We start from the raw sequence: 115,343 nt of genomic DNA, 5'->3' as shown, positions 1-115,343 counted from the left end.
TTGTTTCAAGTTTAAAGTTTCAATTTGTTGATTTAAACAAAAAAGAAAATTTTAAACTAAAAAAAGACAATATGGATTTAATACTGAAAAATGTAAAGAAAAAAGATTTGCCTCTTCTAAAAGCATTAGCAAAACGTCTTGATTTTGAGATTGAAGTGCAAGAAAAGCCATATAATCCCGAATTTGTGAAAGAGATTTTACAAGGACAAAAAGATATAAAGGAAGGCAGAGGTATAAAAATGAATATTGAAGATATAGACAATTTTTGGAAATAATCATTTTCATTAAAAGGACATTACGAATAAGTATTAATGGAAAATAAAAAAGTCATCATTTTAGGTTCATCTAGAAAAAACGGAAACACAACAAAAATTGTAGACGAAATCTCTAAAGAACACGGAATAGAAGTAATTAATTTAAGTGATTTCAATATTTCTTATTACGATTACGAAAGCAAAAATAGAGAGGATGATTTTTTTCCTTTGATAAAAGGAATTATCGAAAATTACGACACTTTAATCTTTGCAACGCCAGTATATTGGTATAATATGAGCGGAATCATGAAGGTTTTCTTTGATCGTTTTTCTGATTTAATTCGAATTGAAAAAGAAACTGGCAGAAAACTTAGAGGAAAAAAAATCGGTGTGATATCCAATTCCCATGAAAATGAAATTGAAGATAGTTTTTACATTCCATTCAAAAAATCAGCCGATTATTTAGGCATGGAATATTTAGGAAACGCACATTTTAATGCCAATATCCTCAACCAAACAACAAAAATAGAATTGACATTTATATAAAATAAAAAAAAACAATGTTATCAATACAAAACCTTCACGCCTCAATTGGTGATAAAGAAATCCTAAAAGGAATAAATATAGAAGTTAAAGCCGGAGAAGTACACGCTATCATGGGACCAAACGGTTCTGGAAAAAGTACCCTTTCTGCCGTAATTGCCGGAAACGAAAACTACGAAGTTACAGATGGTTCTGTTTTTCTTGACGGAGAAGATCTTGCAGATTTGGCCCCTGAAGAAAGAGCGCACAAAGGTGTTTTTCTATCCTTTCAATATCCTGTAGAAATTCCGGGTGTGAGCGTTACGAACTTTATGAAAACAGCTATCAACGAAACGCGTAAAGCCAACGGTCAAGCCGAAATGCCAGCAAACGAAATGCTGAAAGTTATTCGTGAGAAATCTGAATTATTAGAAATCGATCGTAAATTTTTATCTCGTTCTCTAAACGAAGGTTTTTCTGGTGGTGAGAAAAAAAGAAACGAAATTTTTCAAATGGCAATGTTAGAGCCAAAATTAGCGATCCTTGACGAAACCGATTCTGGTCTTGACATTGATGCACTAAGAATTGTAGCTAACGGAGTTAACAAATTGAAAAGCGAGAAAAATGCTATTATCGTAATCACACATTACCAGCGTTTATTAGATTATATCGTACCCGATTTCGTTCACGTTCTTTACAACGGAAGAATCGTAAAATCTGGCGGAAAAGAACTGGCCTACGAACTGGAAGAAAAAGGATACGACTGGATTAAAGCGGAGAATTAAAATAGTCTGTAAAGTCTAAAGTCGCAAAGTCTAAAGGAACTATGGGTAAATTTAATTCTTTCGAAGAAATTAATTCTTGGCAAAAATCTAGAGTTTTCAACAAAAGAATTTATTTGGCAACTGAGAGTCCTAGTTTCAAAAAAGACTTTGATTTCGTTAGACAAATCAGAAGAGCATCATTATCTATTTCATCAAATATAGCAGAAGGTTTTGAACGAAATACAGACAAAGAATTTATTTACTTTTTGTACGTGGCCAAAGCATCTGCAGGAGAAGTTCGATCTCAATTATATTTAGCCTTTGATTTAGATTATATTTTAAAAGAAGAATTTGAAATACTTTTAGAATCGATAACAGAAATATCGAAGCTATTAAGTGGTTTTATTAAATATTTGAGCCCAAAGCCATAAAGTCCAAAGTCATAAAGTTTTAAACTTTGTACTATAAATTTTATCCTTTTGGCAAAACAGTCGACAATCTTAAGTCTTTTGACTTTTGGCTTTCGACTTTAAGACTAGAAAAGAAAATGGATTTAAAAGAAAAATTAGTATCGTCTTTTATGGCTTTTGAAGAGCGTGTTGATGTACATTCAGATTTGCATGACATACGTACAAATGCCTTAAAAAACTTCGAAAATAAAGGTTTTCCAACCAAAAAAGAGGAAGCTTGGAAATACACATCGCTAAACGCCATCTTAAAAAATGACTTTACGGTTTTTCCAAAGGCAGAAAATGCAATCGAATTTAATCATGTAAAAAAATACTTTTTACACGAAATCGACACTTATAAATTAGTGTTTATTGATGGCGTTTTTAGTTCGCATTTGTCTTCTACCACACACGACGGAATCGATGTTTGTCTGATGTCATCGGCATTGACCAAACCAAAATATAAAATGGTTATTGATACCTACTTCAACCAGATTGCAAGCAAAGACGAAAGTTTGACTTCGTTGAATACTGCCTTTGCTTCTGAAGGAGCTTTCATCAATATTCCGAAAAAGAAAGTAGCTGACAAACCTATTGAAATCATGTATTTCTCAACAGGAAATGAAGCTGCATTAATGGTTCAGCCAAGAAATTTGGTTATTGTGGGTGAAAATTCACATGTTCAAATTATCGAGCGACATCAAAGTTTGAACGAAAATCCGGTTTTGACCAATTCGGTTACGGAGATTTTTGCTCAAAAACGTGCTATCATTGACTATTATAAAATTCAAAACGATAATAGCGAAGCAAATCTAATTGATAATACGTATGTTTCGCAACAGCAAGAAAGTCATGCTTATGTACATACCTTTTCGTTTGGAGGAAATCTGACACGTAACAACTTGAATTTTTATCACTTTGGTGAAAGATTGACAAGTACGCTAAACGGAATCACAATTCTAAGCGACAAACAACACGTTGATCATTATACTTTAGTCAATCACTCAACGCCAAATTGCGAGAGTTTCCAAGACTACAAAGGAATTTTTTCTGATCGCTCAACAGGCGTTTTCAATGGAAAAGTTTTGGTTGAAAAAGACGCTCAAAAAACAAACGCTTTCCAGAAAAGCAACAATATTTTGTTGAGTGATAAAGCCACTATCAACGCAAAACCACAATTAGAAATTTTTGCTGACGACGTAAAATGTTCTCACGGTTGTACTGTTGGACAATTAGACGAAACGGCAATGTTCTACATGCAATCTCGTGGAATCCCTAAAAAAGAAGCCAAAGCTTTATTGATGTACGCATTCTCGAATGCCGTTATCGAAAGCATCAAAATACCGGAATTAAAACAAAGAATTACTAAAATCATCGCTACGAAATTAGGCGTGAATTTAGGATTTGATTTGTAAAAAATTCTATTTACAAAAGTCAAAAACCGATAATTTTTTAAAGTTTATCGGTTTTTTTATGACTTTTTATTTTTTAACTAATAATTAGTTATTCATTTGACCAATATGCAAATGACTGTGGTGGAGTTAAATTATAATCCTCTTTTAAACATTTTGGATTTTCAAATCTTCTTTTATTTTTTATTTCAATGGCAAAGCCATGCTCTCTATTCTCAAAATACTCATAAAAATAATCTTCAGTTATTCCAGAGTATTCTTTTGTCTTATCCCAAAGCTCTTTAAGATCAAGATTAAATATTTTTTCTATTTCAAATTCTCCAATTACTTTTTGAACTGGAGAAGAAGCATAAACCAAAACTGATGTTACATTTTGATTTTTAAAAATAGCTTTTCTAAATTCAAATTTTTTTGTCCCATCAAATATCTTATTTGCAAATTGGGGCTTAATAGATAGTACTACTTTCATATGTTAGTGTTTATATGCAAATTTAATCAAATCATTAAATTGCTCATTTGTTATTTTAATAAATCCTCTAGGCATATTCAATATATCTGGGATAATACCTAATTTATTCAAGTCATCTAAAGTTGGTTTTGGTGTTGGCAAAGAATGAGCATATAAAAAGTTAATAACAAATGGTCTGTTTTTAGGAAATTTATTCCACCATTGTGTTTCCAATTCTTCTTTTGAAATCATTGTCCTTCTATTACAAGCTTCAAAAAAACTCTCAAAAGAATTAAAATTATTTTGGATATTTTCAACAATACAAATTGTGGTAATGGTGCTAGAATATTTTTTTGGAATAGTCTCACCCATTCGATAGATAATTAGTAAATCGCCCGGTTTTAAATACCGATTAAAAGAATGAGAAATATATACTTTACTAATTCTATTTCTATGAGGTTCATTTTCTATATATTTCTTAACGTCTTCTCTAGTATTTATGCTGTCAGGAAAAAGCTCTGTATGATATTGTGGCTCAATCTTAATTATATATTTATCAGTCTTTCTTGATAAAAATGGAAACGTTAATTTTGGATTTTCTAAATTTATTGGTGTTTCTCTATCAAAAGCTCTTACATAAACTTTTTCTTCTCCGTTTTTTGTTGTTTTTAATCCATAATAAACAAAACCCCATTCTTCTAACATATCAATTAATTGCTCTTGCTCAGGTCTTTTATTGAAAAGAGTAACATAAATCTCTTTAACTTTAAACTGAATTGCATTATCAAAAATGGTTTTTAAAAATCTTTCTCCTATTTTATATCCATTCCCTGTGACTTTCAAAGTTCCGATCTTTAATCTTCTTTTTGGCTCAAAAATAGGATTTATGTTAGAATAATTTTCTGTTTCATTTTCAATCTTTACAAAAAGAAAGGCAGTTAAGTGTCCATCACTATAACAAACATAACATGGATCTTCTGATTTACTATTAAACCAAGAATTGAATTCTTCATAATCAAGTCTGAAACTATCAAAAAACTCGTCATTAATATTAACCTCGGCAAAATCAACTTTTTTAACAGCTAAAACTTTGTAATTAACTAGTTCAGGATTTTCAGAGGTTACTTTTTCTAGAAAATTTTCAATTTTATAAACTTTATCCGCTATACCAAGTAAATTCGCTTTAGTGTGTATTTTTTTATCCTCGGAAATTAAAATATCTACTCTACCTTCATAAACTTCATTTAAAATTTGAGTGTCATTTATATCATTATCTTGTTTATCAATATTTTTACTAACTTTAAGAATCTTTTCGCCTAATGGAGCTTGATGCTTAAGTAAATTGTAACTCTCAATTTTAATACTCATTGTATCAAGAGCATTCGGATCCTTATATCTTTGTAATTCTTCAATCGTTAAGGGATGGATGTATTTCGAATATTTGAGATTGTCGATCCATTTGAAAAGTTCTCCAATTTCAGGTTTATAAATTTTATTCGCTTCTCTATGAATAATAATGTTTGTGTCTAATAAAACTTTCATCTGTTTAGAATATCTAAAAACCGTTCATAATTATTATTTATAATTTCAATGTATGGAACACAATACTTTTTTGAAAGATATTTTGCATATTCTATTTCCATTTGTTGTAATTCATTCAAAATACTAATTTTATAAATTTTATCATCTCTCGATTCTAATCTTTTGACAATTATTTTAACATCATCAATTACTATTGCTATTGCTCTTGGATTAATTTGATCAAAAACATCTTCATCAATTCTACATGGAACTGCAGATGAATTTAATAAACAAAAATGACCGTCAAGCAAATATTCTTTATTTTTTTCAATTAAATTTTCTAATCCAACAATTAATCTTTCTTGAGTCGAAGAAAGATCTTTGACTAATTTATTCTCTGAAAAACTGATTTCATTCCATTTCAAAACTTGACTGGCGGTTATATGAATTAATCGCGTTTTAGAAGCTATTTCTTTACAAACAGTTCCTTTTCCAACCCCATGAATTCCACCTACAAAATATATATTTTCAAATAGCTTCATGTATGAATTTTCAACTAAGATATCAAAAAGAATGAAATTTACTATAAATTATTTTTTAACTGATGAAATTATCCCCTTCAAAAACTCATTAAAATCAAATCCCTGATCTTCTTCCTTCAATCCCATTCTCACAATCACCATATCTAAAGACGGAATAATTGCCACCATCTGTCCTTGAAAACCGCTGCAATAAAACATATCTCTAGGTACATCTGGAAATTTACCACCAGCATTTAACCAAAATTGAGCTCCATATTGCCCATTAGAGGTATTGGTTGGGGTTGCTGTATATTTTACCCAGCTTTCATCTAGAATTTGTTCGCCGTTCCAGTTTCCTTTATGCAAGTACAGCAATCCAAATTTTGACCAATCTCTTGGCGTTGCCCATCCGTAAGACGAACCCACAAAAGTTCCCGACATATCTTGCTCCACAATCATTGAGTTCATTCCGATTTTGTCGATTACGGCGCTGTACCAAAAATCAAGGTATTCTTGTTGTGTTTTGAATTGATTTTTTAAAATCCTAGACAACAAATTAGTAGTTCCAGAAGAGTAATTCCAATGAGAGTTTGGTGCAAACTGAGCTGGCTTTTCCATTTGTACTTTCCCCATATCTTCAGCCTCAAAAAGCATTTTTGTAGCATCGCAAATCGTACTGTAATTTTCTTCCCATTCTAAACCAGAATTCATGTGAAGCAAATCGTTTATCGTGATCTTTTTACGCTCATCATTTTTCCATTCTACAATGGGAGCAGGTTTATAAATATCAATTTTTCCTTGTTTGGCAAGTACTCCAAAAGCAGCACTAGTGATACTTTTCGTCATCGACCAACCTAAAATTTTACTGTCTTTACTAAAGTTTTTATCATATTTCTCGGCTATCAATTTATCTTTATACAAAACTACGACCGCACGCGTTCTTTTGGCTTGTTTTCCCGCTTGGTCAAAAGCACTTTCGACTGCTTTCTTCAATTTTGAATAATCTATATTTGAAAAAACAGTGTCTTTTGGATCTATATTCCCGTAAGGGAAAGGTAAATTAGTAACCAACTGAGTTCTTTTTGGCAATAAATAAGGTTTATTGACATCAAAATTGTCATTTATCAACGTTGCTCCTAAACCTTCACGGTAAATTGCCTTTCTTTCTTTCAGACCATAGACATCCGAAGTTGCAAATTTTCCTGCATCATTGATGGCATTAGTCGCTAAATTTAACAACGGAATATCATTATCGGTTTTTTCGATTAATTCCTTCGAACGGTTATCCATGAAATGACCCGAAGCAATACTTTTGGCAGAAAAGCCAGAAATCAAATCAAGTTTTGGATAAGTTGTGAATCCAAAATAAATAAAAACAAGTACTAAAACAATCGCGACTAATTTGAGAATTTTTTTCATAAACGCTAAAGGTATTTTTTTTGCAATATAATTAATTTATGATCAAGATATTAAGATAGAATTTAGATTTTTAACTGATAACATTCAGAAATTGAGTAAAAAGCCATTTTATTATCTTTTTAATTTTTCTATTAATAGCGCTATAAAAGGAAATGATAGAATAGAAGCATAAAACAATTTAGTTTTAGTACTTTTGTACTTAGAATTTTTCTAAATAAATTATGCTAGATATTCAAAAAATAAGAGCTGATTTTCCGATACTTTCACAAAAAGTAAACGGAAAACCTTTGGTATATTTCGACAACGGCGCAACTTCACAAAAACCACAAATTGTAATTGACGCTGACGCCAAATATTACCAAGAAATAAACGCCAATATTCACCGTGGCGTACACACTTTAAGTCAATTAGCGACTGATGCTTACGAGCTTTCTCGTGGCAAAGTGCAGCAACATATCAATGCCAAGTTTGCTCACGAAGTACTTTTTACTTCTGGAACAACCCACGGGATCAATTTGGTGACAAACGGATTTGCTTCGATTTTAAAACCCGGTGATGAAATTTTAGTGTCTGCATTGGAACATCACAGTAATATTGTGCCTTGGCAAATGTTATGCGAAAAAACCGGTGCAACCCTAAAAGTGATTCCGATGAACGAAGAAGGCGAATTGATCATGGAAGCCTATGATGCTTTGTTGTCAGAAAACACAAAAGTAGTCACAGTAAATCATATTTCGAATGCTTTAGGAACTATCAATCCTATAAAATATATGATCGATAAAGCACATGCGGTTGGTGCTGCTGTCCTCATTGATGGTGCACAAGCTGTTCCCCATTTAAAACCGGATGTTCAGGATTTAGATTGTGATTTTTATGCTTTTTCAGGACACAAAATGTGCGGCCCAACTGGAACCGGAATTTTATACGGAAAAGAAGCATGGTTAAACAAATTGCCTCCCTACCAAGGTGGTGGCGAAATGATTAAGGAAGTTACTTTCGAAAAAACAACTTACGCTGATTTGCCTCATAAATTTGAAGCAGGAACTCCTAATATTGCTGGCGGAATTGTTCTTGGAACCGCTATTGATTACATGAATGAAATTGGTTTTGAAGCTATTCATGCGCATGAGGAAGAATTGTTACAATACGCTACGAAGCGTTTATTGGAGATTGAAGGATTGAAAATCTACGGAACAGGAAAAAATAAAGCTTCGGTAATTTCGTTTAATATCGATGGTATTCATCCTTACGACATCGGTTCAATTATTGATAAATTAGGAATTGCGGTTCGAACAGGACATCATTGTGCTCAACCGATTATGAATTTCTTTTGCATTCCTGGAACCATTCGTGCTTCTTTTTCTTTTTACAACACCAAAGAAGAAATTGACTCGATGGTAGAAGCCGTTAAGAAAGCCCAGACAATGTTAAGCTAAAAAATATTTTTATGAGAATAGTATCTTTGTTACTCTTGACCATCGTAATTGGAACTGGATGTTCTAGTCAGAAAAAACCAGACATGGCCACTACCTCTATAGAATACTCGGCCATGTCAAGAGGTTTCTACAAAAAAATCACGGTTCAAAACCAAACTGTTTGGGTAGAAAATGAAAGAGGCAAAGATGCTGTTGAAAGTAAAATGGATTTAGCAAAATGGAACCAAATTGTGGCAGCATTTGAAAAAGTGAATTTAGATACCATTTCAACTCTAAAAGCTCCCACAGAGAAGCGTTTTTACGATGGTGCTGCCATTGGAAATTTAAAAATAATTCAAAATCAAAAAACATACGAAACACAAGGTTTCGACAATGGCTTTCCTCCAAAAGAAATAGAAAAACTTGTAAATTTGTTAGTTGATTTTACTGAAGAATAATGATGACAATAAAAGAAATACAAAACGAAATAATAGACGAATTCTCTATGTTTGATGATTGGATGCAACGTTATGAGTACATCATCGAGTTAGGAAAAAGTCTTCCTTTGATTCAAGAAGAATACAAAACAGACGAGAATTTGATCAAAGGCTGCCAATCGAAAGTTTGGCTGCAAGGCGAGCAAAATGATGATAAAATACTTTTTACTGCCGATAGCGATGCTATTTTAACAAAAGGAATTATTGCCATCTTGATTCGTACTTTCTCCAACCAGAAAGCATCAGATATATTATCTGCAGACACTGATTTTATTGATGCTATTGGCCTTAAAGAACATTTATCGGCGACACGCGCCAACGGATTGGTTTCGATGATAAAAAATATCAAAATGTATGCTTTAGCATTTGATTCAAAAAATAAAAATTAAAAAAATGGAACAAGAAATAGACACGAACCAATTAGGAGAATCGATTGTAAAAGTTTTAAAAAGCATTTACGATCCCGAGATTCCTGTAGATATTTACGAACTAGGATTGATTTATGATGTAATGGTAAATACAGATTACGAAGTAAAAATCTTGATGACGCTGACGTCTCCAAATTGCCCAGTAGCAGAAAGTTTGCCACGAGAAGTTGAAGAAAAAGTAAAAACTATCGAACACATAAAAGAGGTAGATGTAGAAATTACTTTTGACCCACCTTGGAGCAAAGACTTAATGAGCGAAGAAGCAAAACTAGAACTGGGAATGCTTTAAATATTTGTTTCATGTTTAAAGTTTCAGGTTGCTTAACTTGAAACTTTAAACCTAAAACTAAACTTTTTTATGGAAGAAATCATCAATAAAGTTGCCAATAGTGTTTTAGAAGTTTTTGATTTGGAAGATTATTATCCGAAAGGAGCACGTGTACAAATTGACATATCGCAATGGCTTTTAGAAGGTTTATTATTAAAAGAAAAAGACTTTAGAGAACACCTCAAAAATCATAATTGGTCACAATATCAAGATCAATTTGTAGCTATCAACTGCAGCACAGATGCGATTGTTCCGGCTTGGGCATCCATTCTGGTGGCGGTACAACTGGCACCTTTTGCCACAAAAGTCATCAACGGAACTGTAGAAGATTTAGAAGCCAGTTTATATGAGGAAATCTTAAGCAAGGTTGACTATGCTGCGTACAAAAACAAGCCCGTTATCGTAAAAGGCTGCTCAAAAAAACCTGTTCCGATGCGCGCTTACATAATTGCGACCACCAATTTACAACCTTTTGCCAAAAGCATTATGTATGGAGAAGCATGCTCTGCTGTACCTCTTTATAAAGAAAATAAGAAATAATTTACAATTATAATTGACTAATTTTTATCATCTTAATGGTTTTTAGTATCTTTGTTCATACATTTTAAAATAAAAAAACCATGAGAAAGACAGCACTATTACTGTTCATTTTGGCAAATTTCACTTGGGCACACGCTCAAAATACTGAAAAAGAATTAATTCAAAATACTGAAAAAGCTGTACAAAAAATCAACGATACTATTGAAGGTGAAGGCTGGAAAACAAAAGGAATTGTATCGCTCCTACTCAATCAATCCAGTTTCAACAATTGGATTGCGGGAGGAGAAGACAGTTTTTCTGGAACCTTGGGTATCAATTACGATTTTAATTATAAAAAAGACGATCTAACCTGGGACAACAAAATTCTGGCTTCGTACGGTCTTTTACAAACCAAAAATGCAGACTTTGAAAAGAAAACAGATGACCGTTTAGAATTCAATTCTATTCTCGGAAAAAAAGCTTTTGGCCAGTGGTATTACTCGTTTTTCCTGAATTTTAGAACCCAATTTTCTACCGGATATCTTTACGGTCAGGATGCCAATGGAAAGGAAATCAGAACCGAAAATACCAAATTTATGTCACCTGGATACCTTACTACTGGTCCGGGTATTTATTGGACAAAAGATGATAATTTGAAAATAAACTTTGCCCCTTTGACTTCAAAATTTACCTTTGTAGACGGCCTTTATACCTCTGGCATCGACCAAAGAACCGGTTTACCTTATGTTGATGGCGATTATTTTGGGGTAGATGCAAACAAAACGATGCGATACGAGCTAGGTTTCTATGCTTCTCTATACTACAAACTTGCCATAATGACCAACGTAACTGCCGAAAACACCTTGAATTTATATTCTAATTACTTGGAAGATCCACAAAATGTTGACCTTAATTATTCCTTGAATATTATAATGAAAGTAAACAAATTTTTGTCGGCTAATCTATCGTTTCAGGCAATTTATGACGACAATGCTTTTAAAGGATTTCAAACTCGTGAAGTTTTTGGTTTGGGAGTTAACTTTGGATTCTAATCGAAGTATACAAAAAAGAAAAACGGCTTTTGAATATTCTCAAAAGCCGTTTTTTTTATTCCTCTTCTTTTTCAATGGCATCTTTGTAATCCGGATACAAAAATTTATTATACGGAAATCGGGTAATATGAATCTGACGAACAGCCTCATAGACTCTTTCTCTAAATTCTTCAAAATTTTCTTTGTTCACAGCGGATATAAACAATGCATTATTTTCTCCCAAACGATGCATCCAAGTCGTTTTCCACTCCTCAAGTGTGTAATGTCTTGGTGTTTTTTCGGTCATTAAATCATCTTCATCAATTGTCAAATGTTTGTAAGCATCTATTTTATTAAAAACCATGATAACTGGTTTTTCATGCGCTTTAATATCTTGCAACGTCTGATTTACTGATGCAATATGATCTTCAAAATCCGGATGCGAAATATCTACAATATGCAGTAATAAATCGGCTTCGCGAACCTCATCAAGGGTACTTTTGAAAGAATCCACCAATTGAGTAGGCAACTTTCTGATAAATCCAACAGTATCAGAAAGCAAAAATGGTAGGTTTTTAATGACCACTTTGCGCACAGTCGTGTCTAAGGTTGCAAATAATTTATTTTCAACAAAAACATCACTTTTACCAACGGCATTCATCAAAGTCGATTTTCCAACATTGGTATATCCCACCAAAGCAACGCGCACCATTGCACCACGATTACTTCGCTGAACGCCCATTTGTTTATCAATCGTCTTGATTTTTTCTTTCAATAACGAAATTCTGTCACGTACGATACGTCTATCGGTTTCAATCTCTGTTTCACCAGGACCACGCATACCAATACCCCCTTTTTGACGCTCAAGGTGTGTCCATAAACCAGAAAGCCTTGGCAATAAATAGATACATTGTGCCAATTCTACCTGTGTTCTTGCATACGAACTTTCGGCTCTTTGTGCAAAAATATCCAGAATCAAATTGGTTCTATCCAAGATTTTACAATCTATAATTTTAGAGATATTTTTTTGTTGTGATGGCGATAATTCATCATCAAAAATCAAGGTCGAAATAGCATTCTCTTTCACATAAAGATTGATTTCTTCTATTTTTCCCGTACCCATAAAAGTTTTAGGATTCGGTCGTTCCATTTTTTGCCAAAAACGTTTAATCACCTCACCACCTGCGGTAAAGGTCAAAAACTCTAATTCGTCAAGATACTCGTTAAGTTTTTCCTCACTCTGATTTTGAGTGACAATGCCTACAATGGCAGTTCGCTCAAAATTTATAACTTCTTTTTCTAACATAGCTTTGAATAAGTTGCAAATTTAATCATTTGGAAGGTATTAATTCTTATAGAATTCTTTTTTTAAATTACGAATTACTATTAATTTAAAAAAATAAAACCATCCAGAGATTGCTTCCAGATGGTTTTAAACTATATGTTAAAAAAAGTTATTCGTAAATAAACGTTTTTTCTGTTTTAACAATTCCGTTTTCTTCAATCTGGGAGCAAGATATTGGATAGTCTAATTTATTGTATTTGTATTTTCTGGACACCGCAACCAATACCGCAGATGTAGGACTAAAATTTACTTCGTTATTATACGAAATAGCTTCAAAACTAAATTCATCTTCGTGATACGAAATCAAGGGTACAATCAATTTGTAATTTTCTCCAAATAAGTTTTGCACGATCAAAGATTCAACCGATTTTTTATCATCAAAGGTATAGCTTTTAGATATTTTATCTCCCACCAAACCTCTATGTTTTACCACATTATCATTGGTATACACAAATTCTATTTTACCAATAATTTGTTTATTTCTATCGCGAGAAGTACGTCGCACTATGATACCATTTTCTACAATATATTCGATATCATCAACCAAATTCTGATGGTTGGTGCTTTTTTTAGTAATCGCTTTTATTCGTGCTCCTTCATAGGTAAAAGTTACCACTTTGGTAACATAATCATTCCCTTCCTGATATTTTTTAGTAAACTTTACAAGGTTATTATCAGCGTCATACGCATAATTGACAACTTCTTTCCAATCGCTTCCTGTTTTTTCCTTAACAGTCATATCGAGTAATCCTTTTTTGTTGTAAAAAAAGTGCTGAAAAACATCCGAAGTAGTAATAAGATCTATTTTCCCGTCCTTAAATGAAACTGTTTTATTTACAATTTCACCATCTTTAAAATTTTGGTAATTGGTTTTTACAATGTTAATCTGCTTGAGTCTAACAGGAGCATCTTGACTTTGCATTACTGTGCAAGACAAGACCATCATAGCGATGGTAAGTAAGTAGGTCTTCATTTTGTATTTTATTTTTATTTGGGTTGACCAAAATACAAAATTTCATGAATTTTTAACACTTTAAAGCTTAAAAATTACTCTAAAATTAATTTTCTTACATCCAAAATCCTACTTCTCTCCATAAATCTTAATATCATCCAATTGAAAAGCTCCGTCTAAAGCCAAATTTGTTCCTGAGCCCCTGTATCGAAAAGCAATTCTTATCACCCCCACATATTCTGACAAATCTATGGCACCACTACCCACAAACTCATTCCATGCTGTTGACTGATTTGGAAATTTTGCTTTCAGCGAAGTCCATGTTGCAGATGGTATGTTCAATCCATCAAAATCAGATGAGACTAAAACTTCCAACGCGTTTAAGGGTGAGTCTACATCCAGATGATCTTGTGCGCTCCTAAAAGTCAAGACCTCCTTTTTATAATCATCCATATTAATAGGTGGCGTAATCAACCAACCCTCATTTACCGCTACTTTTGTACCCGAAATTGCATATTGTGCATATCCATTCCCTGAAGCCACGACACCTTTCCACAATAATTTTCCTTTTTGAACACTATTGAACCAACCCGCTAAATTCAAATTAGAATTGTTTACCGCTGTTTGAAAATCTTCTGAAAAGATTGGAATTGCTCTGCTTCCCTGTAGTACAACATCGCGCTCAGATCGCACCATCAATTGATAATCTGCACCATATTTGGTTAATATCCCTCTAACTTTTCCGCTGCCTTCTGGAACAAAACTATTGGCAAAACTGGCAAATCTACTGGTTCTAAAAATAATTTGATTCCCGGTTTTATCACGTAAACTCCAATTGGTTGCGCCACCGATATTGTTGGCTTCTTCAAAATAATGACGTCCTACGGCAGCATCTGTAAACTGCACGTCTATTAACTCAATCAGCGTGTTTATTTTACTTTCATCTAGCGCTTCTTCTATGGTCATTTGTTGTACCAATAGCTCTTCATCAACGGTAGTACAGGACGCATTTAGTACATTTTTATAGTCATTTTGCGAAATTCTACCTACTGAAGCAGTTCCAGTGCCGTTTTCGTACAGACTTCCCATTCTTACTCCTCCGTAAAACAAATCTGTAAATTGATTTTTTAATCGAATGTATACTTTGTTCCCTACCCGATAATCGATATAAGTATTGGTGGCATCCACCGAAACACTAAAACCAACTGCTGGACTGGTTGCTGTGGGGAATGTTTGTAAAGAGATCGTTTTAAAAAAATTTCCGCCCTCATCACTAGATATTACATACGCTTCTATAATATCATCATACAAATATTTGGTCGCAGTTGCAGTGGTAGTTTCTCTAACTTTTTCTACCGTTTGGTTTATTGCCAAATTAGCCTGTGTACAGTCTAATTTCGGAAGAGCAACTTCCTCATTACAACCATAAAAAAGGAGTAATAACAAAACAAAAATTGAGTTTAAAAATCGATTTTTCATATTTAAAACTTTTAATAAAATTTATAAATTGATGGCAATGTTAATGAAGTAAGTCCTGCCATATCCGTAAAAATATTTGGGTCCAAATGAAGGGGTGCCACTCGAGAAGTCTTGATTAAGCGCTCTAAAATTAGCGTTTCGAGCCTGCTCAAAACCTCCCGTTTTATACAAAACATTCAAAACATTATTGATACTTACAAAAAGTCCGATTGCTTTGCCGTATACCCTCCAGGATTTTCCTCCAATAATATTGAGCAATGCAATAGGATCAAATTTTTCTTGTTTTAATAATGCAGCAGCTCGAGCTTCTGTAGCTTCTGGAAAAGCAGTACCACTTGCAGGATTTGTATAAAACCGAGACGTTCTCGAGATCGGCGAAACAGCTATATAAGTGTTAGAAATATAATTAACATTCGCTCCGATCCACCAAAATTTTGGATCGCGATATTCTATTCCAATAGAATACGCTTGCTCAGGCACGCCAGGTTGCTTGTAATTTTTGAGATAGGCCTCGCCAAAGTCAAAAGTCGTTACAGTACTACCATCCGCAGCGTTCGCATCATTTGTGACAGATACATTTGGGTTACTATCATAGGTATATTTGCCATAAGCAACCGCCAAAGTGCTTTTGAGTGTCGGTGAAATTTGATATTCAAAACTACATTCGCCACCCCAAGTTTTCTTATTGAGATGTGTTAAAGTCTGACCCACAAAAGCATCAGTATTCGTGTAGCCCGCTCCGTTATCAAAAATTCCTTCAGCATAAAAAAAAGAAGTTTCTGTAGTGTTTTTTATCAATGCATAATAACCTGTAAAACGCATTTTGACTTTTGGCGAACGAAAAACATAATTAATTTCGGCACTACTTATGTTTTCGCTTTCTAAACCCTCAACCACTTTATTATTTAATCGGGCATTTGCAAACGAATTTCTCAGCGAAGGCGCTCTGGTCAAATGCATACCATTACAAAACAACCATTGTTTACCTGAAATTTTGTACATCAATCCTCCTTTAAAACCAAAATTTTCAAAGTGAAGTTTTTTACTTTTTCCAAGAGAATTATTTGAATAAATTCCGTTTTGAAACAGTCCCTCTCGCTGGTATTCTGTAGTCGAAAAAGATTGAGCCACAAAAAAATTAACTTTGTTATATGAGAATTTAAACTGTGTAAAAGCATCAACAGTAGTGGCCAAAAAATGATAGTTATAGCCATAAGCATCACCCACTTTTACTTCACGATTTGGGTTTTGCAGATCCGATTGCGCTTGATTTCCTTTATAAAAAGCATCAATATCCTCAAAATAATTCCCCCCGAGTAAATCTAAAAGATATTGAAAATTATGTGATTTTAGTTTTTTGAAAGTGCCACCGCCATTAAAAGAAATGTTTTCCGTCAGTTGAGAATTTAGAGTACTGTTGAATGCAAAAGTTTTATCATCGGTTCTGTCTTCATACAAAACATAACGACTTTGTGTGGGTTCGTAGCCTGTAATTACTCCATCAGAATTGGTCGTTGCCTTTTGATTTGAACGATACATTTTCTCCCAATTGAGTTGTGAATTTTCTAAAAAAAGCACCTTACTTTTATTAGCATTTTCTTCATCAGGTATAGGATCTCCCGAATATTCTCCCTTATCCGGCGCATACATCGAAGTATAATAACTCGGTAACTTTCGGTAATATGTTGGGTCTGGACTATCCGCCTTTTGATAATCGATATTGCTGTTTCCTACTTTCCCGAACTGATACATCACACCCGAATTGAGGTTTGTCTTTTCGTTTATTTTAAAATAATGATTGAGCATCAACAAAGGTTCTTCGACATTTTTTATCCTCGAATTGCGCTTTTTTCCATTCTGAAAACCCCAGTACGAACTGTATTTTTCAGACGTCAGCCGGGTGACCTCATCGGTATTAGGCGAGTTCTTCCCTCGGGAATTTGGTGTATAAAATCCAGTGAAATTAAAAGCGTGATGGTCATTTAATTTCTTTTCGATACTAACAAAAAAAGAAGTTGCTTTAAAATTGGTACCTTCAAAATAACCTTCGTTTGCCCAACGTTTTCCCGCTGACACCGCAAAAGCCCAACCAGAAGCATTCATCCCCGAGGCATACGTTCCGATGGTTCTCCAATTATAATTTGTAGAACTGCTGGAGAAAGAAATTCTGCTGCCTTTTCTATAAATCGATGCTCTTGTACTGATTTCCTGTGTTCCTAAAACGCCCCCAAAAGTATTATCTGAAGCAGCAGCACCTACAGAGAACTCCTGATTTCTCAGTACATCATTCAGTCCTCCCCAATTGCTCCACTGTGGCCGTCCATCGTAAATTTTGTTCATCGTCATGCCGTTAAGCATCATTGTCGCATTTTCGCTATCCAAACCACGCACTCTAAATCGGGCTTGACCCCAATTGAAAGCCGAAGCCTGCAAAAAAGCATCTTTTGAAGATTGAAGAAGTCCCGAAGTAATAGACGAAGAACTGCTGTCCTCTGATAAGTCAGTTTCCAGTAATGTAATTAAAGTTGCGGAGACATTCTCAGAAAAGTCACTTTCTAACTGTAAAATTCCGAGATTGACTATTTCTCCTGGTTTAGCATTTATTTTTAGAAGCAAATCTTTATAATCCTGACTGCGAATTAGAAGCAATTGAAATCCAGAAACAGCCGAATGCAATTCGAATTTCCCATCCTTTTTGGTAAGTTGTGTGATGGTAGAATTTTGAATGCTAACGACAACATGCTCCAACGGAGTTTGCGTTTTTGCATCCATAACCACTCCATAAAAAACGGTTTCTTGTTGCCCAAAAGCAACTCCGAAAGGAAATAAAATAAGTACGATCCAATATTCTTTTTTCATGAATACAACCAATTTACTTTGAAAAATAATTTGTGAATAGAGCAGTCGATTAGTAAACACTACTATATTCCTTCAAAGGAGAAAAATTGTTTTTTTGGAAAAAGAATAAGACCTTTTATTTTTTCAAATATAATAAAATTTAATAAAAAAATAATTTTTTTCTTGTTAATTAATTTTTAAATATAAAAAACAAGAAGCTTGTGTTTAGGTGTAATATTTATTATACAGTCTTTACTTTGTTGACCATAAAGGCGATAAGAACACCAAAAATACCAATGAAGGCAAATGAAAATTGAAGTCCGAAAGTCTCTGCAATATGACCAATTACTGGAGGTCCCATTAAAAAACCGAGGAAACTTATGCTGGATACAATTGTTAAGGCTTCTCCCGGCGGCACCGTTGGGTTTTTTCCTGCAAGACTATACACCGTAGGAACAATCGTGGCGACACCCAGCCCCACCAACATAAAAGCAAGTGTACAAGGAATAAGGTAAGGTAGTAAAACAGCGGTAAAAAGTCCCACCGAAATCATCACAGCACTGATTTGCATGATGCGCTCACGACCAAATTTATTGATAAACCTATCGCCTACAAAGCGCCCGCTGGCCATCATAATCATAAAAGAAGTGTACCCTAAAATCACCAAAGGACCTGGTGCTTTTACGATGTCTTTAAAATAAACACCACTCCAGTCAAACATCACGCCTTCACTGGCCATACTACAAAAACCGATTACACCGAGCCAGATTAGTGTACTGTCGGGTTTGGCAAATAATTTCTTTCCTTGTGGTTTGGCTTTGATTTTTTCTTTGGCTTTAACCAAAAAATTAAAATTAAAAACCACCATCAACACTACTATTCCTGCAACAATTAAGAAATGATTGTAAGGAGACAAATGCAAAGCGAGCATTCCTAAACCTACCAAAGCTCCTGTAAATCCTGCAAAACTCCACATGCCATGAAAAGACGACATAATGTTTTTTCTAAAAAGAACTTCGGTATAAACGCCTTGTGTATTGACCGCAATATTGGATAAATTTCCAAATACTCCAAAAATAAAAAGTGTTGTCGAAAGCTGCAAAACCGTTGTGGCCAAACCAATACTCACAAGGCTTAACACATACATGATCAAAGAAACAATCAGCACGCGATGGCTCCCAAATTTAGTGACCATTTTTCCTGAAAAAGGCATAATGATCAGTTGTCCTACCGGCAGAGCAAAAAGTATAGAGCCCAGATCGCCTTCGGTTAAGTGTAAAGCCGTTTTGATATCTGGAATTCTGCTTGCCCAAGTCGCAAAACTTAATCCCATACCAAAATAAAACATTCCTACGGCAATACGAATTCGCTTTAAATACGATGCCTTAGCTTCTCTATAAACTTTTTTAATTTTTCCTTTGGTCTGGAATAATGATAATGGATTGAAGTCGATCACAGGAATAAATTTTAGGTTTGACACATCAAAAATACTAAAAAGCATTATGTGACACGATCAAACCCTGTATTTTGCAGTAATATATAACGTTATTGTTTATAAATTGATGACTTTCTGCTGTGCATGGCTTGCAATGGCGGCCTCAATAATCTGCATTACTTTTACACCGTCTTGTGCCGTGACTGGCTCAACTGTATTATTTATTATCGCATGATACACCCCATCAAAAAAGTCATAATAATTACCCTGAAGTGTTGGTGTTTTTTCTTTGACTATTTTTCCGTCAATTTCGGTATGCAAGAATCCCTGCAAACTTTCTGATTCTGTTCCCCAAGTATCCAAATTTGGAATTTTACTCAATTTCAAATCGTCTTCCTGCACATCGCCACGAGGCTTTAAAAACGAACCTTTTTTACCGTGAATGGTATAGGCAGGATGGGCTTCGCGAACAAAAAAACCAGCTTTCAATCGCACTCTAAAATCGTCGTAAATTAAAGAAAGATCGATCCAGTCGTCTACCAAAGAATGCTCTCTCGTAATACGAATGTCGGCAAAAATAGCTTTTGGAGAACCAAAAAGACAAAGGGCTTGATCGATCAAATGCGGACCTAAATCTTTTAAGATTCCAGCACCATCATTTACGGTTTCTTTGTGCACTTTCGGACTTAATAATGGGTTGTATCTGTCGAAATGAAACTCAGCTTCGACTAAATCTCCTAAAACACCGTCTTTTACAATTTTTTGAATAGTTTTGAAATCACTATCCCATCGTCTGTTCTGAAAAACAACCAGTTTCAATCCTTTTTCTTTGGCAATCGAATCCAATTCTTCTGCCTGGGCTACAGTTGTAGTAAAGGCTTTCTCTACAACAGCATGTTTTCCGGCCAGAAGCACTTTTTTAGCATACTCAAAATGGGTATCAACAGGCGTGTTTACAATGACTAAATCGACATCATCGGCCAATAAATCTTCTATGGAAGGATAACTTTTTACATTTGGATAATCGGCCTGAATGAGTTTTTTACTTCTTTCCCAAGAACCTAAAAGATCAAAACCCGGGTGAATTGCCAAAAAAGGAGCATGAAAAACCTTGCCCGACATTCCGTAAGATAACAGTGCTGTTTTTATTTTTTGCATTTTTTGTTTTAGTTTTTTGCTACAGATTATTTTGATTAAAAAAGATTTTTTTGCCACGAATTTCACTAATTTACACAAATCAGTACGTTTAAAAACTTTTTAATTCGTGGTAAACAAAAAATCATTTTAATCTGTGCAATCTGTGGCTATTTAATTCTTAGCTCGTTCATATTGTTTTGGCCACTGAATATCATCGTTTAATTCTTTGGCAAAATCCAAAGGCAAATTCGGATTTCTTAACGACTCTCTGGCAAACAAAACCAGATCGGCCTGACCATTTTCTAAAATAGCTTCGGCTTGTTTTGCTTCTGTAATTAAACCAACTGCGCCCGTTAAAATATTAGCTTCTTTTTTTACTTTCTCAGCAAACGGAACCTGATAGTTGGGACCTAAATCAATTTGCTGATGCGAAACCAATCCTCCTGATGAAACATCTATTAAATCAACACCTTTTTCTTTTAAAATCTTCGAAAGTTGTACTGATTCTTCCGGATTCCAGCCTCCTTCTGCCCAATCGGTAGCAGAAATGCGAACCATTAAAGGCAAATCTGAAGGCCATTCGGTTTGCACAGCTGCTAGAATTTCTAAAGTAAAACGAATTCGGTTTTCGAAACTTCCTCCATATTCATCAGTTCTTTTATTCGTAAAAGGAGATAAAAATTGGTGCAACAAATAACCGTGTGCGCCATGAATTTCCATGACCTGATAACCCGCTAAAACAGCTCTTTTTGTAGCTGCTTTAAAATCGGCAATCACTTTTTGGATTCCGCTTTTATCCAATGCCTCAGGAAGAAAAGGTTCGTCATCATGATACGGAATTGCACTTGGAGCAACGGTTTGCCATCCGCCTTGAGCGAAATCTAACTTTTTATTGCCTTCCCAAGGAACCGAAACACTTGCTTTTCGGCCAGCATGTGCCAACTGAATTCCGGGAATAGCATTTTGAGAAACAATAAACTCGTTGATGGTTCTTAGTTTCTCAATGTGTCCATCTTTCCAGATTCCAAGATCGGCAGGAGAAATTCTAGCTTCGGGAGAAACGGCCGTAGCTTCCTGAATAATTAAACCAGCGCCTCCGCTGGCACGACTTCCTAAATGAACTAAGTGCCAATTGTTGGCAAATCCGTCAAGGGCAGAATATTGACACATGGGCGAAATAGCGATTCTGTTTTTTAAAGTAATTTTTTTTATCGAAAGTGGAGAAAATAATAATGAAGCCATATTATGTAACTTTTAATGGTTTTACGCTACCAACTGAAAGGGATTGCGTTTGAGAAAAGTAAAGTTACAGCTTCTTCGTAAAAGTAGAAATCTAAATGTTTATTAATTAACAAACATTTAAAACCTTATGTATTATCTTGCACTATCAAATTAAAATAGAAACGTTACTTTTGTGCGTTAAATTACGAATTAAAAATACAAAATGGATATAGTTATCAAACTTGCTCAATTTTTATTGAGTTTATCATTACTTATTATTCTGCATGAATTAGGACATTTTATTCCTGCTAAATTATTTAAAACTAGAGTCGAAAAATTTTATTTATTTTTTGATGTGAAATATTCGCTGCTAAAAAAGAAAATCGGCGAAACAGAATACGGAATCGGATGGCTGCCTTTGGGTGGTTATGTAAAGATTTCGGGCATGATTGACGAAAGCATGGACAAAGAACAGATGGCTTTGCCTCCACAACCATGGGAATTTCGCTCGAAACCAGCTTGGCAACGTTTGATTATTATGTTGGGGGGTGTTACGGTAAACTTTATCCTAGCTTTTATTATTTATATTGGAATGGCATTTGTTTATGGTGATACGTATGTGGCCAATGCAGACATGAAGGATGGTGTTTGGATTGAAAATCCTGTGATGTTGAAAACTGGTTTTAAAACCGGAGACAAATTAATCTCGATTGACGGACAAAAAGTTGAAAATTTTGACAATGATTTGAACATGAAAATCATTATGTCTAAAGAAGTTTTGGTGGAAAGAAACGGTCAACAACAGGCCATTAAAATTCCGAATGATTTTGTTGACCAATTATCAAAACACGAGAAAGGGCTTCTTGTCAATATTCGTGTTCCCTTTGCAATTGGAAAAGTTACAGAAGAATCTGCTAATCAAAATTTAAAACCTAAAGATCTAATTCTTTCTCTTAATGGCGAAAAAGTTACTTATTTTGATCAGGCAAAAGCAATTTTAAATTCTAATAAAGGAAAAACGATTCCTGCTGTTGTATTGCGTGATTTAAAAGAAACGCCATTGACGGTTAAAGTTTCTAATAAAGGAACCTTAGATGTTGTTGCTGGTGGTTTAGGTTTGGAGTCTTTAGAGAAATTAGGATACTATAAAATAAGTACAAAAGAATATAGTTTTGCGGAGTCTATTCCGGTTGGACTTACAAAAGGGAAAGATCAATTAATAGGTTACGGAAAACAGTTGAAAATGATTTTTAATCCAGAAACAAAAGCGTACAAACAAGTAGGTGGTTTTGCTGCTATTTTTAACATTTTCCCGAATACGTGGAGCTGGGAAACTTTCTGGAATATCACTGCTTTATTGTCAATTATGTTGGGTGTAATGAATTTATTGCCAATTCCTGCCCTTGATGGAGGTCATGTGATGTTTTTATTATACGAAATAATTAGTGGCAGAAAACCAAGCGATAAGTTCTTAGAAAACGCTCAAATGGTTGGTTTCGTATTACTTATATCGTTGCTTTTATTTGCTAACGGAAACGATATCTACAAGGCAATTGTAGGTAAGTAAAAATAATTTAGAAAAAGAGTCAAAATATTTTTGGGAAATTAAAAAATCAACTATATTTGCACTCGCTAAAAAGAGCAACAACTTCCTCCTTAGCTCAGTTGGTTAGAGCATCTGACTGTTAATCAGAGGGTCCTTGGTTCGAGCCCAAGAGGGGGAGCAACTTTTTTTAGCAAACATATTTACCTTTAAGGTGATTCCTTCTTAGCTCAGTTGGTTAGAGCATCTGACTGTTAATCAGAGGGTCCTTGGTTCGAGCCCAAGAGAGGGAGCTTTACAAAAAGACTTTACAGCAATGTAAGGTCTTTTCTCTTTTAAAGACTACAATGAAATCAGTACTTCAAGATAATTATTAAGAAATGCAAATTTTGTCATTTGATAACTTTTCAAGTTATTTTTATAAAAAAAGTAACAATCTAAATTATGGATTAAGACGAAAACGGATCAACACATATTGTTCTGAGGAAATATTAAAAACTAACTCTTAAAAAAAAGCGCTCACAATTACTTGCAGTGCTTTTCTATAATCTAAAAAAAAACAAACCTCTTAAACCCCTAACTTCTTAGCAATATCAGTAGGGATTCCGCCCTTGTTTACCATTAAAGCAGTAGTTTTATACTTTACGAAATTTTTGGTCACAAACAAGAAGCCTTTGTAGTCGTTTGTTTCTCCCCAGGAATTTTTTACAATGTAATATTCTCTTCCGGTTTGGTCTTTAGCCAAGCCAATAATATGCATTCCGTGATCGTCTGTGGTGGTATAGTTATCAAACGCGGCCTGACGCATTTCCGGCGTGATTTCAGGTTCTGGTTTTGGCCCGTTAAACATGTCTGCTTTTTCTTCAGCCGTCATGTCGTCGAATTTTTTTGTTGGAACATAAGCCACACCATTTTTCCAGCTAAAGCTTTTTTCACTCACATCTGTCGCCCACGCTACAGTATACCCTTTTTTCAAAGCATTGTCGATAACATCTGTCATGTCATTTACTTTTACATTGTACACCTGATCAAACGACCAATTGTCGGGCACCATCATGGTTGTTTTTTGGTAATAAGGTGCCGTTGTAAACGAAGATATTTCGATATACTCGTCAGGATTAATTCCGACTACTTCTTTAGCAAAAGATTGTGGTGTGTAATTTTTTCCTTTAAAAGTAAAATTTTCCGGCACTTTTCCTAAATAAGAATCGATAACAGCAGCATACGCTTTTTGCCAGTTTGGCGTCAATTCGCCATTTGGATTTTTTACAACAGCGGTCAAAACACCTTCGATAAGCGCTGCCATTTCGCCAAATTTATTTTTGTCTGTTCCGTAGTTCAAGCCGGTGTAGACTTCTCTCGGAACAGTTCCGTATTTTTTGTACATATTAATTACGTCATGCAACGCTCCTCCGTCACCCAAAGTAACTGCGCCATGCATACGAACGTAATTGATACCTTTTTCAACATACACGTTTCTGGCAGAGTAAATCTGAGACAACTCGACAGGTTGTTTTCCTAAACGAATCATTTCTGACTCTAAAAATGAATTGGAAGCATAACTCCAGCACGTTCCAGAAGAACCCTGTACCTTTACCGAAGTGGTTCCTAAGTTGATTTGTTCTGTAAACTTGAAGCTTTCTTTACTCTTATCACTCGCATTTAGCTTTAGCGAATTGACTAAAATGTCTTGCGCAAAACAGCCGCTTACACCTACCAAAAAAGCAGATGCAACGAAAACTGATTTTATCGTAATTTTATACATAATAAAATGATTTAAATAGTTAGTTAATTAGTAGCTTTTGAACAATTTTTGTTACAAATCAATTAAATAACATACTATCTCTTAGTTATTTAATCGTTAAAATTTTTGTTGCGATATTTTATACTGTTGAAAAACAAATGTTTGTGGCTTTACAATGCTTTTCAAACAAAACTATTTTATAAAGAAAAACCATCAAAAATAAATTTGATGGTTTTGAGTTGCCTTCTTATTTAAAGAAAACTATTCTATTTCAGATACTCTCATGGTGTTTACCATTCCTTTGTCTTTGATTGGCATTGCTGCAAGGTTGATCAGGTAATCTCCTTTTTCAACAAATCCTTTTTGTTTAGCGATTTCATTTACATCGGTAACCGTATCATCTGTACTTTCGTCTTTATCGTAGAAATATGATTTTACTCCCCACAATAAATTCAATTGTGTTAAGATTCTTTTGTTTGAAGTAAACACTAAAATATGTGCAGAGGGTCTCCAAGCCGAAATTTGAAAAGCAGTATAACCACTATTGGTCAAGGTACAAATTGCTTTTGCTTTTATTTCATTTGCCAATAAAGCCGCCTGATGACAAACTGTTTTAGTAATAAAACGTTTTGTTTTAATCTGTGGCGTATTTTGCGGCACCTGGATAAGCGGAGAATCTTCTACCGCCTCACAAATTTGAGTCATTTTTTGAATAACCTGTACGGGATAATTTCCTGTAGCCGTTTCCCCAGACAACATCACTGCATCTGCTCCGTCCATTACCGAGTTGGCAACGTCATTTACTTCTGCACGCGTTGGTGTTAAACTTGTGATCATCGTTTCCATCATTTGTGTTGCCACAATTACCGGAATTCTAGCTGTTTTAGCTCTACGAATCAAGTCTTTTTGTACCAATGGCACTTCGTGAGCAGGAAGTTCTACTCCTAAATCACCACGTGCTACCATCAATCCATCGCAATAAGCGATAATTTTATCAATATTTTCAAGCGCTTCCGGCATTTCAATTTTAGCTACAATCGGAATTTTATATTCAGAATGTTTGTCGATCAATTCCTGTAAATCTTGCAAATCTCGCGGTGTTTTTACAAACGAAAGTGCAATCCAGTCTACTTTTTGTTCGATAGCAAAAATGGCATCAGCAATATCTTTTTCTGTCAAAGCCGGCAAAGAAATCTTAGTATTCGGAAGGTTAACTCCTTTTTTAGATTTTAATTCTCCACCCTGAATCACTTTGGCAACTACTTCTGTTTTTTTGTCTGTAGAAATAATTTCGAAAATCAGTTTTCCGTCATCAAGCAAAATACGCTCTCCCGGATTTACATCATTTGGAAAATTTTGGTATTTCATGAACACTTTCTGAGCCGTTCCTAAAATATCTTCGGCTGTTGTAAAAGTGATCAAATCGCCATCATTCACCACAGTTCCTTCTTCCATTACTCCAACTCTAAGTTTTGGCCCCTGCAAATCTCCTAAGATTGCTGTGGTATATCCAAACTCTTCATTTAAACCTCTGATGATCTCGATTTTTTCTTTTACTCCTTCGTAATCTGCATGCGAAAAATTGATCCTAAACACATTAACCCCCGCCTCGATCATATCTTTGATAATCTCTCTCGTACTACATGCGGGCCCAAGTGTAGCTACAATTTTAGTCTTTTTGTTTGTTAGCATTTTTTTTAAAAAATTAAATTGTTTTTTGATTTTATTTTGTTTGTATCCACAGCATAAATAGCCGCAATACTCTCAATTGTATTTAGCTTTTGCTGGATTTCTGAAAAATCAATAGCCTCATCGCTATTTTCAATTTTCAAGAAAAAATCTACTTTTTTGAATTCAGGAAGTAAATGAATTGTTGTTGAAACCTCACTTGTTTCATTTGAAAACAAATTCTGGAAATCATTTATACTCACGGAAATGATTTCATTTTTATTCTGAATTAAATTCCATGAAATAGCTTTCTCGGAATCATAGTAATAAAATCTAGAAAAATTTGCTTCGCCTTCCTTCGTTTGAGCATGAATCTCGTTTTTGCTCTTACTTAAGTTTATCGGAAGTTTTTGATTGATAAAATAAGCCAATCGATAATCTTCTAATGAAGTATGAATTGCCATTAAATAGTAATCAATTTCGTCAAATTCGTCTAAATCCAATCTATGAATAGCCATGTCATGAAAAATCAAGTTGTAAATATACTATTTCTATCGAATCATCAATAGTGAAGCATTGCTTGTTTTTGTTAATTTATAAACGAAAACGTTATAGCATTAAGAAACTTACCGTATTTTTGTAGTTATTTCTTATCTATTTTTTCCTGAAATGCAAAATAAGCTCTTTGAGATGCTTTTTCTTCTGCTTTCTTTTTTGAAGTTGCTCTTGCTCTTGCAATTACTTTGTCGTCTATACTTAATTTAACACCAAACAAACGTTGCCCGTCGATGCCATTGTCTTCAAAAATATCGTAATGAAATATTCTCTTTTCTTTCTGACACCATTCGATAACCAAACTTTTATAGCTGATCACCTTTCCTTCTAATCTGGCAATATCTACATAAGGAGTAATGACTCTTTTTTGAATAAATTTTTCGCAAAAAGTATAACCACGATCCAGATAAATTGCACCAATAAGCGACTCGAAGATATTACCATGAATGTTTTCTCCGAAATGTTGCAGAGGCACTTTACTTTCTACAAATCGAACTAAATTTAAATCTTTACCCAACTCATTTAAATGCTCACGACTCACAATTTTTGAACGCATTTTTGTCAAGTAACCTTCGTCTCCGTTGGGTGCTTTGTTGAATAAATGCGCCGCAATTACAGCACTCAGCATAGCATCTCCTAAAAACTCTAAACGCTCATAGTTAATTGGATGACCCGATTCGTCTAATTTATTTGAAGACCTGTGTGTAAATGCTTTCTTGTAAAAATGGATAGAAATTGGCTCAAAACCAAGTATTTTCTGAATAGTATCAAAAAAAATCCCGTCTTCTAGAGAACGGGATTTTGTAAATATTTTTTTGAAAATACTCATACGCATCATTAATCAGCCAATTTTTTAAACAATACACATGCATTGTGTCCACCAAAACCAAAGGTGTTACTCATAGCAACATTTACTTCTCTTTTTTGTGGTTTGTTTAAGGTAAGATTCAATAATGGATCAATATTTTCATCTACAACTGTATGATTTATCGTTGGAGGAATTATACCATGTTGCATCGCCAAAATTGAAGCAATTGCTTCAATAGCTCCGGCAGCACCAAGTAAATGTCCTGTCATGGATTTTGTAGAATTGATATTGATATTTTTTGCATGATCTCCAAAAACAGCACTAATTGCTTTTAGTTCGGCAACATCTCCCAATGGCGTAGAAGTACCGTGTGTGTTAATGTGATCAATATCTTCCGGATTCATTCCGGCGTCTCTTAAAGTATTTTTCATTACAGCAATCACACCAATACCTTCGGGGTGCGGCGCTGTTAAATGGTACGCATCAGATGACATTCCGCCTCCGCCAACTTCGCAATAAATTTTTGCTCCTCTGGCTTTTGCGTGTTCGTAATCTTCAAGAACTAAAGCTCCTGCTCCTTCGCCTAAAACAAAACCATCACGGGTTGCATCAAAAGGTCTTGAAGCCGTTTCTGGACTTTCGTTTCTTGTAGACAAGGCATGCATAGAGTTAAAACCTCCCATACCAGCAATAGTAATAGCAGCCTCTGAACCTCCAGAAATAATAACATCGCACATGCCTAAGCGAATATAATTAAAGGCATCAATTAAAGCATTTGCCGAAGAAGCACACGCAGAAACTGTAGTATAATTTGGTCCCATATAACCATTACGCATCGAAATATGTGCTGGCGCAATATCGGCAATCATTTTAGGAATAAAGAAAGGGTTGAATTTTGGAGTTCCGTCACCTTTGGCATAGTACATAACTTCTTCCTGAAAGGTTTCCAGTCCGCCAATTCCTGCACCCCAAATAACACCTACTCTTTGTTTATCAACATTGTCGTTTGTAAGTCCTGCATCTTTTATAGCCTCGTCACTTGCAGCCACAGCATATTGAGCAAATTTGTCTAATCTTCTGGATTCTTTACGATCCATGTAATCTTCAATATTGAAGTTTTTTACTTCGCAGGCAAACTTTGTCTTATGTTTTTCTGTATCATAATACGTGATAGGAGCGGCTCCGCTAACGCCATTCACGAGTGCATTCCAATACTCTTGGATATTATTCCCGATAGGAGTAAGAGCACCTAATCCTGTTACAACAACTCGCCTTAATGCCATAATATATGTTTTCTATCTTTAAACAAATAAAACCCACGCTTTCTTAACTGTTCTGTTACTTAAGAGCCATGGGCATTACAATATAAATATATCTTTTTGATTGTAAACCAATCGAAATTTAAATTTTAAAAAAATAATAACACCCGAATTTTAAAAAACTACAAATTTCAAAAAACAAATTCCAAAATTGGAGTTCGGAATTTCAAAAATTATCTTTTTTTAAATTTCGGGTGCAGTATTATTATTTTTTAGCTTCCTCGATATAAGAAATAGCTTGACCAACAGTAGCAATGTTTTCTGCTTGATCGTCCGGAATTTGAATATCAAATTCTTTTTCGAATTCCATAATAAGCTCAACAGTGTCTAATGAGTCAGCTCCTAAATCATTAGTGAAGCTTGCTTCTGTTACAACTTCGTTTTCGTCAACACCTAATTTGTCTACGATAATCGCTTTTACTCTTGATGCAATGTCTGACATAATCTTTAATTTTAGAATTTAATTTGTTGGCAAAAATAAAAAACTTTATTTTAAAACAACTATTTAGTTAATAAATGTGATACTAATTTATAAAATTAATTTCAAGAAAGCCGTTTTAATACTATTTATTTTCGATTATTATTCCGTTTTTTGCATTATAAAATTATATTCGATTATGAAAAAAATTGTTGTTTTTGCCTCAGGTTCAGGTACTAATGCAGAAAATATCATCCAATACTTTAAAAAAAATAAAATTGCAAAAGTGGTTTCGGTGTTTACCAATAATGCTGCTGCAAAAGTCATAGAAAGAGCAAAAAATCATCAAGTTCCAACAGAAATCTTCTCAAAAAACGAACTTTTAGACCGAAACGTATTACAAAAAATACAAAAAATCGCCCCGGATTTGATTGTCTTAGCTGGCTTTTTGTTGAAGTTTCCTGACAACATTATCGAAAAATATCCCAACAAAATCATTAATATTCATCCTGCCCTTTTACCCAATTATGGCGGCAAAGGAATGTATGGCATGCACATACACAAGGCAGTAGTAGACAACAAAGAGAAAGAAACCGGAATTTCTATTCATTTTGTAAACGAACATTATGACGAAGGCGCTATTATTTTTCAGAAAAGTGTCGCTTTAGAAAGTACGGATACTGCAGAAACAGTAGCCGAAAAGATTCACGAACTGGAACAAAAATATTTTCCAGAAATTATTTCAAGACTTTTAGAAGAATAAGACGCAAAAAATTAAATCATATAAGAATAATATTTTCGTTGTAATAATTCAAAGGACTTACATCACTTATATGTGAAAAAAAATTAAAATGAATCACGAAATACATATATATACGGATGGTGCCGCAAAAGGAAACCCCGGAAACGGCGGTTATGGGGTCGTGATCGAATTGGTAGGAACGCCTCACAAAAAAGAATTCTATGAAGGTTTTCGCCTGACGACTAATAATAGAATGGAATTATTAGCGGTAATTGTGGGTTTAGAAAAGCTAAAAAACCCAAATATGAAAGTTTTAGTTATCTCTGATTCTAAATATGTTGTCGATTCTGTACTGAAAAAATGGGTCTTTGGTTGGGAAAAAAAAGGTTATACAGGCAAAAAAAATCCCGATTTATGGAAACGTTTTTTGATTGTTTATCGCAAACATCAGGTTGATTTTAAATGGATTAAAGGACACAATAATCACCCTCAAAACGAGCGTTGCGACGAATTGGCTGTGATGGCATCTTTGCAACCAAAGCTTTCTGTTGATGTTTATTACGAAACTATTGGCTCTAAATCATAAAATACAACAATCAATGCCGGTTTCCTAAATTTTTAAGGATTGCATTTTCCGAAAACTATTTAAACACATTTTTGGCTATTTCTACCTGATTTTAATTTGAAAATATGTTAGAGAAAAATTAATAGGATAAAGAACTATCCGATGTAAAGTAAATGGAAGTTTTTTATAGTTATTCTTAGAAAGAAAAGTTTCTTGATTAAAGAAAAAAAGCCTAACAAATCATTCATTTTCAATCATTTTGAGACCAAAAGCGATATTGTTTTTTTATGAAAATTTTGAGACCCCAAACCGTTGCAATATTGTAACTTATGAAGTATCTTTGCACCCTAATTCGAAATTCATAAAATGAATAAATTATTGATTGTTGGAACGGTTGCTTTCGACGCAATTGAAACTCCTTTCGGAAAAACAGATAAAATTTTAGGTGGTGCTGCAACGTACATTGGTTTATCAGCCTCTTTTTTTAACCTACAATCGGCCATTGTTTCTGTAGTTGGTGACGATTTTCCTCAAGAACATTTAGACTTATTAACTTCAAAAAATATTGATATTTCGGGTATCGAAATTGTAAAAGGCGGCAAAACCTTTTTTTGGAGCGGTTTGTATCACAACGATTTAAATTCCAGAGACACTTTAGTAACCGAACTGAATGTCTTGGCTGATTTTCAACCAAAAGTTCCTCAGAACTTCAAGGATGCTGATGTGGTAATGTTAGGAAACTTGCATCCGTTGGTACAAAGCAGTGTTTTGGATCAAATGGAGAAAAAACCAAAATTGGTAGTTCTGGACACGATGAATTTCTGGATGGATTGTGCTTTACCGGAATTACTTGAGGTTATTAAACGTGTTGATGTTATTACGATCAATGACGAGGAAGCAAGACAACTTTCAGGAGAATATTCATTAGTAAAAGCGGCAGCTAAAATTCAGGACTTGGGACCAAAATATGTAGTGATTAAAAAAGGAGAGCATGGAGCACTTTTATTTCACAACAGAGAAGTATTTTTTGCACCAGCCTTACCACTAGAAGAAGTCTTTGATCCAACAGGAGCTGGAGATACTTTTGCAGGTGGTTTTTCAGGATTTATTACGCAAAGCGAAAATATCTCTTTCAGCAACATGAAAAATGCAATTATTTACGGTTCGAATTTAGCTTCCTTTTGTGTAGAGAAATTTGGAACCGAAAGGATGGAAACATTAAGCAAAGCTGAAGTAGCAATTCGATTACAACAATTTAAGTCGCTAACTCAGTTTGACATAGAAATATAATGCCTTAAAGCCTCGTAACACGGGGCTTTTTTATTACGTTAAAACGCACAACTTACAACAACACAAATACAAAATACAATGAGCGACGCTTTAAAACACGAATGTGGTATAGCTTTAGTTAGACTTCTTAAACCGCTTGAATATTACAAAGAAAAATACGGAACTGCTTTTTATGGGATACAAAAAATGTATCTTATGATGGAGAAGCAACACAACCGTGGCCAAGATGGCGCTGGTTTTGCCAGTATCAAATTAGATGTGGAACCAGGCGAACGCTACATTAGCAGAGTGCGTTCTAATCACGCGCAACCCATACAGGATGTTTTCAAACAAATCAACGAGCGCATCAATGAAGAAATGACTTCTCATCCTGAATATGCCAATGATGTAGCAAAACAAAAAGCCAATATTCCTTATATAGGAGAATTATTTTTAGGACACGTTCGTTACGGAACTTTCGGAAAAAACAGCATCGAAAGTGTACATCCTTTTTTACGTCAGAGCAACTGGATGCATCGTAATTTGATTTTGGCCGGTAACTTCAACATGACCAATGTTAAAGAGCTTTTCGAAAATTTAGTTGAACTGGGACAGCATCCAAAAGAAATGGCCGATACTGTTACGGTTATGGAAAAAATAGGTCACTTTTTAGACAAAGAAGTGATGCAACTTTACCAGGACTGCAAAGCTGAAGGTTATTCTAAAAGAGAAGCTTCTCCAGTAATTGCAGAACGTTTGGATCTTGCCAAAATACTGACACGCTCGGCTAAAAATTTAGACGGAGGTTATGCAATGGCCGGATTATTAGGTCATGGCGATGCATTTGTATTTAGAGACCCAGCTGGGATTCGTCCTGCTTATTTCTACCAAGATGATGAAGTTGTGGTGGTAGCTTCTGAAAGACCTGTTATACAAACTGTTTTTAATGTTCCTTTTGAAAAAGTTCAGGAAATCGAACCAGGAAATGCTTTAATCATTAAGAAAAACGGAAAAGTTTCGATGAATCAGATTTTGGAACCAACCGTTAAAAAAGCCTGTTCTTTTGAGCGAATTTATTTCTCAAGAGGAAGCGATGCAGAAATTTATCAGGAACGTAAAAATTTAGGCAAATTAATTCTTCCGGCCGTTCTTAAATCAATTGATAACGATACAGACAATACTGTTTTTTCATATATCCCAAACACCGCCGAAACTTCATTTTATGGTTTGATAGAAGCGGCTCAGGATTTTTTAAATCAAAGAAAAAACAATTATATTTTAGACAACAGAAGTACGCTTACTGCCGAAACACTACAGGAATTATTGGCCGTAAAAATCCGTACGGAGAAAGTCGCTATTAAAGACGCCAAATTAAGAACGTTTATTACAGAAGATAGCAGTAGAGACGACTTGGTGGCTCACGTTTATGACGTTACATACGGAGTGATCAAACCAACCGATAACCTGGTTATTATTGATGATAGTATTGTAAGAGGAACTACTTTAAAGATGAGTATCATCAAAATGATGGATCGTTTGAAACCCAAACGTATCGTCATTGTTTCATCGGCACCACAAATACGCTATCCAGATTGTTACGGAATTGATATGGCAAAACTAGAAGGTTTAGTCGCTTTTAGAGCTGCATTGGCTTTATTAAAGGAGCGAAACTTATACCACATAGTGGATGAGGTCTATGCAAAATGTAAAGCGCAAGAAAACTATAATGACAAAGATGTTGTAAATTATGTAACTGCCATTTATGACCAGTTTACACCTGAAGAGGTTTCGGATAAAATAGCGGAAATGTTAAGTTCGCCGGAAATTAATGCAGAAGTTAAAATTATTTTCCAAAAAGTAGAAGATTTACATATTGCTTGCCCTAAAAACCTAGGTGACTGGTATTTTACAGGAGATTATCCAACACCAGGTGGAAACAGAGTTGTAAACCGAGCTTTTATGAATTTCTATGAAGGAAAAGATGCTAGAGCGTATTAAAGAAATGCTAACAAAAGGTTAAATCGTGCACTTAATCGGTTTTTTGTGTAGTTTGTCTTATATGTTTGGGAAAATCTCTCGTCTATAATACTTTTGAAAAACCATAACATTAGTAGGTTAAGTTTATGGTAGATTTGGGGCAAAAAGGGTGGAAGCAATTCCACCTTTTTTATTGGAATAAAGTCAAAAAAACCTTAAAAATAAGAAATTACGCATTTTATCGATTTTATGGGTTATTCAACAGAAATATTTGAAACAAAGAAATAACTACTATACTTTTACTAAACCATAACATTAGTAGGTTAAGTATATGGTAGATTTGGGGCAAAAAAGGCGAAAGAAATTTCGCCTTTTTTATTGGAATAAAGTCATGTAAATACTTTTCAAAGTAAGAAATTACGTGTTTTGTCGATTTTATTGGTAGTTAATCTAATATATTTGGAATAAAAAACACACTAGTATACATTTACCAAACCATAACATTAGTAGGTTAAGTTTATGGTAGATTTGGGGCAAAAAAGGCGAAGAAATTCGCCTTTTTTATTGGAATAAAGTCAGCTAATTTTTCCAGAGCCTTCCTGTAGTATTAATAAAACTTCTTTTTTTAATACATCAAAAATTCAGACAACTTTTTATTTTTTTACAATCTGGTAAACGAATACGGAAAAGTAATGGCTTTTTTAAATCTTTTCTTTCTGTCGACATAATTAGCTCAATTATAGTCAACCTTTTTCAGGGCGAGACAATCAAATAAAAAACCCGATTAATTCTTTTCGAATCAATCGGGTTTTTATGTATTTTAAAGAAGATTATTTTTCTAAAGCAAATCTTCTCGCTACTTCTGTCCAGTTGATTACATTGAAGAAAGCTTCGATATAATCAGGTCTTCTGTTTTGGTAATTTAAATAATAAGCGTGCTCCCAAACATCCATTCCTAAAATTGGAGTTCCGCCACATCCTACTTCCGGCATCAATGGATTGTCTTGATTTGGAGTTCCGCAAACGTCTAATTTTCCACCTTTGTGCACACATAACCAAGCCCATCCTGAACCAAATTGTGTAGCACCTGCTTTAGCAAATTTCGCTTTAAACTCTTCAAAAGTTCCAAAAGAAGACTCGATTGCAGTCAATAAATCACCTGTTGGCAACCCACCTCCATCTGGAGCCATTACTGTCCAGAACAAATTGTGATTGTAAAAACCTCCACCATTGTTACGAACGGCAGCATTAGCTTTATCCAAATTAATTAAAATATTCTCGATTGTTTTTCCTTCTAAATCTGTTCCTGCAATGGCAGCATTTAAATTTGTTGTGTATGCATTATGATGTTTTGAATGGTGAATTTCCATTGTACGAGCATCAATATGTGGTTCTAATGCATCATATGCATAAGGTAATTGTGGTAATTCAAAAGCCATGATATTTGTGATTTTATGATTTATAATAATTTATCCCAAATTTAATCATTTAACTTTGGAATAAGAAATAGTATTTTGTTATAATTGAATTAAATTCTTTGATAATTTGCTTTTTTATCAGTTAAATAGCTGTAAATCGCTATTTTCCGTTAAAAGTAGTCATGGTGTTTTCTAGTCCAGCCGTGCCAAAAGATTTGATAATTTCTGATGCGACTTCCAGGCGTTCCGGTAATTTAGCTTTTTCTTCCTCATCCCAATCGCCCAAAACATAATCGACTTGCTGACCTTTTTTGAACTGATCGCTGATGCCAAACCTAAAACGAGTATATTGTTGCGTATTTAAAACTAAATTGATGTTTTTAAGTCCGTTATGGCCTCCGTCGCTGCCTTTTGGTTTGATTCGGATGGTTCCGAAAGAAAGATTTAGATCGTCTGTAATGACCAAAATATTCTCTAACGGAATGTTTTCTTTGTCCATCCAGTATTTTACCGCTTTACCACTGAGGTTCATGTAGGTATTGGGCTTTAGCAGGAAAAAAGTTCTGCCTTTGAATTTATATTCGGCCATCGCTCCTAATTTTGCAGTTTCGAAAGAAAGGCTTTCTTTTTTGGCTAAAAAATCGAGGACTTTAAATCCGATGTTGTGTCTTGTATTAACGTATTCGGCTCCTATATTGCCTAAACCTACGATTAAATATTTTTTCATATTGTCTGTGTTCCCTTCTTTTGGTGTTGATGAAAACAGTTTTTCGATCCATTTTATCATGTGTGCAAAAGTAAGATTAATTAGAGAATGTGGCAATTGGTTGGTTTATTTTTTACCCTTCAATTTTGCCAGACTAAGCGAATTTAAAGTTCTGAAAGAATTTTTATTTAGATTGTCGAGCAACTTGCGGAGATCCTTGTTCCTCTGGATGACAGAGATTGCGCAAAGTCTTTTTCTTTAGAATCTTAGCTTCTTATCGGCTTAGAGTCTTATAAAAAACTAAACTTCTGGCTAGCCCTGATAGAAGGGAAAATCCTTTTTTATTGTTTTTTCAATAAAAAAGATTGGAATGATAGCAGGAACTTTAGGTCTTGAAAAACCTTCAAGTTTCTGCTCCTGAAAAATTAGAAAATCTGATCTTAACCGCAAAGCGCGCATTTTACGCAAAGTTCGCTTAAAACCTTAGCATCTTAGCAACTCAGAACCGTTAAAACAAAAAAGCACCAATCTTTCGATTGATGCTTTGGTATTGAAATTTGAAAAAAATTATTTTTTCTTTCCTTTTGCAGGAGCTTTTGCAGCTTTTGCAGCTTCTTGAGCAGCTTTCATAGCAGCACGAGAGATTCTTACCTGAGCAACAACTGTGTTCTCTGGGTGCATTACTTTGTAATCTGGAGTACCCACTTTAGTAACGTATAATTTGTTACCCATTTCTAGTGGAGTAATGTCAGCCTCAACAAAATCAGGAAGATTTTTAGGTAACGCTTTTACTTTAAGTTTACGAGTGTTAAGACGTAAAACACCACCTGCAAGAACACCTTTTGATGTACCAACAACTTTTACAGGAACTTCCATAGTGATTTCTTTGTCATCAAATAATTGAAAGAAGTCAATGTGTAAAATTCTGTCAGATACTGGGTGTACTTGAATGTCTTGCAAAATTGCATTGAATGATTTTCCTTTTCCAAGCTCAATCACAACTGTGTGTGCGTTTGGAGTATAAACCAAGTTTTTGAACGCTGCAGCGTCTGCTGAGAAGTGTACTGCTTGATTTCCTCCGTATAATACGCAAGGAACCTGTCCAGCATTACGTAAGGCTTTAGTTGACACTTTGCCCACGCTTTCTCTTTCTGATCCTTTAATTGTAATCGATTTCATTGTAAAAAAATATAGTTATTAATAAATATTCTAATTCTTATTGTAGTGAGATTGCTTCGTTCCTCGCAATGACTACATTATAAATTTTCCACTGATGGAATTGTTGTGGTGCACCATGTGCATAACTTCGGCAAAAAGTGGTGCACAACTCACAACTTTTATCTTATTTGATTCTTTCTTCAACGGAATAGAATCGGTTACGATTAACTCACTTAATTTTGAGTTTTCTATTTTTTCGTAAGCATCACCAGATAAAATGGCGTGTGTACAAATTGCTCTTACGCTCAATGCTCCTTTTTCGATCATTAAATCGGCCGCTTTTGCTAATGTTCCGCCGGTATCGATCATATCATCTACCAATATTACGTTACGACCTTTTACTTCACCTATCAATTCCATGGTGTCGATAACGTTGGCTGCTTTTCTTTGTTTGTAACAGATTACTACATCTGATTCTAAAAACTTAGAGTACGCATAAGCTCTTTTTGAACCTCCCATATCTGGAGAGGCAATGGTCAAATTGTCTAATTTTAAACTTTCTACGTAAGGCAAAAAGATGGTAGATGCAAATAAATGATCTACTGGTTTCTCGAAAAACCCCTGAATTTGATCTGCGTGCAAATCCATTGTCATCACTCTTGTTGCTCCGGCAGCATCTAATAAATTAGCTACTAATTTTGCTCCAATCGGAACTCTTGGTTTGTCTTTTCTGTCCTGTCTTGCCCAACCAAAATAAGGCATAACAGCCGTAATATGTCTTGCTGATGCACGTTTTGCAGCATCAATCATGAGCAACAATTCCATCAAATTATCTGCAGTTGGAAAAGTAGAACACACGATAAAAACGCGTAATCCTCTTATTGATTCTTCGTACGATGGCTGAAACTCTCCATCACTGTACGTTGACATCGTTACTTTTCCTAACGGAATTCCGTATTGCTCTGCAATTTTTTCTGCTAGATAAACACTTTTTGAACAAGCAAAAATTTTAGCTTCTGGTTCTAGGTGCGACATTATAGTTTGTTGTTTTTATTCCGATGCGCTCCATACAATTCGGCTTTATTTTTTTTATTAGCCAAATTTGCTGTATTCGCCTCGGGTGTAGTTAGTTGTGTGTGCTTCGTTTTAACGAGGTGCAAATTTAGAAAATTTATTGGACACTGAAAGGAAAATTTTAAGTATTTTTAGTAGCACATTTAATTTTATTTTTTACATTTGCACCGTGTTAAAGGAATAAGCACAGTTATGACATCATAATTACTTATTCTATTGCGTTAAAATAATTGAATTTTTGATTATTTTTTCGTCTGCTAAGCCCGGATGGCGGAATTGGTAGACGCGCTGGTCTCAAACACCTGTGGGAAACCGTGCCGGTTCGACTCCGGCTCCGGGTACTTAAAACCTCTTCAGAAATGAAGAGGTTTTTTTGGTTTTTAGAGTTTTAATTTTTTAGGATTTTGATACGTATTCCAAAATCTCAAAAGTTCAATTTTATGGTTTTTGCTAACTTTATAATATAATGTTATCTGTTTTGTTATTGGAACATAATAGACTTCTTTATATTTTGTAGGTTTAAATATCAGATTTTGCTTTGTTAAGAGATCAATTAAATCATCTGTTTTGTCCATAAAATTATAAACGTCTTGCAATGTCCACTCCCTTTCTAAATATTCAATATTTATCCAATAATCAATCTTAGCGATCTCTGTCCAGATTATTTCTACCACAAATCACCTATTGAATAAATTAGGAAAACGCTGTTTTGTTTCTTCGGTAACGTCTTTATGAGATTGTACTCTTCCATTTGCAACATCTTCTAATGCTTCATCAATAGCCGCTTTTTGAGCATTATTTAATAATGTATCATCGTCCTCTTCATTTAATGGAATGACCACAAAAGATTTTCCCTTGCTTCTATGTATTACTAATTTTTCAGATTCAGCAATGTCAAGATATTTTTTAATATTTCCTCTAAACTCCGTTACACTTACTGTTTTCATAATTACTGTTTTTACAAATGTACGCTTTTCTGTACGTTATAATATTTTAAAGGTGTTAAATCAATTCACAACTCGCCTCATGCAAAACAGGGAAATTGCAAGAATTAGCAATAAAACACAATTGGTTTGCTTTTTTATGCAGTTCGTTTGCTAACTCGATCTGATCGGCAGAGGCAATAGTGACTTTCGGATTTAATTTTACCTCAACAAAACGACCGCTTCCATCTTCCAAAACTTCAAGCATTGCTTCTGCGTGGTCTGAATATTCGAGAACTTCTATAGCGTTTTGAGAACAGACGTATAAATACGACATCATGTGGCAGGAAACCAAACTGCTCAACAGCAAATCTTCGGGATTATACAATTCTGGATCGCCCTTGAAAGCTTTCGCTGCAGAAACATCTAAAACTCGTTTGCCTTCGATCTTAATTTGATGACTTTTATTATAAAATCTTTTTGTGGAATCTGCTGAATTTTGATTCGAAGTCCAATTTGCTTCTGCTTTAAATAGATGCTTCATTTTTATATTTTGTTTTGCTTTCGCTAATTTAAGACTTTTATAAAGCTGTAAAATAAATTCATCTTGCAAAGTCGCGAAGTCGCAAAGTTTAGGCACAATAGTGTCATTTCGACGAAGGAGAAATCTTCACTAGAAATTCTACACAGAAAGTGTCAATCTTTGTCGAGTTACTTGCGGAGATTTCTCCTTCGTCGAAATGACAAAAATGAGCAAAATTACCTCTTTTCCCAGGTAATTTTATCCAATAAAAAAACCTCGAAAGCAAATGAATTCGAGGTTTTTCAGAGAACAAAACTAATTATTAAACAAATTTTAAAAAATTATTTTTTTACAGAAAACTTAAAAGTAGTCGTAGTATTGTATTTTTCTCCCGGGTTTAAAACCGTTGTTGGAAAATCTTTTTGGTTAGGAGCATCTGGAAAATGTTGGGTTTCTAAACAAAAACCCGTTCTGTACGCATACGTTCCTTGGTTGCGCATAGGCAACGTTCCGTCAAGAAAATTGCCTGAGTAAAACTGAATTCCAGGTTCATCTGTGGTAACTTCCAAAATTCTTCCGCTTGCTGCGTGATAGGCTTTTGCGATAACGGTTTTCCCTTTTGTAGAATTGTTCAGCACCCAACAATGATCATATCCTTTGCCTCTTTCTAACTGCTCATTTTTGAATCCGATTTCTTTTCCTACCAATTTTGGTTTTCTAAAATCAAAAGGTGTATTGGCAACATCTTCTAATTTTCCTGTCGGAATAAGCGTAACATCAACCGGAACTATTTTATCTGCATTTAAAGTTATTTCGTGATCCAGAATTGTTTTAGAAAAATCTGCCGATAAATTGAAATACGAGTGTTGCGTCAAATTTACAACCGTTTTTTTGTCGGTTGTTGCTTCATAATGCACCTGCAATTCGTTATTATTATTTAAAGTATAAGTCACAAAAACCTGCAAATTTCCAGGATAACCTTCTTCTCCGTCTTTAGCCAAATACGATAATTTAAGAGAAGCCGTAGCGCCCGATTTTGCTTCAACCGCTTTCCAAACTACTCTGTGAAACCCTTCTGGCCCTCCGTGCAAAGCATTTGGCGCATTATTGATAGCCAAAGAATATTCTTTTCCGTCAAGCGAAAATTTACCTTTCGCAATTCTATTTCCAAATCGCCCGATCAAAGCTCCAAAAAACGGATTTTCTTTCTCATATTGTTGCAAAGAATTAAATCCGATTACTACATTTTCTGAAATACCTTCTTTGTTCGGCACTTTCAAATCGGTGATAATTCCCCCAAAAGTGATGATATCTACCTCCATCCCGTTTTGATTTTTCAGCTTATAGCTCTCTATTTTTTCTCCTTTTGAAGTGGTTCCATAAGAAGATTTTTCAATTGTAACGGTTGTTTTTTTATCTGAAGAAATTGTGGTATTATCCATTTTTTTATCGCTTTTGCATTGAACAGAAATTATCGCTAGACTCAACAAGCTTATTCTAAGAATATAACGTTTTAATACATTCATAAATATTTTTTTTAATGTTGTGAGATGTAAAATGTGAGATGTAAATATTAAAAGTAGCACATTTTAATTCAAAATAAAAACCTTTGCCACTTTGAGCCTTTGTCCTTAAAAATTAAAGTCCATGTTGAAACAAATGATAATAAGCTTCATTAGCATTTAATTTATCTTTAAATTCTCTAACCGTTGTTTTTTCGTCAATAACCAGTAATTCTATACCCGCAATATCTGCAAAATCTTCCATATATTCTGTAGTTACAGCCTGACTATATACAGTATGGTGTGCTCCTCCAGCTAGAATCCAGGCGGTTGCCGCAATATCCAAATTTGGTTTACAATCCCACAACACCCTCGCAACTGGCAACTTAGGTAAGTCAGCCATTGGTTTTACAGCTTCAACTTCGTTTACAATCAAACGGAAACGATTTCCCATATCAATCAGCGACACATTAATAGCCTCCCCTGCCGGAGCATTAAACACTAATCTTGCAGGATCTTCTTTTCCTCCAATTCCTAACGGATGTACTTCGCAAGAAGGTTTTCCGTCGGCAATAGAAGGACAAATTTCTAACATGTGAGAACCTAAAACATACGCTTTTTGAGGTGTAAAGTGATACGTATAATCTTCCATAAAAGAAGTTCCTCCTTCAAGACCCACATTCATTACTTTTAAAACTCTCACCATTGCGGCGGTTTTCCAATCGCCTTCGCCACCAAAACCATAACCATCTGCCATTAATCTTTGTGTTGCAATTCCGGGTAATTGTTTCCAGGCACCCAGATTTTCAAAGGTATCTGTAAAGGCTCCAAAACCTCCTTCTTTAAGAAAAGCGCGTAACCCTAGTTCTATTTTTGCTGCTTCCGCTAAAGAATTTCTTTGCGCTCCGCCTTCTTTTAGAGCATCGGTTAACGTATAAGAAGACTCATAAACGGCCAGTAAATCATTCAATTCTTTAGCTGAAACTTTCTCAATATATTTGGTTACATCCGATGAATCGTATCCGTTTACCGAAACTCCAAAACGTATTTGAGCTTCGACTTTGTCGCCTTCTGTAACGGCAACTTCACGCATATTGTCACCAATACGGGCTACTTTTAGGTTCTGAAGTTCATCCCAACCCAAAGCTACTCTTGTCCAAACACCCAACTTATTTAAAACTCGGGGATCTTCCCAATGACCCACGACCACTTTACGCTTTTTACGCATTCTGGACATGATAAAACCAAACTCGCGATCTCCGTGAGCCGATTGATTCAGATTCATAAAATCCATATCGATCGTTCCCCACGGAATTTCAGCGTTGTATTGTGTGTGTAAATGGCATAATGGTTTCTTTAAAATACTCAATCCGCCAATCCACATTTTTGCCGGCGAAAAAGTATGCATCCAGGCAATAATTCCGATGCAATTTTTGGCCGAATTGGCTTCTAAACATAAACTGGTAATCTGTTGAGCTGATTTTAAAGTGTCTTTGTACACCACTTTTACCGGAATCTCCGATGCTCCGTCTAATCCTTTTGCAATTATCTGCGAATGCTCGGCCACTTTTCGCAAGGTTTCTTCACCGTATAATTCTTGGCTTCCTACCACAAACCAAACTTCTTTTTGAGAGATATCTATCATATTCTTTTGTTTATTTTGTTTCAGATTTTGAAACCGTCGAAAATCTATATTCTTTACTCTATTTTCTTTTATCTAATTTACTGTCCGTAATACGAATCTTTTCCGTGTTTACGGTTGTAGTGTTTTTTTATCAGGGAATCTTTCAATCTGGGCGTATTAGGGTTTATTTGCAACGTCAGATACGCCATTTCTGCCACAACCTCCAGCACTTTACTGTTATAAACTGCTTTTGCAGCATTTTTGCCCCAGGCAAACGGGCCGTGATTTCCTATTAAAATCATTTCTACTTCTTCGTACGAAAGATTTTTTTCTTTGAAGCAATCCAAAATCTGAATTCCAGTGTTGTGTTCGTAATTGCCTTCAATAAGCGAATCTGCCATTGGCGGTGCGCACGGAATATCCGAAGTTAAATGATCGGCGTGCGTCGTGCCAAAAATCGGAATATCACGCTGTGACTGTGCCCACGCTACCGAATATGTTGCATGTGTATGTGCAACACCGCCTATATTGGGCCAATTTTTATATAAATAAGCATGCGTTTTAGTATCTGATGAAGGACGCAAAGTCCCTTCAATAACGTTATTATCAAAATCGACAATCACAATATCTTCTGGCGTTAAATCTTCGTAAGGCACACCGCTTGGTTTAATCGCAAAAACGCCATTTTCCCTGTCCACAGCACTTACATTTCCGAAAGTATAAACGACAAGATGCAATGCATTTAGCTGCATATTGGCTTCGTAACATTCTTGTTTTAAATTTTTATAAAGAGAACTCATGCTTTGTAATTTTAATAGTTGGATCTTCAAAAGCACTTAATTGATCGTAAGCAATCAGTAATTTATTATACGCTGCTACTTTGTCTAATTGAGGAAAATATTCTCCGTCAAAATCACTTCCCATTTTTTGGCTGGCTTCGATGACATTTGAATAAATTCCTGCTGCAACTGCCGCGTAAATAGCCGCTCCTAAAGCCGGTGTCTGATCTGAAGCAGCAATTTTGATTGGCTTATTCAGGACATTTGCTAGTGTCTGCATGATAAACGGAGATTTTCGGGCAACACCGCCAATTCCGATAACGCTGTCGATTTTTACACCTTCTTCTTCAAAACGATCGACGATTTTTTTCGCTCCAAAGCAAATCGCATTTACTAAAGCTTTAAAAATATGTGGCGCTTTTGTTCCTAACGATAGATTTGAAATAGCACTTTTTAATTCCTGATTGGCATCCGGAGTTCTTCTTCCGTTGATCCAGTCTAAAGCAATAGGAAGACTTTCTGAAGTTGGAATTTTCTCTGCTTCCTTTGTTAATTTGACAAGTAACTGATCACTAAATTCTTCTCTTAATTGTTCTTTTTGAGCGTCATTCAAAACAGTCGAAGCTGTTAATAAATGATCTGTTGGCCATAATAATAATTCTTTGTACCAGGCCAATAAATCACCAAAAGCAGATTGTCCTGCTTCTAAACCAATATACCCCGGAATTACCGAACCGTCAACCTGACCACAAATTCCGCGTACAGTTTTGGCGCCTATTTCTTCTTTAGAACCTACCAGAATATCGCAGGTTGATGTTCCCATTACACGAACTAAAGTGTTTTCTCCAATCTTTGCCCCAACTGCTCCCGAGTGTGCATCAAATGTTCCAACAGCGACAACAGTATCGGTCGTAAGTCCTAAACGATCTGCCCATTCTTGGCTCAATTTTCCTGCAACTTGGTCGGATGTATGGGTTTCATCATATAAATTGCCTCGAAGTGTTGCCAAATAAGGATGCAATTTTTGTAAAAAATCTACAGGGGGCAAGCCTTTCCAGTCTTCGTGCCACATCGCTTTATGACCAGCAGCGCAACGGCTTCTTTTGAATGATTTTAGATCTTTATCTTCAATTAATAAATACGTCATTAAATCGCAATGTTCCATCCAAGTGTGGGCTGCGTTTCTGACGGCTTCATCTGCTCGGGCAATGTGTAAAATTTTTGCCCAAAACCATTCTGAAGAGTAAATTCCGCCCACATATTTTGTAACATTTTCACCTTCCCAGCTTACTGCCAATTCGTTAATTTCGTTTGCTTCATTTATCGCAGTGTGATCTTTCCACAGCACCATCATTGCATTGGGATTTTCTTCAAAACCTTTTGTAAGAGCCAATGGAATTCCTTCTTTTGTAACGGGTACTGGCGAAGATCCAGTAGTATCAATACAAATTCCACGTACTTGCGCAGGATCTATTTTACTCTCTTTTATAACGGTTTTAACGGTACTTTCTAAACCTTCTATATGATCCACAGGATGCTGGCGAAATTGATTGATCGCTGCGTCACAGTATTGCCTGTTTTTCCATCTCTTGTAATGCGAAACACTTGAAGCCAATTCCTGTCCGTTTTCTGTATCAATCAACATAGCTCTAACAGAATCTGTCCCGTAATCTAATCCGATAACATAATTTTTCATCCTAAATTCAATTTTCTTACTACAAACAAATATAACAATATTTTTTTAAGTGTGTAAAAAACACTTGTAAAAAATATACTGTAAAACAGTTCATTAGGTTGTACAAAAAGTAAATTTTTGTTATGGCACTTATTCATTATGGCGTTTATTGCAGGATTATTAGTTAGAAAACACAAACAATACGCCTCCAAATAAATACTACTTTTCTGATGATAATTTTTCGTACGTTTGAATGATTTTTGACAGAAATTTTTATTCAAAGCAGAAAAAAATGCATTTATCACCTATTGGTTAAAGAAAGAAATCGTGTTTATAGAATGTGAGTTTTACAAATTTGTAATAATTTTGAAAACCAAATCTTTTTTAGAACTGAATAATAGTCAAAGTGTGAATCAAATTCTCTGTGACTTTGTGTTTTACTTCCAGATAATTTTGAATAGGTGTAAAAACCACCTTACAAAATGATAAAACAAGTCAGGAAGTCCCTATATTTACCTTAATAATTAGAAATATGCTAAATAATTACAGTGCGACAGATAAAGTTTTATTAGCAGTTGATTGCATCATTTTTGGGTTTGACCATGAGGGTCTAAAAATACTTTTGATAAAAAGAGATTTTGAGCCTCAAAAAGGAGAATGGTCGCTCATTGGCGGTTTTTTGAAAAATGATGAAGTTTTAGATCATGCTGCTGCCAGAATCCTGACTACTTATACAGGGTTGCATACTATTTATATGGAGCAGCTCTACACATACAGTGAGATCGATCGCGATCCTTTTGAAAGAACGATTTCGGTTTCGTATTATGCTTTGATTAATATCGAAAATCACAATGCCCAGTTGATAGAAAACTATCATGCCCAATGGTTTAAAATAGCCGATGCGCCAAGCCTGATTTTTGACCATAATAAAATGTTAGAGTACGCGATAGGCAGACTACGCTACAAAACATCGATAAAACCAATTGGTTTTGAATTGTTACCGGAAAAATTTACGATGCGCCAATTACTGGAATTATACGAATCGATTTTGAGCAAAGAATTAGACAAAAGAAACTTTATCAGTAAAATAAATTCGATGGGGATTTTGAATAAACTCGATGAAAAAGACATGCAATCATCTCGAAAAGGTTCTTTTTTATATACTTTCAACAAAGAAAAATACGAAGAAAAATTACTAAACAATTTTGCCTTGAATCTGTAAAAAGATTATAATCTAAAATTGAATTAAAAAATTAACAACCTACTATCGTTCATTTTACCATCATGAATACTACTTTAATACAAACTACAACTGCATTTTTTGAAAAAGCTTTTGGTTCTACTCCTGAAAAACTGGTGCTTTCTCCGGGCAGAATCAATATTATAGGAGAACATATCGATTATAATGATGGTTATGTCTTGCCGGCAGCCATTGACAAAGTGATTTGTTTTGCTTTTGAAAAAAATAATACAACAAAATCGAGAATTATTGCAATCGATTTAAACGAAGAGTTTGAAGTAGATCTCACCAAAGAAATCTTGCTGAGCGATGTCGTGTGGACCAATTATATTTTGGGTGTGATCAAACAATTACAGGGCAATGGTTTTTTGTTTGAAGGTTTCAACTGTGTTTTTAGTAGCAACATCCCGATTGGTTCTGGTTTATCTTCATCAGCAGCCTTAGAATGTGGGATGATTTTTGGCATTAAAGAACTTTTTGATCTTACCATAGAAAAAAAAGACATTGCAATATTAGGACAAAAAGCAGAACATTGGGTGGGTATAAATTGCGGCATCATGGATCAGTTTTCGAGCGTACACGGTCTTGAAAATAAAGTAATCAAACTAGACTGTAATACCTTAGAATTTGAATATCATAATGCAGATTTTCAAGATTATTCGGTGGTTTTATTTGATAGTAATGTAAAACATTCGCTTTTTACTTCTGAGTACAACACAAGACGCAATGAATGCGAAGAAGGGTTGTCGATCATCAAAAAACATTTTCCAGAAATAAAAAGTTTTAGAGATTGCAGCGAGGATCAACTTTTGAGTATTAAGGACGAAATGACTACAACAATTTTTAAAAGAATACACTATGTTATAAAAGAAATTAGTCGTGTTATCAAAGCTTGCGAGGCTCTCGACAAAGGAAATATAAAACTTTTAGGACAATTGCTTTTTGAGACACATGAGGGTCTCTCTAAAGAATACGAAGTGAGTTGTAATGAGCTGGATATGCTTGTAGATACTGCAAAAGAAGACAATTCGATAATAGGCTCTCGTATGATGGGAGGAGGTTTTGGTGGCTGCACAATTAATTTTATTAAAAAAGGTCATGAAAATGATGTAAAAAATAAGTTTTCATTTCATTATTTAAATACATTTGGGATAAATTTAAAATTTTACGATATAAAAATCTCAAACGGAACACAACTTAATACCACTAAAAACTAAAATGAAAAACTTTGACATTAACGAAGATCCTCACAGACGTTATAATCCTTTAATTAATGAATGGGTCTTGGTTTCGCCCCATCGTGCTAAAAGACCTTGGCAAGGACAAAACGAAACTATTTTAACACAAACTTTTCCAAAACACGACGCCAACTGCTACTTATGTCCCGGAAATGAAAGAGCAAATGGAGAGAGCAATCCGAAATACGAAAACACTTTTGTTTTTGATAATGACTTTGCAGCCCTCAAACAAGATGATATCATGTACGAAGACGATATCAAACAAACCTTTTTTAAAGCCAAACCAGAAAGAGGAATTTCAAAAGTAGTTTGCTTTTCGCCAAGACATGATCTTACCATACCAGAAATGTCGCTAGAAGGAATCGAAAATATTATTCGCACTTGGCAGAAAGAATACAATGAACTTGGCGCGATAAAATATATCAATTATGTTCAGATTTTTGAGAATAAAGGGAACATAATGGGCTGCAGCAATCCGCATCCTCATGGGCAAATCTGGGCGCAATCTTCGCTACCAACCCAAATCGAGAAAACACAGCACTGCTTAAAATCATATTATGATAAAAACAAAACGACTCTTTTGCAGGATTATCTTAGAGATGAGCTAAAAAAAGGAGACCGAATTGTAATCGAAAACGATCATTTTGTAGCATTAGTACCATTCTGGGCTATCTGGCCGTACGAAACGATGATTATCAGCAAAAGACATGTTGTAAAAATAACCGATTTTACTGCCGCAGAAGTAACTGCCTATGCTATTATTCTAAGACAATTAACGATAAAATACGATAATCTCTTTAAAACTTCTTTTCCGTATTCTTCTGGAATTCATCAAGCACCAACAGATGGAGGAGAACATCCTGAATGGCATTTTCACATGCATTTTTACCCACCTTTATTACGTTCTTCTACCATAAAAAAGTTTATGGTTGGCTACGAAATGCTTGCTGAAGCTCAACGAGACATTACTGCAGAAAAAAGTGCTGAGGTCTTAAGAGAGCAATCAGATGTGCATTATAAATTAGGGAAAAAATAAGATTTTAAAATAAAAACTAGGTTTCAATCTTAAATTTAACATTAAACAGTTAAATAAACGTAAAAAATACATTTGTTTTTTAATAGATATATAATTTTTTATTTTACATTTGAATTTTACATTTCGTAAAAAAACAAATGAAATAAAACGCATCTACTATTTTTATTCAGTTTTAATTATTAAAACTAAGATTTTATAATCTCATTAGTAATAGTAAAAAGCCGAAAATAAAAATAGTAGCTATTAACTTTACAAATACTATTTAACCATGAACCAAAGTCTAGCATTCGCAGATTATGCGGTATTTATTATTTATTTTATCGTAGTTTCTGCCTACGGTTTTACAGTTTATCACAAGCGTAAAAAAGACGAACAAGATGCCAAAGCCTACTTTTTGGCAGAAGGAAATTTGACCTGGTGGGCCATTGGAGCTTCCTTAATTGCTTCCAATATTTCTGCCGAACAATTCATTGGTATGAGTGGCGAAGGTTTCTTTTTAGGAATCGCCGTAGCTGCTTACGAATGGCTGGCCGCCGTGGCTTTGATCATAGTAGCTATTTGGTTTATTCCTGTTTATCTTAAGAATAAGATTTACACAATGCCCCAATTCTTAAAAACACGTTACAACGAATCGACTGCCCTAATCATGGCTGTTTTTTGGTTGTTTTTGTATGTTTTTGTCAACCTGACCTCTATTTTATATTTAGGAGCCGTAGCCATTAATGGTCTTGCAGGCGGAGAATACCTGCATGTTATCATGTTAGGATTGGCCCTGTTTGCACTATTTATTTCTTTAGGAGGAATGAAAGTAGTTGCTTATACCGATGTGATTCAGGTAGCTGTTTTGATCATTGGAGGCTTAGTAACATCGTATATCGCATTAACAACTGTTGGACAATATTTTGGTGTTGGCGAAAATGCCATCGCAGGTTTTAAAGTATTAATGAGAGAAGCTCCGGAGCATTTTAAAATGATTATCCCAAAACCAAATGCAAATTCATCCCAACTTGATATCGATAAGTATCTGACTTTTCCCGGCCTCATGTCTTACCTCGCCGGTATCTGGATCATCAACCTAAATTATTGGGGATGCAACCAATATATTACGCAAAGAGCACTTGGTGCTGATCTGCAAACCGCGCGTACCGGTATTTTGTTTGCAGGTGTTCTAAAATTATTAATGCCGCTTATCGTAATGCTGCCGGGTATTGCCGCTTATGTTTTGTATCAAAATGGTCATTTACCTCAACTTGTTGGAGGAAAAGACGGTGCTTATTCTGCTGTTCTGACTTTCCTGCCAACAGGATTAAAAGGACTTTCGGTTGCAGCATTGACCGCAGCAATTGTGGCTTCGCTTGCGGGCAAAGTAAACAGCATCTCGACTATTTATACTTTAGATATTCATAAAAAATACATCCAGAAAGAAGCTGGCGAAAAACAACAGGTAAATATTGGCAGAATTGCGGTTTTTGCCGCAATGCTTTTGGCGGTACTATTTACATGGAATGATATTCTGGGAATTGGAGGCGTGGGAGGATTTACTTATATTCAAAAATATACGGGATTTATTAGTCCTGGAGTTTTTGCCATGTTTATTCTCGGAATGTTCTGGAAAAGAACTACGGGAGCCGCAGCAATTGTGGGTGTAATTTTAGGATTTGTTTTGTCTGTTATCTTCAATGAATATGCCCCAATCTTATTTGGCAACGAAACTCTTTTATATACAGCGTATCCTAACGGAAAAGGCACTTACGAAATTCCGTTTCATATCTGTATGGGATTATCCTTCTTGTTTACAACTTTGACAATGGTGGCAATAAGTTTTGCGGGACCAAAAATCAATCCTAAAGCTTTTGAGTCTGAACCTGGAATGTTTGCCGTAAAACCACAAACCACCGTTTTGAGTGTAATAATTTTACTGATTGTCATCGCTTTATATGTTAAATTCTGGTAATATTATTTTTCACTCAACATATTCAAAAAAGACTATCACTATTGATAGTCTTTTTTTTACCTTAACACTAAATAATTGAGCGAAAAAACATATATTTGATGCTTTGATATTTAGAACAATGCTTTACGTGCCAGAGCCTTCTTATGAAGACTATACAACCTATAAAATAAAAAAAGGAGACACATTAATTAATGTTGCTCAAAATTTGGGCATTGAGCCTACCCTTCTTCGAACCTATCACAATAAGTTTTGTCCCTCTATAAAAGATTTAATTGAGGCTGATTTTCCGTATCATCTTGAATATGTAATCTTACCTCCTGTACAAGTCGAACTTACCGATGATGAAAAAGAAAAGGACAGGAAAAAAATACATCAAGGTGATGGTCCTTTTTCTCTTTCGCTAACGAATGCACAAATCAACAATACATACAGCGTTTTATATACCATAGAAAATGGTGACGTAACAACGACTATAAAGCAACAAATCAACGTAAAGTGGAAAGCAAGAAGCGAAAATAATTTTTACTTTTTTGAAGTAGACCGAGTTGGTCCAACCTACATTAATGATACTGTAACCAACACAATGGTAACAGAAATTGCCGAAAAAGCTGCTGCTGCACTATATCCTTTACTGGTTGTGGTTGATGAAACCGGAAAATGGGTTTATATAAATAATTTTGCTCAAATTGAGGAACGATGGACTGCTGCAAAAAAAGAAATTAGCAAATATTATAAAGGTAATAAGGTAGAAAAATATTTTGCCATCTACGACAAAAATTTAGAAAACAGCGACACACTTTATATTTCGTTATCTAAAGACTGGTTTCTGAATGCTTTTTTTAACCAAATTCATATTGAATATCCTTCTTCTTTATCCATTCAAAAAGAAATTGATTTTCCATTAATGGCAAAAAGCGATCATTTAAATTATACCGTCAATCAAAAATTAGACGATCATTTTGATATCGATAATTTTCTTGTACTTAATATTAACGGAAAACTTAACGACGAACGCAGTAAAACCGATTTTGAAAGAGAATTAAATTTACCTGTAAAAGAATATTCAGAGCAAAAAGTGGCAGGTGATTATCGTGCCAAGTATTTTTTGAATCCTTTAAAACACATGCCCGAAGCCATTTTTATCAGCTGTACTTTAGCATTAGATACACCACAAAAATATACGGTTACGATTTCTAATTTAAATGACAAAGAAGAAATGAATACCAAGCCAAAACCAGAATTATTTTTTGATGTAATCACACCCAAAAAAAAGTGGTGGCAATTTTAAACAACCCAAACTATGAGCGAAAAACATTTTGTAGTACAAGGCGCGACTTGCAAATGCAAGTTTAGCGAAGACCCGTCTAAAACAGATAAAATTAAGGTTAAATCGCAAACCAAACATTTTGGAAACGACAAAGAAGGATCTGAAAAACTTATTGCTACTACCAAAGAAATTGGTCAGACTTTAGAAAAAAACACCTTTGGCAAATGCAAAAAACAACCTGCAGGAAATAGTTTTTTGCCGTGTCAGGCACAAATAACAAAATGGAGCGGATTTTATGAAAAAGTAACCTTGAGTAATCAGGGAAAAATACTTTTAGAGAACAGTAAAGCAACCTGCCCCATGGGCGCACCTGATTGTATCGAAATTACAGATCACGGACAAACAGCAGAACCCGGAGAACAAAATGTTAAAAATACCGACCCAATGGTACACAACCTTATCAACCCCATGGTAGATATTAGGGACATGTATGCCAAAGAAGCGAAACATGAGGGGATAAGCGATATTTAATTTATTAAAAATATTTCAAAATGGTAAAAGGTGTTAAAAAAATAAAATGGAGCGGGGTAGGAATTGTTAAAAGCAATTTATCTACACCGAATAAAAAAGTAGTGATAGCTCCAGATCAACATGTGTTTTTTGAAGTAGAAAAATGGTACGATGCAACCACTGAAGCGGATAAGAAAAAGACTTTAACATGGATTTTTCAGGATCAGAAAGCAAAGACCATAGTTTTACAAAAAACATTACCGTCAAATAATCAATATGGTATTAAGCTTCCTAAAAACTTATGTGGTCCATTTGAATATTATCTTGAAGCAAGTCTTTCTGGTAAAAGAGATACCATAAATAAAACTGGTTTATTGATTAGTGGTTATTGTACTCCAAAAATAGTAAGCAGCAAATGGTCTACTACAAACGATGGAAAAGATGTTCGAAAAGAACACTTATTCAAGTATGGAGAAACAGTCCACCTAAATTTAAAAACTGAAGGACTTAACGGAAATTTAAATTTGAGTGTTGATGTTTTTAGAAAATCTGAAGAATCAAAAACTCCGTTATACAGATACACAAGCGTCGATGTAATTGATGGAGAGATAAATCTAGCCATAAAAAATACATTTGTATGGTTTGGTAAACTCAAGGGTATAAAAGAAACAGAAGAGTTTTATGTAAAAGTTTTTGATCCTGCACATAAACTATATATTTCTAATGCTAAAAACGAAACAGGACATGCTCGTTTCTTAAAAATTAATAAAAAAATTGTTTCTCAGGAAACAAAACCTCCAACAAACTTATCTCCTCTAAAAACTGGAGAACCAGACAAAAATGCAGCACGATTTGAGCCCTGTAAGTTCGAAACGATTACTATTATTGAAGACAAAAAAGAAGACGGCAAAACCACCAAAATTAATGCACTTGTTTTTGATAATGGTAAAAAACTAGTAAATAAGACTCCTAAAAAAGAACCTCTCAAAAAGACAATTCTATTTGAATTTGAGAAATATGACATCACACCGGAAGCTAAAACAATACTTAACAATACTTTACAATTTTTATTAGAACATCAATTCTCAAGTATCAAAATTGATGGTCATGCCTGTGTAATAGGAAAAGAACAATACAACCAAAAGTTATCGCAACAACGAAGCGATGCCGTAAAAAAAGCATTTGTAGATGGTGGTTTAGAGGCTAGTAGAATTATATCTATTGGTCGCGGAGAAGTAAATCCTACTGACGACAAACAAGGTCGAGACAATCTAAAATACAGAGACGAAAAAGAATACAAACAGAATCGTTCTGTAGTTATTGCTTTTGATTATTACGGACATGATGCCCAAACTATCATTTATGAAACTATTGCCCCTAGTAAAGACAAGAATATTACAATAGACATTACAGAATATCAAAACAAAGCCTGTTTTAGAGAAAAAGGCAAACACAAAAAAAATATCAAAATAAATTCGACAGAATATCCTAAAGCTATTGATCAGGTTACTAGTAAATTAGATTTTCCTATAAGATCTAACCTAGCATGGTGGAATAATGCTCCTATACAATACATCTGGCCAAAAGTGCTTGCCAATGAATACGACATACATATCCATTCATGCCGTTATTTTGCCAATGAGTCAAATCCTACTATTAAGGCGATGGTTTATTCGGATATTAAGTGGAATTTACAACTATCTTACAATTGGGAGCATCCCTTTGCTTATACGCACGGTAATTTACCAGAATACAGTAGAAAAAATCCAAAAGACCCAAAAGTAGCTGAAATAATTAGAGATAAAAGAAAGGCACAATCTAAGGCTGTTGGTGCAGGAAAAGAAGCAAAAAGAGTGGCCAATAGCCCAGAAATGTTAACCAAGTTTGAGCTAAAACTTGAAGGGAAATGGGGAGGTCAGTCGTTTGAGCTTAGCGGTGAGTTTGCAAAAAAAATAAGAACTGTTCTTAATGTCTTTATTAAATATAAAGAAATGGCAGATAAAGTAAAAAACACTTTAGGAGGGATTCCAAAAGGAGTTACTTTATCAAAAACCCCTTTTATGTTTGAAATACAATCTCCTTCCTTAAATGCTAATATAGATTGGTATTTAGAAAAAGGAACAGGCATAAATGCTGCCAAAGTAGCAACTGTAGGCAAACTAAATTTTAAAGCAGATCCTCTTATTGGAGCAGAATTTACACTTGATTTGTTGGGTCTAGTGAGTAAGATGAACCCTGTGGTAGCTGCATTCGTTGGGTCACTAGAGGGTGTGCTATCTGCAGCAAATGGAGGAATAAAATTAGAGGCAAAATTTACCGGAAGTTTAAATTTTGACTTTAATGCAATAGAATTCAACAGCCTTACTGGCATCGTTAAAGGGGGATCTCTTGATTTAGGAGCTAAATTGCAAATCAAAATTGAGATGACTATCCACGCTTCCATAAAATCGGAATCTTATGCCAAAGAACCAATATTAGAGTTACATGCAGCAGGTAAGCTTGATGCTTATTTTGCTGCAAAAATAAAAATGGACAGTGATGAAAAAGGCATCTACTATCAGCCTGAAGTAGGTTTCTCTGGTATGATTTTTACTTTTGAGATAGAAATTGTTATAAGAGGCCATAAAGTAGTTCGAAAGTTTAGCAATGAAAATGAACCTTTTTTAAAACCAGAACCTTATCAAGGCGAAAAACATTATTTACCCCTAAATAATAAAAAAGATGTCGCTAGCGCTCCCTCTACTGGCTCAGGTGGAGGTTGGTAATCTAAATAAATGTAAAAAATTATGAAAAAATTAAATTTTATAGTTCTTCTTGCCTGTATTACAATGGTATCGTGTCAAGACAAATTATCCGAAAAAACAAAAAAAGAAATACAAGAAAAGCAAGCTTTTTGGCAAACTAGAACCGAGTTAATTAATAAAAATAAAACAACAATGGAATATCCTATAAAAAAAGACACTACAATAGGTAACGAAACTAGATTTAATGCAATAACTCTTAATAGTGGCGGTTTTCAGTTTGAAATTTATATTGATGATGTGTTATTAACTAACTTTAAAGGTGAAGCTGCCAAAGGTCAGGGTGGAAGAATAGGTTCTGAACAATTAAATCCGTTATTATTAACAAGCGGAACTCACGAAATAAAAGTGAGGATGTATCCATCTTATGGTAAAAAAGTATTTGGTCCTGGTGGAGCTATAGCTCTATGTTTTTATCATTATAGAGATGGCGACTTGCGAACTATGATTTATAATGAAAAAATGCGAGGAGAGGATGGTATTTGGTTAGATCAAGATAATGAGCAATGGGTTAGTACCAAGGGAGAATATGGAAGTCCTGATTATATAAAAGGTCATTTTGAGCCTAAGGAACCACTTCCTTTAAAAGGATTACCTATTTATGAATGGAGAAGTACTTTTGACGCTGATGTTCCATACGATTTAACAGGCTGGAGAAATTCTGTAAACTTGCAAAAAGAACAAGAAGACGAAAAGAAAAACATCAAAGCAGAATTAATTGCCGAGTATAAAAAGGTTCATGAAATTATAAAAAACAGAGATGTTGAAGGTTATTTGAAATTGGTGAAAGATAGAGAAGAATTGCTAGGCAAAACAATGTATTATACTGAAAAAGAAAGAAAAGAAAAAATAAAAATGGCAGAAGAATTGCTTAACAATAGTGATTATGAACTAGAGCCTTTGTTTGAAGAAACCTTTAAATTAGAATATCAAGCATACGGAAAACTAGTTACGTTACTGCATCTAGCAGATGGAGAAGGAATTATTAGACTAACAAACAAAAAAGATCCTAACGAAAATATTTATCTGGATTTCCTTTTTCAAAGAAAAGAAAAAGGAGGAAAATTAAGTGTAATTTAAAGAATGAAACGATCAGTTATACTTATTTGCTTATTTGCTCTATTTTCTTGTCAATCTAAATTGTCTCAGGAAACAATAGATAAGATAAAAGAAAAAAAAACTTTTTGGCAAACTAGAACCGATTTAATCAACAAAAACAAAAACACTATTGAATATCCTATAAAAAAAGACACAACAATTGGTAACGAAAAAAGATATAATTACATATATACCCATAGTGCTGATTGCCAGTTTGAAATATATATAGATGATGTACTGTTAACTAATTTTAAAGGCGAGATGGCTAGAGAAGGTGGTATTACAGGAGGCCATATAACAAACTTTTTATTATTAACTAGTGGTACTCACGAGATAAAAGTACGAATGTATCCTCCTTACGGTAAAGACGTTTTTAAAATTGGAGCAGCAGTAGGTTTAACCTTCCAGCATTATCGAGATGGAGACTTTAGAACAACTGTTTATGATGAAAAAATGCGAGGAGAAGATGGTATAATTCTAGATCATTATGACAAACAATGGGTTAGCGACAAAGGCGAATATGGCACTCCATCTTGGGTAGAAGCACACTACGAACCAAAAACACCACTTCCTTTAAAGGGATTACCTATTTATGAATGGAGAAGTACATTTGATGCTGATGTTCCATACGATTTAACAGGCTGGAGAAATTCTGTAAACCTGCAAAAAGAACAAGAAGACGAAAAGAAAAACATCAAAGCAGAATTAATTGCCGAGTATAAAAAGGTTCATGAAATTATAAAAAACAGAGATGTTGAAGGTTATTTGAAATTGGTGAAAGATAGAGAAGAATTGCTAGGCAAAACAATGTATTATACTGAAAAAGAAAGAAAAGAAAAAATAAAAATGGCTGAAGAATTGCTTAACAATAGCGACTATGAACTAGAACCTTTGTTTGAAGAAACCTTTAAATTAGAATATCAAGGATACGGAAAACTAGTTACGTTACTGCATCTAGCAGATGGAGAAGGAATTATTAGACTAACAAACAAAAAAGATCCTAACGAAAATATTTATCTCGATTTCCTTTTTCAAAGAAAAGAAAAAGGAGGAAAATTAAGTGTAATATAATTATTAGAATAGATATGAAAAACAAATTATTGGTACTTGCTGCTTTCTTTTTATTAATAAGCTGTAAAAAAGAATTAAAAGTAAATAATGCTTTTAGAGAAGAAATACTTTCTCAGGTACACATACAAAAAGACACTCTAGCCGTCTTTAATAAATTATTAGATAGTCTAGATCAAAAAAATGTTTCGTTTTGTGAATATTTCAACTATTCTCATTATGCTCTTTCTGATTCATGCACATTGATATTAGATAAAAAATATGACGTAAGGATGGGGAATTATTCTCCCGAATATTTTCAAGAACATCACGAAATGTTAAGTAATGCAATTAAAAACTATGAAAAAAAATTAGGAATTGATGAAAACTCAGCGAGTATTGGAGAATATATAGAAGTAACCAATGATATAATAAAAAACCATTGTCGAGCTAAAGATGAAAAACCAGAAGATGATCCTAAAGTTGATTTTTGATTTTATCGTATTGTAATCATTGTAAAAATCTAATAAAAGAGCTGGAATATGGCTGATTTATTTTCTTTTTAAAATAGAAATAGTTTATTTATCATACTATCTGCTATTATAATATTTATAATTCATTATTATTCTTATAAGTTTCAAAAACCACTATTCGCAACACTCTTTTTTTAGTTTTAGGAAATTGTAGATTGTTGTTATTTTAACAAAAAAATATTTATATTTGGTTCATAAATCAAAAACATTTTTATGAAAAAACTAGTAGTTGCTTTGTTATTTATTTCAGGCGTTTCATTCGCCCAAAACGTCGAAGTTGTTAAAGGAAATTTCGATTTTTTAAAAGATCAGAAAGAAATTAATGTAGAATTTGACTACAGTAATTTTACACTTTTAAAAGAGAAAAAAACCGAAGCACAATATGTGGAGGAAAGAACTGCCGATTTGAATGAAAAATCAAAAGGAAATGGAAATATATGGAGTAAAAAATGGGCTGGTTCTAGAGAATCTATTTGGAATCCTAAATTTTTAGAACTTGTAAATATTGTACTAGTTAAGGAGAAAAAAGATGTTAGTTTTCAAGAAGGACTAAAAACACCTTATACTTTGATCGTACAAACCGTTTGGATCTATCCAGGTTGGGATGTTGCAATGATGAAACAACCTGCAAAAGTAACAACAAATTTAAAATTTGTTGAAACTGCTAACAAATCAAATGTATTGTTGGAAATTAGTAGCGAAAATGCTCCTGGAGATCAATGGGGAAGCAACTTTAGTAACGAGTCTAGAATTGGTGAAGGATATGCCAAAACCGGAAAATCGCTAGCAAAATTACTTTTGAAAAAAGCATACAAATAATATATTAAAAAGAAATCCCTAATTAATTAGGGATTTCTTCTCTTTTTTCTTTCTCAATATTAAGAAGATACGCCATGTTTTTTATCACATTGTCGTGTTTCTTTACAAAAGGATTTTCCTCATTCCAGACATAACCTGCTAATACTGCGCATATTTTTTCTTTAACATCTGGATTTTCAGGCTGATGAAAAAATAAGGTTTGCAAATTACCCGTGTACCATTCTTTTACGTAAGTGGTAAAAACACCTATACCACGTTTCATATATGCAGTAAATTCGGTTTCCCAATCTACTTCAATTCCTTTTGACTCTTTCAGATATAATTTGGCTGCCAACATTCCGGATTCTGTAGCAAAAGCAACTCCTGATGAGAAAACTGGATCTAAAAACTCAGAGCTGTTTCCTGTTAAGGCAAAACCATCACCATACATTTTTTTAACAGAACGTGAGTAATTTTCTAATTTTACAGGTTCGAATAAAAATTCTGTCCCCTGAAATCTTTTAATATAATAATCTGATAGCTGAATAGCGTTCTTCAAAGCTTCAGCATTATCTTTATTTTCAGATAATGAATTGATGAAATCTGTTGGCCCCACAACGCCTAAACTTGTGTTTCCGTTTGAAAACGGAATTACCCATAACCAAACTTCGGTTTCAAGAATATCAAAAGAAATCATGGTTCCTTCTTCACCTATGGGCCTATTGATATCTTTTACGTGTGTAAATATAGAAGAATGCGGATCTAATTTTGAAGGAGTATCCAAATCCAGAAGTCTTGGCAACACACGACCGTATCCGCTGGAATCGATAATAAATTTAGCATGGATTTCTTTCAGATTACCGTCTTTGTCTTTTACAATTGTTTTCGAATTTTTTCCTTCAAAAGAAACTTCAAGTACTTCAGATTCAAATTCTAAATCAATTCCTTTTCGAATAACTTCTTGCGCCATAACGTTATCAAAATCGCCTCGAGGCACTTGCCACGTCCAATCCCAACCTTCTCCAAATTTTTTACTAAAATCAAAAACACAGATTTCTTCGCCTCTAATAAAACGGGCTCCAAGCTTTTTTTCGAAGTTCATAGCATCCAAACTTTCAAAAAGTTGTGCTTCTGCGAAATGATCCATCACTCTGGGAATAAGACTTTCTCCCACTACCAGTCTGGGAAATCTCGTTTTTTCGACTACTTTTATTTTTGCTCCGTTCAAATGAAGGTACGATGCCGAAACACATCCTGAGGGACCTGCTCCAATTATTAAAACATCTACAAACTCCTTTATCATATACTAAAAATGTTATTGATTATTACTTACATTTGCCATCATCAAAATAACTACATTTATTTTGATAAATAAAATTAAATTAGCCCAACCAAAAACAGTTTAATGAGCACAATTAATGAATATTTAAGTTTAGCCGAATTTGAGGCTATTATTTTCGGGGAAAACAAAGTAACCATCAGCGATGCAGTACTTAATCGAGTAAATGAAAGTTTTGATTTTTTGAAAGAATTTTCAGGAAATAAAGTAATTTATGGAGTAAATACCGGTTTCGGACCGATGGCTCAATATAGAATTAAGGAGTCTGATCAAATTCAATTACAGTATAATTTAATCAGAAGCCATGCTTCTGGAACAGGGAAACCTTTAAGTCCTGTTTTTGCAAAAGCTGCAATTTTGGCTCGTTTAAACACACTTTCATTGGGTAACTCAGGTGTTCATCCTTCTGTTATTCACTTGATGGCTGAACTTATTAACAGAGATATTACGCCTTTAATTTTTGAGCACGGTGGTGTTGGCGCCAGTGGAGACTTGGTACAATTGTCACATTTGGCTTTGGTTTTAATTGGTGAAGGCGAAGTTTTTTATAAAGGTGAAAGAAGACCAACCCCAGAGGTTTTTGAAATTGAAGGGTTACAACCTATTCAGGTAGAAATTAGAGAAGGTTTGGCTTTAATGAACGGAACTTCGGTAATGACTGGAATTGGAGTTGTAAACGTACATCAAGCTACCAAATTATTAGATTGGTCTGTAAAATGTTCTTGTGCGATAAACGAATTGGTTCAGGCTTATGACGATCATTTCTCGGCAGAATTAAACCAAACCAAACGCCACAAAGGGCAACAAGAAGTTGCGGCCAAAATGAGAGCCAACCTCTCAGACAGTACTTTGGTACGTAAAAGAGAAGATCACTTATATTCTGGAGAAAATACAGAGAAAATTTTCAAAGAAAAAGTACAAGAATATTATTCTATTCGTTGTGTGCCTCAAATTTTAGGACCCGTTTTAGAAACCATCAATAATGTAGCTTCTATTCTGGAAGACGAATTTAACTCGGCAAACGACAATCCTATTATAGATGTAAAAAACAAACATGTTTATCACGGAGGGAATTTTCACGGCGATTATATTTCATTAGAAATGGATAAACTTAAAATTGTTATTACAAAACTGACCATGCTGGCTGAGCGTCAATTGAATTATTTATTGAATGCAAAAATCAACGAAATTTTGCCTCCATTCGTAAACTTAGGAACACTAGGATTCAATTTCGGGATGCAGGGCGTTCAATTTACGGCGACCTCTACAACGGCAGAAAGCCAGATGTTATCCAACCCAATGTATGTACACAGTATCCCGAACAACAATGACAATCAAGACATTGTAAGCATGGGAACAAATGCTGCTGTAATTACTTCTAAAGTAATCGAAAATGCTTTTGAAGTTTTGAGTATCGAAATGATCACCATTGTTCAAGCTATTGATTATTTGGAGCAAAAAGATAAAATTTCATCTGTTACCAAAAAATGGTATGACGATGTTCGCAATATCATCCCAGTATTTACAGAAGATCAGGTGATGTATCCATTCGTGCAAAACGTAAAAGATTATTTGATTAAGAGTTAAATTTTAATAGCTAACCCTAATTTTACAACATCATGAAAAAAGTATTTATTTTACTCCTATTATGTATTCAATTTGGCAATGCTCAAAGTCCGGCCGTAGCTTTGGTTAAAAAAGACGGGAAATTTGGTTACATTACAAAAGAAGGGAAATTTAGTATTGAACCGAAATTTAACGTGGCTAAAAACTTTTCTGAAGGCTTAGCCGCTGTTGAAGAAAACGGAAAATGGGGCTTTATTGATAACAAAGGAAGCTTGGTAATTCCGGCGACTTTTGATGAGGTAAAATATTTTAATAGTGGTTACTGCGTCGTTCTGAAAGATAAAAAATGGCAGTATATTAATAAAAAGGGAGAGGCTGTATCTTCACCAAATTCAGATAAAGTTTTTGATTTTGAAGATGGAGTTGCTTTTATCAGACAAAATAATAAAGTTGGATTGATTAACACCAAAATGACGGTGATACTAGAACCAAAATACGATCTGATTAAATCTTTTGAGAATGGTTTTGCTCGAGTTAAGAATAATGAAAGATGGGGAATCATTGACAAAACAGGTAAAGCTGTGGTTGAAATCATTTATGATGAAATAGGAAATTATTTTAAAAATACCACATGGGCAAAAAACGGAAGTGCTTTTGGCCTTGTAATTGCAGGAAAGTTTAAAGACATTGATGGTGTAGATAAAATATGGGATTTTCTTTCTCAAGACCTTACTTATGCTCGTAAAAATGATAAAATTGGGTTTATTGACTTGAAAGGAAACTGGACAATAGAACCAAAATTTGATAAAGCACGTGCTTTTGTAAAAAATTTAGCTCCTGTATACATCGGAAAAAAATGGGGCTATATTAATACAAAAGGTACTGTTGTTATAGAGCCTACTTTTGAGGATGCCGAAGTTTTTAGCAAAGAAGGACTGGCTCCTGTAAAAGATAAAAAATGGGGCTTTATCAATGAAGTCGGAAAAATAGTGATTCCGCAACAATATGATATCACGGCTGGAGGGATTTTTGCATTGTCCAAAGACGACGAAAAAGGATTTGTAGATGGATTTGCCAGAGTAAAAAATGACAAAAAATGGGGTTTTCTGAAACCTAACGGAGAAGTACTGGGAGAATGGTTTCAAAACGCAGAACCTTTTCAAAAATAATAAAAAACAAATATAATCTGAATATGAAATGTGTATTAGTAACGGGTGGTTCAAGAGGAATTGGAAGTGCTATTTGTAAAAAATTAGCAGTAGAATCTAATTATCATATTCTGATCAATTACCATTCGAATAAAACAGCTGCAGAAGAAACACTTCAGGAAATCATAAAATTAGGCGCTACCGGAGAAATTTTAGGTTTTGATGTTGCTAGTTTTGAAGAGGTGAATACTAGATTGACCCAATGGCAAGAAGCCAATCCGGAGGCAATTGTAGAAGCAATTGTAAATAACGCCGGAATTACAAAAGACGGTCTTTTTATGTGGATGAGTCCGGAAGACTGGAACGGTGTAATCAATACGAGTGTGAATGGTTTTTTTAATGTGACACAGTTTTTTATTCAAAAAATGCTTCGCAATAAATATGGCCGAATTGTAAATATGGTCTCCGTATCTGGCGTAAAAGGAACAGCTGGGCAAACGAATTATTCGGCAGCAAAAGGCGCTATAGTTGCCGCAACAAAAGCGCTCGCTCAGGAAGTTGCAAAACGAAATATTACAGTAAATGCGGTAGCTCCGGGATTTATACGAACTGATATGACAAGCGATTTGGATGAAAAAGAATTACTAAAACTAATTCCTGTAAATCGTTTTGGAGAAGCCGAAGAAGTAGCCGATTTAGTGAGTTTTTTAATTTCGAAAAAATCAAGCTATATTACAGGCGAAATTATAAACATAAACGGAGGGATTTATTCATAAAAATTACTTTATAAGAAAATGAATAGGAGAGTTGTTATTACTGGAATGGGAATTTATTCCTGTATCGGAACGTCGCTTGATGAGGTTAAAGAATCGTTATATCATGGAAAATCCGGAATACATTTTGATGCTGAAAGAAAAGAATTTGGCTTTCAATCTGCCCTGACAGGCAGAGTTCCGAAACCTGATTTAAAAAATTTACTTTCCCGCAGACAGCGCATGAGCATTGGCGAGGAGACCGAATATGCTTACATGGCAACTATTCAGGCTCTGGAAAATGCAAAAATAGACGATGCTTTTTTTGATCGTCGCGAAGTTGGAATCATGTATGGCAACGATAGTGTTTCTAAGGCAATTATTGAAACAATAGATATCGTTCGCGAAAAAAAAGACACTGCACTAATCGGTTCAGGTGCCATTTTTAAGTCGATGAACTCTACGGTGACCATGAATCTTTCTACCATTTTCAAACTTAGAGGAATCAATCTTACCGTAAGTGCTGCCTGTGCGAGTGGCTCACATTCTATTGGTTTGGCTTATTTTTTAATAAAAAGTGGTTTTCAGGACATTATTATATGTGGCGGATCGCAGGAAATCAATAAATATGCCATGTGCAGTTTTGATGGTCTGGGCGTTTTTTCTCCACGAGAAGACGAACCAACAAAAGCCTCAAGACCTTTTGATTCAAGTCGTGACGGACTTGTTCCAAGCGGTGGTGGCGCAACTTTAATATTAGAAAGTTACGAATCGGCAATAGCAAGAGGCGCTACTATTATTGCAGAGGTTTCAGGTTACGGTTTCTCTTCCAACGGAGGACATATTTCGACTCCAAATGTAGAAGGCCCCGCAACTGCCATGCAAAGAGCACTCGATGATGCACAACTAAAAGCGACCGACATAGAATATATAAATGCTCATGCCACCTCTACTCCGCTTGGAGATGATAATGAAGCAAAAGCCATTTTTGAAGTTTTTGGAGAGAAAAATCCTTATGTAAGTTCTACCAAATCAATGACAGGTCACGAATGTTGGATGGCCGGAGCAAGCGAAATTATCTACTCTATCCTAATGATGCAGAACGATTTTATCGCACCCAACATTAATTTAGAAAATCCTGATGAAGATGCCGCAAAATTAAATTTAGTTAAAACTACGTTAAACAAAAAATTTGATATATTTTTGTCGAACTCCTTCGGGTTTGGAGGAACCAACTCTGCGTTGGTAGTTAAAAAGTTTAAATTGAGTGATGAATAAAGAAGAGATTATACAAAAAATTAATGGCTTTTTGGTTGAAGAATTTGAAGTGGATCAAGACGACATTGAACCAGATGCTAACCTAAAGGAAACTCTTGGACTAGATAGTCTTGACTATGTAGATCTGGTAGTTTCTATAGAATCTAATTTTGGCGTAAAACTGGTAGAAGCGGATTTTTTAGAGGTTGCTTCTTTCAAAAGTTTCTACGACCTTATTGAAGCTAAACTTAAAGCCAAAGCAGTTTAATGAGCAAATGGGATGGAAAATCAAAAGGAACCGTTCTAGGCTATAGAATATTCGTTTTTTTGATACAAAAGGTGGGTGTTACATCCGCCTATTTTTTGTTATATTTTGTAGCATCGTATTATTTTCTTTTTCTCAAAAAAAGCAATCGAGCCATTTTTTATTATTTTAAAGAAAGGCTTGGATTTTCATATCTTAAATCTAAAAAAATGGTATTCAGAAGTTACTACACTTTTGGACAGACTATTATTGACAAAATTTCTATTTCGGCAGGAATGCGAAATAAATTTACCTACGAGTTTGACGGAATTGAGATTCTAAAAAAACTTTTGGCAGAAAAAAAAGGTGGCGTACTTATAAGTGCTCACATGGGAAATTTTGAAATTGCTGAACATTTTTTAGGCGAAATTGATCTTGACTTTCAGATCAACTTGGTCACTACAGATTTAGAACATTCGGCAATTAAGAATTATCTTGAAAGTATTGCCAAAAAACCAACCGTAAAATTTATCATCATTCGGGAAGATTTGTCGCATATTTTTGAGATCAATGCGGCTTTGTCAAACAACGAACTGATTTGTTTTACAGGCGACCGCTATTTTGAAGGAACCAAATCACTAACCGACAGCATTCTGGGCGAAGAAGCTCATTTTCCGGCAGGACCATTCTTGATTGCGTCGCGATTAAAAGTACCTGTAGTTTTTGTTTATGTAATGAAAGAGCTAAAACTACATTACCATTTGTATGCCAGAGAAGCCACTGTAAAACATCGTGACGAAAAAGCATTGCTAAAAGAATATATAAAAAGTGTCGAAAACATTGTTCAAAAATATCCGCTTCAATGGTTTAATTATTTTGATTTTTGGAATAAACTATAGAGAATAATCGCGATTAAAAAACACAATCCTAAATATTCTTTTTAAACTTTAGCAATCATAAAAACAAGCATGAAAGAGTTCGATTCGATTATTATAGGTTCAGGAGTTGGTGGCTTAGCCACAGCCATTTGTTTAGCAAAAGCAGGACAAAAAGTACTGGTTCTGGAACAGCATTATGTACCTGGTGGCTGGAGTCATAGTTTTACCTTAAACGGACAGCGTTTTAGTCCGGGTGTACACTATGTTGGTCTTGTAGAAGAAGGTCAATCTACTCATGGCCTCTATTCCGCACTCGGGATTGCCAATGATTTGGTTTTCTTCCGTATGAATAAAGAGGCTTACGAACATTGTTTAATTGGCAATCAACCTTTTGATTTGCCCGCTGGTCTTGAAAACTTAAAAGACCAACTTTGCCATTATTTTCCAAAAGAAGAAAAAAATATTCGTGAATACCTTTCGCTAGTTCAAAAAGTAAACGAAGAATTACAATTAATACCAAAACTAAAAGGTCTCTGGCAAAAATTAACCGTTCCGTTTCGAACGAAACATTTTGGAAAATTTGCTTTATTTCCTCTCAAAAAAGTAATCGGTTGGCATATTAAAGACGCTACGCTAAAATCGGTTCTTAATATACAATGTGGCGATCACGGACTACCGCCAAAAAGAGCTTGCTTTCCTGTGCATTGCTCTGTAATGGGACACTATTTTAACGGTGGTTTTTATCCGATGGGCGGCGGTGGCGGTATCATAAAAGCGATGACCAATGGCGTTAAAAAACACGGAGGAGAAATTCGCGTGAAGCAAAATGTAGCAAAAATTCTTATTGAAAATAAAAAAGCCGTTGGTGTACAATTGAAAGACGGACAGCAAATTTTTGCCAAAAACATCATTTCAAATGCAGATCCTTCTATCACCTACCTCAACCTGATTGGTAAAGAACATTTGAGCAATTCACTTATCAAAAAACTAAAAAACACAAAATATTCTGTTACATCGCTCATTCTTTTTTTGACATTGGATATGGATGTAACCCTTTACGGAATTGATTCTGGAAACATCTGGATGATGAAAGACGAAAACGACGATGCCAATTTTGATGATTTAATGAGCAACACTATCGCCGAAGGTGACTCGTTTCCTGCCTTATTCATGAGCTGTACAACACTCAAAGATCCTCCGAGTTTTAATGGTCGCTATCATAATTTTGAAATTGTAACGTATGTCAACTACGACCATATTCCAAATTGCGATGGTTCGGATGATTATCACAGTGAAGAGTACATGATCTTTAAAGAAAAAGTCATCGGAAAACTGATGAACAATGTCGAAAAAGTAATTCCGAATGCTAAAAAACATATCATTCAGGCTGAATTAGGAACTCCAAAAACAAACGAATTCTACATCAATTCATCAAACGGAAATGTTTACGGAACCGAAAAAACATTAAATCAGGTGGGGCCTTTTGCCTTTAAAAATAAATCAGAAATCGAAAATTTATTTCTTTGCGGCGCTAGCACACTTTCGCATGGCGTAACAGGAGCTTCTTTTTCAGGAGTATCGGCTGCAGCGGCAATTTTAGATTGTCATATTGATGATTTGCTAGTCGCAAATCCTGATCAAAAAATCCGAATTTACGATGCTGAAGACCCAGATACATGGCCAGAATGGGTACACGTTAAACGTTCGGACAAAATGCGAAAATTCGTTTAAAAAAAACGCTATTTTTGTCACCACCAAAACCAACCAACCAAAGATGAAAAATGTTCTCGTAATTTATTACTCTCAATCTGGGCAACTGGAATCGATTGCAAGAAATATTGCAAAACCATTCTTGGATTCAGATGATATACAAGTAACTTTTCTCGACATCAAATTAGAGAAGCCTTTTCCGTTTCCCTGGAACAAAAACGCCTTTTTTGATGCTTTTCCTGAATCGTTTAAGCAAATTCCAACGACATTGCAACCCGTTTCAGAAAGTATTGTAAACACAAAATACGACCTGATTCTTTTGCATTATCAGGTTTGGTATTTGTCTCCTTCGATTCCTGTTAATTCTTTTCTAAAAAGTGCCGAAGCAAAAAAAATGCTTCACAATACACCGGTTGTTACCATTAGTGGTTCCCGAAATATGTGGATTATGGCACAGGAAAAAATAAAAGTTTTACTAAAAGAAGCCAATGCAAAACTGATTGGAAATGTAGCTTTGGTCGATAGAGTAGGAAATCTCATAAGTGTTATTACTATTGTCGAATGGATGTTTTCTGGTGTTAAGAAAAAATATCTTGGTATTTTTCCTTTGCCCGGTGTTTCAGAGAAAGACATTCAGGAATCTGATAAATTTGGAGCCGTTATTTTTAAACATTTCAATCAAAATAATTATACCGATTTGCAAACCGAATTGCTAGCGATTGATGCAGTTCGCATAAGTCCTTATCTGGTAACAGTTGACAAAACAGCCAACAAAATTTTTGATAAATGGTCAAATTTGATTTATAAAAATCAAAAAAACAGAAAAACACTCCTAAAAGTATTTAATGTTTATTTATTCCTTGCAATATGGTTAATCTCACCAATAGTGTATATATTGCACCTCATTACCTATCCATTCAAATTAAAAACAATTAAAAAAGAAACTCAATATTATCAAGGGGTTTAAGAAGACGAAATTAGATTATGTTTGAAGTATATATTACCAAAGCCGCAAAGTGTTTGCCAAATGAAGCTGTTTCTAACGACGAAATGGAAGGCTATTTGGGTCTTATTAATGATGCCGCTTCAAAAGCGAGACGTATTATTTTAAGAAATAATAAAATTGTCAGTCGTTATTATGCTATTGATAAAAACGGAAAAAGCACTCATAGCAATGCCGAATTGACCCAAAATGCTATCGCACAATTATTTGACGAAAATTTTACCAGTCAGGATCTGGAAGTACTTTCTTGTGGTACCTCGACCCCGGATATTTTCTTGCCTTCACATGCTGCGATGGTACACGGGCTCTTAAAAAACAAATCGGTTGAGCTGAATTCTTCTACCGGAGTTTGCTGTGCGGGAATGAATTCTTTAAAATTTGGTTTTCTTTCTGTACGATCAGGAAATTCTAAAAATGCCATCTGTACCGGTTCTGAAAAAGTTTCGACTTGGCTTAACGCACAAATGTACAACCACGAAGCGGCTAACTTAAAAAGCCTGGAAGAACAGCCTATTATTGCTTTCAAAAAAGATTTTTTACGTTGGATGTTATCTGATGGAGCAGGTGCTTTTTTATTAGAAAATAAACCAAAAGGCCCCATTTCTTTAAAAATAGAATGGATGGAAGCCTTTTCTTATGCCTACGAATTAGAAACTTGTATGTATGCAGGCGGCGAAAAGCAGGAAAATGGCCAGATTAAAGCATGGAGTGATTATGCTCCCGAACAATGGCTAAATGAGTCTGTTTTTGCTATCAAACAAGATGTAAAATTACTGGATCAATTTATTTTATCTAAAGGAGCTGAAAGCATGAAAGACGCCATGGATAAAAATAAAATTTCATCAGATCAGGTCGATTATTTTATTCCGCACGTTTCTTCGAACTTTTTTGTTGAAGGTTTAAAGAAAGGATTGCATGAAAAAGGAATCGGAATGGCCGACGAAAAATGGTTTATGAATCTTTCTAGAGTTGGAAATGTTGGTTCGGCTTCAATTTATTTGGCTGTTGAAGAATTAATGAATTCAGGAAAATTAAAAAAAGGCGATCACATTCTTTTATCAGTGCCTGAAAGTGGAAGATTCTCTTTTGCCTACGCCTATTTAACGGTTTGCTAATGGAAAGAACATTACTTTTAGAAAAAAATGCTGTCGAAAATCTACTGCCTCAAAAGTTTCCTTTTGTCATGGTAGACAAACTCTATTTATTTACCGAAACTTCTTTGGTGTCGGGCTTAAATATCCAAAAAGATAATATTTTTTTTGATAATGATACTTTTTTAGAAGCTGGATTAGTAGAACACATGGCACAATCTGTGGCGTTGCATACCGGTTATTCTTTTTTTTTACGAAACGAAAAAGCGCCAACGGGATACATTGGCTCTATCAAAGAAATTGAAATTAAGAAACTGCCTAAAATAAATGATGAGATTCAATCTACCATTACTATTTTGCAGGAATTTGCCGGAATTACACTGGTCAATATTGTGACCACTTTGAATAATGAAGAAATTGCCAATGGACAAATGAAAACCATTTTGGCAAAATAATACTATCGCATGAGTACTACTATAGACATCCAGAATTACCTTCCTCACCGAGCCCCATTGCTTATGGTTGATCTAATTTTGAGTTTGGATGCCCATACTGTAGAAACTACTTTTTTGATCAAAGAGGATAATATTTTTGTAGATAACGGGGTTTTTATAGAAGCTGGGTTAATCGAAAACACTGCGCAAACCTGCTCCTCAATTGTTGGACAAAAATATTTTGTGGACGAAGAAGGAGATGTAGATGAAAATGCCAGCGTAATTGGTTTTATCAGTGCCTTAAAAAATGTAAAAATACATACCTTGCCAAAAGTAGGCGATACCATAAAAACCAAATCAACTTTGGTTTCAAAATTTGTTGGAGACGATTATACTTTATGTACCATGAGCTGTCAGAGCTTACTGGAAGAAAAAATACTTTTAGAATGCGAAATTAATTTATTCATTCAGAAAACAATTTCAGTCGCGCAATAATTCATTTCAAAAATAACAATGTCATGGAAAAAGAAAAAGTACCACAAGACAAAGGCAATTTGACTCAAAGTAATTTAAAAGAGTTAGTGTATGCTACCGATGAAAATGGCAATTATACTACTGCTTTAAGTACTGGTTGGGAACCCAAAACGATTGCTCTTTCAAATTCTATTGATGAAATAAATGAACGTATTGCAGACGCAAAACAACAAGTAGAAAATGGCGAAGTGAGTCCGATTTGCTATTATATGGAAATCAATAAAATGGATCTTACCATTTTGGCAAGTTACGTAGGAATGTGGAAATGGCGTGTAAAAAGACATTTTAAACCCGCTATCTTTGCCAAACTCAGTCCCACCATTTTACAAAAATATGCCGATACTTTCGATATTTCGGTAGCCGAATTAAAAAACATTAAAACAGCGTAATGCAAACTACTTTTACACATCATCAATCTGCTCATTGCGAAAATGGAGTAGCTTCGAATTTGTTAAAAAATAACGGACTCCATATCAGTGAACCAATGGTTTTTGGAATTGGTTCGGGACTTTTTTTTGTGTATTTGCCTTTTCTAAAAGTAAATCATGCTCCAGCAATAAGTTACAGATCATTGCCGGGACAAATTTTTAACAAACTGGCAAGTCGTTTACATTTAAAAATAAAAAGACAAAAATTTTCTTCTGTAGCTAGTGCAAACGAAGCTTTGGAAGCTAATTTAAAAAACAATATTGCCACAGGTTTACAAGTTGGAGTATATCATTTGAGTTATTTTCCTGATGAATACCGTTTTCACTTTAATGCACACAATCTGGTTGTTTACGGCAAAACCGAGACCGATTATTTGGTTAGTGATCCTGTAATGGAAACCGTTACAACCTTAACACATGATGAATTAGACAAAGTACGTTTTGCAAAAGGCGCTTTTGCTCCCAAAGGACAAATGTATTACCCGATAAACACTCCTGCCACACTTGACCTGAAAAGTGCCATCATAAAAGGAATCAAAAATACGTGCCGCGATATGTTGGCGCCATTACCTCTTATTGGTGTAAGCGGAATAAAATATGTATCGAAGCAAATTAGAAAATGGCCCATAAAATACGGTACTAAAAAAGCCAATCATTATTTGGCACAAATGGTACGTATGCAAGAAGAAATAGGCACTGGAGGCGGAGGTTTTCGTTTTATATATGCTGCGTTTTTACAGGAAGCATCGGTTGTTTTAGAGAATGAAGAATTAAAAATATTATCGAAAGAAATGACTCAAATTGGCGATTCATGGCGCGATTTTGCCGTTGAAGCTTCCCGAATTTATAAAAACAGAAGTGCCAAAGAAGATGCGTACAACACCATTGCCGATGAACTTTTGAGCATTGCCAACAGAGAAGAAATCTTTTTCAAAAAACTAAAAAAAGCTATCCGCTAATTATATTTTGCAATCCATTATTAAAATAGAATCCTTATCCAAAAAGTACAAAAATGCAGACCTGTATTCTTTGAACGCTATTTCGCTGGAGATAAATGAAGGTCAGATTTTTGGATTATTAGGTCCGAATGGTGCCGGAAAAACAACCTTGATTTCCATGCTTTGCGGATTGGTAAAGCCAACCTCAGGTCATTTTACGATAGATGGTTTAAACTACGCTCAAAACGCTTTAAAAATCAAAAAAATTATCGGCGTTGTTCCGCAGGAATATGCGTTATACCCTACCCTAACTGCCAGAGAAAATTTGCATTATTTTGGAAGCATGTACGGTTTGAAAGGCTCGCACTTAAAAGACAAAGTAATTGAAACATTGGACCTTTTGGGTTTATTGAAATTTGCAGACAAACGCATCGAAACCTTTTCGGGCGGAATGAAACGCAGAGTGAATTTGATTGCCGGAATTCTTCATAATCCAAAGGTTTTATTTTTGGATGAACCGACTGTGGGTGTTGATGTACAATCTAGAAACGCTATTATTGATTATTTGAAAGTGCTCAATCAAAACGGAACTACCATTATTTATACTTCTCATCACTTAGGAGAAGCTGAAGATTTTTGTACCAATATTGCTATTTTGGACAGAGGAAAAATTTATGCGCAAGGAACGCCTTCAAGCTTGATTGCTTCTACCGAAGAAGCACGTAACCTTGAAGATGTTTTTATTTCATTAACAGGTAAAGAGTTTAGAGATGGTGCATAAAATAGGGATGTCGGTAGTAAAAGAATTTCTATTACTAAAACGTGATTTAGGAGGTCTCATTATTTTGTTTATAATGCCACTGGTACTCGTTATTACGGTTACCCTGATACAAGACAGTACTTTTAAAACCATTAGCGACAATAAAATTCAAATTTTATTAGTAGATAATGACAAAGGTGCCGTTTCTAAAACTGTTTTTGATAATTTAGAAAAAAGTAACTTATTCACTGTTGTCACACAAATCGATAACCAACCTATTACTGAAGAGGTTGCCAAAGAAGCGGTTTATAAAGGAAAGTTTCAATTAGCGATCGTGATTCCGGCAAAATTAAGTGTTGATCTTCAATCTAAAATTGATCAAAATGTAGAAAATATTGTGAGCAGCATCGGCTTGACCAATAGCGCAGCTCCATTGCCTTTGCCAAAACTGGTCAAGCAAAAAGAAGTAAAATTGTATTTTGATCCAGCGGTTCAGATGAGTTTCAAAAATGCAGTGATGAGTTCGATAGACAAAATGATTTCACAAATCGAAACTCAATCTATCTATACTACTTTTCAAAATCAGTTGGGAGAAGGAAATGCTAAATTCGAACAAAAGAGTTTTATTACTTTTAAAGAAATAATTCCAAAAATAAACAACAAAGAAATCCGACCAAATTCGGTGCAGCACAATGTTCCGGCATGGACACTTTTTGCAATATTTTTTATTGTAATTCCGTTGTCTATAAATATTGTAAAAGAAAAATCACAGGGAACTTTTGTACGTTTATTGACCAATCCAGTATCCAATCTGATTGTAATTATTGGCAAAACGATCACCTATTCTGTCATCTGTATGATTCAATTTTATATGATGGTGGCAGTGGCTATATTTTTATTTCCACATATTGGTTTACCTTCTTTAAATGTTGAAGGGCATTTGTTTTTAATGAGCATCGTAGCACTATTCTCGGGATTTGCGGCTATTGGGTTTGGTATTTTGTTAGGAACTGTCGCCAGCACTCAAGAACAATCGGCTCCGTTTGGGGCAACAAGCGTGATCATTCTGGCCGCCATTGGAGGGGTTTGGGTGCCCGTTTTTGCTATGCCAAAAATCATGCAGATTATCGCCAAATCATCACCGATGAACTGGGCATTAGAAGCTTTTTACGATGTTTTATTACGCAACGTTTCTTTCTTCGAAATCATTCCAAAAATAAGTTTGTTATTTTTGTTTTTTATTCTCACAACATCCATCGCTTTATTTTATGACAAAAAGAAAAGAACAGTATAACGAGGCAACTGCATTAACGGTCTCGCACGAAATTAGAATTCGTTTTAACGAAACTGATCCATTGGGAATCGTGTGGCACGGAAATTACATTACCTATTTTGAGGACGGAAGAGAAGCGTTTGGCCGCCAGCACGGCCTTACCTATTTGGATATTGGCAACACTGGCTATACAACGCCTATTGTTAAATCGCAATGCGAACATAAATTATCGCTACGCTACGGCGATGTTGTAACCATAGAAACAACGGTTGTAGATACACCCGCAGCCAAAATGATCTATCGTTTTAAAATAATTGATGAAAAGGGCGAAGTAGCCTGCACCGGAGAAACTGTTCAGGTTTTTGTAGATAAAGAAGGAAATTTAATGCTCACGAATCCTCCTTTTTATGAAGAATGGAAGAAAAAAGTGGGGCTGTTAAAATAAAAAGTAAACCTACAAGGTCACAAAAAAAGCTTACAGGAATAAAAATAATAAAATGACAAGAGATATATACATCACGCAAACCAATTGTATCACACCTTTAGGATTTGATGTCGCGTCGAACATCGATGCCATTAAAGGCGGCAATACAGGTATCCAATTGCATGAAAATACTTCCATGATGCCGATTGCTTTTTATGCTGCCATTATTAGTGACGAAAAAATAAACGGTGCTTTTGAAAAAATTAGTACTGATAAAAAATATTCAAGATTAGAAAAAATGATGATTTTGGCTTTAGAGCCGATTGTCAAAAAATCTCAAATTACTTTAGATTCGAAAGTGGCTTTTGTACTTTCGACCACAAAAGGAAATGTTACCGCATTAATCCCAAACTCTGAAGAAGGCTTTCAGAATGCTCATTTGGATGTTCTGGCAAAAAATGTGGCTGACTTTTTCGGATTCACAACGCAACCTATCGTGGTTTCGAATGCTTGTGTTTCGGGTGTTTTAGCTATTTCTGTTGCCAAAAGAATGATTCAGTCTGGTTTGTACGACCACGCTTTTGTAGTTGCTGGCGACGAAGTTTCAGAATTTGTTTTGTCTGGTTTTAATGCTTTTCAAGCGATGAGCGACTTGCCTTGCAAACCCTATTCCGAAAACAGAACGGGCGTAAGTTTGGGCGAAGCAACAGCAGCAGTTTTAATTTCGGCGGAAGCCAAAAACGCACAAATAAAAATCATTGGCGATAGTTCGATAAACGATGCCAATCATATTTCGGGACCTTCGAGAACGGGTGAAGGTTTATTCAGAAGCATACAAAATGCTTTAAAAGAAGCTCAAATTCAACCCGAAAAAATAGACTATATTTCTGCCCACGGAACTGCAACTCCATTTAACGACGAGATGGAAGCCATTGCTTTAAATCGTTTAGGTTTACAAAATATCCCGATAAACAGTCTGAAAGGCTATTACGGTCATACTTTGGGAGCGTCTGGATTGCTAGAAACCGTGATTGCGATAGAATCTGTAAATCAGAATATACTTTTTGAATCGAAAGGTTTTGACGAAATTGGCGTAAGCGAATCTATACACGTTATTCGGAAAAATGAAAATAAAAATATTGATTTATTCCTAAAAACAGCTTCTGGATTTGGAGGTTGTAATACGGCTGTGGTTTTTGAGAAAGTGAAATCGTAAAACAATATTTAAAAAAGGAAAAACTATTTTAAAGCAATTTTGAAAATAGTTGAAAATGGGACAAACCACTAAAAATGACTCCAAAAAAAACCTACATACACAATTATTGCACGATTGAAAACAACGAAATTGTTTTGAACGGAACTTCTATATTCAAAGCAGAACCAACCACTTTTGGCGATTTTTCTAAACAAGCGTATCGTAATTTTGATATTCAATACCCAAAGTTTTTCAAAATGGATGCTTTGAGCAAATTGGCTTTTTTAGGAGCAGAATTGCTCTTAAGCCCCATAACTTCATCAGAAAAAGAAAATAATATTGCCTTGATTCTCGCCAATAATTCGTCGAGTTTGGATACCGATGTCAAGTACCAAGAATCGATTTCAGACAAAGAAAATTATTTTCCAAGCCCAGCTGTTTTTGTCTATACTTTGCCAAATATTTGTTTGGGCGAAATAAGTATCCGCCATCAGCTGAAAAGTGAAAATTCTTTCTTTATATTTGATGCCTTTAATACTGAATTTATGTCGCATTATGCTAACATTTTATTAGATTCAGATAAAGCAGATAGTGTCCTGTGCGGCTGGGTCGAATTTTTTGATGACAATTACAAAGCGTTTCTCTGCACAATTAGTAAAGAGGAAAACACAAAATATAAAAACCAAACGATTAAAACCCTATACAATAAATAACATGGAAGCATTAAAAGAAGAATTAAAAAATAAAATTATCACTACTCTAAACCTGGAAGACATTACCCTTGAGGATATTCATGATAATGATCCTTTGTTTGGAGATGGTTTGGGTTTAGACTCGATTGATGCCCTAGAATTGATTGTAATTTTAGATAAAGATTACGGAATAAAATTAGTAGACCCGAAAGAAGGAAAAACAATTTTTCAATCTATCGAGACAATGGCAGCATATATTCAGGCCAATAGAACAAAATAGTTTTTTTAAGCTTTATCAAAATTTAAAACTTTAATAAAGCCTGATCTACAATCAAAAATCTAAACTCTAAAATTGAATGAGCAAAGGAGTTGCAATAACAGGAATGGGGATTATTTCTTCAATTGGAAATTCAGTTGAAGAAAATTTCTATTCATTACTACATGAAAAACCCGCTATAACTCGTATCGAAAATATTTCGACAGTTCATGCTGATGTTATTAAAGTAGGAGAAATTAAAAAAACCAATGAAGAATTGGCAAACGAATTGCATCTTCCTGCAGATAATAACTATTCGAGAACAGCGCTAATAGGTACTCTCGCTGCCAAACAAGCAGTCGAAAACGCAGGAATTACTTCGATAAACGAATTCAGAACTGGACTTATTTCGGCTACAAGTGTTGGCGGAATGGACATTACTGAGAAATATTATTACGATTATTTTAAAGATCCTGAGCTAGTACGATACATTAGTTGTCATGATGGTGGAGATGTTGCAGAAAAAATTGCGGAGGAACTTGGCTTAAAAGGAATCGTGACTACCATAAGTACGGCTTGTTCTTCTGCTGCTAACTCAATTATGTTGGGCGCCAGACTGATTAAAAGCGGCAAACTTGACCGCGTGATTGTGGGCGGAACCGACGGTTTGGCAAAATTTACCATCAACGGATTTAAGACTTTGATGATTTTATCAGACGGTTACAACAAACCTTTTGACAACAATCGTAAAGGACTAAATTTGGGTGAAGCTGCTGCTTTTTTGGTTTTAGAATCTGATGAAGTGGTGAAAAAACAAAACAAAAAAGTACTGGCTCGCGTTTCGGGTTATGGCAATGCCAATGATGCTTTTCATCAAACAGCTTCTTCAGAAAATGGAGATGGTGCTTATCTGGCGATGAAAAAAGCCTTTGAAGTTTCAGGCTTACAACCTTCTGAAATTGATTATATCAACGTGCACGGAACAGCAACTCCAAATAATGATTTATCCGAAGGAAGAGCACTCTTACGTATTTATCAAGACGAAAAAGTACCTGATTTTAGCTCGACAAAACCTTTTACGGGACATACTTTGGCCGCCGCTGCTGCTATCGAAGCTGTTTACAGCGTTTTGGCCATTCAGCACGGTACGGTTTACCCTAATTTAAATTTTGACAGCCCGATGGAAGAATTTAATTTGACACCACAAACCACTTTAAAAAATAAAAATATCGAGCACGTTCTCTCTAATTCTTTTGGATTTGGAGGAAATTGTTCTACTCTTATATTTTCAAAAAACGAATGAAAAAAACATATATAAATGGAGTAGGTTGTATTTCGACTCAAAAAACATTTGATACTGTTTTTTTGGAAGAAGCTGTTTACAATCAAAAAGATACGGTTTTTACACTAGTAAAACCTGAGTACAAAGAATACGTTTCGCTAGCTGCAAGCAGAAGAATGGCAAAAGGAGTGAAAAACGGAATTGTAGCATCGGCTTTGGCCATGAAAGATTCCAATACCGAAAAAGTCGATGCTATCATCACCGGAACGGGTATGGGCTGCATCGAGGACTCTGACCGATTTCTAAAAAACATTCTGGACAATAACGAGGAGTTTCTAACGCCAACATCATTTATCCAATCTACGCACAATACCGTAGGTGCTCAAATTGCGCTTTTGATGCAGTGTAAAGGGTATAATTTTACGTATGTAAATGGAGTAGTTTCTTTTGAATCTGCTCTTTTGGATGCTAAATTGCAAATCGAAGAAGAGGAAGCCCAATCGATTTTAGTGGGCGGAATTGACGAAAACACCGATTATACAATGTCACTTTATAAGTTGGCAGGATTTGTTAAAAACGATCAGGAAACACCTTTTGATCTTTTGAAAGAGACTTCAACTGGAGTGGTTTATGGCGAAGGTGCTAGTTTTTTTGTTTTAGAAAATGAAAGAAAAGAAAGCACTTATGCTCAAATTCTGGATGTCGAAATTATAAATAGCCTTGAAGAAAACGAAGTTGAAACTGAAATTTTAGCTTTTTTGAAAGCAAATAATCTTCAGATTTCAGATATTGATGCAGTGGTTTTAGGTTTTAATGGAGATGCAACTTTTGATTCTTACTATAAAAATTTGGCTCGAAATACTTTTGCACAAACCCCGCAATTGTATTACAAACATTTGAGTGGTGAATTTAATACGGCTTCGGCTTTTGGTTTATGGATGGCTTCAAAAGTGATTCAAACACAAGAAATACCAGAAATCATCAAAGTAAATGCGGCTGAAAAACCTGCTTACAATACTATTTTGCTTTACAATCAATACAAAGGAAAAAATCATAGTTTTACGTTACTATCAAAATGATAACGCATAAAAAAATATCGTTATTTTTTATTTTTTTATTGCTTTTACTGCTTCTTCTGAATCTTTATACGGCAATCCATTTTTGGTGGTTTTTTGCAATTTCTGTAATTTGGTTGGGCATAAATGCCTTATTTTCTTCAAGAATTTCATCCAATTATCATGTCAAGGCATTTTGCAATAATCCATTAGAAACCGAAAAAAAAATAGCGATTACTTTTGATGATGGCCCAAGTATTTTTACTTTGGAAATTTTAGAACTTCTAAAAAAATATGACGCAAAAGCTGCTTTTTTTTGCATCGGAAAAAATGTTGAAACACATCCTGAGATTATCAAAAAAATTGTAGACGACGGACACCTAGTTGGTAATCATTCTTATGGTCATTCTCCTTTTTTTGATTTTTATAATGCAAAACAAATAGCCAAAGAAATATCAAAAACTGATGCGCTTTTAGAAAAATTCACATTAAAAAAAATCAATTTTTTCAGGCCTCCTTATGGCGTCACTACACCTTCAATTCGGAGAGCTTTAAAAAAAACCGATCACAAAGTCATCGGTTGGAATATTCGTTCGCTTGACGGGGGAACAAAAAATCAAAATTTAATTTTCAATCGAATTATAAAACGAGTTTCTCCCGGCGGAATCGTACTTTTGCATGATACTGCTCCGCACTCGGTTTTGGTACTGGAACAGTTTTTGCAATTTCTGCAGCAACACCACTATCAAATCGTTTCGATCGAAGAACTATTGCATCTTAAAGCTTATGAAGACTAAAATATTTTTACTAATTCTATTTATTTCAAGCAATTTATTTGCCCAGGAACAAAAGATGACCGCGGCAGAAATTGCTTCTTTTAAAGAAAGCGTCAATGTAGTTTCTAAAAAAATCAAAACACTAAGTACCGATTTTGTTCAGTACAAGCATATGGATTTTTTATCGAAAGATATTGAAACCTCAGGGAAAATGGTCTTTAAAGAACCTAACTTGCTTCAATGGCAATATAAAAAACCGTACAACTATAGTATTGTTTTTAAAAACGGTAAAATTTTGATTAACGACGAAGGCAAAAAAAGTGCAGTCGACATTGGCAATAGCAAGATTTTTGCCCGAATCAACAAATTAATTATTGGCAGTGTGAGTGGTGATATGTTTGATGATAAAGAGTTTACGATCTCTTATTTTAAATTAAAAGGACAAAACTTAGCAAAATTTATCCCAAAAGATGCTACACTGAAAAAATACATCAAACAAATTGAACTGACTTTTGATAAAGAAGAAGCTACCGTTGTGCAGGTAAAACTTTTAGAATCTTCAGAAGATTATACCCGAATAGTACTTAAAAACAAAGTGATCAATGCAAAAATCGACGATTCAGTTTTTACTAATTAATTTCTTTTTGGCGATTTTTATTATTTCTTGTGGCTCCGTTACAAAAAATTATACTCCAAAAAAAGTAGACAAAACCACTTACGAAGCCCCCTATTTTTCGGATGCTACCATTGATTATGTTTATAAAGCCAACATCACGGTTTACGGAAATGAATTATCGGGAATTTTTATTGCCAAAAAAATAAATGATACCACACATCGCATTGTCTTTACCACCGAATTTGGCAATAAACTAATGGATTTTGAAATTTCTGAAACCAGTTTTAAAGTCAATTCGATTGTACCTGAACTAGACCGAAAAATACTGATCAATACCTTAAAAAAGGATTTTGGATTATTGCTTAAAAAAAAGTATCAGATTCAGGAACAATTTGAAAATGATAGCTTCGATATTTATAAATCGACCGATGGTAATCGGGACAATTACTTGTTTTTATCCAAAAAAGATCAAAAATTAGAACAACTCATTCATTCTTCTAAAACAAAAGAAAAAATAACACTCACTTTTAGTTCAGAAAATAATATTTTTGCTGAGAAAATTGAAATTATTCATCAAAATATAAAGTTAAGGATTACGTTGAATTATTTTAAATCGGAAGAAAACGCTTCAAATTAATATCGGTAAAATATGAAAAAAATTATTGTAATCGCCATTTTTTTACTTGCTGATGTGAGTAATGCTCAGGTAACTTTTAAACCTGGTTTGAGGGGTGGAGCCGCTTTCTCGACATTTTCGAATACGCAATCTGATTATAAAACTGATTTTTATCTGGGTGCTTTTGGTGAAATCAACCTAACAAAAGTATACGCTTTACAGCCCGAAATCACTTATATTAGACAAGGCTCTAATAACATAAAAACATATATTGGCTACAACACCGATACCGGAGAGGATATTACAGTGTCGCGCAATTTAGAAATCGATTATTTGTCGCTGGCTATGATTAATAAATTTACCTTTAATGGGGGATTTCAGGTAATGGTTGGCCCAACGGTCGATTTTAGATTACAAGATGATTTGATTTATGAAAACACCGATGTTGATTTGACTCTTGTTGCAGGATTTGGATATCGTTTGCCTTCTGGTTTGGCCTTTGAAGCGCGCTTTAAAAAAGGTTTTGTTGATGTTTTAGATAGTGATTATTATGGCAGTAATAACGGAAATAATGATTACTGGTTTAGAGATTACAATACAAATATCAATTTTCAGTTAGGAGTTTCGTATTCATTTGGCGGAAAAAAATAAAAAATATGGTTTTACAAGATTTTTACAAAATACTTTCGGAAGAAAAAACATCCGATTCAAAATATACTTTCACTATTTTGGTCAATGACAAACATGAAGTTTTCAAGGGTCATTTTCCCGGAAATCCTATTATGCCGGGAGTTTGCATGATTCAGATTATAAAAGAACTTTCAGAATCAATAACAGAAAGTGCGTTGTTTATGCAAACGCTAACCAATGTAAAATTTATGGCCCTGATCAATCCTGAGGCTACTCCTGAATTACGCTTAGAATTGGATATTACCAAAACCGAAGATGATTTGGTAAAAGTGAAAAATACCACTTATTTTAAAGATACCGTTGCTTTGAAACTAAGCAGTGCTTATAAAAAATTGTAATTATGAAACTGTTTGCTGCCCTGATACTATGGATCACCGTGATAGGTGCTCCTGACATTGCTTCGATTAGAAAAATGTATCCTACTGTTGGTAAATCAGAAGCAAATGCCAAAGAATTTACTGCTAAATTAGCGGGAATCGCCAACACGGATGAGACTATTTTGGTGGCTTACAAAGCCGCTGCTATTTTATTGGACTCGAAATACGAAAAAAAACTTTCTTCTAAAATGAATCGTTTTAAAGAAGGAGCCAAATTATTAGAATCTACAATAACCAGCGAACCCAATTCTATAGAAATCAGAATGATCCGATTGAGTATTCAGGAAAATGTTCCGGGTATTACCGGTTACAAAAAAAACATAAAAGAAGACAAAGCCTTTATCATTGCGCATATTAACGAACAAAATGCTACATTAAAAGAATATATAAAAGCCTTTATTGTACAATCTAAAAGTTTTTCTGCCAAAGAAAAACAATCTGCAAAGTAGCGAAAGCAAAAAAACCTCATGAAACCTACTTTATCACAGCAAGAACTTCTGGATGCGACACATTTTTGTGTTATTGTACCCACGTACAATAACCACAAAACGCTCAAAAGAGTGTTGGATTCGATTCTGGATTATACCCCAAATATTATTGTGGTCAATGACGGATCGACTGATGAGACGAGTACAATTTTAAAACAATACCCGCAGCTTACACAAATTCATCATCCTAAAAATTCAGGAAAAGGAATGGCTTTGCGAAACGGATTCAAAAAAGCAATCGAGATGAATTTTGAATACGCTATTTCGATAGATTCTGACGGCCAGCATTTTGCTGCTGATATTCCAAATTTTATTACCGAAATTCAAAAATTGCCTCATTCTTTGCTTATCGGAAGTCGGAATATGACACAAGAAAATGTACCTAAGAAAAGCAGTTTCGGAAACAAATTTTCTAATTTCTGGTTTTGGTTTGAAACAGGAATTAAACTCGACGATACACAATCTGGTTTTCGATTGTATCCGCTGCAACTTATTCCTAAAAAATATTTTACCAATAAATTTGAATTCGAAATTGAGGTCATCGTTCGTTCTTCGTGGAAAGGAATTTTAGTAAAAAATATTCAAATTCAGATATTATATGATCCTGCCGAAAGGGTTTCGCATTTTCGCCCTTTTAAAGATTTTACCCGAATCAGTATCTTAAATACCGTTCTAGTAATCAATGCTTTAATATACATCAAACCGAGAGATTTTTTTCGAAAAGCAAAAAAAAAAGGGTTTAAGAAATTCTTTTTAGAAGATATTTTAGAAAGTAACGATTCCAATTTCAAAAAATCAGCAGCCATTGCTTTGGGCGTTTTTATCGGAATTTCTCCTTTTTGGGGATTTCAAACCCTACTGCTTTTGTTTTTTGCCACATTGCTAAAACTCAACAAAATTATTGCCTATATGGCTTCCAATGTGAGTTTCCCGCCGTTTATACCCTTCTTAATTTTTGGATCTCTAAAGGTAGGCAGCTATTTTGTATCTGGCACAACTCCGCTGGTTTTAGACAGTTCGCTTTCGCTGGAAGATATTCAGCAAAATGCAACACAATATATCGTAGGAAGTCTTATTTTAGCAACTGTTTCCGCGCTTTTGTCTGGCTTGGTAACATACTTTCTTTTGACTTTTTTTCATAAAATAAAACACAAACCTCAATAACAATATTACCAATGCATCACTACTTTTACGCCATTCATCTTTTTGTAAACCGGAGAAAATCCTTATCGGTTGCATTGGCTGTTGCGATGCTTTTTCTGTTTGGTTTTTTTGCCTCTCAAATTAAATTTGAAGAAGATATTACCAAACTTATTCCAACCAACGACAAATCTGATGCCACAGCAAAAGTGCTCAAACAGCTTAATTTTGCTGATAAAATTACCGTCATTTTTCATCTAGAAAAAAAAGGAACTGCCGAAGATTTAAAAGAAATGGCAACCGCTTTTTCAGACAGTGTAGCTCTCTCCTGCAAACCTTATGTCACCGGAATTCAGGGTAAAGTTGACGAAGAAAACATTCAGGAAACGATTGATTTTGTGTACAACAATCTTCCTTTATTTTTAGACAATAAAGATTACGCTGCGATTCAGGAAAAATTGCAAAAAGACAGTATTGCGGCTACGGTACAGAGCAATTACAAGTCTATTATCTCCCCTTCGGGATTCATTACAAAAGATTTTATTTTGCAAGACCCGCTCAGGATTTCTTTTATTGCTCTTAAAAAATTACAGCAACTGAATCTTGGTGACGATTTTACGCTCGATAATGGTTTTGTAATGACCAAGGATAAAAAGAAATTATTGCTTTTTATCACCTCAAATATTCCGTCAAGCGAAACCGAAAAAAACACGCTTTTTGCAGCAAAACTGGCATCTATCCAAAATAATTTAAACCAACAATTCAAAACCAAAACGTCTATCAGTTATTTTGGTTCTGCCTTAATTGCAGTTGCTAACGCCAATCAGATCAAAAGCGATATTATCCTGACCACCACCATCGCAATGGTCACGCTGATGCTGATTCTGATTTTGTTTTATCGAAAAATATACATTCCGCTTATTATTTTTCTCCCGACGGTTTTTGGTGCTTTGTTCGCAATTGCATTTTTATATTTTGTGAAAGAAAAAATATCTGCTATTTCGCTCGGAATTGGTTCTATTTTACTGGGAATCACGATTGATTATTCTATTCATATTCTAACGCACTACAAACACAACAGCGATGTAAAAACATTGTACAAAGACATTACGATGCCTTTGATTATGAGTAGTTCTACTACAGCTGTTGCCTTTTTATGTCTGCTCTTTGTAAAGTCTGAAGCGCTCAACGACTTGGGTATTTTTGCTGCAGTGATCGTAATGGCTTCGGCTTTTTTCTCTCTTTTGATTGTGCCACATTTATACCATCCGAAAGACAATACTACAGAACACAAAAAAAATATTATTGATAAACTGGCTCATTTTTCTTTTCATAATAATAAATTCCTTATCGGATTTTGTGTTTTAATCACGATTATTTGCTGTTTTACTTACAATAATGTGGGTTTTAATAACGATCTCTCACAATTGAATTTTATTCCGAAAGACATAAAAGCTGCCGAAAAAGAACTTGAAGAAAGCTCCAGCCTAACCTCTAAAACCATTTATCTGGCTTCTTACGGAAACACTATGGAAGAAGTTTTGCAAAACAATACAAAGCTTTTTGAAGCACTTGCAAAAGAAAAACAACAACAAAAAATTCTTAGTTATAGTTCTGTTGGCGGTATCATGCTTTCGCAAAAAGAACAACAGCAGAAAATTGCAAAATGGAATTCTTTTTGGGATGGGAGTAAAAAGCAACTGCTACAATCGCAACTGATTGCTGAAGGAGCTAAATTGGGTTTTAAACCTACAACATACACTACTTTTTTTGATCATTTGAATACGGATTTCAAAACCATTTCTACTGAAGAATATCTTAAAATACAAGCGTTACAATTGCACGAATTTGTGACGCAAAAAGATGGTTTTTTTACGATTTCTACTTTGGTAAAAGTGACACCAAAACAGCGCGATGCTTTTGTAAAATCAGCTGAAGCCAAAACAAAACTGATCGCCATTGATCGCCAACAAATGAATGAGACGTTTTTTAGCAATTTAAAAACCGACTTCAATTCACTGGTAAATTATTCTTTTATAGCCGTTATTCTAATTTTGTTTTTCTTCTTCCGAAGAGTAGAATTGGTCATTGTCAGCTGTATTCCGATTGCCTTAACGGGAATTGTGACCGCTGGCATTATGGGGATTTTTGGCATTCAAATGAATATATTCAGTATGATTGTTTGCACGCTGATTTTTGGTCATGGAGTTGATTTTAGTATTTTTATGACCAGTGCGCTGCAAAAAGAGTATACCAACGGAAAAAACGAAATTGCCATTTACAGAACTTCTATTATCCTGGCGGTAATAACGACTATTTTAGGAATTGGCGCCATGATTTTTGCGGAGCATCCTGCACTGAGATCCATTTCAGCTGTTTCGTTAATCGGGGTTTTTGCGGCATTGATCATTACCTTTATCTTCTATCCTATTTTGTTTAAATTATTTTTATCGAATAGGCCTAAGAACGGGAAAGCTCCCTTTCAATTACGCTCTTTCGTGCACGGCGTGATCTCCTTTTTCTATTATGGAATGGGCGGAATTTTAATGTCCGTTTTTAGTTTGACTATTATGCGAATTCTTCCGTTTAGCGAAAAAGCAAAAATGAAAGGTTTCCGTTATTTCATTTCAAAATTTATGAAATCGGTTTTGTATTCGAATCCTTTTCTTCGAAAAAAAATCATCAATACTCATAACGAAACTTTTGATAAACCTGCGATTCTTATTGCCAATCATTCGTCGTTTTTAGATATTTTGGCAGTCGGAATGTTGAGCCCTAAAATCATTTTTTTAGTAAGCGATTGGGTGTACAACTCCCCTATTTTTGGTGCAACGGTTAGAAAAGCAGGCTTCTACCCTGTCTCAGAAGGAATCGAGGGCGGAATAGAACATTTGCGTAAAAAGGTAGAAGAAGGGTATTCTTTGATGGTTTTTCCTGAGGGAACCCGTTCTGAAAACAATACTATAAAACGTTTTCATAAAGGCGCTTTTTTCCTTGCCGAGCAATTCAATTTGGACATTATTCCGATCGTGATTCACGGTGCTTCCGAGGCTATTCCGAAAGGAGATTTTGTTATTTATGATAGTACCATCACGGTTTCTATTTTAGACAAAATTACACCTGAGAACGATACTTTCGGGAAAAATTATACCGAAAGAACCAAACAACTAAGCACGTTTTTTAAAGCGCAGCATTCTAGAATCCGTCAGGAATTGGAAGGTCCTGATTACTTCAAAAAAATGCTTATCAATAGTTATGATTACAAAGAAACGGAAATCATAAAAAGTGTAAAAAGCAATTTGAACGCCAATTTAGCAACCTATTATCATCTTAACAAGTACCTTTCGGCGAAAGCCAAAATACTGCATTTAGCCAATGATTACGGTCAATTGGATTTATTATTGACCTTGCAGGAACCCCTTCGAAAAATAGATTCGTATGCTTTTGATGCAGAAAAAGTCGCCGTTGCTAAAACCAATTATATCGTTAGAAAAAGAAAAATCTCTTATTTTGAAAATTTAGAATCAATACTAAAAAATCAATATGACGCCGTTTTAATCTCCGATGAAGAATATAAAAAAGATCTGGAAAAAGTGATCGCAACGACTTCTTGTGTTCTTTTGGTCAATAGTTCGAGTTTAAAAAGCACTTTGCTTACTTTAGATTTTGCAATAATTTCAGAAGAAAACCAAATAATCGTGTTAAAGAAAAAATAGTATGAAAGAGCAATACGATGTGGTAATTGTGGGCAGCGGTTTAGGTGGCTTGGTCTCCTCTATTATTTTGGCGAAAGAAGGCTACAGCGTTTGTGTGCTCGAAAAAAACAATCAATACGGGGGAAATCTGCAAACTTTTGTTCGCGATAAAACTATTTTTGATACCGGAATTCATTATATCGGAGGATTGAGCGAAGGGCAGAATTTGTACAAATATTTCAAATACCTGGGCATAATGGACCAATTGAATTTGAAAAAAATGGACGAAGATGCCTTTGATATTATTTCGTTTGAAGATGAAAATGCCGAATATCCTCACGCGCAGGGTTATGAAAATTTTGTGGCACAACTGGCAAAACATTTCCCCGAAGAAAAAACAGCTATAGAAAAATATTGCGAAAAAGTACAGACCATCTGCGACTCGTTTCCGCTTTATAATTTGGAGTGGGAAGGTAAATATGATAGTGCAATATTAGCACTGAATGCCAAAGATACCATCGCCGAATTTACCTCTAATGAAAAATTAAGAGCCGTTTTAGCGGGTTCTAATTTTTTGTACGCCGGAATTGCAGACAAATCTCCTTTTTACGTTCATGCCCTTTCTGTAAACTCTTATATTCAGAGCTCTTGGAGATGCATCAACGGCGGAAGCCAGATTACAAAACAACTTTTAAAACAACTCAAAAAACACGGCGGAGAATTTTACAAATACAAAGAAGTTACCCATTTTGTAGTCGAAGATAACAAAGTGACATCGGTAAAAATGAAAGACGGAAGTCAGGTTTCTGGGACTTATTTTATATCGAATATCGAACCCAAAACTACCTTGAAAATGGCGGGCGAAGATAATTTTAGAAAATCATTTTACAGCCGAATTCAAAGCCTTGAAGGTGTTATTTCTGCTTTTAGTTTATACCTAGTTTTTAAGCCGAAAACCTTTAAATATATCAATCATAATTATTACCATTTTAAAGATAGTAGCGATGTTTGGAATGCTCACGAATACGACGAAAATTCATGGCCAAAAGCCTATATGGCTTCTATGAATGCCTCGAAAAAAGAGGAAGAATGGGCAGACGGAATGACATTTATCACCTACATGAAATTTGACGATTTGCAACCTTGGGCGACCACTTTTAATACAACTGCAGATGAAAATGACAGAGGCGAAAGTTACGACGCTTTCAAATCAAGAAAAACAGCTCGTTTTTTGGAAGAAATAGAAATAAAATTTCCGGGTATTAAAGACTGTATTCAGTCGATACATTCTTCGACACCGCTTTCATACCGCGATTATATTGGTGGTCACAACGGTAATATGTACGGTTACGTAAAGGATTCTAACAACCCAATGAAAACGTTTATTGCTCCAAAAACCAAATTAGACAATTTATATCTTACTGGCCAAAGCATCAATATGCACGGCGTTTTAGGCGTTACTATTGGAGCTGTAGTAACCTGCTCTGAACTTGTTGGAAAAGAATATTTGGTTACAAAAATCAACAACGCATCTGAATAAAAACGTAAAAAATGAGCAAGACCGGAAATTTATCGCAAATACTATTACATCTGCACCTGAAAAACCGAATTTTCTTATTTACCATTATCTTTTATTTAGTGCTTTTTACCTCTTGCGGAACCAAAAAATCATTACATCATCAGCCTAGTATTTTACATTATAATGCAACGCAACCTACCGTACAAAAAAAATCCAATACCGTTTTTGTTACTGGAAATAATACTTTTCTAAAAAACAAACAAGGCCTTTGGGAATTGTATGTCGAAGGAGATCCGCTTCAAATTGGGCTCACAACCGGAGCTTTGACAGACTCACTGTTAAAAAAGCAGGAGGAAAATTTTTTTTCCAGAATTGAAGATCTGGTTCCTTCAAAATTCAAACAAAATCTGCTTCGTAATTTTCTGAAATGGTACAATAGAAAATTATATCTAAATGTTTCTGATGAATATCAAACGGAAATATATGGCGTTTCGCAATTTACTTCGCACACATTTGACAATATTGCACCACAATATCTTAGAAGTTTGTACTTGCACGGCGCTCATGATATTGGTCACGCCTTGCAAGACCTGTCGCTGGTAGGTTGCTCTTCTTTTGCGGCTTGGGGCGAAAAATCAGAAGATGGAAATTTAATCCTCGGACGTAATTTTGATTTTTATATAAACGATGCTTTTGCCGAAAATAAAATAGTCGCTTTTATACATCCCAAAGAAGGACATTCGTTTATGATGGTCACCTGGCCTGGTATGATTGGAGCTGTTTCGGGCATGAACAAAGAAGGTTTGACGATCACTATTAATGCTGGAAAATCTAAAATCCCACTGATTGCCAAAACACCCATTTCGATTTTAACCCGGGAAATTTTGCAACATGCTAAAAATATAGAGGAAGCAGTCGCCATTGCCAAAAATAGAAAAGTCTTTGTCTCCGAATCGATTATGGTAGGAAGTGCTCAAGATAATAAAGCCGTTCTTATCGAAGTTTCGCCAGAAAAAATGGATGTTGTTGCTGTTCCTAACTCCAATCAACTCATCTGTTCTAATCATTTCCAAGGAGATGCCTTTAAAAATGACCCGCGCAATAGGTCGCAAATTGCCAATAGTCATTCTCAATATCGTTACGACAGAATGCAGGAACTTTTTACAGAAAACCCAAAAATCAATCCTGAAATTGCCTCAAAAATACTCAGAAATACAGACGGTTTAAAAAATATAAAATTAGGATATGGCAACGAAAAATCTTTAAATCAATTGATTGCGCACCACGGAGTTATTTTTAAACCTAAAGAAAAATTGGTCTGGGTTTCTGCAAATCCCTATCAATTAGGCGAATTTGTATGTTATAATTTAGATAGTGTTTTTAATGAGAAAAAAAACAGACGTGTTGTTTCTTATGAACAAGAAAGCCTGAATATTGCCAGAGATCCTTTTATTGAAACTAGCGCTTTTCAAAACTATCAAAAATTTAAAATTGAAGACCGCAAAATAGATGTATTTTTGGAAAATAAAACCGAAATCACGACTCAATTTATAAAGGATTACCAATCCCTAAACCCTGATTATTGGGTTGTGTATTACAAAGCAGGATTGTATTTTTATCGAAAAAAAGAATACAGGCTCGCTCAAAACCATTTTGAAAAAGCACTGACCAAAGAAATTACAACTGCTCCTGAGAAAAAAGCAATTGAAGAATATTTAGAAAAAATCAAAAGAAAATTAAAATGATTCCACCAATAGAAAAGGATTCTTTAGAACAAATTAAAAATTTTCAAGAGCAAAAATTAGTCGGGCTTTTAGAATATATAGGTCAATATTCTCCTTTTTACAAAAGGCTTTTTGCCGAAAAAAATATTGATATTTCCAGTATCAAAACTATCGAAGATTTACAACTTTTGCCTGTCACAACAAAAGAAGATTTACAGCAATACAACGATGATTTTGTTTGTGTTCCGCAACATAAAATTATCGATTATTCCTCTACTTCCGGCACTTTGGGCGATCCTGTAACCTTTGGTTTAACCGATTCTGATTTAGACAGATTGGCGTATAATGAAGCCATTTCGTTTGCCTGTGCAGGAATTGCAGAAGGCGATGTTGTACAATTGATGACGACAATCGATAGAAAATTTATGGCTGGTTTGGCCTACTTTTTAGGATTGCGAAAACTAAAAGTGGGTGTCATTCGCGTAGGCGCAGGAATTCCAGAATTGCAATGGGATTCTATTTTAAAATACAAACCCTCGTACTTGATTACGGTTCCTTCTTTTTTATTAAAATTGATTGAATATGCAGAAGCACATGGAATTGATTACAACAATTCGAGTATAAAAGGAGCGATTTGCATCGGAGAATCATTGAGGAATCAGGATTTTACAATGAATACTTTGTCTAAAAAAATCACGGACAAATGGAATATTAAGTTGTTTTCGACCTATGCTTCGACCGAAATGAGTACCGCTTTTACCGAATGTGAACATGAAAACGGAGGACATCACCATCCTGAATTGATTATTATTGAAGTTTTGGATGAAAATAATCATCCCGTAAAAGACGGTGAAGCTGGCGAACTGACCTTTACGACCTTAGGAATTGAAGCCATGCCGTTGTTGCGTTTTAAAACCGGCGATGTGGTACAGTTGCACAGCAGTCCTTGCCTTTGCGGAAGAAATACAGTGCGTGTCGGACCCGTTATTGGTCGTAAAAAGCAAATGATAAAATACAAAGGAACAACTCTTTATCCGCCAGCTATGAATGATGTTCTGACCGATTTTGATGCGATCGAAAATCATATTATCGAAATTTTTACGAATGATTTAGGTACGGATGAAATTCTGATAAAAATTGCCTCAAAAAATCAATCACCGGAATTGCTCAACGAAATCAAAGACCATTTTAGAGCCAAATTACGAGTAACGCCCAAAATAGAATTTGCTCCAAAAGAAACTTTAAATCCGCTGGTTTTTAATCCGATGAGCCGAAAACCAATTCGCTTTTTTGATTATAGAGTTCAGTAGAAAAAGGTACATAGAGGCAAAGGTTCAGAAGGACAAAGGTCTAATAGCCTGATCAAAAAACCTTTGAACCTTTACTGCTCTGAACCTTTGAATCTCAATTTAGCACAAATTGAACTAAAAGTTGTAATTTTGCACAAAATAGTGAAGATGGTCAAGATTGGCAACATAGAATTACCCGAATTTCCTTTATTACTCGCACCCATGGAAGATGTGAGCGACCCGCCGTTTCGCCGTTTGTGTAAAACGCATGGCGCTGACATGATGTATTCTGAATTTATTTCCTCAGAAGGATTGATTCGTGATGCGATCAAAAGCAGAATGAAGCTGGATATCTTTGATTATGAGCGTCCGGTAGGAATCCAGATTTTTGGCGGTGATGAGGAAGCAATGGCGCTTTCGTCTAAAATTGTTTCTACAGTAAAACCCGATTTGGTAGATATTAATTTTGGATGTCCTGTAAAAAAAGTAGTTTGTAAAGGTGCCGGAGCCGGCGTTTTAAAAGATGTTGATTTGATGGTGCGCTTGACAAAAGCCGTGATCAGAAGCACCGATTTGCCCGTAACGGTAAAAACCCGTTTAGGTTGGGATGAAAATTCTATTAATATTGATGAAGTGGCCGAAAGACTTCAGGATATTGGCGTTCAGGCTTTGACTATTCATGCCAGAACTCGTGCACAAATGTACAAAGGTCACGCCGATTGGTCGCATATTGCACGTGTAAAAAACAATCCTAGAATTACCATGCCCATTTTTGGAAACGGCGATATCGACAGTCCCGAAAAAGCATTACAATATAAAAATGAATACGGCATTGATGGCATCATGATTGGTCGAGCCGCAATTGGTTATCCTTGGATTTTTAACGAAATAAAGCATTATTTTAAAACGGGTGAACACTTGCCTGCTCCAACGGTTGGCGATCGCGTAGAAGCCGCCAGAAATCACTTAATTTGGTCGATGGAATGGAAAGGAGAACGCTTAGGAATTGTAGAAATGCGCCGTCACTATACCAATTATTTCAAAGGAATTCACTCTTTTAAAGAATACAAACAAAAACTGGTTACCACTGATGAACCCGAAAATTTATTCGCAATTATGAATGAAATTGAAAAGGTTTATGCAGGATACGAGTTTGTTTAAAAAAAGAAAGACCTTCAAAATTGAAGGTCTTTTTAGTATAATTTATACCTGAATACGTTTCCATTTTCCTTTTTTATAAAGTACGATTCCTGCTATTGTAATAGCAGTTTCCGCAACAGGAATGGCAATAAAAACTCCTGTTGGACCCATCTGGAGATGTTTGGCCAATACGTATGCCAATGGAATCTGGAACAACCAAAACCCGAAAAAATTTATCGCTGTTGGTGTCCAGGTATCTCCTGCTCCATTGAAAGTATTGATTAAAACCATTCCGATTCCGTAAAAAACAAAACCAATACTCATGATTTGTAAGGCTTCAACAGCAATGGTTTTCACCATTTCATCATTCGTAAAAAAAGAAATAATATATTTTCCAAAACATAAGGTTATGACCATAATGGTTGCCATAAAAATCACATTGTATCGGGCAGTAGTATAAACCGATTTTTCTGCACGGCCAATTTGTTTGGCTCCTAAATTTTGCCCTACCAAAGTTGCAGCAGCATTGCTCAATCCCCAAGCCGGAAGTATAAAAAACATCATAATTCGCAGTGCCGTCTGATAACCCGCTGAACCATGATCGCCTCCTGTTGTAGCCACCAATTGTGCTAGAAATATCCAACTACAAGAAGCAATCACAAATTGTAAAACTCCTGGGGCAGCAATTTTAATCAAGGCTTTAATTTGTTTAAAGTCAGGAATAAAATAGGACGGAATAATTTTTAAAATTCCTTTTCCAAAAAACAAATGATACACCTGATATAATACACCAATGCTTCTTCCTAAAGTTGTTGCCATTGCAGCACCTGTAAGACCAAAAGCTGGAACTGGTCCAAAACCATTTATTAAAATGGGACATAAAATAATATTGCAGATATTGGCCAACCAAAGACTTTTCATGGCAATCGCAGCATTTCCTGCTCCCCGAAAAATTCCGTTAATCAAAAATAAAAGCATGATACACAAGCTTCCGCCAATCATAATTTGGGTAAATCTATAACCGTGTTCGGCAGCTTCTACCGATGCTCCCATGATCACCAGAATATCTTTGGCATATATAAAACCCAAAATACTCATTACAATATTAATTGTAAAAGCAATAATAATAGCCTGTATACCTGCTTTTGATGCAGCAACAGGATCTTTCTCGCCAATACGTCGCGCGACAACTGCCGTGGCCGCCATACTGATTCCGATTGCGACAGAATATACAATTGTAATCACCGATTCTGTTAGACCCACCGTTTGAATAGCAAAGCTGCTATGCTCCAAATGTCCTACGAAATATAAATCAACAAGCGCAAAAACTGATTCCATCATCATTTCTAAAACCATCGGAATGGCTAGTAAAATGACGGCTTTTTTGATGCTTCCTGCGGTATAATCAAAAGATTCATCGCCTTTGATCGCTTGTTTAAGAGTGGTAAAAATTTTAGAAAATAAAGATTTTTTTATATTTGTTTCTGTCATGATACGTTTAAGATAAATGATAAAATTGTCCGGATTTAATCTTCTGAACATCGTACACCATTGAAGGTAAAAAACATAAGTATCCTAATTATCAGAAAAATAAAATAGGATTAGGCAGAAACAATCATAAACTTAGAATTTTAAGACTGTAAATATATGTAATTTTTTAACTAAAAAACATTAGTTTAACAGCTTTTTGCTCACCCGGCTGCTTGCAATTAAAGAAGCAACAAAACCAAGCGATACAATGGTTGCCATAACAATAAGTACGTTTTCGAGGGTAAAAACAACTGGGTATGGCAAAGTGGGTGTAATCATAATTAGTTCGTATTGCTGTTGCAAAAGGACAAGAATAATCCCGAGAACAAGCCCTACAATACCGCCAATAACACTTAACAAAGTTCCCTGCAGCAAAAATATTTTTCGCAAATGATGAATTTCTGTTCCTAAATTAAAAAGCGTTTTAAGGTTGGCTTTCTTATCCAAAATCATCATAATCAAAGCGCCAATCAAGTTGAAAAGTGCCACAATAATCACCAATGTAAAAATCAGGTAAACGGCAATATTTTCGGTGTTGAGCATTTTGTACAACGACTCATTAAGTTGCGCTCTGTTTTTTAACGTAATTTTATTTTTAAAAATAATTTCCAACTTAGATTTAATGGCGCTTTCATTGGCTTCGTCTTTCAGATTCAGTTCGATTCCCGAAATCTGATTAGGTTTGTACATCAGTAATTCCTGCACCAATCCTAAATCAGCAAACACGTATTTTGAATCTAATTCTTCGCTGACAGAATAAATTCCGATAGGCAAAACTTCTGTTTTATTAAACGCTTCCTGAGGATTCTCCAAATTGCCTTTTCCTGGTTTGGGCGCAAAAATTTGCAAAGGATTTTCGAAATCCAAGATACCCATCGAAAAATCTCTCGCAATTCCGTACCCAATTACAACCTGATACGTATCCGGTTTGAGCCATTCGCCATTAAAAAGCTTTTTCTTAATATCGTTTACGACAGCATAATTTCGATCGACTCCTTTTATATAGGTAACCTGCTGTTTGTTTTTGAATAAAAATAAAACACGCTCTTCGATAATTTTGGTATACGAAACAACGCCGTCTATGTTTTTTATCTGAGCTTCCTGACTCGGAGTAATCAAAAAAGACTTACCGTAGGTACTTGTCGCTTTCAGGTCGGGATCAATTTCGTTTGTAAACGAAAGACTAAAAACTTTTAGGCCGCTAAAAACAGACAAAACCACAAACAAAGCCATTGTGCCCACAATGATTCCCATGCTGGCAATGTAGTTGATGATATTGATAGCACTATTTTTACTACGGCTAAAAATATATCGTTTGGCTATGTAAAGGGGAAAATTCAATTTATGATTTTCTTCTTTTTTCTAAAAGATCGCGGTTTTCAATCGGATTTTCTCTGTTTGACAAAGCGTTGTCTATTTTTTCGATATAATCTAAAGAGTCATCGATAAAAAACACCAAGTTAGGTACACGACGCAATTGCAAACGCACACGTTGAGACAAATCGTGTTTGATCAAGGTAGAATTTGATTTTATTCCTTCTAAAGTTTCTTTGGCTTTGTCCTGAGGAAAAATGCTTAAATACACTGTTGCCACTGACAAATCTGAAGTAACACTGACTTTGGATACCGAAATTACCAAATTTGTAATTCCGTTTTTTCTCACTTCACCTTGCAAAATATCAACCAAATCTTTTTGGATGACACCGCCTATTTTTTTCTGTCTATTTGTTTCCATAGTGCAAAAATACTACTTTTAAATTCAATCGGCACAATTTCATAATCAACAATCTAAGGATTTTTATACGAAAAAAAGCCTTTTGACTTCGAGAAACTCATTCAAAAAGAAATAAACTGCATCAGAATCATTTTTCTTCAATACAGAATCATAAAAAAACAATGTCTTAAAAGTAGGAATTTTCAAAATTAAAACCTTAAAAAAAGAATTTTTTGTTAAAAATCTTTAGTTATATTTATTTGAAAATATTAATCCTTAAACCAATAATAAAAAAGGGAGCCATAAAATTTACGCTCCCTTTTTGCTTATCTGTTTTGTAACCATCCTTCCGGATTGTTGTTGGATGTGTTTTGAAGAATCAAAAACTTTATAACTGTTTTTCCGGTGTCTCCACTGGTTCTCACTTTTCCGATGCTTTGTTTGATGTTTACTTTATCGCCCTGACTTACCGAAACTGAGCTTAAATTTTGATACACTGTAAAATAATCTCCATGCTGAATCATCACTGCTTTATTAACAGGCGATAAAATCATCACCTTTGCTACAACACCTTCAAATACTGCTCGGGCGCTCGCTCCTTGTTCTGTAGTGATTTCGACACCGGAATTATGCACCGTTACCGAAGGATACAATGGATGCGGCTGATCACCATAACCTAAAGAAACAAATCCTTTTTCTACCGGCCAAGGCAATCTTCCTCTATTGGCTTTAAAATCGGCAGCAAGCACTTTATCCTCGGGAGTCAAAGCAATTCTAGAAGAGGAAACTGCAGCTTTTGATGGAGCCGTTCCAGGATTTGCTTTTGCTTTTTCCAGAGCCGCTTTTCTATTTGCCTCAGCAATCGCCTCACGAATCAAACGGTCAATTTGTCTGTCAATATTTTTAGATTCCTTTTGTTTGGCTCTAATATCGGCCGCAATTTTATTTTTGTCTTTTTTAATGGCGTTTACGAGCTTTTGCTGTTCTTTCTTTTCTATTTCGAGTGCAACACGCTCTTTTTGATTTTCTGCAATAATTTTTTTCTTAACTTTTCTTTGTCCATCCAGTTTTGCATTAAAATCTACCAATTGAGCTGTTTTTGACTGAATTTCTAGACCTTGGTTTTTTCTAAAAGCTGTATATTGTTTCAGATATTGTGCTCTTTTGTAGGCTTGCAAAAAACTCTCCGAAGACAAAATAAACATTGCTCTACTTTGCTCTGAACGACTTTTATAAGACTTCAAAATCATTTTAGAATAATCTTCCTTCAAAACAGTTAACTCTCTTTTGAGTTTGTTCACTTTAAGCTGATTAATGTACATATCATTGCTCAAAAGCCTTTCTTGTTTGGCCGTTGTGTTAATCAGTTTTTCTTTCAGCTTGATTTTGTTAGCCTGAATAAGGAAAACGTTTACAGCAGATTTTTCTTTTTTCTTTACCGATTGCAACATTTTTTCGTTGTCTCGTATTTCCTGTATAATTTGCGCTTTTCGCTGTTCTAGTTTTTCTTGTTGCGAATCATCTTGCGCCCACATAAATGTTGTCGCGCATATAAAAATTAGGCTTAGGAGAAATTTCGGCATGTCTTTATTATCTTTTTGCAAATTTACTTAATTATTACTTTCTTGTAACCACTTGGTATGCTGTACGGAAAAGTAAGCTCTTCATTAAACGAAATAGTGTTATAATTTAAACTTATATCTGTTTTCCCTTTGGGCTGAATAGCATTGATTTCGATAGTTGTTGGCAACGTCCCTTGTTCAAAAACTTTACTGCCAGCATACGCAATTTGCAACATCATATTTTCTGATGGTTTTGAAATTTGCTCTTTCTGAATCAGATATTTATCGGCATCGATAAAAAACACTTTTTTCAAATCGGCTTCTTTCTCATCTTCTAATCGAAAAAGATTTTCTACAATGGTTTGTGTATATTTTGTTTTTCTCAGATCATCCAAAGCTTCACCCAGCAAAAGATTTTCTACTTTTACATAATCTAAATCGGTACCAAGCCATTTGCTTAAACTACTAAAATCGCCTTCATAATAAGTGCCTTTAATTTTTTCGTAATAACTTACCGTCGATTGTGTGATCAAAGCTTTTGCCATCGTAATGCCTAAGAAACGCACGCTCACCAAAATCTGTTCTCCTTTTTTGATTCTTATTTCGGCTGTTACATTCTGGCTTTGTTTTTCATCTTCATATTTAGCACTCGCCTTAACATATAAACTATTAAAATTCAACTTGTTTTCATAATGCTTTTCTACTACTTTGTTGTCTATTTTGGTCGGCTCTGCATTGGTGTTATTTTGCACCGCAACTGCTTTTGATTTGCAAGAAATCATAAAAAGAGTAACCAATAATATTGCTATATATTTTTTCATTTAAAATCTATTCTTTTACTTTTTTTGTTGTAATAATGCATTGCCTTTAGAAAAATAAAACTCTTTTTTGTTGACATCCCCCAGCCCATTATAAGCTTCTCCCAACTGAATATTGAAGTTGGCTTCTAGTATGATATCCTCTACAACATAATCCAATCCCATTTCTAGAACGGTTTTTGCATTTTTAAATTGTTGTAACTGATTGCTCCCTAAACCTGCATAATAATAAAACTGTGGCTGACTCGGATATACTTCTATCATAGTCATCGCTCTTTTGGTCATCGGCTCAAATTGCTTTGCTTTTGCATACACCTCAAGCAGTAACAAATTGGTTTCTCGATCGGTATCTGAATTTGTTTTTAAATCTTTCTCATAATACTTAATCGCATTCTCTAACTGATTTTTGCTATGATAAAATTTACCCACTTCTTTGGCAACATCTACTTCTTTATCGTTATCAAAATAACCAATAGCTTTTTCTAAATCTGCTGCGTACTGCGGATTTTTATTCACATAAATCAAAAACTCGTTCAGCGTTCTATGTTTTATTTTTGAATCAATTTTTGAACTTGACAAAATAGTATTCATCGATTTGATCGCTTTGTCTGCTTCGTTTTGATCTAAATATACTTTGAACAAACTCACCTGTGCCCACTCAGAATCCGGAATTTCTTTGGCCAATTGTTTCGTTACCTCTACAGCTTTGTCTGTTTCATTATTTTTCGAATACAAAAAAATCAAGTTGACATAATTGGATTCTTCTTTCGGATTTTGTTTTATCTGAGCAATCAAATTATCAATCTCGGCATTCTTGTATTTTCCTTGCGACAAAATTTGCATTTTGTACCGTTCGCGATCTTCCGATTTTCCGAACTTATCGTTCATTTCGTTAATTGCCACAAGTGCTTTATCAAACTGATTCGTAATCATATACAACGAAATCAAATCGTCTTTGTATTCTTCGTCAAAAGGAATAATTTTTTGAATCGTTTCTATTGCCAAAGGATAATTTTTAGTTTCAAAACTTACATCGTAAATTCCTAACCAATACCATTTGTTTTTCGGATTTAACTGCGTGGCTTTTTCAAACGAAATATGTGCATTTCGATACTCTTTTAACCACAAATAATTTTTTCCTAATTCAAAATAAGCAACGGCGTCATTGGGTTTTAATTGGATGCATTTTTCTAACGAAAGAATTGCTTTATCGTAATTTTCAATTCCTTTTTGTTTTAATGATTCATAAAAAGAGTCTTGATATTCATCCGAAAGCATGGCAATATCTTCGGGTTCTGTCTGTGCCAAAACCGATGCTGTGTTGCCAAGCAAAACAAAAGATAATAGTGCAAAAACGCTCTTTTTTATCATTTTTAAACTTTATTCATTAAACAAAAAATTAATTTTATTTTATTCTAAAACCGAGTAATCTCCGATGCTAATACTTGTAAATTTGCCATCATAACTTACGTGATTTCCAATCATGGCATTGTCTAAGTTAGCATTTTTTATTTTAGCAAACGTTTGTATCAAACTATTTTTGATGGTGCTGTCTGTAACGTGGCAACCTTTTCCTATAGAGACGTTGGGTCCGACTGTGGTATTTTTCAACACAACATTTTCTCCAATATAACATGGTGGAATAATGGTAGCATTCTCTAATGTTACATCGTAATCAACCAAATGTTCTCCATCGTTGTGCAGAAAACCTAACATTCTCGAATTGGTTTCAACAGTTACATCTTTGTTTCCGCAATCCATCCACTCGTCTACGCTACCGGTTTTAAACACTTTTCCGTTGGCCATCATAGCTTTGATTCCGTCATTAATCTGATATTCTCCTCCGTTTTGAATGTTATTATCCAAAACTTTCTGAAGTTCTGCTTTCAAAACTTCTACTTCTTTAAAATAATAAATTCCGATTACCGCTAAATCACTTACAAATTCTTTTGGTTTTTCGACCAATTCAATAATTTCGTTATTCGAATTCAGTTTTACCACACCAAAAGCTTCCGGCTGATCAACTTGTTTTACCCAAATTACAGCATCTGCTTCCGGATCTAATTCGAAATCTGCTCTAATTAATGTATCCGCGTAAGCGATAACTGCTGGTCCAGAAAGAGATTCTTTCGCACACATAATGGCGTGACCTGTACCCAAAGGTAAATCCTGACGATAAATAGAGGCTTTTGCACCTAGGCTTCCTGCCAGTTCTTCTAAACTTGCGACAAGATCATCTCCAAAAAAAGCCTCATCGCCCAATATAAAGGCAACTTCTTCTATTGGTTCTTTTAATATTTTAGCAATATCTTCGACTAAACGATGTACTATTGATTTACCAGCCACCGGAATTAATGGTTTCGGAATGGTTAAAGTATGTGGTCTAAGCCTTGATCCGCGGCCTGCCATTGGAACAATTATTTTCATGTTTTTTCTATAAGATTAAAAAAATAGAATGATTAAAAGATTTAAAAAAATCATTCAATCATCGATTGTCTTCATTATTAATTTCTATTTTACTCCGGTACTTCCAAATCCGCCTTCGCCTCTTGAGGTCTCAGAAAGTTCTGCAACTTCCAACCATTCTGCTCTTTCGTGTCTGGCAATAATCAACTGTGCGATTCTTTCTCCATTTTCGATAACAAAATCTTCATTTGATAAATTTACCAAAATTACACCTATTTCGCCTCTATAATCTGCATCAACAGTTCCCGGAGAATTTAAAACCGTAACACCTTTTTTTGCCGCCAATCCGCTTCTTGGTCGTACTTGCGCCTCATAACCAATTGGCAATTCTATAAAAAGTCCTGTTTTTACAATGGCTCTTTCTAGTGGTTTTAAAGTAATTGATGCTGATAAATTGGCGCGCAAATCCATTCCGGCCGAAGCAATAGTTTCGTAATTAGGCAAGGGATGTTGCGATTTGTTGATAATTTGTATTTTCATTATTTATTTTAAAAAGATAAAAAAGCAAAATTTAATTTCTAAAAAAATCAAGATTACTTTCTATTCATAATTCCTTTGATGGTTTCTTTTTCGTTATGATACACAAAATACATGAAGCCTAATAATAACGGAATTCCAACGAAATAATTCTCTCTAAATCCATAAAAAGAAATAGCCGAAAAAACAATTGAAATCCCCAAGTAAGCCCCAATTTTATTCATATCATAGGGTATGGGATAATATTTATTTCCTAAGACATACGAAATTAACATCATGCTTCCGTAAGCAGAAATGGTAGCAATAGCCGAGCCATAATAGCTGTATTTTGGAATTAAAATGTAATTTAATAATAAGGTAACGATTGCTCCCACAATAGATATGTAAGCACCAATTTTAGTTTTATCTGTAAGTTTGTACCAAACCGATAAGTTGTTGTAAATTCCTAAAAAGAAATTGGCCAAAATAATGAGCGGCACTACTTTCATGGCTTCCCAATACGATTTATTATCAAGTAAAAGATATTTTAAAATATCGGCAAAAACGATCACGCCCAATAAAATCAAAGAACCCAAAATCACAAAATATTTTGTAATGACAGCATAAGTCTGAGGCGCATTTTCGTTTTTTGAATGACTAAAAAAGAAAGGTTCGATCCCTAGTCTGAAAGCCGTTGCAAACAAAACCATAAAAAGCCCCAATTTATAACAGGCAGAATAAGCTCCGACCTCTGATTTTGCCAAATTTTCGGGCAATAAATATCCTAAAAGAATTTTATCAAAATGTTCGTTTACAGCAAAGGCAATTCCGGCAACCAAAATAGGTAGACCATATTTCATCATTTTCTTCCAAAGTACAGGGTCAAATTTTCTTCCCAAATAAAGATAATTTGGCGAAAGCACCACAAAAGTGGCTAAACTTGCCAATAAATTTGCAATGAAAATATACGCTATTTGAAAATTTTCGACGTATAAATTATCCCAAACAGAATTTGGATTTTCTGCTGCGATTTTAGGCAAATACATTAAAAAGAATATATTCAGCAAAAGATTGACTATGACATTACCAATTTTAATGGCGGCATACATCATCGGTCTCTGGTTGGCTCTTAATTTTGAAAAAGGTATTAAAACCAATGCATCCAGAACCAATATCCAGATTGAATAAGTGACAAACTGCACATCGACTTCTGCCCAGCTGGCCAGGGTATTTCTAAAAATTAAGGCAACAAACAAAAAGACAATGGACGACCAAAATATAGAAATGGTAGACGTTGCAATTACGTTTTTCTTATCGTCTTCGGCACTGTAAAAACGAAAAAATGCCGTTTCCATTCCGTAAGAAAGTATTACGTTGAAAAAAACCATCCAGGACAAAACAATCGAAACTTCGCCATATTCTGCAGTAGGTAAAATTCCTGTATATAATCGCACCAATAAAAAACTTAGCATTCTTGGTAAAACCGTTGCTAATCCGTAAATGGCTGTTTGTTTGAATAGATTTTTATATAATCCCAAAATAAATTGTAATAAAATTTGCAAAAACAAAAATAACCAATTCTTTGGTTTATTACCGTATTTGTTGATCCAATAAACAAAGAGTTATGAAAATTTTATTACGTCAAGTATTTTTTATTTGAAATTTAGATAAAAAAGCCTCTTTTGATTCCTAATCTTAAAAATAATTTAAATAAAAAATTTAAAAATTACATTTGAATTACTTTTTTGGACTCAAATGTGAAATCTATAACAAACCCTATCAATTGTATAACTGATGTACAGCTGTTTGCCCTTAAATTTGCGGTATAGGGATTGATGCCAGCTGATGTGTAACCCTCCACAAAAACAGAGCCCTGGGACTAATAAAGCTAGTTTGTTCCCATAAAAGACAAAGCAAAGTAGTAATAAAATGCTACAGACTATTTATAAAATGGTTGTGATTCTCGATTGTGAATATTTCGAGAATCACCATTTTATAAATTTTCTTCTTTAGTACCAAATCCAATACTTTTTTCTGTTTCTTTTGGTTCTGGAATATCTTCTTCTGTCAAAGTTTTTAAAGTCTTGTTACTGATTTTTTTAAGTTTTACAATTCTATTCGCTTGATTTTGAATGCATTTTTCAAATAGATTTCGCACCACTCTGGCGTTTCCAAAACTTTCATCTTTTTTTGCGTAGAGTAATTCAAAAGTGTCTTTAAGTTTCTCTTTTGCATCTTCAGAAACAATAAAATCTGATTTGATACAAAACGATTCGAAAATTTGAAATAATTCGTCTGGCGAAAAATGATCAAAATAAAAAAATCTATTAAAACGAGAGCGCAATCCCGGATTAGATTCTACAAAGATTTTCATGGGTTCTGTGTAACCTGCCACAACAACCGCCAAATCGTCCCGATGATCTTCCATTCTTTTCAGCAAAGTATTTACGGCTTCGGCACCATAGTCATTCCCAAATGCATTTTGAGTCAGCGCATACGCTTCATCAATAAATAAAACTCCTCCTAAACTTGATTCTACAGCAGCATCGACCTTTGTAGCTGTTTGCCCAACATAACCCGCAACCAAACCTTCTCGATCTGTCTCGTACATTTGGCCTTTTGATAAAAAATCTAAATGCTTAAAAATTCTGCTTAAAAGCCTCGCTACAGAGGTTTTCCCTGTTCCGGGAGGGCCTAAAAAAACGGTATGCAACGTAATTTCTACATTTTTTAACCCTTGTTTTGAACGCTTTTTTTGTATTTCTAATAAATTAATAAGCTCGCCAACATCTTTTTTTACTGCTGCCAAACCTACTAATTGATTCAACTCTTCAAGTACTTTTTCGAGTGTGTCTTCTTCCGGAAAATTATCGACTTCTTTGTTCTTGCTTTTTGGTTTATTTGAATTTAAACCTAAAAAAACATTAAAATCAGTTGTGTTTTCGAACTTTTTATCAAAAGCAAAATGAAGGAAATTTTGATACTTTACCAGCACTTCTTTCAACTTATCGTGGTTTTGTTCTGCCAATGCTTCAGGTAATAAATACTTGCTTTTTTGTTGGTTTGAATTTGAAGTAATGATTGTGTTTTCCTTTTTTATTTTTAGAAGATGTTTCTTAAAGTCTTCCGTAAAAACCAACTGATTCAACTCGTTGATAGAATTTTCATTGGCAAAATGATTGTTACGCAAAACATCATAATAATACGCCAAAACAAACTGAGCTTTTTCACTTTTTTTAATAGACTCTTGATCATAAAGCGCAATCATATCCGAAAGGAAAAAGTGTTCTACTTTGAACAATAGTCCTTTGGATCTAAGTGGATTTACCTCTTGATTTATTTTTTGAATAAATGTTGCATCCTGATTTAAAACAGTACAAATTTCAAGAATGCTCAAAGTTTCTTTATGCAAATTGGTAACAAATGAAGCCGTAAAAACGGCTTCATTAGGATTTATATTTGTCTCTAAATATTTTTTCAGAGACAAAAAAGACTCTTCTATAATCGATATTGGATTGTTCTTTTTTGACATATTCTGATTTAAGAAATCATCATTTGATGAATAATTTCCTTTGCTAATTTTTGATGATCGTCACAATATTCTTTCCACGCCATTCCCATGTCTCGAAGATCATATTTGGCTACAATTGTTCCGTAATGTTCTTTTTTACCATTAATGGTCGGATATCCTATCACATAAATTGTTTGTGCTAACTCAATCGCTAATTCAATATCATGCGTAGAAAAAATTACGGTATTAAAATCAGAAGAATTACTCAACAATTCGAAAGATTTTTTGACTTCTTCGATATTCCCCACATCTAATCCTGAGAAAGGCTCATCCAAAACAATAAATTGATCGGAAGAAAATAATTGCTCGATAATAGCCGTTCTTTGTCTTTGACCGCCGGAAAGTTCGTTTGGATATTTGTCTGCACAATTTTCTAGTCCCCATTCTTTCAGGTATCGTTTTATTTTTTCGTCTTTTTCTGTAGCCGATAAATCCGTTTTTCTAAGCGAAAATTTTAAAGCTTCTGTAACCGTTTTATGTCGGAACAACGTATACTTCTGATCTACAAAACCAATATCTCCCTCTTTGACCGATTTGGCGGCATTGGGTTCTTTGTTTTCGAAATCACGAATTAATATTTTCCCAGAATTAGTAGGAACAAGTCCTGTCAAAGCTTTAAAAAAAGTCGATTTTCCTCTACCAGATCTTCCCACAAAAGCAATCACTTGTCCTGTACAATGGACGCCTTCGCGAACTACATCTTTCTCAATAAGCGTGATGTCTTTTATAATTACCGTATTATCGTATGCAACGCTAAGATTTTCTACATACAAAAGCGTCTCTTTATATTCGTGTTTCATCGTTATATTTTTGAATATCTAAATATCGCTTTTCTCAAGAAATTTATTCCCGCATCTAAGCCAAGCCCTATTAACAAAATAATGATTTGAAGTGCTATAATTCTTCCGGTGTTCATGAATTTATCAGAGTTTTTTATTAAAAAACCTAATCCTCCTGAAGCTACTACAATAGATTCTACGGTAACCAGCATCATCCAAGTGATGGCAAGATTTTGTCTGATCACGTCTATAACATAATCTAATCTTCCCAGAATAATAACCTGCCAAAGTACTTCCCAACGGTTGCATTTTAGCATTTTTGCATGATCAAATTCCTCTTGTGGAATATCCTTAATTACGGCAATTAAAGAGGTGGTGAGAAATGTGGTCAGGAAAATTACCAAAATCCAAACCTGCATGGTTCGCGCTTCGTGAATAACCATCGTAATATAAAACGAAAGTCCCGTAAAAGGCAAAAACCTAAATTTGGTGATAAACTCAGCGATAGATTTTAATGCTGGAATAGGCCATGTGTAAGCAAATAATAAAGAGATTATCGTTGCTAAAAAAATCGAAATAAAACACAATTGCAGCGAATTGAAAATATGAACCACCAACCCTTCCTTGTACAATTCTGTAAAACCTTTGAGAACCTGACCCGGAGAAGGAAATAAATGTTTTTCGCCAGCTGTGGTGGCAAACCAAATAACAATCAAAAGTACCAGCCAACTTATTAAGATGATTGTTTTCTGGAATTTTGAAATTTTTTCAAAGGGAGTAAAATATTTTATCATATTTATATAGAAGAAGGCTACCCAAAAGATAGCCTTCAATATTTAAATTATTATTTTAAGAATGTAATAACCACTCGTCTGTTTAACGCTTTTCCAGAAGCAGAATTGTTGTCTGCAATTGGATCGCTTTGGCCTTTTCCATCTACCATTTGAAAACGGTTGGCTGGAATTCCTTTTTGTTTCAAGTAATTTACAACGGCTTCGGCTCTGCTTTTTGATAACGCTAAATTCGAATCTGGATTTCCAACATTATCGGTATGCCCTACCACAGTCAATTTTGTGTTTTCTGCCTGAACCAAAAGATTGTAAATTTTTTCTACCTCTTTACTAGACGAATTAGAAATTTCTGCACTTCCAGTGTTGAAATTAATTTTCCATTCTCCAGAAGCCACAACCTCTGTAGCTTGATTACTGTAATCTGCTTTATCTGCAGAAGTCGATTCGATGTCGTTGATGTTTTTTAAGAAAAATAAATTCACTGCCTGATCGTAAGGAACTACGGCACCTACATTTTCATTAAATCCAAACGGATTCAACTCTGTTAAATATCCCGATACTTGATTATAAACCGATTTGTATCTGTTTACACCATCTGATAATCCAAAATATTGCATTGCATCTGCATAGTTGAATACTTTTGAACCACCCATGTTATAAGTTAAACCGCCTTTTGTACCTTGTTGTCCTTTAAACATTTTATACCAGTAATCCGGAGTTTCCATTTTGTAAGTATCCGAAATTGCCTGCGAAGCTCTCACTTTCCAATCTTCATAATTTTTCATTTGGTTAGAAGCCGTCAATGCCGATTTTAAGATATTCGAAACAATTTCTGGGTTTTTTACAGCCCATTCTTTTACACCAATAAGTGCTGTTGGCATCTGGTTATTGAATTCTTTTGTAGAAACAATATCTACAAAACCAGTCAATTTATCAAAAACTGTTTTATCACCAGGTGTCCATGTAGCGCAACCATCAATTTTTCTATTTACAGATTTCCCTGTCAATTTTCCGTTTACCACTTCTTTCAAAGTAACGGTCCATCCTGTGGTTTGCGATTTTATCAATTCTTCTGCCGATTTGATATAATCATCATTTTCAGATGGATAAATATTTACTGCATCCGCATCATAAGTTGCCGGATCTGGGTTTACTTTCAATCCGTTTGCAAAACAATAGTTTACCGTTGTAACCCAGTCACCATCTCCAAGAACTGCAGAAATTACAGCACCTTTCATTGATTTTGGATCTGATTTCCAGTTGGGTGGTCCGATTAATTTATCTTCACCATAACTCATCCCAACAACACCCATAACTTGCAAATGGTATTTGTCTTTTCCGTATTTTTCGTCTAATGATTTCTGAACAGAACTAATATAAAATGGCGCACCATCTCCCATGATCATAACCGCAAAAGCACTTTTGTCTGAGGTAGGAAAAGCTTCTCCTTTGTCAAACTCTTCGATAAACTTCATTTGCATATTACGCAATTCCGAAAGCCAGTCTTGACGAATAATCTCAAGATTAACTCCGTTTTTTTCCATCAAAGAACCTTTGGTTGTTTTTGGACCACCATTAGAAACGATAATCCCAGATTGAGCATTCCAGGCATAACCAGCAATTCTTACCAAAGGTTTACCTGAAACTTCAGAAGATAGTTCTGTAGTTGGCAACGCAATTTTTTCAGCATTGGTTACATTATTAACATCTGTCTGGTTTAGTTCGATACCGTTTAATTGTTTAGAAACAGCCGTTTTAATCCCTGGAGACAAATAATACACACCTCCTAAAATTGCACCAATTCCAGCAATAACGATAATTAATTCAGAAAACGTTGTTAACTTTTCTGTTCTTAAAATTTTTCCCATTTTATGTATAAAATTAAATTTATTGTATTAAAAAATATCTCCAAAACCACCACCAGACAATTTATCTTCTTTGGTCATTTTATAATTTGGACTTGTATATTTTGTTGAGTCGGGAATGGTATTGTCCCCCGTTTTTATTTCATCTGCCAAAGAATCTAATCTTGAATACAGCTCATCATTATCTACAGAATATTTAGAAGTCAAGGCATCAATATCAATCAAATTTTCAGATGTTTTGGCAATATCCTGTGCGATCGTAGACGTTACCACTTCCAGAGCGTATTCTAATTCCCAATCCTTAGTAAACAACATAGCGCTTTTGGCACTTTCGGTAGCTTCCTTAGCATTTTTGGCAAACTCATATTCCTTCTGAAGCATCTTAACTGTTACATCAAAATCAGCGATCTTGATATCGATAGCGGTTCCTGCCAAAGTTAACTTTCTGTCCATCTTACCCAAAACATTGGCACGAACACCATATTTTTGGATGAAACTTTTACTTTGTTCGTATTGAGTAGAAACACGTTGAGAATCACTTAATTTTTTTGCTAATTCACTTTGTAAAGCTACATACTCATCGGTATCTTTTGCAGCGATACCATTAATCTTAACCATTTCATCCATGGCCGATTTAAGTTTTTCAGACTGACGTTGCAAACTCAGAACATCTTCCTGAAATGATTTGGCCTCTTTTTCAGATTTATTGGCTTCAATCTCCATTTCGTTTTTAAGACCTTTCAGCTTGGCTTTAGTATTTTTAAAAACTTCACGGTTTTTGATCATTTTTTGTTTTTGCTCTTCCAACTCATTAAAAGGATTGCTCTGAATTAATGCTTTATGAAGGTTTTTTGTAGTAAAACGAAGTGCCTTCATAATTACCGGAGCCATCATAACCAGAAAAACCAAAAATACACCCGTTGCAGATAAAGCGATTGCCTGACCCAGCATCGTAAATAATGGCGGAATAATATAGGTCCAGATCAAATAACCTCCAACACCTAATAAACCTAAAGCTAAAGCTAAAAATAATGATTTTTCTCCTTTTTTAAGCACGCCTGATTTTAAAGCAATTTCTCCTTTAGACTCATCAAAATGTTTTAGAATTGGAAGTGCTAAAAGTGTACTCTTTTCTTGTTCGTATTTATCCATTATTACAAATATTGATTAATTCCTGTGATTACAGTATTGATTGATGTTAAGATTCTTTCTTTTGCTAAATTGTTCGCATCCATTTTTAATTGAATTTCAGAAAGCTGCTCCATATTAATAGGATCAATTTTTTGAAGCTCTACCTTTTTAGCTTCTAATTCTTTCTGAAGCTCTAAAATTCTGGCTTCCAGTTCTGCAATACTTTTAGATAAATTATATTTTTCTTTGGTAATATTATTGTCTAATTCTGTCTTTTTGCTTTTACCTATAGTATCATATTTGGCATACACTTTTTCAATTTCAGCAATGTAAAAACTTCCCTTTTGTAAAAGAAACTCCTTTGTCAAATCAGGTTTTATCGTTTTTCCCATTGTAAACGCCATCTGATAACTTTGCGGATTTGTAGGTCCAACAGCCATTACAGATTTATACATTTCAAAAAAATCAAAACCTGCTTCATTCAATGATTCGAAGCCTTTATCATACACTTCAAAAATCTCATTCAAAAAAGGATTTGTCAAGGAATTTGTCGGAAACGATTCTGTATGCGCCGGAAATTTGTTGCTAGGAGCCGTCGCGGCTGGACTGGACGACTGAACTGTAGTTGATTCTTGCGACTTAACGGCTTCTTCATTAATAAAGAGGCTCTTCCAATTAAAACTTTCTTTTGTCATTGTATCTGGTTAGTGAATTTTTTTTAATAACTTTTTGGTTGTTAAATGTTATACGTAGGAAGTGTTAAAAAGTTACCAATTTTGAAAAGATAAATATATCCTTTTTACACTTAAAATGATAACTATTTAATTATCAGGTTAATTTACTTTCATCGAGCGTTTTTATAAAATGAAATCCTCTTGGTACATAACCTTGATTATAATAAAACCTATGTGCTCCAAAATTTCCTGTAAAGGCATCCAAAACAATACTGCTGCAACCAATTTCTAATGCTTTCTGTTCTATATAATCGGTCAATATCTTTCCGATGCCTTTCGAACGATATTCCGGATGAACCACAAAATTATCTATTTCGAGATATTTCCCTGTCCATAATTTAGTCGCTGACCAACATCCTGTGATGCCCAAACAAATATTATTTTCAAAAACTCCAATCTGAGTATAATTATGAGGAATCATATCTAAAAGAAAGGCACGATATTTTTCTTTTGAAATGTTTGGATATAGAAATTTTATGGTCTCCATTTGAGCCATCATTTCTTCAATTGTGGTTAATTCTGTAATTGTCATTTTTATTTAAATATAGTAGAAACAAAAATAATCAAAAAAACAGTTTTTTAGCCAAATTATCGAATATGTAGGTTATTTCGTTGATTTTTAGCAAAAATACATGAAAAATAGAATTTATTCTACATAAAAATCACCAAAAGCAGGTATTGTGGGAACCATGTTAATTGCGCAATTTTGACATATGATATTTGACAGTTTAAAACACAAGAAAACAATCATAAAATTATAAGCTACGAAAAGTAGTTATATAAAAAAAATTGGGAATAATACAGCTGATATGTAACCCATAAAAAAACAGAGCATAAGGGATAGTGATAGCTTAAAGATGACCCTTCAAAAAATAAAAAGCATTGGGAATAATACAGCTGATATGTAACCCGTAAAAAAACAGAGCAAAAGGGATAATTATAGCTAGAATATAACCCTTCAAAAAAATATAAAAGCACGGGAATGATATAGCTGATATGTAACCCACAAAAAAACAAAGCAATAGGGATAATTATAGCTACAATACAACCCTTTAAAAAAATGTAAAAGCAGTGGGAATAATATAGCTGATGTGTAACCCGTAAAAAAACAAAGCAACAGGGATAGTTATAGCTACAATACAACCCTTTAAAAAAATATAAAAGCATCTGGGAATGATACAGCTGATATGTAACCCGAAAAAAAACAAAGCAATGGGAATAATAAAGCTAGTTTGTACCCATAAAAAACAAAGCAGATACGGAAAAACACATGCCGTCTAAAAAAATGTATAAAATGGTGCAAATTCTCGGGAATGGCATTCTCGAGAATACCCATTTTAAAATTTAGAAAACCATTTGAATTAGTTTTAAAATAACCTTGTAGAAATTCTTAATACAAATATAAATGTTATTTAGGTTTTAAAAACCGTTCAATCATGAACGGTTTTTTTTTAAATGTATAATTCGTATGTTTATTTTTAAAATATTATGGATTTTAAAATAATTTAAACAGACAAACAAAGTCATTCTTTTGTAAAATCTGCCAAAAATAAATTCTTTGAGAATAAAAAAAAAGTATTAAAGTCAAGTTGTATGATGCAAAAAAAGCTTTTACCCATTCTTTTTCTAACTTATTTTTTTATGATTTGACTTTACAGCTTTACCAGATTTTAATAGAGCCAAGACTTTTTTTAGAAGATTTATAACTCTCTATTGCTGACTAATTTTAACAAAAAAAAGAGCCTACAAAATTGTAGGCTCTTTTTGATTTTTATCTAAAAAACTTTTATCCGTTCAAGGCTTCAGCTCCACCAACGATCTCAAGGATTTCGTTAGTAATAGCAGCCTGACGTGCTTTATTATACGTTAATTTTAATTGGTTTCTTAATTCAGTAGCGTTGTCAGTTGCTTTGTGCATAGCTGTCATACGCGCTCCATGTTCTGAAGCAAATGAATCACGAATACCTTTATACAATTGTGTTTTTAATGATTTAGGAATCAAAGTCAATACAATTTCTTCTTTAGAAGGCTCAAAAATATAATCTGATGCTGCAACTGCAACTTCAGTTTTAATTGGAGCCAAAGGTAAAAACTGCTCAACCTGAACAATTTGAGTAGCAGCATTTTTAAATTGATTGTAAATCAATTCTATTCTATCGTACTCTCCAGACAAGAATTTTTCAGTTAAACTATCTGCAATTACCGCCACATTATCAAAAGTTAATTGATCAAAAATTGCATTATGATGACCATGAACTGTATGTGTTTTGGCTAGAACATCATTTCCTTTTTTCCCAATAGGAAAAATATCAACTTGCTTCCCTGCATAAAACTGACTACGGTTTTTAGCTTCTTTAATAATATTGGTATTAAATGCACCACATAAACCTCTATTTGAAGTTATAGCAACAAGTAACACTTTTTTTACTTCACGTTGTGTTGTATAATCTCCTCCTACTTCACCATCAAGTGTAGCAGAAAGATTTTGTAACAATTCCGTTAATTTCTCGGCATAAGGGCGCATCGCAGTGATTGCATCTTGTGCTTTCTTAAGCTTTGCAGCAGAAACCATTTTCATTGCCGATGTGATCTGCATCGTAGATGAAACGGAAGTAATTCTATTACGGATTTCCTTTAAATTTGCCATTCTATTATAGTTGTTGGTTGTTAGTTATTGGTTGATAGTTTCTGAATATTTCAACGACTATCAACCAACAACAATCAACTAAAATTAATTATATTTTGCTGAAATTTCTTTTGCTGCTTTTTCGATAACATCAGTAATATTGTCATCTAACTTACCAGCTTTCAATGCATTAAGAGTGTCTTTATGCTTGCTGTTTAAGTAGGCCAAGAAATCAGCTTCAAATTCTTTTACTTTATTTACAGGAACGTTTCTTAATAAGTTTTTAGAACCAGCGTAAATAATAGCTACTTGATTTTCTACTGTGTAAGGATCATTCAAACCTTGTTTTAAGATTTCAACGTTTCTTTTTCCTTTTTCAATTACATTTAAAGTAACTGAATCCAAATCAGAACCAAATTTAGCAAAAGCTTCCAATTCACGGAATTGGGCCTGATCTAATTTTAAAGTTCCTGAAACTTTTTTCATTGATTTAATCTGAGCATTACCTCCAACACGAGATACAGAAATACCTACGTTGATCGCAGGACGAACTCCAGAGTTGAACAAATCTCCATCAAGGAAAATCTGACCATCTGTAATCGAGATTACGTTTGTTGGGATATAAGCAGAAACGTCACCCGCCTGAGTTTCGATAATTGGTAAGGCAGTCAAAGAACCACCACCTTTTACGATAGACTTGATAGAATCTGGTAAATCATTCATGTTTTTAGCAATTCCGTCATCTGCAATTACTTTACAAGCACGCTCTAATAAACGAGAGTGTAAGTAAAAAACGTCTCCAGGATATGCCTCACGTCCCGGTGGTCTTCTTAATAAAAGAGAAACCTCACGGTAAGCAACAGCTTGTTTAGACAAATCATCATACACAATAAGTGCAGGACGACCAGAATCTCTAAAATATTCTCCAATTGCAGCACCTGCAAAAGGAGCGTAAACTTGCATTGGAGCCGGATCAGAAGCATTAGCTGCAACAATAACGGTATACGCCATTGCTCCTTTTTCTTCTAACATTTTTGCAATTCCTGCTACAGTTGACGCTTTTTGCCCAATGGCAACATATATACAAAATACAGGTTTTCCTGCATCGTAAAATTCTTTTTGGTTCAAGATTGTATCGATACAAACAGTTGATTTACCTGTTTGACGGTCACCAATTACAAGCTCACGTTGTCCACGTCCAACTGGGATCATAGCATCTACAGCTTTTACTCCTGTTTGTAATGGCTCAGTAACTGGCTGACGGAAGATAACTCCAGGAGCTTTTCTTTCTAATGGCATTTCGTATAAGTCTCCACCAATTGGCCCTTTTCCATCAATTGGAAAACCAAGAGTATTTACTACACGTCCTACCATTTGCTCACCTACTTTAAGAGAAGCGATACGTTGCGTTCTTTTTGCTGTTGATCCTTCTTTGATACCTGTTGATGGCCCTAAAAGTACCACACCAACATTGTCTTCTTCAAGGTTCAATACAATAGCTTCAAGTCCGTTGTCAAATTCAAC

General features: G+C 34.6%; 106 protein-coding genes and 3 tRNA genes (1 of these 109 cut by a window edge). 63 read left to right on the top strand and 46 right to left on the bottom strand.

Translation table 11 applies throughout. From position 1 onward, the window contains the following. Nucleotides 1-71 precede the first annotated feature (71 nt). The 5 genes from LNP22_RS05925 to sufD all read left to right on the top strand — a co-directional run bounded on the left by LNP22_RS05925 (nt 72) and on the right by sufD (nt 3,404). On the top strand, nt 72-275 hold the full coding sequence (locus LNP22_RS05925; protein WP_229975755.1) for a DUF2683 family protein: 204 nt from the start codon (nt 72-74) through the stop codon (nt 273-275). 36 nt (nt 276-311) lie between these two features. Next, complete coding sequence (locus LNP22_RS05920; RefSeq protein WP_229975754.1) at nt 312-800, top strand: flavodoxin family protein; 489 nt, start codon at nt 312-314, stop codon at nt 798-800. A 14-nt stretch (nt 801-814) separates the two neighbouring features. Further along, a complete protein-coding gene (gene sufC / locus LNP22_RS05915; RefSeq protein WP_229975753.1) occupies nt 815-1,561 on the top strand; it encodes a Fe-S cluster assembly ATPase SufC in 747 nt (248 codons plus the stop codon). A gap of 41 nt (nt 1,562-1,602) precedes the next feature. Continuing rightward, nucleotides 1,603-1,971: a four helix bundle protein gene (locus LNP22_RS05910; RefSeq protein WP_229975752.1), complete on the top strand. Its 369-nt coding sequence runs from the start codon at nt 1,603-1,605 to the stop codon at nt 1,969-1,971. Between the two features lie 116 nt (nt 1,972-2,087). Further along, nucleotides 2,088-3,404, top strand: a complete 1,317-nt coding sequence (gene sufD / locus LNP22_RS05905) for a Fe-S cluster assembly protein SufD (protein ID WP_229976360.1) — start codon at nt 2,088-2,090, stop codon at nt 3,402-3,404. Nucleotides 3,405-3,492: 88 nt separating this feature from the next. On the opposite strand, the gene LNP22_RS05900 is transcribed toward sufD, so the two are convergent. From LNP22_RS05900 to LNP22_RS05885, 4 genes are read right to left on the bottom strand one after another with little or no spacing between them, the layout of a single operon-like run. Continuing rightward, the gene (locus tag LNP22_RS05900) at nt 3,493-3,870 is read right to left on the bottom strand and encodes an ASCH domain-containing protein (protein ID WP_229975751.1); all 378 of its coding nucleotides are present in this window, start codon (nt 3,868-3,870) and stop codon (nt 3,493-3,495) included. Nucleotides 3,871-3,873: 3 nt separating this feature from the next. Further along, a complete protein-coding gene (locus tag LNP22_RS05895; RefSeq protein ID WP_229975750.1) occupies nt 3,874-5,391 on the bottom strand; it encodes a PIN domain-containing protein in 1,518 nt (505 codons plus the stop codon). Further along, nucleotides 5,388-5,912, bottom strand: coding sequence for an ATP-binding protein (locus tag LNP22_RS05890; protein ID WP_229975749.1), 525 nt, complete (start codon nt 5,910-5,912; stop codon nt 5,388-5,390). Before LNP22_RS05890 ends, LNP22_RS05895 begins: the two co-directional genes overlap by 4 nt. 48 nt (nt 5,913-5,960) lie before the next feature. Then, on the bottom strand, nt 5,961-7,310 hold the full coding sequence (locus LNP22_RS05885; RefSeq protein WP_229975748.1) for a serine hydrolase domain-containing protein: 1,350 nt from the start codon (nt 7,308-7,310) through the stop codon (nt 5,961-5,963). 221 nt (nt 7,311-7,531) lie between these two features. On the opposite strand from LNP22_RS05885, the gene LNP22_RS05880 reads away from it, so the two are divergent. From LNP22_RS05880 to LNP22_RS05855, 6 genes are all read left to right on the top strand, one after another. Then, a complete protein-coding gene (locus LNP22_RS05880) occupies nt 7,532-8,746 on the top strand; it encodes an aminotransferase class V-fold PLP-dependent enzyme (protein WP_229975747.1) in 1,215 nt (404 codons plus the stop codon). Between the two features lie 11 nt (nt 8,747-8,757). Further along, the gene (locus tag LNP22_RS05875; protein WP_229975746.1) at nt 8,758-9,183 is read left to right on the top strand and encodes a hypothetical protein; all 426 of its coding nucleotides are present in this window, start codon (nt 8,758-8,760) and stop codon (nt 9,181-9,183) included. A 2-nt stretch (nt 9,184-9,185) separates the two neighbouring features. Continuing rightward, on the top strand, nt 9,186-9,611 hold the full coding sequence (locus LNP22_RS05870; protein WP_229976359.1) for a SufE family protein: 426 nt from the start codon (nt 9,186-9,188) through the stop codon (nt 9,609-9,611). 4 nt (nt 9,612-9,615) lie between these two features. Further along, the gene (locus tag LNP22_RS05865; protein WP_229975745.1) at nt 9,616-9,939 is read left to right on the top strand and encodes an SUF system Fe-S cluster assembly protein; all 324 of its coding nucleotides are present in this window, start codon (nt 9,616-9,618) and stop codon (nt 9,937-9,939) included. A 69-nt stretch (nt 9,940-10,008) separates the two neighbouring features. Continuing rightward, nucleotides 10,009-10,518: a DUF2480 family protein gene (locus LNP22_RS05860; protein ID WP_229975744.1), complete on the top strand. Its 510-nt coding sequence runs from the start codon at nt 10,009-10,011 to the stop codon at nt 10,516-10,518. Nucleotides 10,519-10,598: 80 nt separating this feature from the next. Beyond that, nucleotides 10,599-11,549, top strand: a complete 951-nt coding sequence (locus tag LNP22_RS05855; RefSeq protein WP_229975743.1) for a DUF3078 domain-containing protein — start codon at nt 10,599-10,601, stop codon at nt 11,547-11,549. Between the two features lie 55 nt (nt 11,550-11,604). On the opposite strand, the gene hflX is transcribed toward LNP22_RS05855, so the two are convergent. From hflX to LNP22_RS05820, 7 genes are all read right to left on the bottom strand, one after another. Further along, the gene (gene hflX / locus LNP22_RS05850; protein ID WP_229975742.1) at nt 11,605-12,834 is read right to left on the bottom strand and encodes a GTPase HflX; all 1,230 of its coding nucleotides are present in this window, start codon (nt 12,832-12,834) and stop codon (nt 11,605-11,607) included. Nucleotides 12,835-12,982: 148 nt separating this feature from the next. After that, nucleotides 12,983-13,846 (bottom strand): hypothetical protein, encoded by an 864-nt coding sequence (locus LNP22_RS05845; RefSeq protein WP_229975741.1) that lies wholly within the window; start codon nt 13,844-13,846, stop codon nt 12,983-12,985. Nucleotides 13,847-13,954: 108 nt separating this feature from the next. After that, a complete protein-coding gene (locus LNP22_RS05840) occupies nt 13,955-15,304 on the bottom strand; it encodes a DUF5689 domain-containing protein (protein ID WP_229975740.1) in 1,350 nt (449 codons plus the stop codon). A gap of 21 nt (nt 15,305-15,325) precedes the next feature. After that, nucleotides 15,326-18,163, bottom strand: coding sequence for a TonB-dependent receptor (locus tag LNP22_RS05835; protein WP_229975739.1), 2,838 nt, complete (start codon nt 18,161-18,163; stop codon nt 15,326-15,328). A 220-nt stretch (nt 18,164-18,383) separates the two neighbouring features. Continuing rightward, nucleotides 18,384-19,598, bottom strand: coding sequence for an MFS transporter (locus tag LNP22_RS05830; RefSeq protein ID WP_229975738.1), 1,215 nt, complete (start codon nt 19,596-19,598; stop codon nt 18,384-18,386). A gap of 96 nt (nt 19,599-19,694) precedes the next feature. Beyond that, nucleotides 19,695-20,735, bottom strand: a complete 1,041-nt coding sequence (locus LNP22_RS05825) for a Gfo/Idh/MocA family protein (protein ID WP_229975737.1) — start codon at nt 20,733-20,735, stop codon at nt 19,695-19,697. A 150-nt stretch (nt 20,736-20,885) separates the two neighbouring features. Further along, on the bottom strand, nt 20,886-21,956 hold the full coding sequence (locus tag LNP22_RS05820; protein WP_229975736.1) for an NADH:flavin oxidoreductase/NADH oxidase: 1,071 nt from the start codon (nt 21,954-21,956) through the stop codon (nt 20,886-20,888). Nucleotides 21,957-22,158: 202 nt separating this feature from the next. Here LNP22_RS05820 and rseP point away from each other — a divergent pair, with 202 nt between their 5' ends. The 3 genes from rseP (at nt 22,159) to LNP22_RS05805 (ending at nt 23,771) form a co-directional block, all read left to right on the top strand. Beyond that, complete coding sequence (rseP, locus tag LNP22_RS05815; protein ID WP_229975735.1) at nt 22,159-23,502, top strand: RIP metalloprotease RseP; 1,344 nt, start codon at nt 22,159-22,161, stop codon at nt 23,500-23,502. An 83-nt stretch (nt 23,503-23,585) separates the two neighbouring features. Beyond that, a tRNA-Asn gene (locus LNP22_RS05810) sits at nt 23,586-23,659 on the top strand. A gap of 38 nt (nt 23,660-23,697) precedes the next feature. Further along, nucleotides 23,698-23,771 (top strand) — tRNA-Asn (locus LNP22_RS05805). Nucleotides 23,772-24,046: 275 nt separating this feature from the next. Here the strand turns inward: LNP22_RS05805 and LNP22_RS05800 are convergent. The 6 genes from LNP22_RS05800 to LNP22_RS05775 form a co-directional block, all read right to left on the bottom strand. After that, a complete protein-coding gene (locus LNP22_RS05800) occupies nt 24,047-25,243 on the bottom strand; it encodes a C1 family peptidase (RefSeq protein WP_229975734.1) in 1,197 nt (398 codons plus the stop codon). A gap of 240 nt (nt 25,244-25,483) precedes the next feature. Beyond that, on the bottom strand, nt 25,484-26,914 hold the full coding sequence (pyk, locus tag LNP22_RS05795; protein WP_229975733.1) for a pyruvate kinase: 1,431 nt from the start codon (nt 26,912-26,914) through the stop codon (nt 25,484-25,486). A 5-nt stretch (nt 26,915-26,919) separates the two neighbouring features. Next, nucleotides 26,920-27,408, bottom strand: a complete 489-nt coding sequence (locus tag LNP22_RS05790) for an IPExxxVDY family protein (protein WP_229975732.1) — start codon at nt 27,406-27,408, stop codon at nt 26,920-26,922. A 125-nt stretch (nt 27,409-27,533) separates the two neighbouring features. Then, the gene (rnc, locus tag LNP22_RS05785) at nt 27,534-28,274 is read right to left on the bottom strand and encodes a ribonuclease III (RefSeq protein WP_229975731.1); all 741 of its coding nucleotides are present in this window, start codon (nt 28,272-28,274) and stop codon (nt 27,534-27,536) included. An 8-nt stretch (nt 28,275-28,282) separates the two neighbouring features. Then, a complete protein-coding gene (fabF, locus tag LNP22_RS05780) occupies nt 28,283-29,536 on the bottom strand; it encodes a beta-ketoacyl-ACP synthase II (protein ID WP_229975730.1) in 1,254 nt (417 codons plus the stop codon). Nucleotides 29,537-29,777: 241 nt separating this feature from the next. Then, nucleotides 29,778-30,014, bottom strand: coding sequence for an acyl carrier protein (locus tag LNP22_RS05775; RefSeq protein ID WP_007137004.1), 237 nt, complete (start codon nt 30,012-30,014; stop codon nt 29,778-29,780). A 175-nt stretch (nt 30,015-30,189) separates the two neighbouring features. On the opposite strand from LNP22_RS05775, the gene purN reads away from it, so the two are divergent. The 4 genes from purN to LNP22_RS05755 all read left to right on the top strand — a co-directional run bounded on the left by purN (nt 30,190) and on the right by LNP22_RS05755 (nt 34,564). Further along, nucleotides 30,190-30,753 (top strand): phosphoribosylglycinamide formyltransferase, encoded by a 564-nt coding sequence (gene purN, locus LNP22_RS05770; RefSeq protein WP_229975729.1) that lies wholly within the window; start codon nt 30,190-30,192, stop codon nt 30,751-30,753. Between the two features lie 88 nt (nt 30,754-30,841). Continuing rightward, nucleotides 30,842-31,318, top strand: coding sequence for a ribonuclease HI (gene rnhA / locus LNP22_RS05765; protein ID WP_229975728.1), 477 nt, complete (start codon nt 30,842-30,844; stop codon nt 31,316-31,318). A gap of 345 nt (nt 31,319-31,663) precedes the next feature. Further along, the gene (locus LNP22_RS05760) at nt 31,664-32,587 is read left to right on the top strand and encodes a PfkB family carbohydrate kinase (protein ID WP_210665401.1); all 924 of its coding nucleotides are present in this window, start codon (nt 31,664-31,666) and stop codon (nt 32,585-32,587) included. Nucleotides 32,588-32,665: 78 nt separating this feature from the next. Then, complete coding sequence (locus LNP22_RS05755) at nt 32,666-34,564, top strand: amidophosphoribosyltransferase (protein WP_210665399.1); 1,899 nt, start codon at nt 32,666-32,668, stop codon at nt 34,562-34,564. A gap of 809 nt (nt 34,565-35,373) precedes the next feature. Here LNP22_RS05755 and LNP22_RS05750 read toward each other — a convergent pair. The 4 genes from LNP22_RS05750 to LNP22_RS05735 all read right to left on the bottom strand — a co-directional run bounded on the left by LNP22_RS05750 (nt 35,374) and on the right by LNP22_RS05735 (nt 38,860). Continuing rightward, complete coding sequence (locus LNP22_RS05750) at nt 35,374-35,982, bottom strand: superoxide dismutase (protein WP_210665398.1); 609 nt, start codon at nt 35,980-35,982, stop codon at nt 35,374-35,376. A gap of 139 nt (nt 35,983-36,121) precedes the next feature. Next, the gene (gene pth / locus LNP22_RS05745; protein ID WP_229976358.1) at nt 36,122-36,748 is read right to left on the bottom strand and encodes an aminoacyl-tRNA hydrolase; all 627 of its coding nucleotides are present in this window, start codon (nt 36,746-36,748) and stop codon (nt 36,122-36,124) included. A gap of 486 nt (nt 36,749-37,234) precedes the next feature. Further along, entirely contained in the window at nt 37,235-37,846 is a 612-nt protein-coding gene (locus tag LNP22_RS05740) for a 50S ribosomal protein L25/general stress protein Ctc (RefSeq protein WP_210665397.1), read from the bottom strand. Nucleotides 37,847-37,918: 72 nt separating this feature from the next. After that, nucleotides 37,919-38,860: a ribose-phosphate pyrophosphokinase gene (locus LNP22_RS05735; RefSeq protein ID WP_229975727.1), complete on the bottom strand. Its 942-nt coding sequence runs from the start codon at nt 38,858-38,860 to the stop codon at nt 37,919-37,921. Nucleotides 38,861-39,160: 300 nt separating this feature from the next. Between LNP22_RS05735 and LNP22_RS05730 the strand changes: the two genes are divergently transcribed. Then, nucleotides 39,161-39,240: transfer RNA gene (locus LNP22_RS05730), tRNA-Leu, on the top strand. A gap of 336 nt (nt 39,241-39,576) precedes the next feature. On the opposite strand, the gene LNP22_RS05725 is transcribed toward LNP22_RS05730, so the two are convergent. From LNP22_RS05725 to LNP22_RS05700, 6 genes are all read right to left on the bottom strand, one after another. Continuing rightward, nucleotides 39,577-39,846, bottom strand: a complete 270-nt coding sequence (locus tag LNP22_RS05725) for a type II toxin-antitoxin system Phd/YefM family antitoxin (protein ID WP_229975726.1) — start codon at nt 39,844-39,846, stop codon at nt 39,577-39,579. A gap of 55 nt (nt 39,847-39,901) precedes the next feature. Then, the gene (locus LNP22_RS05720) at nt 39,902-40,366 is read right to left on the bottom strand and encodes an OsmC family protein (RefSeq protein WP_229975725.1); all 465 of its coding nucleotides are present in this window, start codon (nt 40,364-40,366) and stop codon (nt 39,902-39,904) included. Between the two features lie 320 nt (nt 40,367-40,686). Beyond that, nucleotides 40,687-41,871 (bottom strand): aldose epimerase family protein, encoded by a 1,185-nt coding sequence (locus tag LNP22_RS05715; protein WP_229975724.1) that lies wholly within the window; start codon nt 41,869-41,871, stop codon nt 40,687-40,689. 112 nt (nt 41,872-41,983) lie between these two features. Next, a complete protein-coding gene (gene araA / locus LNP22_RS05710) occupies nt 41,984-43,492 on the bottom strand; it encodes an L-arabinose isomerase (protein WP_229975723.1) in 1,509 nt (502 codons plus the stop codon). Nucleotides 43,493-43,569: 77 nt separating this feature from the next. Next, nucleotides 43,570-44,271: an L-ribulose-5-phosphate 4-epimerase gene (locus LNP22_RS05705; RefSeq protein ID WP_229975722.1), complete on the bottom strand. Its 702-nt coding sequence runs from the start codon at nt 44,269-44,271 to the stop codon at nt 43,570-43,572. Then, on the bottom strand, nt 44,255-45,946 hold the full coding sequence (locus LNP22_RS05700) for a ribulokinase (RefSeq protein ID WP_229975721.1): 1,692 nt from the start codon (nt 45,944-45,946) through the stop codon (nt 44,255-44,257). Before LNP22_RS05700 ends, LNP22_RS05705 begins: the two co-directional genes overlap by 17 nt. A 511-nt stretch (nt 45,947-46,457) precedes the next feature. Here LNP22_RS05700 and LNP22_RS05695 point away from each other — a divergent pair. The 11 genes from LNP22_RS05695 to LNP22_RS05645 all read left to right on the top strand — a co-directional run bounded on the left by LNP22_RS05695 (nt 46,458) and on the right by LNP22_RS05645 (nt 59,468). Beyond that, a complete protein-coding gene (locus LNP22_RS05695) occupies nt 46,458-47,147 on the top strand; it encodes an NUDIX hydrolase (RefSeq protein ID WP_210665389.1) in 690 nt (229 codons plus the stop codon). A gap of 62 nt (nt 47,148-47,209) precedes the next feature. After that, on the top strand, nt 47,210-48,382 hold the full coding sequence (gene galK, locus LNP22_RS05690) for a galactokinase (protein WP_229975720.1): 1,173 nt from the start codon (nt 47,210-47,212) through the stop codon (nt 48,380-48,382). Nucleotide 48,383: 1 nt separating this feature from the next. After that, nucleotides 48,384-49,439, top strand: a complete 1,056-nt coding sequence (locus tag LNP22_RS05685) for a UDP-glucose--hexose-1-phosphate uridylyltransferase (protein ID WP_210665387.1) — start codon at nt 48,384-48,386, stop codon at nt 49,437-49,439. A 268-nt stretch (nt 49,440-49,707) separates the two neighbouring features. Beyond that, the gene (locus LNP22_RS05680; protein WP_229975719.1) at nt 49,708-51,393 is read left to right on the top strand and encodes a sodium/sugar symporter; all 1,686 of its coding nucleotides are present in this window, start codon (nt 49,708-49,710) and stop codon (nt 51,391-51,393) included. A gap of 118 nt (nt 51,394-51,511) precedes the next feature. Further along, a complete protein-coding gene (locus LNP22_RS05675; RefSeq protein WP_229975718.1) occupies nt 51,512-52,681 on the top strand; it encodes a hypothetical protein in 1,170 nt (389 codons plus the stop codon). A gap of 12 nt (nt 52,682-52,693) precedes the next feature. Next, on the top strand, nt 52,694-53,191 hold the full coding sequence (locus tag LNP22_RS05670) for a DUF4280 domain-containing protein (protein ID WP_229975717.1): 498 nt from the start codon (nt 52,694-52,696) through the stop codon (nt 53,189-53,191). A gap of 20 nt (nt 53,192-53,211) precedes the next feature. Continuing rightward, nucleotides 53,212-55,935 carry an OmpA family protein gene (locus tag LNP22_RS05665; RefSeq protein WP_229975716.1) on the top strand — a complete coding sequence of 908 codons (2,724 nt, stop codon included), beginning with the start codon at nt 53,212-53,214 and terminating at the stop codon, nt 55,933-55,935. A 21-nt stretch (nt 55,936-55,956) separates the two neighbouring features. Then, the gene (locus tag LNP22_RS05660) at nt 55,957-57,051 is read left to right on the top strand and encodes a hypothetical protein (protein WP_229975715.1); all 1,095 of its coding nucleotides are present in this window, start codon (nt 55,957-55,959) and stop codon (nt 57,049-57,051) included. A 3-nt stretch (nt 57,052-57,054) separates the two neighbouring features. Further along, nucleotides 57,055-58,140 (top strand): hypothetical protein, encoded by a 1,086-nt coding sequence (locus LNP22_RS05655; RefSeq protein ID WP_229975714.1) that lies wholly within the window; start codon nt 57,055-57,057, stop codon nt 58,138-58,140. A gap of 14 nt (nt 58,141-58,154) precedes the next feature. Then, nucleotides 58,155-58,610: a hypothetical protein gene (locus LNP22_RS05650; protein ID WP_229975713.1), complete on the top strand. Its 456-nt coding sequence runs from the start codon at nt 58,155-58,157 to the stop codon at nt 58,608-58,610. Nucleotides 58,611-58,862: 252 nt separating this feature from the next. Next, nucleotides 58,863-59,468: a hypothetical protein gene (locus LNP22_RS05645; protein WP_229975712.1), complete on the top strand. Its 606-nt coding sequence runs from the start codon at nt 58,863-58,865 to the stop codon at nt 59,466-59,468. Between the two features lie 22 nt (nt 59,469-59,490). On the opposite strand, the gene LNP22_RS05640 is transcribed toward LNP22_RS05645, so the two are convergent. Beyond that, nucleotides 59,491-60,750 carry an NAD(P)/FAD-dependent oxidoreductase gene (locus LNP22_RS05640; protein ID WP_229975711.1) on the bottom strand — a complete coding sequence of 420 codons (1,260 nt, stop codon included), beginning with the start codon at nt 60,748-60,750 and terminating at the stop codon, nt 59,491-59,493. A 102-nt stretch (nt 60,751-60,852) separates the two neighbouring features. On the opposite strand from LNP22_RS05640, the gene flxA reads away from it, so the two are divergent. The 33 genes from flxA to dusB all read left to right on the top strand — a co-directional run bounded on the left by flxA (nt 60,853) and on the right by dusB (nt 93,797). Further along, nucleotides 60,853-62,373, top strand: coding sequence for a flexirubin biosynthesis tyrosine ammonia-lyase FlxA (flxA, locus tag LNP22_RS05635; RefSeq protein ID WP_229975710.1), 1,521 nt, complete (start codon nt 60,853-60,855; stop codon nt 62,371-62,373). Between the two features lie 32 nt (nt 62,374-62,405). Further along, nucleotides 62,406-63,521: a WG repeat-containing protein gene (locus tag LNP22_RS05630; RefSeq protein WP_229975709.1), complete on the top strand. Its 1,116-nt coding sequence runs from the start codon at nt 62,406-62,408 to the stop codon at nt 63,519-63,521. A 23-nt stretch (nt 63,522-63,544) separates the two neighbouring features. Next, nucleotides 63,545-64,276 carry a flexirubin biosynthesis SDR family reductase FlxB gene (gene flxB, locus LNP22_RS05625; protein ID WP_229975708.1) on the top strand — a complete coding sequence of 244 codons (732 nt, stop codon included), beginning with the start codon at nt 63,545-63,547 and terminating at the stop codon, nt 64,274-64,276. 18 nt (nt 64,277-64,294) lie between these two features. Then, nucleotides 64,295-65,530 carry a beta-ketoacyl-[acyl-carrier-protein] synthase family protein gene (locus LNP22_RS05620; protein ID WP_229975707.1) on the top strand — a complete coding sequence of 412 codons (1,236 nt, stop codon included), beginning with the start codon at nt 64,295-64,297 and terminating at the stop codon, nt 65,528-65,530. Then, nucleotides 65,523-65,777: an acyl carrier protein gene (locus tag LNP22_RS05615; RefSeq protein ID WP_210665379.1), complete on the top strand. Its 255-nt coding sequence runs from the start codon at nt 65,523-65,525 to the stop codon at nt 65,775-65,777. The genes LNP22_RS05620 and LNP22_RS05615 overlap by 8 nt, the downstream gene beginning before the upstream one ends. Further along, complete coding sequence (locus LNP22_RS05610; protein ID WP_229975706.1) at nt 65,777-66,652, top strand: lysophospholipid acyltransferase family protein; 876 nt, start codon at nt 65,777-65,779, stop codon at nt 66,650-66,652. Before LNP22_RS05615 ends, LNP22_RS05610 begins: the two co-directional genes overlap by 1 nt. 69 nt (nt 66,653-66,721) lie before the next feature. Continuing rightward, entirely contained in the window at nt 66,722-68,362 is a 1,641-nt protein-coding gene (locus LNP22_RS05605) for a phytoene desaturase family protein (protein WP_229975705.1), read from the top strand. A 43-nt stretch (nt 68,363-68,405) separates the two neighbouring features. Then, nucleotides 68,406-69,308 (top strand): dialkylrecorsinol condensing enzyme DarA, encoded by a 903-nt coding sequence (locus LNP22_RS05600; protein ID WP_229975704.1) that lies wholly within the window; start codon nt 68,406-68,408, stop codon nt 69,306-69,308. A 17-nt stretch (nt 69,309-69,325) separates the two neighbouring features. Then, the gene (gene darB / locus LNP22_RS05595) at nt 69,326-70,459 is read left to right on the top strand and encodes a dialkylresorcinol biosynthesis protein DarB (RefSeq protein WP_229975703.1); all 1,134 of its coding nucleotides are present in this window, start codon (nt 69,326-69,328) and stop codon (nt 70,457-70,459) included. Next, complete coding sequence (locus LNP22_RS05590; protein ID WP_229975702.1) at nt 70,459-70,890, top strand: hotdog family protein; 432 nt, start codon at nt 70,459-70,461, stop codon at nt 70,888-70,890. Before darB ends, LNP22_RS05590 begins: the two co-directional genes overlap by 1 nt. Nucleotides 70,891-70,899: 9 nt before the next feature. Beyond that, nucleotides 70,900-71,364 carry a hotdog family protein gene (locus tag LNP22_RS05585; protein ID WP_229975701.1) on the top strand — a complete coding sequence of 155 codons (465 nt, stop codon included), beginning with the start codon at nt 70,900-70,902 and terminating at the stop codon, nt 71,362-71,364. 23 nt (nt 71,365-71,387) lie between these two features. Next, on the top strand, nt 71,388-71,792 hold the full coding sequence (gene DarG / locus LNP22_RS05580; protein WP_229975700.1) for a flexirubin biosynthesis protein DarG: 405 nt from the start codon (nt 71,388-71,390) through the stop codon (nt 71,790-71,792). Next, nucleotides 71,792-72,790 (top strand): BtrH-related acyltransferase DarH, encoded by a 999-nt coding sequence (gene darH / locus LNP22_RS05575; RefSeq protein WP_229975699.1) that lies wholly within the window; start codon nt 71,792-71,794, stop codon nt 72,788-72,790. The genes DarG and darH overlap by 1 nt, the downstream gene beginning before the upstream one ends. Nucleotides 72,791-72,797: 7 nt before the next feature. Next, nucleotides 72,798-73,550, top strand: coding sequence for an ABC transporter ATP-binding protein (locus tag LNP22_RS05570; RefSeq protein ID WP_229975698.1), 753 nt, complete (start codon nt 72,798-72,800; stop codon nt 73,548-73,550). Next, complete coding sequence (locus tag LNP22_RS05565; protein WP_229975697.1) at nt 73,540-74,823, top strand: ABC transporter permease; 1,284 nt, start codon at nt 73,540-73,542, stop codon at nt 74,821-74,823. The genes LNP22_RS05570 and LNP22_RS05565 overlap by 11 nt, the downstream gene beginning before the upstream one ends. Further along, entirely contained in the window at nt 74,798-75,247 is a 450-nt protein-coding gene (locus tag LNP22_RS05560) for an acyl-CoA thioesterase (protein WP_229975696.1), read from the top strand. Before LNP22_RS05565 ends, LNP22_RS05560 begins: the two co-directional genes overlap by 26 nt. 52 nt (nt 75,248-75,299) lie before the next feature. After that, a complete protein-coding gene (locus tag LNP22_RS05555) occupies nt 75,300-76,442 on the top strand; it encodes a beta-ketoacyl-[acyl-carrier-protein] synthase family protein (RefSeq protein ID WP_229975695.1) in 1,143 nt (380 codons plus the stop codon). A 74-nt stretch (nt 76,443-76,516) separates the two neighbouring features. Continuing rightward, nucleotides 76,517-77,134 carry a 3-oxoacyl-ACP synthase gene (locus LNP22_RS05550; RefSeq protein ID WP_229975694.1) on the top strand — a complete coding sequence of 206 codons (618 nt, stop codon included), beginning with the start codon at nt 76,517-76,519 and terminating at the stop codon, nt 77,132-77,134. A 1-nt stretch (nt 77,135) separates the two neighbouring features. Beyond that, the gene (locus tag LNP22_RS05545) at nt 77,136-77,393 is read left to right on the top strand and encodes a phosphopantetheine-binding protein (protein WP_210665365.1); all 258 of its coding nucleotides are present in this window, start codon (nt 77,136-77,138) and stop codon (nt 77,391-77,393) included. A gap of 76 nt (nt 77,394-77,469) precedes the next feature. Next, nucleotides 77,470-78,672 carry a beta-ketoacyl-[acyl-carrier-protein] synthase family protein gene (locus LNP22_RS05540; protein ID WP_229975693.1) on the top strand — a complete coding sequence of 401 codons (1,203 nt, stop codon included), beginning with the start codon at nt 77,470-77,472 and terminating at the stop codon, nt 78,670-78,672. After that, a complete protein-coding gene (locus LNP22_RS05535) occupies nt 78,669-79,730 on the top strand; it encodes a beta-ketoacyl synthase N-terminal-like domain-containing protein (RefSeq protein ID WP_229975692.1) in 1,062 nt (353 codons plus the stop codon). Before LNP22_RS05540 ends, LNP22_RS05535 begins: the two co-directional genes overlap by 4 nt. After that, nucleotides 79,727-80,503, top strand: coding sequence for a polysaccharide deacetylase family protein (locus LNP22_RS05530; protein ID WP_229975691.1), 777 nt, complete (start codon nt 79,727-79,729; stop codon nt 80,501-80,503). Before LNP22_RS05535 ends, LNP22_RS05530 begins: the two co-directional genes overlap by 4 nt. Beyond that, nucleotides 80,493-81,119, top strand: coding sequence for a flexirubin biosynthesis/transport protein LolA2 (gene lolA2, locus LNP22_RS05525; protein ID WP_229975690.1), 627 nt, complete (start codon nt 80,493-80,495; stop codon nt 81,117-81,119). The genes LNP22_RS05530 and lolA2 overlap by 11 nt, the downstream gene beginning before the upstream one ends. Then, complete coding sequence (gene lolB2, locus LNP22_RS05520; RefSeq protein WP_229975689.1) at nt 81,085-81,735, top strand: flexirubin biosynthesis protein LolB2; 651 nt, start codon at nt 81,085-81,087, stop codon at nt 81,733-81,735. The genes lolA2 and lolB2 overlap by 35 nt, the downstream gene beginning before the upstream one ends. A 12-nt stretch (nt 81,736-81,747) precedes the next feature. Further along, the gene (locus tag LNP22_RS05515; RefSeq protein WP_229975688.1) at nt 81,748-82,365 is read left to right on the top strand and encodes an outer membrane beta-barrel protein; all 618 of its coding nucleotides are present in this window, start codon (nt 81,748-81,750) and stop codon (nt 82,363-82,365) included. A 5-nt stretch (nt 82,366-82,370) separates the two neighbouring features. Then, nucleotides 82,371-82,742 (top strand): ApeI family dehydratase, encoded by a 372-nt coding sequence (locus LNP22_RS05510; RefSeq protein ID WP_229975687.1) that lies wholly within the window; start codon nt 82,371-82,373, stop codon nt 82,740-82,742. 2 nt (nt 82,743-82,744) lie between these two features. Beyond that, nucleotides 82,745-83,230: a hypothetical protein gene (locus tag LNP22_RS05505; protein ID WP_229975686.1), complete on the top strand. Its 486-nt coding sequence runs from the start codon at nt 82,745-82,747 to the stop codon at nt 83,228-83,230. An 18-nt stretch (nt 83,231-83,248) separates the two neighbouring features. Further along, the gene (locus tag LNP22_RS05500) at nt 83,249-84,433 is read left to right on the top strand and encodes a DUF2062 domain-containing protein (RefSeq protein WP_229975685.1); all 1,185 of its coding nucleotides are present in this window, start codon (nt 83,249-83,251) and stop codon (nt 84,431-84,433) included. Between the two features lie 11 nt (nt 84,434-84,444). Further along, complete coding sequence (locus tag LNP22_RS05495; protein ID WP_229975684.1) at nt 84,445-88,125, top strand: MMPL family transporter; 3,681 nt, start codon at nt 84,445-84,447, stop codon at nt 88,123-88,125. A 1-nt stretch (nt 88,126) separates the two neighbouring features. Then, nucleotides 88,127-89,644: a phytoene desaturase family protein gene (locus tag LNP22_RS05490; protein ID WP_229975683.1), complete on the top strand. Its 1,518-nt coding sequence runs from the start codon at nt 88,127-88,129 to the stop codon at nt 89,642-89,644. A gap of 11 nt (nt 89,645-89,655) precedes the next feature. Next, nucleotides 89,656-91,368, top strand: a complete 1,713-nt coding sequence (locus LNP22_RS05485) for a C45 family autoproteolytic acyltransferase/hydrolase (protein WP_229975682.1) — start codon at nt 89,656-89,658, stop codon at nt 91,366-91,368. Next, nucleotides 91,365-92,657 (top strand): flexirubin biosynthesis putative acyl-CoA ligase FlxY, encoded by a 1,293-nt coding sequence (flxY, locus tag LNP22_RS05480; protein WP_229975681.1) that lies wholly within the window; start codon nt 91,365-91,367, stop codon nt 92,655-92,657. The genes LNP22_RS05485 and flxY overlap by 4 nt, the downstream gene beginning before the upstream one ends. Before the next feature lie 147 nt (nt 92,658-92,804). Continuing rightward, nucleotides 92,805-93,797, top strand: a complete 993-nt coding sequence (gene dusB, locus LNP22_RS05475) for a tRNA dihydrouridine synthase DusB (RefSeq protein WP_229975680.1) — start codon at nt 92,805-92,807, stop codon at nt 93,795-93,797. A gap of 42 nt (nt 93,798-93,839) precedes the next feature. On the opposite strand, the gene LNP22_RS05470 is transcribed toward dusB, so the two are convergent. From LNP22_RS05470 to atpA, 18 genes are all read right to left on the bottom strand, one after another. Next, nucleotides 93,840-95,267 (bottom strand): MATE family efflux transporter, encoded by a 1,428-nt coding sequence (locus tag LNP22_RS05470; RefSeq protein WP_229975679.1) that lies wholly within the window; start codon nt 95,265-95,267, stop codon nt 93,840-93,842. Between the two features lie 180 nt (nt 95,268-95,447). Continuing rightward, nucleotides 95,448-96,647: an ABC transporter permease gene (locus tag LNP22_RS05465; RefSeq protein WP_229975678.1), complete on the bottom strand. Its 1,200-nt coding sequence runs from the start codon at nt 96,645-96,647 to the stop codon at nt 95,448-95,450. Between the two features lies 1 nt (nt 96,648). Further along, nucleotides 96,649-97,041, bottom strand: a complete 393-nt coding sequence (gene rbfA, locus LNP22_RS05460; RefSeq protein ID WP_041519807.1) for a 30S ribosome-binding factor RbfA — start codon at nt 97,039-97,041, stop codon at nt 96,649-96,651. 305 nt (nt 97,042-97,346) lie between these two features. Then, the gene (locus tag LNP22_RS05455) at nt 97,347-98,603 is read right to left on the bottom strand and encodes a murein hydrolase activator EnvC family protein (RefSeq protein WP_229975677.1); all 1,257 of its coding nucleotides are present in this window, start codon (nt 98,601-98,603) and stop codon (nt 97,347-97,349) included. Nucleotides 98,604-98,626: 23 nt separating this feature from the next. After that, the gene (gene lolB1 / locus LNP22_RS05450) at nt 98,627-99,403 is read right to left on the bottom strand and encodes a lipoprotein insertase outer membrane protein LolB1 (RefSeq protein WP_229975676.1); all 777 of its coding nucleotides are present in this window, start codon (nt 99,401-99,403) and stop codon (nt 98,627-98,629) included. A gap of 15 nt (nt 99,404-99,418) precedes the next feature. Beyond that, a complete protein-coding gene (locus tag LNP22_RS05445; protein WP_229975675.1) occupies nt 99,419-100,771 on the bottom strand; it encodes a tetratricopeptide repeat protein in 1,353 nt (450 codons plus the stop codon). A gap of 39 nt (nt 100,772-100,810) precedes the next feature. After that, on the bottom strand, nt 100,811-101,827 hold the full coding sequence (locus LNP22_RS05440; protein ID WP_229975674.1) for a sugar phosphate nucleotidyltransferase: 1,017 nt from the start codon (nt 101,825-101,827) through the stop codon (nt 100,811-100,813). An 84-nt stretch (nt 101,828-101,911) separates the two neighbouring features. Further along, nucleotides 101,912-102,346, bottom strand: coding sequence for a dUTP diphosphatase (gene dut, locus LNP22_RS05435; protein ID WP_210665344.1), 435 nt, complete (start codon nt 102,344-102,346; stop codon nt 101,912-101,914). Nucleotides 102,347-102,399: 53 nt separating this feature from the next. Then, nucleotides 102,400-103,860: a lipopolysaccharide biosynthesis protein gene (locus LNP22_RS05430; RefSeq protein ID WP_229975673.1), complete on the bottom strand. Its 1,461-nt coding sequence runs from the start codon at nt 103,858-103,860 to the stop codon at nt 102,400-102,402. Between the two features lie 455 nt (nt 103,861-104,315). Next, the gene (locus LNP22_RS05425) at nt 104,316-105,854 is read right to left on the bottom strand and encodes an AAA family ATPase (protein WP_229975672.1); all 1,539 of its coding nucleotides are present in this window, start codon (nt 105,852-105,854) and stop codon (nt 104,316-104,318) included. An 8-nt stretch (nt 105,855-105,862) separates the two neighbouring features. Continuing rightward, the gene (locus LNP22_RS05420; RefSeq protein WP_210665341.1) at nt 105,863-106,693 is read right to left on the bottom strand and encodes an ATP-binding cassette domain-containing protein; all 831 of its coding nucleotides are present in this window, start codon (nt 106,691-106,693) and stop codon (nt 105,863-105,865) included. 2 nt (nt 106,694-106,695) lie between these two features. After that, on the bottom strand, nt 106,696-107,466 hold the full coding sequence (locus LNP22_RS05415; protein WP_229975671.1) for an ABC transporter permease: 771 nt from the start codon (nt 107,464-107,466) through the stop codon (nt 106,696-106,698). A gap of 50 nt (nt 107,467-107,516) precedes the next feature. Beyond that, nucleotides 107,517-109,331, bottom strand: coding sequence for a phosphate ABC transporter substrate-binding/OmpA family protein (locus tag LNP22_RS05410; RefSeq protein ID WP_229975670.1), 1,815 nt, complete (start codon nt 109,329-109,331; stop codon nt 107,517-107,519). Between the two features lie 27 nt (nt 109,332-109,358). After that, nucleotides 109,359-110,480 carry a hypothetical protein gene (locus LNP22_RS05405; protein ID WP_229975669.1) on the bottom strand — a complete coding sequence of 374 codons (1,122 nt, stop codon included), beginning with the start codon at nt 110,478-110,480 and terminating at the stop codon, nt 109,359-109,361. A gap of 2 nt (nt 110,481-110,482) precedes the next feature. Next, nucleotides 110,483-111,154 (bottom strand): hypothetical protein, encoded by a 672-nt coding sequence (locus tag LNP22_RS05400; protein WP_210665337.1) that lies wholly within the window; start codon nt 111,152-111,154, stop codon nt 110,483-110,485. 133 nt (nt 111,155-111,287) lie between these two features. Continuing rightward, on the bottom strand, nt 111,288-111,725 hold the full coding sequence (locus LNP22_RS05395) for a GNAT family N-acetyltransferase (RefSeq protein ID WP_429670530.1): 438 nt from the start codon (nt 111,723-111,725) through the stop codon (nt 111,288-111,290). A 1,254-nt stretch (nt 111,726-112,979) separates the two neighbouring features. After that, nucleotides 112,980-113,840, bottom strand: a complete 861-nt coding sequence (atpG, locus tag LNP22_RS05390) for an ATP synthase F1 subunit gamma (RefSeq protein WP_229975668.1) — start codon at nt 113,838-113,840, stop codon at nt 112,980-112,982. Nucleotides 113,841-113,924: 84 nt separating this feature from the next. Continuing rightward, nucleotides 113,925-115,343 carry the 3' portion of a F0F1 ATP synthase subunit alpha gene (gene atpA, locus LNP22_RS05385; protein WP_053472983.1) on the bottom strand. The gene runs 159 nt beyond the window's last position, so only the last 1,419 of its 1,578 coding nucleotides appear in the window; the start codon falls outside the window, past its right edge; its stop codon occupies nt 113,925-113,927.

Origin of the sequence: Flavobacterium flavipigmentatum (assembly GCF_020911905.1) — a bacterium.
GTDB lineage: Bacteria > Bacteroidota > Bacteroidia > Flavobacteriales > Flavobacteriaceae > Flavobacterium > Flavobacterium flavipigmentatum.
The sequence above is the reverse complement of the archived record's forward strand: the minus strand, read 5'-3'. Positions and strand labels throughout refer to the sequence as shown.

Bases quoted from the DNA above. Each gene is read 5' to 3' on its own strand.
- LNP22_RS05925 (WP_229975755.1), top strand. From the start codon at position 72: ATGGATTTAATACTGAAAAATGTAAAGAAAAAAGATTTGCCTCTTCTA.
- LNP22_RS05920 (WP_229975754.1), top strand. From the start codon at position 312: ATGGAAAATAAAAAAGTCATCATTTTAGGTTCATCTAGAAAAAACGGA.
- sufC (WP_229975753.1), top strand. From the start codon at position 815: ATGTTATCAATACAAAACCTTCACGCCTCAATTGGTGATAAAGAAATC.
- LNP22_RS05910 (WP_229975752.1), top strand. From the start codon at position 1,603: ATGGGTAAATTTAATTCTTTCGAAGAAATTAATTCTTGGCAAAAATCT.
- sufD (WP_229976360.1), top strand. From the start codon at position 2,088: ATGGATTTAAAAGAAAAATTAGTATCGTCTTTTATGGCTTTTGAAGAG.
- LNP22_RS05900 (WP_229975751.1), bottom strand. From the start codon at position 3,870: ATGAAAGTAGTACTATCTATTAAGCCCCAATTTGCAAATAAGATATTT.
- LNP22_RS05895 (WP_229975750.1), bottom strand. From the start codon at position 5,391: ATGAAAGTTTTATTAGACACAAACATTATTATTCATAGAGAAGCGAAT.
- LNP22_RS05890 (WP_229975749.1), bottom strand. From the start codon at position 5,912: ATGAAGCTATTTGAAAATATATATTTTGTAGGTGGAATTCATGGGGTT.
- LNP22_RS05885 (WP_229975748.1), bottom strand. From the start codon at position 7,310: ATGAAAAAAATTCTCAAATTAGTCGCGATTGTTTTAGTACTTGTTTTT.
- LNP22_RS05880 (WP_229975747.1), top strand. From the start codon at position 7,532: ATGCTAGATATTCAAAAAATAAGAGCTGATTTTCCGATACTTTCACAA.
- LNP22_RS05875 (WP_229975746.1), top strand. From the start codon at position 8,758: ATGAGAATAGTATCTTTGTTACTCTTGACCATCGTAATTGGAACTGGA.
- LNP22_RS05870 (WP_229976359.1), top strand. From the start codon at position 9,186: ATGACAATAAAAGAAATACAAAACGAAATAATAGACGAATTCTCTATG.
- LNP22_RS05865 (WP_229975745.1), top strand. From the start codon at position 9,616: ATGGAACAAGAAATAGACACGAACCAATTAGGAGAATCGATTGTAAAA.
- LNP22_RS05860 (WP_229975744.1), top strand. From the start codon at position 10,009: ATGGAAGAAATCATCAATAAAGTTGCCAATAGTGTTTTAGAAGTTTTT.
- LNP22_RS05855 (WP_229975743.1), top strand. From the start codon at position 10,599: ATGAGAAAGACAGCACTATTACTGTTCATTTTGGCAAATTTCACTTGG.
- hflX (WP_229975742.1), bottom strand. From the start codon at position 12,834: ATGTTAGAAAAAGAAGTTATAAATTTTGAGCGAACTGCCATTGTAGGC.
- LNP22_RS05845 (WP_229975741.1), bottom strand. From the start codon at position 13,846: ATGAAGACCTACTTACTTACCATCGCTATGATGGTCTTGTCTTGCACA.
- LNP22_RS05840 (WP_229975740.1), bottom strand. From the start codon at position 15,304: ATGAAAAATCGATTTTTAAACTCAATTTTTGTTTTGTTATTACTCCTT.
- LNP22_RS05835 (WP_229975739.1), bottom strand. From the start codon at position 18,163: ATGAAAAAAGAATATTGGATCGTACTTATTTTATTTCCTTTCGGAGTT.
- LNP22_RS05825 (WP_229975737.1), bottom strand. From the start codon at position 20,735: ATGCAAAAAATAAAAACAGCACTGTTATCTTACGGAATGTCGGGCAAG.
- LNP22_RS05820 (WP_229975736.1), bottom strand. From the start codon at position 21,956: ATGGCTTCATTATTATTTTCTCCACTTTCGATAAAAAAAATTACTTTA.
- rseP (WP_229975735.1), top strand. From the start codon at position 22,159: ATGGATATAGTTATCAAACTTGCTCAATTTTTATTGAGTTTATCATTA.
- LNP22_RS05800 (WP_229975734.1), bottom strand. From the start codon at position 25,243: ATGTATAAAATTACGATAAAATCAGTTTTCGTTGCATCTGCTTTTTTG.
- pyk (WP_229975733.1), bottom strand. From the start codon at position 26,914: ATGCTAACAAACAAAAAGACTAAAATTGTAGCTACACTTGGGCCCGCA.
- LNP22_RS05790 (WP_229975732.1), bottom strand. From the start codon at position 27,408: ATGGCTATTCATAGATTGGATTTAGACGAATTTGACGAAATTGATTAC.
- rnc (WP_229975731.1), bottom strand. From the start codon at position 28,274: ATGAGTATTTTCAAAAAAATATTTACAAAATCCCGTTCTCTAGAAGAC.
- fabF (WP_229975730.1), bottom strand. From the start codon at position 29,536: ATGGCATTAAGGCGAGTTGTTGTAACAGGATTAGGTGCTCTTACTCCT.
- LNP22_RS05775 (WP_007137004.1), bottom strand. From the start codon at position 30,014: ATGTCAGACATTGCATCAAGAGTAAAAGCGATTATCGTAGACAAATTA.
- purN (WP_229975729.1), top strand. From the start codon at position 30,190: ATGAAAAAAATTGTTGTTTTTGCCTCAGGTTCAGGTACTAATGCAGAA.
- rnhA (WP_229975728.1), top strand. From the start codon at position 30,842: ATGAATCACGAAATACATATATATACGGATGGTGCCGCAAAAGGAAAC.
- LNP22_RS05760 (WP_210665401.1), top strand. From the start codon at position 31,664: ATGAATAAATTATTGATTGTTGGAACGGTTGCTTTCGACGCAATTGAA.
- LNP22_RS05755 (WP_210665399.1), top strand. From the start codon at position 32,666: ATGAGCGACGCTTTAAAACACGAATGTGGTATAGCTTTAGTTAGACTT.
- LNP22_RS05750 (WP_210665398.1), bottom strand. From the start codon at position 35,982: ATGGCTTTTGAATTACCACAATTACCTTATGCATATGATGCATTAGAA.
- pth (WP_229976358.1), bottom strand. From the start codon at position 36,748: ATGATAAAATGGATCGAAAAACTGTTTTCATCAACACCAAAAGAAGGG.
- LNP22_RS05740 (WP_210665397.1), bottom strand. From the start codon at position 37,846: ATGAAATCGATTACAATTAAAGGATCAGAAAGAGAAAGCGTGGGCAAA.
- LNP22_RS05735 (WP_229975727.1), bottom strand. From the start codon at position 38,860: ATGTCGCACCTAGAACCAGAAGCTAAAATTTTTGCTTGTTCAAAAAGT.
- LNP22_RS05725 (WP_229975726.1), bottom strand. From the start codon at position 39,846: ATGAAAACAGTAAGTGTAACGGAGTTTAGAGGAAATATTAAAAAATAT.
- LNP22_RS05720 (WP_229975725.1), bottom strand. From the start codon at position 40,366: ATGAAGCATCTATTTAAAGCAGAAGCAAATTGGACTTCGAATCAAAAT.
- LNP22_RS05715 (WP_229975724.1), bottom strand. From the start codon at position 41,871: ATGAATGTATTAAAACGTTATATTCTTAGAATAAGCTTGTTGAGTCTA.
- araA (WP_229975723.1), bottom strand. From the start codon at position 43,492: ATGATAGATATCTCTCAAAAAGAAGTTTGGTTTGTGGTAGGAAGCCAA.
- LNP22_RS05705 (WP_229975722.1), bottom strand. From the start codon at position 44,271: ATGAGTTCTCTTTATAAAAATTTAAAACAAGAATGTTACGAAGCCAAT.
- LNP22_RS05700 (WP_229975721.1), bottom strand. From the start codon at position 45,946: ATGAAAAATTATGTTATCGGATTAGATTACGGGACAGATTCTGTTAGA.
- LNP22_RS05695 (WP_210665389.1), top strand. From the start codon at position 46,458: ATGCTAAATAATTACAGTGCGACAGATAAAGTTTTATTAGCAGTTGAT.
- galK (WP_229975720.1), top strand. From the start codon at position 47,210: ATGAATACTACTTTAATACAAACTACAACTGCATTTTTTGAAAAAGCT.
- LNP22_RS05685 (WP_210665387.1), top strand. From the start codon at position 48,384: ATGAAAAACTTTGACATTAACGAAGATCCTCACAGACGTTATAATCCT.
- LNP22_RS05680 (WP_229975719.1), top strand. From the start codon at position 49,708: ATGAACCAAAGTCTAGCATTCGCAGATTATGCGGTATTTATTATTTAT.
- LNP22_RS05675 (WP_229975718.1), top strand. From the start codon at position 51,512: ATGCTTTACGTGCCAGAGCCTTCTTATGAAGACTATACAACCTATAAA.
- LNP22_RS05670 (WP_229975717.1), top strand. From the start codon at position 52,694: ATGAGCGAAAAACATTTTGTAGTACAAGGCGCGACTTGCAAATGCAAG.
- LNP22_RS05665 (WP_229975716.1), top strand. From the start codon at position 53,212: ATGGTAAAAGGTGTTAAAAAAATAAAATGGAGCGGGGTAGGAATTGTT.
- LNP22_RS05660 (WP_229975715.1), top strand. From the start codon at position 55,957: ATGAAAAAATTAAATTTTATAGTTCTTCTTGCCTGTATTACAATGGTA.
- LNP22_RS05655 (WP_229975714.1), top strand. From the start codon at position 57,055: ATGAAACGATCAGTTATACTTATTTGCTTATTTGCTCTATTTTCTTGT.
- LNP22_RS05650 (WP_229975713.1), top strand. From the start codon at position 58,155: ATGAAAAACAAATTATTGGTACTTGCTGCTTTCTTTTTATTAATAAGC.
- LNP22_RS05645 (WP_229975712.1), top strand. From the start codon at position 58,863: ATGAAAAAACTAGTAGTTGCTTTGTTATTTATTTCAGGCGTTTCATTC.
- LNP22_RS05640 (WP_229975711.1), bottom strand. From the start codon at position 60,750: ATGATAAAGGAGTTTGTAGATGTTTTAATAATTGGAGCAGGTCCCTCA.
- flxA (WP_229975710.1), top strand. From the start codon at position 60,853: ATGAGCACAATTAATGAATATTTAAGTTTAGCCGAATTTGAGGCTATT.
- LNP22_RS05630 (WP_229975709.1), top strand. From the start codon at position 62,406: ATGAAAAAAGTATTTATTTTACTCCTATTATGTATTCAATTTGGCAAT.
- flxB (WP_229975708.1), top strand. From the start codon at position 63,545: ATGAAATGTGTATTAGTAACGGGTGGTTCAAGAGGAATTGGAAGTGCT.
- LNP22_RS05620 (WP_229975707.1), top strand. From the start codon at position 64,295: ATGAATAGGAGAGTTGTTATTACTGGAATGGGAATTTATTCCTGTATC.
- LNP22_RS05615 (WP_210665379.1), top strand. From the start codon at position 65,523: ATGAATAAAGAAGAGATTATACAAAAAATTAATGGCTTTTTGGTTGAA.
- LNP22_RS05610 (WP_229975706.1), top strand. From the start codon at position 65,777: ATGAGCAAATGGGATGGAAAATCAAAAGGAACCGTTCTAGGCTATAGA.
- LNP22_RS05605 (WP_229975705.1), top strand. From the start codon at position 66,722: ATGAAAGAGTTCGATTCGATTATTATAGGTTCAGGAGTTGGTGGCTTA.
- LNP22_RS05600 (WP_229975704.1), top strand. From the start codon at position 68,406: ATGAAAAATGTTCTCGTAATTTATTACTCTCAATCTGGGCAACTGGAA.
- darB (WP_229975703.1), top strand. From the start codon at position 69,326: ATGTTTGAAGTATATATTACCAAAGCCGCAAAGTGTTTGCCAAATGAA.
- LNP22_RS05590 (WP_229975702.1), top strand. From the start codon at position 70,459: ATGGAAAGAACATTACTTTTAGAAAAAAATGCTGTCGAAAATCTACTG.
- LNP22_RS05585 (WP_229975701.1), top strand. From the start codon at position 70,900: ATGAGTACTACTATAGACATCCAGAATTACCTTCCTCACCGAGCCCCA.
- DarG (WP_229975700.1), top strand. From the start codon at position 71,388: ATGGAAAAAGAAAAAGTACCACAAGACAAAGGCAATTTGACTCAAAGT.
- darH (WP_229975699.1), top strand. From the start codon at position 71,792: ATGCAAACTACTTTTACACATCATCAATCTGCTCATTGCGAAAATGGA.
- LNP22_RS05565 (WP_229975697.1), top strand. From the start codon at position 73,540: ATGGTGCATAAAATAGGGATGTCGGTAGTAAAAGAATTTCTATTACTA.
- LNP22_RS05560 (WP_229975696.1), top strand. From the start codon at position 74,798: ATGACAAAAAGAAAAGAACAGTATAACGAGGCAACTGCATTAACGGTC.
- LNP22_RS05555 (WP_229975695.1), top strand. From the start codon at position 75,300: ATGACAAGAGATATATACATCACGCAAACCAATTGTATCACACCTTTA.
- LNP22_RS05550 (WP_229975694.1), top strand. From the start codon at position 76,517: ATGACTCCAAAAAAAACCTACATACACAATTATTGCACGATTGAAAAC.
- LNP22_RS05545 (WP_210665365.1), top strand. From the start codon at position 77,136: ATGGAAGCATTAAAAGAAGAATTAAAAAATAAAATTATCACTACTCTA.
- LNP22_RS05540 (WP_229975693.1), top strand. From the start codon at position 77,470: ATGAGCAAAGGAGTTGCAATAACAGGAATGGGGATTATTTCTTCAATT.
- LNP22_RS05535 (WP_229975692.1), top strand. From the start codon at position 78,669: ATGAAAAAAACATATATAAATGGAGTAGGTTGTATTTCGACTCAAAAA.
- LNP22_RS05530 (WP_229975691.1), top strand. From the start codon at position 79,727: ATGATAACGCATAAAAAAATATCGTTATTTTTTATTTTTTTATTGCTT.
- lolA2 (WP_229975690.1), top strand. From the start codon at position 80,493: ATGAAGACTAAAATATTTTTACTAATTCTATTTATTTCAAGCAATTTA.
- lolB2 (WP_229975689.1), top strand. From the start codon at position 81,085: ATGCAAAAATCGACGATTCAGTTTTTACTAATTAATTTCTTTTTGGCG.
- LNP22_RS05515 (WP_229975688.1), top strand. From the start codon at position 81,748: ATGAAAAAAATTATTGTAATCGCCATTTTTTTACTTGCTGATGTGAGT.
- LNP22_RS05510 (WP_229975687.1), top strand. From the start codon at position 82,371: ATGGTTTTACAAGATTTTTACAAAATACTTTCGGAAGAAAAAACATCC.
- LNP22_RS05505 (WP_229975686.1), top strand. From the start codon at position 82,745: ATGAAACTGTTTGCTGCCCTGATACTATGGATCACCGTGATAGGTGCT.
- LNP22_RS05500 (WP_229975685.1), top strand. From the start codon at position 83,249: ATGAAACCTACTTTATCACAGCAAGAACTTCTGGATGCGACACATTTT.
- LNP22_RS05495 (WP_229975684.1), top strand. From the start codon at position 84,445: ATGCATCACTACTTTTACGCCATTCATCTTTTTGTAAACCGGAGAAAA.
- LNP22_RS05490 (WP_229975683.1), top strand. From the start codon at position 88,127: ATGAAAGAGCAATACGATGTGGTAATTGTGGGCAGCGGTTTAGGTGGC.
- LNP22_RS05485 (WP_229975682.1), top strand. From the start codon at position 89,656: ATGAGCAAGACCGGAAATTTATCGCAAATACTATTACATCTGCACCTG.
- flxY (WP_229975681.1), top strand. From the start codon at position 91,365: ATGATTCCACCAATAGAAAAGGATTCTTTAGAACAAATTAAAAATTTT.
- dusB (WP_229975680.1), top strand. From the start codon at position 92,805: ATGGTCAAGATTGGCAACATAGAATTACCCGAATTTCCTTTATTACTC.
- LNP22_RS05470 (WP_229975679.1), bottom strand. From the start codon at position 95,267: ATGACAGAAACAAATATAAAAAAATCTTTATTTTCTAAAATTTTTACC.
- rbfA (WP_041519807.1), bottom strand. From the start codon at position 97,041: ATGGAAACAAATAGACAGAAAAAAATAGGCGGTGTCATCCAAAAAGAT.
- LNP22_RS05455 (WP_229975677.1), bottom strand. From the start codon at position 98,603: ATGCCGAAATTTCTCCTAAGCCTAATTTTTATATGCGCGACAACATTT.
- lolB1 (WP_229975676.1), bottom strand. From the start codon at position 99,403: ATGAAAAAATATATAGCAATATTATTGGTTACTCTTTTTATGATTTCT.
- LNP22_RS05445 (WP_229975675.1), bottom strand. From the start codon at position 100,771: ATGATAAAAAAGAGCGTTTTTGCACTATTATCTTTTGTTTTGCTTGGC.
- LNP22_RS05440 (WP_229975674.1), bottom strand. From the start codon at position 101,827: ATGAAAATAATTGTTCCAATGGCAGGCCGCGGATCAAGGCTTAGACCA.
- dut (WP_210665344.1), bottom strand. From the start codon at position 102,346: ATGAAAATACAAATTATCAACAAATCGCAACATCCCTTGCCTAATTAC.
- LNP22_RS05425 (WP_229975672.1), bottom strand. From the start codon at position 105,854: ATGTCAAAAAAGAACAATCCAATATCGATTATAGAAGAGTCTTTTTTG.
- LNP22_RS05420 (WP_210665341.1), bottom strand. From the start codon at position 106,693: ATGAAACACGAATATAAAGAGACGCTTTTGTATGTAGAAAATCTTAGC.
- LNP22_RS05415 (WP_229975671.1), bottom strand. From the start codon at position 107,466: ATGATAAAATATTTTACTCCCTTTGAAAAAATTTCAAAATTCCAGAAA.
- LNP22_RS05410 (WP_229975670.1), bottom strand. From the start codon at position 109,331: ATGGGAAAAATTTTAAGAACAGAAAAGTTAACAACGTTTTCTGAATTA.
- LNP22_RS05405 (WP_229975669.1), bottom strand. From the start codon at position 110,480: ATGGATAAATACGAACAAGAAAAGAGTACACTTTTAGCACTTCCAATT.
- LNP22_RS05400 (WP_210665337.1), bottom strand. From the start codon at position 111,154: ATGACAAAAGAAAGTTTTAATTGGAAGAGCCTCTTTATTAATGAAGAA.
- LNP22_RS05395 (WP_429670530.1), bottom strand. From the start codon at position 111,725: ATGACAATTACAGAATTAACCACAATTGAAGAAATGATGGCTCAAATG.
- atpG (WP_229975668.1), bottom strand. From the start codon at position 113,840: ATGGCAAATTTAAAGGAAATCCGTAATAGAATTACTTCCGTTTCATCT.